Raw genomic sequence first — 115,343 nt, 5'->3', positions numbered from 1 at the left:
TGCTGTAGTAGGTTTAAATAGCGATATCAGATCTTTATTTCAATTGGTGCGGCTTGATAAAGTGTTCAGGATCTATACAAATACACAGGAGGCTTTAACCGGGGCATAAACGAATTACTACCTTGAAAAAGTTTGTTTTTAATAATGAAACTGAAGGTATTTATCCTTTAACCGTCCAGATCATCGGCTATATAAAAAACCTGGCAAAGGATATAGTTGATGATCATACAGATTTCAGGATAAAAACTATCCTGATTGAGCTGCTTACTAATTCGCTCAAGCATATGGGGAGTGATGTAACCAGCATCGGGATTGATCTGAAAAATAACAAGCTATATATTAGTAAACAGGACAAGGGAAAGCCGCTGCAGATTAATACCCGGCAAGCTTTGCTGACCTGGCCGCTGCCAAGCAGCAAGTTTGCCCGAAATGAAATCGCTATTTATGGCGATGGCTTTGGTACGTTAAAAGGTCGGGTGAAAAACAGCAATCACCTGGAGTTTTTTACCGAAGATTTTGATGTGCAATATGTTGATAAGGAAACCATTATGGGGTTGAATGAACATTATGGCCTGATGATCATTGCACGCGCCAGCGATACATTTGATTACAAACACAAACCTGGTACCGGGGTAAATACCTTTACATCGGTAATTGAGCTTAAACAGCAGTAAATATTACTGTGTTATTTTCTGAAAGCGTTTCTTAATGGTCAGAAAAGGTTTTTCGTATCCAAAGTAGGATAATGCGGCCAGCCCGATGGCACATGATATAGTAGCCACGTATATAATCATATTCTGCATTACCATATTCATTGTTGAGATATAATGATGCACAAGGTACAGGATTAAAAATAAGGGGTATTTATGCAGCAGATAGATACCATAGGAAATTTGCCCGATAAAATTAAGCGCTTTGCTTTTTATAGTGTAAATGCTGGTTTCGGCCTGGCAAAGGTTAACGATAAGCAGCGAAGAGATAATAGCCAGCGGTACATCGCCATGGCCAATATTGCGGGTAAGGTACAGATACACATAGCCCACAAATGTTATAGAAAGTATAACCTGCATGTAAGGTTTAAACATTAGGTTGAACAGTGGCTGCAGCTTAAAGTTAAATGTTGGATATTTTGTATTATGAAATAAAACAGCTGTAACTGCACCAATCATCATATTATCAAACCGGGCGTAGTAAAAAAACTGGCTAAAGAGTTTCCAGATAAGATTGGTGTGTTTGAGATGGTTAATGGTTAGCTGTAATGTCCACATAAAAAGGATAAAAATTACAAATGCATAAAGCATGTTTTTATAATTCTTTATTCTGAAAAAATGCGGGTGGAAGATGTAAAACTGCTCCTCGGTGCCAATTGACCAGATAGGGTTAAAAATATCGGGCAGCATTTGAAGGCAAAATGCGAGGTTAGGCATGAAAAACACTGATAACCACAGGGCTGTTGATGAGCCTTGCCCGGGATAAATAAAGAAGCCAATGATTACCAGCAGGAAATACAAAGGCCAGATCCTGAGCATGCGCCGGACATAAAATGCCTTAAAGTTAACAGCCGAAAAATTGCGTTTTTCTTCCAATAGCAGATAAGTGATCAGGAACCCGCTTAAGGCAAAGAAAATAGTGACACCCGTTTTGCCAAAATAAAGTATGGTTATATATGGGATCCGGGCTACATGGAAATCAGCTTTATGCAGTTCGATATGGGATATGACCACCATGAGGGCAGCAAGGGCCCTTACTCCATTTAGGTTTGAGAAATAAACCCTTGCTTTGTCTGTTGATTTTATATCCTTTTCGATAGCTTTCTCCATATTTAACACAGCCGGTTAATTTTAATATAGCTAAAAGTTTTAACACGGTGGCCTTGTGTGCAGGTAAAAGCCTGGAAAATTAAATTTCAGCTGCCCTGTCAAGGCATTTTTGTAACACTTCGGCAAATTCCTTATCATTTGGCGGAGCAAATATGGTGTTATGCTCGCCCGGGATCTCGTGCACATTTACACCTTTCAGCGCAAAGGGTTTCCAACCCAAAAACTCAAAATCTTCCATATAAAATGTCCGTTTTTTAGCTCTGAACAGGTCCAGGGTTATATTTAACGGTTTTAATATGTAGTTACGTAATGCTTTTTCACTTGCCTCGTCAATCTCATTATCGTAAGCAAAAAAACCTTCCCGTTTTTCGTTAGGTTTAAATATTTTCCAGTAAAATTTTATCAGCTGGCGTTTAAGCATCAGGCCTTTGTACTCAATGGTACGTTTAGGGTCTTCGGCCAGTAAAACAAAGCTGTGTGCAAATTGCTTTGCGCGCAGTGTGGTTTTATCAACTATCTTTTTAGCCTTGCTGTCGTTTACATTTGAACGTTCGGCATAGGTATCAAACATAGCTACCATTTTCACCTCTTTACCGGCTGCTATAAGTTGGTTTGCCATTTCATAGGCAATAATGCCGCCTAAAGAGTAGCCTGCCAAAGCATACGGGCCTTCAGGGTTTTTAGCAACTATCTCGGCAATGTAGTTTGCCGCAATCTCTTCCATTACATCAAGAGGTTCATCTATGCCATTCAAGCCCCGTGCCTGCAAGCCGTAAACCGGTTGTTCTGCATTCATGTTCATGGCAAGGGCGTTGAATAATAACACATTCAAACCTGCGCCGTGTACAATGTATAAAGGCATTTTACTGCCCTCCGGCTTAATAGGTACTAATGATTCCCAGCCGATAGCTTCATTTCCCTCAAGTCTTGCTGCCAGTTTCTCAATGGTAGCATGCTCAAACAAGGTGGCCAGCGGCAAGCGTTTGCCGGTTTCCTGTTCAATAGCCGCCATAATTTTTACGGCGACTAACGAGCGGCCGCCCAGCTCAAAAAAGTTATCGAAAATACTGATCTGCTCAATACCCATATTCTGCTGCCATATTTTAGCAACCAGTTTTTCATTATCGGTACGTGGCGCTACAAATTCACCTTCACGGTATATAATACTGTAATCAGGTTTAGGGAGGGCTTTGCGGTCTATCTTGCCATTTGGCGTAATAGGGATCATATCCATTACCACAAAATCATCCGGCACCATGTATTCGGGCAAGGTAGCCAGCAGGCCTTTTTGCCATGCATCAAATTGTGTTTTCAGATCCGCACCTTCTTTTTGCTCGTTTACAATAACGTAAGCCACGAGGCGTGGCATTCCGGGTGTATCTTCACGGGCTATTACTACAGCCTGTTTAATATTATCTTCTTTTAAAAGGTTTTGTTCAATTTCTTCCAGCTCAATACGGTAACCACGTACCTTAACCTGGTGGTCAATACGGCCCAGACAAACAATTTCACCATCCTGCCTGATCTTGCCCAAATCGCCGGTACGGTACATTCTGGCACCTTCAACAGGGGAGAAGTTGTCTTTTACAAAACGTTCGGCCGATAATTCGGCACGGTTCAGGTAGCCAACCGCTACGCCATCACCGCCTATATAAATTTCGCCTATTGAACCATCGGTAAGGTTATTAAGCGCCTCATCAAGAATATAGATCTGGGTATTGGCCACCGGTTTACCAATGGTAATATCCTCATCGCTGATGATCTGTTTTATAGTTGAATAAATAGTGGTTTCGGTAGGCCCGTACAGGTTCCAGATCTCCTCGCATTTAGGTAAAAGCTGTGTAACCAAATCCTTTGGAAAAGCCTCGCCGCCGCAATAAACTTTTAAAGGCAGTTTGCTGTCCCAACCCGATACCAGCATCATGCGCCAGGTAAAAGGAGTAGCCTGCATAATAGTCACATCTTCTGCTTTAACCAAATCAACCAATGCGCGGCCGTCTTTTGCGGTTGCTGAATCGGCCAGTAAAAGTTCGGCGCCGGTTATCAAGGGTAAATACAGGTCCAGGCCAGCAATGTCAAATGATATGGTAGTAACAGCCAGTACTTTATCAGCAGGTGTCATGCCCGGCATCTTTTGACAGCTCAGTAAAAAGTTAACCAGGTTAAAGTGACGGATCTGCACGCCTTTAGGTTTGCCTGTTGAACCTGATGTATAAAGAATATAAGCAAGGTCTTCGCCATTAACGCCGGTTTCCGGTTCGGTTACAGGGTATGACGGGAATTTCTCCAAAGCGTCTTCAATCAAAACTTCGGTTGAGTTTGCAGCAAAATGATTATGGTATTTTTCGGCAGTGATCAGGATCTTAGCCGAAGAATCTTCCAGCATAAATTCGATACGGTCTTTCGGATATTCAGGATCAAGTGGTACATAGGCTGCACCGGTTTTCATGATGGCCAATAATGATATCACCATTTCGGGCGAGCGGTCAAGCGCAACACCGGCAACATCACCTCTCTGGAGCCCCTGGTCAATCAGGTAGCCGGCCAGTTTGTTGGCCGCTTCGTTAAGTGCTTTATAGGTTAATACCCGCTCATGAAATTTTAGCGCCGTTTTATCCGGGTATTGCCGGGCTGTAGCCGCAGTTAAATGGATAAGTGCTTTTTCTTTAGGATAATCTGCAGCTGTATTGTTTAACATGCTTATAACATCAGTATTCAAAGGGGTATCCATAAGTGTTTTTATATGCTATTATTCCTGATTCAATTAATTACCAATCTTGTTTCCGTTACTTAACTGCAGTTGCCTGGTCGTTTACGGGTTCAACGGGAACATTATCATGCGGCGTATGAATAAACTTTTTGTTTGCCCCCTTTAACTTAAACAGGAGCGAAAACATGGTGAAAAATATCAACGGCAGTTTAAGCATTGCTTCCAAAAGTTTCGCGTTATAGAACGATGTTGGGATGGCAACTATGATACCAAGGTAACAAGCCGCGGTTGCTCCGAGCCATAAATGCCAGTGCGGACCAATGCCGGGAGTGAAAAAAGAGATCAGCAGCATAAAAGGCATCAGGCCAAGCATCAGCACGCGGGGCAGGATAGCCATCTGGTAAATCTCGTTCACATAATCAAAATTGCCGCGGAAAAATTGGGCAGGTGCAGTAGCCCCATATTTTTTAAGCAGGTTAAACTGGGCCGAAAGCCAGCGTTTACGCTGTTTTTCAAATACTGCGGGATTACTTACTTTTTCGTCATATATGTACGCTTTTTCGGCGTAGGCAACATGGATTTTATCACGGGTGAGCAGTAAGCCCATCTCTTTATCAAAGCCGCCAACAGCATCAATACGCGACATTACATTTACAAATAAATCATATTTAAGCGCCATTCCCGAACCTATAATGGCTGCAGAAAACTTAAATAACTGCTGTGATTTCCTGAAAATGTGGTTGTTAACCTCTTCACTAACAGCGTCAAGTATCGCTACCTGTGTGTTGGAGTTTTTTGCAACCCGGTGGCCCTGCACTACCTGGTGACCTGCCTGGATATAATTATTGATCTGATGCAGGTAATCAGGAGCGGCAACATTATCAATATCAAAAACAACAGCGGCATCAAAACCGGCAGCTGTATTTTCAATGGCTTTATTTAATGCTTTTGATTTGGTGCTTGTTTCAAAAACTACCTCAACCACCTGCAAAGGCATCTGCTTTAGTTTAGCAATAGTTTCGGGTTTCATGGAGTCGGCTATCACACAAACCAGGAACTTATCCTGCGGATAATTGATAGTTAAAGCTGCTGCTGCCGAGTTTAAAATAATTTCATCTTCTTTATAAGCGCAGATGTAAATTATGAACTTACTAAGTGCATTTGCTGCAGGCGGCGGTTTAATGGGGATTAATTTCCCCAGTACAGAGAACACAAACAAATACAGGCTATATACACCAAGGTATATAAACAGCAAAATGGCTACTACAGATGCAATGAATTTGATGATTTCCATGTGTTTTTGATGATAACCCTGTTTTATATTAATTATAAGTAACAGGTGCGTTTCTCTAAAAATTAACCTTTCTGCTTATTATTCAAATTTGTTGCCAGCAGGCCCTTGATCTCTGTTATACGGTGCTCCCATGTATTTTGTGCTGCTACTTTTAATCTTTTTTGCTGCAGAAAAGGAGTATCATTTAACGCAAGGTTAATGGCAGCAGTAAATTCACCGGCATTTTTGCAGATGTACACGGTGTCACCGGTAAATTCTTCCAGGTCTTCGTTAAAATCGGTGATAACTACCGGGCGGCCTGAGCCCAGGTATTCAAATAATTTAAGGGGGAAAATAGAACTGCTTACATCATCTTTTTTAAACGGGATGATGGCAACATCAAAGCCTTTGAGCACTGCAGGTAATAGCTCATATGGCACAGCGCCCTTTTTGAATATATTGGGGGCATTAAAGGCCGGATTGTTTTCGTAATCTATATCAACCGGCCCCACAAATACAAAGCTTTTATCGGGGTTTTGCTCAGTTAATTTAGTCATCAACTCATAGTCAATGCGGCGTTCAATGTTACCGAAATAGCCGATAATAGGTTTTTTGAGATCAGATAATATTTCTGCTACAGGTAAAGCCTGGTCAAGCGCCTTTTGGCTGTGGGCAATGTTGGCGGCGTTAGGTACAAAATAGGAGTTAGGGTTAAGCTTGCCTTTTACATTGCTCAACTCTTTACTGGTGCTGATCACCAGATCCATGTCTTTAACCAGGATATCTTCTGATATGAGACCATGGCGCGTTTGGTATTCCTCAATCAGCGGGTCAACGCAATGGTAAACCTTGAGTAAGGGTTTCAGTTTCAACAACCGGTGCATGGTTGGATAGTAAAACGCGTATGAGTTAATGAAGATATAATCCTTTATACCAAGATTTTTAATAACCTTATTGAGCCTGCCCGCTACTATCCTTTCGTTTACTTTAAGGGCCAGCCGGTACATAGCACCTTCGGGCAGCGAATTGATTGACGGTACAGGGGGCGTAATGATGATCTTTAAATTCGGGATCTCCGTTTGGATAAAACTATCCTTTGGCGAAAAGAAGTGCGGCTTGCGGGCATTATATCCGGGCGTGTTTTTAAACTGGAGATAATCTTTCCAGGTATAAGGCCTGTCAACATAGTATACATAATTATCTTTAGCCAAATGTTTGGCCATAGTATAGTTAGTTGACTCGAGGCGGCTATCAAACTGCATTTGCGAGAATATAACGATATGCCGGTTTTTAAGCTCCATATAGCTTGCTTATTCAGTTAATTGTTTTCCTTTGATTTTGCTGATCACAACACCTATAAGTTCCTTTAGTTCGATGTAACCCAAAACAAAAATGTCGGATATTTTAAATTGAAGATGCTTTTTTAATGCCCAATAACCAAATATGGCCCCGGTAAAGAACGTGAAAATAGAGGCGACTGCTACGGCATAAAGACTGTGAAATATAAAAATGCCCGTAAAATCGCCGATTACGTTAACTGTTAACATCAGGAACACCTTGATCATGTTAAGGTGGGGTTTATTGATAATATCAAGTGTGATCCCGAAAAACCTGTCGATAGGCAACAGCATTACATAACACATAAAAATCCTGAAGATATTGCCGGCATCCGAGTGCTGGTATTTAGCGCCGAATATAAGCCCGATGATAAGATCGGCAGCAGCGAAACAAATTATGGCAATAGGGGTAAGCGCCATAGTAAGCATGCCCGCGTATTTTTTCATGATATAGGTAACATGCTTTTTATCACCCCGCTGTACCGCTGCCGACATGGCAGGCAAAGCGGTAGAAATAAAAGCCCTTAGCGGGATCTCAAAGATCTCCATTAGCCGCTGCGGGATATAGTAAACAGCCAGCAGATCAGGACTGAACATAGGTTTTACTATGAGTGTATCAGAGCTCCTGAGCAGGTATGAGCTTATGGATGTACCTACGCTGTATTTGCCAAAATGCGCCATTTCCTTTATGGTGCTCCAGCTTTTATAGGCTATTGTTTTTACCTTGGCCCAACCTATAAAAATGCAAATGGTACTGCTAAGCAGGTTTGCCGCAAAGTAAGAGTAAATGGTTGTTTCAAAGTCTGATTTGCCTGCAATAGCCAGCCCGACTACCAGCACAAGGAAACCTCCCTGGTTCATTAACTGCAAAATGAACATTTTATCAAAGCGCTCTTCGGCCTGAAGGATCCAGAGACTTACTGCCGATGGAAGCGTGCAGAAATAAATGAGACTGAACCATTTAAGCGTAATAGCAATATCAGCATCCGGATTTTTATAAATAAGATAGATCAGCAGGTTTACCACAGCGAATGCTGAAGTGATCAGGAAGCCCAGGTACCAGGTTGACCCTGAGATATTTTTCTTCCTTTCGGGTGTTGATCCTGAATAAAATTTAATCAGTGAGGTTTGGAGGAAGCCTGTGCGGAAGGTATCTGCCAGTGTAAATACAATCAGGAAGAATACATAGTTACCAAAGTCGGGTTTGCTTAAGCGGCGGGCAAGTAATGATAATATCACCATCCCCAAAACCGGTAATACTGCATTTGTTGCCAGCGAAAGCGTGTGTTTGTTTATTAACTTTTTAAATAAACTCATGTATTTTGTTTTACGCTTTCTCCCACGTTTGTGTTGTGAAATTGTATTGTTTTATTACTTTGGCTGGGTTGCCAACCGCTACCGAATAGGGCGGGATATCCCTTGTAACCACGCTTCCCGCTCCAATAACCGAATGTTTACCAATGGTTACGCCGGCAGTTACTACACAGTTGGCGCCGATCCATACATTATCGTCAATAGTAATTTGTTTGGTTGTAACCTTTTGATGGCGTGGCGGCATACTTATATCCTGGTAGCCATGGTTAAGGCCGGATATAACAACGTGCTGCGCCGTCATGCTGAAATTGCCTATTTTAACGGGCCCAATGATTACGGTGCTAATGCCTACACCCGAACCTTCGCCTATAAAAACATCACCAACACCGTTATTGATCACTGCAAAATCCTCCACAATGCTTTTTGTACCGAGCGAAAATTTATTGAAAGGGAAAAGGTCCATCCTTGCGTTACGCCGTACCACGCTGTTTTTACCACGGTGATGAAAAAAACGGTTAAGGATCAGCCTCACCCAAAGCCTCGGCCTCGACTGTCCGGGCGGAATAAGCATCCAGTGGACTAACTTTTTTAATTTAGGGTTTGATTTTATGGATGATACAAATGACATCTGCTTAATTAAATTAGTATTGCCCCGGTGTTGCTATTCTTTTTTAATTGTTCCTGTTCCTGTTCGTCAATGCGCTTGCATACCACAAGGATGGATATTGCCAGGTAAAACAGGATGTTTGACGGGTATTGAACGAGAGCCTGTTGCGGAAAGTTACCTATATTAAATGCAAACAGGATCAGTAACATGGCCAGGCAGTAATTTTTGAGCTCAGGGTTTTTAATGCTGAAATAAAAGTTGATGCCCGTTTTGAGCACCACAAAAAATAGCGTGCAAAAAAGGATGAGGCCAACCCAGCCCATTTCAACAGAAACACGTACATAGCCGCTATCCGGAGGGAACTTAGCCAGCATGGAGTTTGGAGAAAATTTCCGCCCCCAAACACCTACAGAGCCCAAACCACCGCCAATAGGGTGCGAAAGGATAAAGGGTTTGATCTTTTTCTGATTTTCGGCACGAACATTATAAGATGGGTCGTCGGAAGGGTTGAATGCCGTTTGGAACCGCTTAATTAACGGGTTTGACGTTGGCATCACTATCAACATACCTAACAATGCACCAGCTACAATCGTGAAAGTTAAAACGCGCCTGTTAAAATTTAAAACAGCCAGCATGGAAAGCGCTCCCGGTACCAATACATAAGCGGCCCTTGTGCCCGAGTATAGCATTACAAACAGGAAAAAGCCGGCAATACAGCCCAGCAGCACTTTACGCTTAACTGGGATATCGCCCATGAGAAGTACAACGCAAAGCAATGCCCCAATAACCATGTTATATGAAAACGTAACCGGATCCGAAAAGATCCCAAATTTGCGCATATGCCCGTTAATGAATAACAAGCTTACCCGCAGCGGGTCGGCGTACAGGTACCGGTGCTCAAATGGAAAAAAGCCAATGTTTTCCTGCTGAAAGGCCGATAAGCCCGCAAGGATATCCAATGTTATCCAAAGCTTTAACAGTGTTTTAATAAACTTCACCGTACGGATCTGGTAAACAAAAACAAAATACATGAGCATGATGAAGCCCACTGTTCGAACGGTATAAATCCAGGCCAGTCTTGATTCGGCCGAAGGATTTACAAACTCCAGCATATTGTATGCCAGCCACACTAATATCATGTAGCTGATGGGGTTTTTAAAATACGTCCAGTTTTGTTCGGTGCGCTGTTTAATGAAAAAACCAAGAATGAGCAGGTAGGTGGTTACATCCATCAATGTACCAATGGGCACTGAATCGGGCAAAAATTCAGAAACGTAACTGATGAAAAAGGCAGCTATGATCAGTGCACAGATCCCAAATTCGGGGTAAACAGTAATGGCAAATACAATGGGTAAGCCTATAGTTAACGCCAAAACAACTCCTACACCTATAAACTCAAGCTTATAAGTTAAAAAGCTTATAGCAAGTGAAGTGATTAACAGGAAAAACAGCGCAAAGGGGTGCGAAAACTTTTGAACCAGGAGGTTTTTCCAAAAGCCCTGCTTAATTTCAGTATTGCCTGTTTGTTCATCACGCATGAGGTTAAATGCTTTTTATAAATTTACAGGAACAAGATCTTCACAGCCCACACAAACACACCTATAAATGCAAATACTATAGCCGCTTTACGTGTTTTTTTTTGAAGCGGACTTAAATCTTCAAACGGATCCTTTTCTGGTTTTGGAGGGTCAATTCTCATTTTAAGTAGTATTAATAGGTATAAGACGGTGCTTTGTGCGCCATTCAATTAAGCGTTTTTCTCTTTTTTCTGATTATAATCAGTTTTATTGAGTACCCAACCGGCAAATCTGTTTTCGAGTCCTTTTAAATAGCTAATATGCTGTTTTTGAACGTTGGTTATCTTTTTGTTAGCTTCAAATACCGCTATGGTTTTATTGGCAAACAATAACCACTCTTTTGATTTATTAAGCGCGGTAAGCGGGGCGGTATCTATGATCACCACATCATATTTAGATCGTAGCTCATCAAATTTGCTCTTCACAAAGGTTTCGCTGCCAATTTCAAGCAGGGTTACATCGCCGCCTCGGTTACCTAAAACAGTAGTGTTTGAGCTACTGAGCTCCTGTTGGCCAAACTGGCTATTTTTAAAATAATCTTCCAAATAAACTTGCGGTTGGGCTGTATTACTAATCGTAGCGTTATTGAAGTTACCATCAATTAACAGCACCCTTTTATTGATCATGGAGTAGGAGTAGGCAAGGCTTATGGCCAGCAGTGTTTTACCTTCGGTGGGTTCAATGCTTGTTATGGCTAACACTTTTTCGCCTCTTAATTCCTGGTCAATTTCAAACCTTATGGAGCGCAGCAACTCTTTAAAGTTTTTCATCTTTTCACGGTGTTCAACATCCCAAAGTTTGCGCAGGTCGAGATTTTCACCGCTGATCTTGTTTAAGTAGCCCAATAACGGTAACTGGGTTTTATTTACCAGCTCGGTAGGGCTTTTAATTGTATCATCAATGTAGAATAAAACAAACAGCCAAAAAACACAGGCAAATAAACTGCCTATACCACTCAATATAATAAGCAGCATTTTTTTCGACGGCTGGGCTACATCGGGCTGGCCCATTTCAACCTGGATAAGTTTTATGGAGAAGTTTGATCGTAAGTTAGTCTCATTGTATTTGTTCAGTACATCAAGATATTCTTTACCTGCAATATCTATATCAAAGTCGTAGGTTTTTACTTTGGCATCAAAGGGAACCAGGCGCGAAAACTTTGAATTAAGATTTGCCAGCTCACCGTTGATTGATTTAACGCTGTACTTAGCCAGATCGCGCGAAACTTCAAGAGTAAGCTTTTGTTTAATCTGATCGTCTTTGGCTACAAGCGGATTAGTAATATATTTATCTGACGTTAAATTGATCTGGTTTGCCAGCTGGCTTTGTAATGAATCAAGCGACTCTTTATACTTATTATTAAACCCGCTGCGTACATACTGATCTTCAAGTATGTGCAGCTGCTCCTGGGTGGAGATAATGGCCTGGTTATATTTGTTGGTTACCGCTTCAACATATTTCCTTTCATCGGGCGAAAACTTTTGATTGATGGCGTCAATAGCGCCCTGGTAGGAGATTACATCCTTATCAGCCTGTAGTTTTTTATCGTTGTAAACCATGATCTGGCCAAAAATAGCTTTCGACTGTTCATCAAGGTTCAATACGCCATTTTCAATTTTATACTGTTGTAGCTCACCTGTTTTTTCGCTCAGTGCTTTACGTTTGGCATCCAATAAATTGGATAAAAAAGTTACCGCGTTTGATTCGTTCTGCTTTACACTCTGGGTATAATAATCAATGAATTGCTTGGATAAGGTGTTTACTACGAAAGCAGAAAGTTGAGGGTTTTCGGAATCAAAACTTACAGCAATAAAATCACTGCCCTCATCCCTGGTAATTACCAGCTCTTTCATGATACTGCGCTCATCGTATTTCATCGACCTGAGCAGTCCGATCAGTGTATTTTCAGTTTTATCGTAAACAGATAATGGCTGGAGAGTAGTAAATTTCTTTTTTAGTATTGCTAAAGCGTTGTCCTTTTCGTAAGGGTGCATTTCAAGTAATTCCTTGCTTGGTTTACGAAATGGGGCAGGATCACTCAGGTCATGGATCATCAGCGAATAAGAAACCTGGTCAACAAGCTTCTTTAGCTTCATAATGGCAATGAGGTTACTGAATTCACGGTCAACCTGCTGTTCCTGTACATTAGCTGTAGCATCCTTATCAAGCAGGTGCCTGGAGGCGTCAATAATACCGGTAGCTATTTCCGCGTGCGACTGGTAATCGTCGGGTAAGTTTTTTACCAGGAAAAACGAGGCTATAACCGCTACAAGCGGGATTATGATCAGCGTATTTCTGTGTTTCTTTAGTAGATTAAAAAAATTGCCTATCTCCATCTTTTACTTAACATCTTCTAATTTAGTACCCAATAATTCTTCAAGATTGGTCCTGGCTGTAAATGTCGATAATTCGGCTTGTACTTTAAAGGAGTTTTGGTTGTATAAACTGTTAAGTTGTTCGTTATAAATCTGAAAAGTTGTCTCACCTTTTTGGAATGCGTATTTTAATTGCTTAACGGCGCTTTCGGCATCAATCACGGCATTTGCCCGCAGTCTCAATTCGGCCTGTGCTTCCAGATAAGCAAAGTAAAAACGTTTAACCTGAGCTTCAAGGCTTAACATATACTCGGCCTGCTGATATTCCGCAACTTTATAGGTTTCTTTTGCCTGCCGGATAGCACCCGGCCTTGAAAACAATTGTCCGATGTTTAATGAAAGGGCTAATTGGTAACCTTTAAATATAGTAGGCTGCGAAATATTGATAGATGTTTGCGGGCTGTAAATATAGGAAGCCGTTAAACCATCGAGCCATGAAAATACGGTTGAATTATAAAGTCCTTTAGCCGCATTAACCTGACTTTGGCGTGCTTTAACTTCCGGGTAGTTCTTTTTGGCAGTAGCTATCAGCTTTTCAAGATAAGGATAGTTAATGTCATTTATAAATGAGCTTTGCTGCGCGTGTACGCGGCTGGTAAATAAAAGAGCAATTAAAAAAAGATAAGTGAGCTTTAGTTTCACAGGCATGGTTTTATACTTTTTCTTTTTGGAATAGGGCGGGCACTGTACCCACAATAATTTTTAAATCTAACCAAATTGAATATTTCTGGGCATAAAAGTTATCTAATTTTTTCCTTTCACGTTCAGACATGTCTTCTTTTCCACGCTTGCTGATCTGCCATAAGCCTGTTAAACCGGCAGGGCCAAGGAAGCGCATCGACCATTCGTTAGAGGTAAGCATCTCTGCCTCATACAATGGCAGCGGCCTGTTACCTACTACCGACATATCGCCCCTTAATATATTGAACAACTGCGGTAACTCGTCAAGACTTGAGTTGCGTAAGAAATTACCCAGCTTGGTAATGCGCGGGTCGTTCTTGATCTTCACAAAGGCAACCTTATTGTCACCGGTTTCTGATGCATATTGGTTGTTTTCGGCCGATAATTTAGCAAGCAGCTGGTCGGCATCGGTACGCATCGATCTGAATTTATAAAAATCAAATACTTTATAACCTGTGCCTACTCGTTTGCTTTTGTAAAATACCGGGCCTTTTGAATCCAGCTTAATTAAAATAGCAACTACCAGCATAACAGGCGATAATACCAGCATCATACCGCCCGAAATCACCAAATCGATAAGGCGTTTACCAGCTGGCATTTTATAAGCTGTATCAACCACTTTTGATAGCTCAAGCAATTTGGGTTTTATCAGTTTAAAACGTACCAAAAAGTTAAGCCTTTCGCGCAGATCGCTGATAGAAAAAGGTTCGCCATAAAAATCATGCACCTTTAGCTTAATGGCTTTTTGCTTTAAAGCTTTATCATTGTTTGATGAAAGCAGCACAATGATTAAACCATTAAGCAGGAAACTTTTCTTAACCTCGTCAACAAGTTTTATCCATTTGCCCTCTGCATCAACCTCAACTAAAATAATATCAGGAACAGATAAAATAGATTGCTCGCCTAAGTAATCATTGAGCTGATCAATAGAATTACTATAAGCAATTTTAAACCCTTCATTCAGGCCATTAGAGATCTTTTCCTTAAACTCTGTACCAGCATACGCTATCCTGATGTTAGAACCTGAACTTTCGTTCCAATCAGATGTTGGGTGATTCATAAACTTGTAAAACTTGGTTAATGGCTGTTTTTAATGCGGTTGGATTAAAAGGCTTGTGTATGTAAGCATCAACTTTAAAAGGCATGTTGCTTACTTGTCCGTCAAGATCATGGGCTGCTGAAAGCAGTATAACCGGGATATCGCGGTAAAAGCCGCTGATCTTTACGTTTTTAACAAATGACTGCCCGTCAAAATAAGGCATCTGAAGATCAGATATGATCAGTTCGGGCATATTGCCGTCTTCAAGCCAGCTGAAAGCTTCAATGCCGTTATTTTTAACTACGATATCATATTCTTTTGAAAGAATGAAGTTGAGCAGTTTTAATATACTCAGGTCATCATCCACTATAAGTAGCGTTCTTTTCATGCTTAATTAATTGGGGTTAATTTATGAGAGGTAAGCAGTTAGTTTATTATTAATGTAATGGGTTTTATTTATCGTAAAGGTTAGATAATATTGAAAAATATAAATTAATAAGTATTTTTTTAATGAAAAAAAATGAAACTATGAACTGTTTTAACTGATAACTAAGTATAAAATAAATGGCTCAATAATTTTTACCTTTTGCTTTACATTATAATTGTAGGCAAAAAACATTCCTGAAATAAAAAATAAACGTAATAAGGGGCCTGATGACCTTTTATACGTGATATAGGTGAAATAGTTGTGAAAAAACCGGGAAATTAACAGAAAGTTAATACCCTACCGAGGAATTTATTCCCACGGCCGGTAGCTGTTATTCCCCAAAATGGGACTAATTTATGCCTGTTTACGGGTGTATGAGGCGCTACTTTTCTATTACAGATAAAAAGTTCCCGGCAGGGTCCTTGAACCAGGCTATTTTGGGGCCGCCGCCAAGAAATACTCCTTTTTCGTTTGTCTTAAAATTTTCCTGATTGTAAACCTCAAATTTAACTCCGCGGGCGCTGAGCTCATCAACGGTTTTTTCAACATTGTTAACCGGGAAATTCAGAATGGTAAAAGTGGCAGGGGTATGGTTGGGTTTGGTGTATATCAATATGGGGATGCTGCCGGTAATATTAAGATTAAGCAGGCCCTCCATTTCGGGTACATCAGTTACATCTAAACCAAGTACATCAGCATAAAACGTCTTTGCTTTTGCTGTATCATCTACCGAAAATCCGCTGAATGCTTTGCTTTCTTTTAACATAACAATAGGTTTTATATTAATGATACTACCCCCGCTTTGAATAATTTGTTTTGCGAAAATGAGCTTAGTCGTTTAAAACTTCGGCCCGGCAGCCTAATTCGTGTAAAAAATTGATCAGTGATTTTGCGCATAAGGTGCCGTTATCACACTGTACCCGCAATATCCTGTCGCAATCATCCAGGTCAAAATTGGCTGTATGGTTTCCAAACGTTTTGTGGATGGCATCCAAAAGCATACTGGCCTGGCGGCGCCTGTTTACATTGGTTTTAAAAACTTCTACCATCATAAGCTTTTGGTTAATCTGTACTTTTAATAGAGGTTTAAAAGTATCCTGAGGTAAATTGAAGGGGGATATATGATCATTATTTAGGGATGGCGTGATTTAGCCATCCCTAAATAAGTATTATGGACGGTTAGGATTGTAAGAGATCATCCAGCTGATGCCAAATTTATCCTTGATCCAACCAAAATAGTCGCCCCAGAATTCTTCACGCATAGGGCCGCCACTCTGTTGACCTGCTGATAAACCAGCATGAAACCTATCGGCCTCTTCTTTTGATTCGCAGCTGATGGTAAGCGAAAAGTTAGTGCCCATGGTTACCAAACCCATACCTCCTTCTTCAACACCCAAGGCATCGGTACCCATAAGCATATTGCCGGGGCCAAGCGGCAAAGCAATGTGCATAAGCTTGTCAAGATCTTTCTCAGCAAGTTTTGATGCCTCCGGGCCGTCTTTGAAACGCATAACTACGGCAAATTCGCCGCCAAAAACCGATTTGTAAAAGTTAAATGCTTCTTCGGTATTACCGTTAAAGTTTAAATAAGGATTTACGACTAACATGTTGCTTGATTGTTTTTGATTTATAATTGAGTGATTTTATGAAAGTAAAGTTAAGTTTTGAAACATAATGTAGGAGGGTGTTATTAAGACATGTTAAGGGGTTAATTGCGACATAGTTATTTTGCTGCAATGGGGCAAAAGATGAATAAGGGAGGCTGATATTGGTTAAATAGTATCCGCCATTGCCTTGTTTGAAATAAACCTGTACAGGTATGGCGCTTTATGAGCTCCGCCCGTCCACTTTTTGGCTATCCGTTCTAAAATGCCGAGCCCCAGTATTTTGCGCTGGAAAGCAGCCCTGAGCAGTTTTTTATCAAGGATGGTTTCATAAAGCGATTGCAGATCGCCCATGGTAAATTCATCCGTTAGCAGGTTAAAGCCTATCAATTTTTGATCGAGGTTGTTTTGCAGGGTTTGCAGGGCTTTGTCGATGATTTGCCGGTGGTCCTGCATCAAAACAGGGAGCTCATCAAGGCTGTACCAATCGCAGTTATCGGATATTTCATCAGGAGCGGGTACGGCTTTAGTAAAATCAACTAATGCATAAAAGCCGATAGAAACAAAACGTTTCAGGAGCCAATGGTTGTTGGGTGGAGTATAGCCCCTGGCCTTCATAATTGTTTTAAGCGGGGTTGGGTCATAGCGGCTGTAATCGCCAAAAACATAAAACTGTTCCAGGTAAATATCGGTTAAAGCCGTGCGGCTTTCCAGTACCCGGCGGGCTGCCTGGTTTACATCTTCATGGTCATGAATAAAGCCACCTGGCAGGGCGTATAGTGATGAATTTTTGTAGGCCAGCAATAATACCTTTAACTGGTTGTCATGAAACCCGAATATAACGGTATCAATAGCCAATCCGGGTAAAAAACCTTCGCCGCTGATATTACTTTCCTGTTGCTCAAACTCTTTATTCATGTATCCGGAAAAAAATGATGGCACAAGTAACAAAAAAATTTGATATGTGAGATTAAATAATTTATTATTGTATCATTATGTTACAATAGGATTTGCTATCCTTATTCCAAATGCTATAAACCAAACAACCAATAATGAAGAAACCAATTTTAGTAATGCTGTTGCTTGCGCAAGTTGCCTCGGTAAGGGTAATGGCGCAGCTATCGGCTAACAAAACCACCGTTGAAAATGGCGCGCTTGAAGGTACGCGCGAAACATCAAACGTGTTAAGCTTTAAAGGCATTCCTTTTGCCCAGCCACCCGTTGGCGACCTGCGCTGGAAGGAGCCTCAGCCTGCCAAAAACTGGGAAGGCACTTTAAAGGCCGATCATTTTGGCCATAACCCTATGCAAAAGCCCATTTTTGGGGATATGGGTTTCCGGTCGTCAGGCATGAACGAAGATTGTTTATACCTTAACGTGTGGACACCGGCAAAATCATCTAAAGAAAAACTACCTGTACTGGTTTATTTTTACGGTGGTGGTTTAATGGCCGGCGATGGTTCGGAGTCGCGTTATGACGGCGAGAGCATGGCTAAAAAAGGTATTGTTGCTTTAACCGTTAATTACAGGCTTGGCGTATTCGGCTTTTTTTCGCATCCCGAATTAACTAAAGAATCGCCTAACCATTCGTCGGGCAATTATGGTTATCTTGATCAGCACCTTGCTTTACTTTGGGTGCAAAAAAATATAGCTGCCTTTGGCGGCGACCCCAAACGGGTTACCATTGCAGGTGAATCGGCAGGATCTATTTCTGTATCGGTACAAATGGCTTCACCTTTATCAAAAGACCTGATAGCAGGTGCTATCGGCGAAAGCGGTGCGGGCATCAAGCCAACGCTTTTCCCTATTCCACTGGCTGATGCCGAGCAAAATGGTGTTAAGTTTGCCGCAAACGAGAAAGCCGGTAGTCTGGCCGATTTGAGGGCCATACCTGCCGAACAATTATTGAATGACGCCTATAAGCCCGGCACGCCGCCAATGTCGGCTACTATTGACAATTACCTGCTGTCAAAATCGCTGCCCGAAATATTTATGGCGGGCGAACAGGCCAAAGTACCTTTGCTTGTGGGATGGAACTCGGCCGAAGTACCTTTTCAGTTCATGATGCGTGGTGATGCGCCAACACTTGAAAATTACAGCAAAACGCTGAAGCAATTATATGGCGATAGGGCAGAGGAAGCAATGAAACTATACCCGGCAGCCAATGATGAGGAAGTGATCAAATCGGCAACCGCCCTGTCAAGCGACCGTTTTATTGTGTACAGTACCTGGAAATGGGCCGACCTGCAGGTGCAAACAGGAGGGAAGCCGGTTTACCGTTACTTGTTTTCGCGCGTACGCCCGGCCATGGTAGCTTCAATGGGTAATGCCACACCTGGTTTGGCTGGCGGCGTGGTAAAAGGTGATGCAGCTAAAGCTGCGCCGAAAATGCCTGCTCCGGTAGGTGCGGCGCATGCCTCTGAAATTGAGTATGCCATGGGTAACCTTGCCGGCAATAAAACCTACGCCTGGACCCCCGATGACTTTAAAGTATCCGAAACCATGGAAAACTACTTTGCCAATTTTATAAAAACGGCTAACCCTAATGGCGCCGGTTTGCCAAAATGGTCGGCCATTAGTAATAACAACACTGTTAAATTCATGAATATTGATGTTAAAAGCGAAGAGATGCCTGAGCTTAACCGTGCCCGTTACTTGTTTTTAGATAAAGATTACATGAAATAAGATTTTTTTTCAGATGTATGGGCTGGCTCCTGTGATTTTTCGCAGGGGCCTTTTTTGTGGATTGATATTGCTATATTTATTCAATGAAATTTAACCCGGTAAAAAGTGTAGTATCCAAATGGTTGTTAACAGCCGTTTTAGTACTCGGCTTTTTTACTTTTTCGGGGCTTACAATCCAAATACCAAACCGGTTGGATAAGCCGGGTATAACTTTGACTGGCGGTTTTGCAGACAAAGTTTCCAGGTCAATTTCCTACAATGCTGCTTTAAAGGCAGCTAACCAATGGGGCCTTTCAAATTTAACTTCTCAGTTATTAAGCCTGCAGGCTTTAAGCTTTTTGCATAGCCGGGAGGCTGATATCGGGGTTAAACAAACATCAAGGTTGTTTATATCAAACAATCAAGTCAAATACCCTTTTTTCGTCAGAACTTATAGCCCCGGCGATGATAGCCTTTCTTTTATAGGATAATCCTTCCTTATTGATTACCAAACGGTAATTATTCCACATTTTAATTATTCAGGGCAACAACTTTTATAAGGATTGTGCCTGTTGTTTTTATTTGATAAGATCAAAATGAAAAAAATCAAGAAGCTGATAAGGCTTTGCGGGCTTATATTGTTTATGATATTGGCCGTTGCCGGTATAGGCATATTGGGAGTGGCGCCCACTTTAACAAAAGACAGGAAACTATTTGCCGATGCGCATTCCAAAACAGCAATAACAGAAAAAGCGGAAACCGACGATCAAAAGCCCGACGAGTAGCTCATTACTTACGTTAACATGAAGTTCATAGCGGCATGGATAACCTGCTAATAGTTATCTTTGCCCTATGAACTATTTTGAATTTTACGGCATCCCTGAGTCTTTTAAGGTTGACGGGGCAGTGCTCAAGAAAAAGTTTTATGAGTTGAGCAAGCTTTACCATCCCGATTTTTATGCCAATGAGGATGATGCAAAACAGCAGGAAATCCTGGAGCTATCTACCCTGAATAATAAGGCTTACCTGGCGCTTGGCGACCCGGCTAAGCGGTTGGAATACATTTTAAAATTACATGACCTGGTATCTGAAGGGGCAAAACCACAATTGCCTGCAGATTTTTTAATGGAAATGATGGACATTAACGAACGCCTCATGGAAGTGGAAGATGCAGACGAATTAGCGGCCATAACTTCAGAAACACTTGCTATTGAAGGTGATATGAATGAGGAACTGGCGAACCTTACTAACGACTATGAAGAGCTGGACCATACAGCTAAAGAAAGCCGCCGGATAGAAATTGCAAATATTTACTATAAACAGAAATATCTGTTGCGAATTAAGGAGAGTTTGTCTACATTTGCAGCCCGCTTGTAAGGAAAGACACTTACAACATGCCCAGCTGGCGGAATTGGTAGACGCGCTGGTCTCAAACACCTGTGGGAAACCGTGCCGGTTCGACTCCGGCGCTGGGTACAAAGCCCCGATAGAAATATCGGGGCTTTGGTGTTTTTGATGATGCTGTGCTAATGCCGACCATAGGCTAAATAACCGACAGCAGGTAATTCGCTATCTTAGGGGGCATAATCCTATTTCTGTTTATTTTTATCTGAAAATTTGATTTAAATGGATCTGCTTATCGAACAAATCAAAACACATGTGCCACTGTCACCGGCGGATGAAAAAATTATCAGGAACCTGTTTCATAAAAAGAAGATCCGTAAAGATGAACATTTGTTGGAAGCAGGCCAGATTTGCCGCCATTTAACCTTTATTGAAGAGGGACTGGTGAGGTATTATCTGTTCACTAACGGCGAAGAACAAACCAATTATTTTAATAAGGAAGGGGAATGGGTTTGTGATTATCCGAGTTTCATACCTAAAACGCCAGCAACGGCGTACATACAAGCGTTAGAGCCTACCACAGCATGGATGATCAGCTATGACGACCTGCAAACCTTTTACAAGGAGGTTAAATATGGGGAAAGATTTGGCCGTTTAGGCATAGAACAGGTTTTTAACAACATTATCCGGCAGGTTATATCACTCTACACCGATAAACCCGAAGTACGTTATGAAAAATTCATAAAAGCCTATTTTGATATTGCCCAGAGGATACCCCAATACTATATTGCTTCTTATGTCGGCGTCAAACCTCAGTCTTTAAGCCGGATCCGTAAAAGAATTTCAAGCCAATTTTGATTTGTTAACTTGGGTGCATCAATATTGATCGCAGTCACGATAGTTTTGTTTCAACATTTAGAAACAAATTATCATGACAACAAAAATTTCTTATACAATAGCTTTTATAACGGGGCTGGGATTGATTTTTATAGGAACCCGTTTTCTTTTGTCTCCTGAAATAGCCGAAGCTGGATACGGCATACATTTTAATGAACGGGGAGACTATTCATTTCATTATATAAAAGGGATCAGGGATATACTTTCAGGACTATTATTATGCGCTTTTATTTTGATGAATGAAAGGCGGGCCCTGGGCGTAACATTATTAGCAGGGACAATAGTTCCCATTACCGACATGCTTATTGTTTTAAGTAAAAGCTACAACGGCGTTTTTCAGGCTATGCCACACATAATTGCTATTATTATTTGCGCTGTATTCGGGACGATTTTACTGGCAGCTAAACCTCAAACAAAAGCGGTATGAAAACACAGGGATCCATTAAACTAATTAGCTCAGCAGACACAGGTAAAAACAGCGTATTGGAGTTGAATATTCTCCCTGGCGAAAGAACACCCTGGCATTATCATACCTTGTTTTCGGAAACATTTGAGGTATTAAAAGGTACACTGGAAGTAGGGAAAGGTAAAAATATTCACTATTTAAAGCAGGGTGATATGGCAACGATAATGCCGAACGAAAAACATTATTACCACAATATTGCTAAAGAGGAATGTATTATAAAAGTAACCCTTAGCCCTGGTAATAAGAACTTTGAAAATTCTCTTTTTATTTTAAAAGGGCTTGCAAAAGATGGTTTGGCAAGCGAGGCAGGAACCCCAAGGAAGTTTTCAGACTTAGTAATATTTATCTACTTAAGCAACTCCAAAATGATAGGGCTTCAAAAAATAGCTGAGCCGATATTTAACTTTTTTGCTAAAGTGGCTATCAAAAAAGGGCATCTGAATAAATTGATACAGAAATATTGCGAAACGATTTAAGAAGCTTCAAAATAATAATCAAATATAATAACAGCTAACAAAGTTACCGGTTCAATCAAAAATGGGTTAGAGATTTAAAATCAACTTCAATCAATAAAGCAGAGTGGATTACCAAGCCGGAGTTACAACTAACTCCGGCTTTTTATGCCCATAACGCTTTGTCAATGTGAAGTGTAAAACCAAAATCGTGATTTATTTCAGCGGTTCGACTATGAAGTTAATTAATAAATTGAATAACAAAGCCTCCCTTAGGGGCCAGTGTGTACAACCAATTGGAACTGATCGAATACGTTTGCACATTGAATGTCATTAACTGATCCTTTCCTTCTGATATTAATCTGAACTTAGAAAATCCCTTGCCCCATTTTTTGAGATCCAGTGTAATAGGTAGTTTGTCGTTGGTGCCATTTATACCCACTATATAATTAAGTACACCTTTTTGCCGGTTGAGCACTATTGATTTACCTGGTTCGGCTATAATATATTCCGTTTTATCCCATGTAGCGGGCATACCTTTAAACAAATTCCTAACCTCAACAGGGAGTGAATCAAATACCTCTTTTGAATCTGCAAAATGAATGATCCCCGATGTATAGGTCATGGCTGTGGCAAGTTCATGAACTGCTGTGTTTAAACGAGGGAACTTTCTTATGGTTAATGCAAAGGGGGTATAGTCAACGGGGCCTGCCACATTTCTTGTAAAAGGTAAAACCGTGTTTTGTTCTGCAGCTTTTTCAGGAAATCTCGGCTCATAAAAATAGCTCTCTGTTCCCAATATGGCTTCGGCTGTCATATAATTTGGCCAGGTTCTTTGCCAACCCCTCGGAACTGTAGTGCCGTGAAGGTTTACCAATAAGTGCTCTTTAGCCGCATCTTCAAAAACTGATTGTATAGCTGCCATTACTTCCTGCCTGTCTGAGCACCAAAAATCTATCTTAACTCCTTTAACCCCCATTCCGGCCAGCTGCTTAAATCTTGTCTTCCTTTTTTCAGGATCAAAATACTCTGATGAATAACCCCAAACCAATGGTTTAATCCCTTTAGATATAGCATGGTCAATAATCTTTCCATCTCTGTTAGCTTTTTCCCAGCCGGCATCAAAGAGTGTATACTTAAAGCCTAAGGAGGCTGAAAGATCTGTAAATTCATTATAAATCTCTGGCGAATGATCATCCGGGTGTGACCACCATGCCCATGCGGCTTTACCCGGTTCTATCCAGGAAGTGTCTTCAATTTTTGAAGCAGGGGCAAGATCAGTGATCAAAGTTGACAGCAATATATCTCCGGCCTGATCTCCTATAATAATAGCTCTCCAAGGCATAACCCATGGAAGATTTGACTCGGGATAAGCATGTTCTTTATTGGCTAAAGGAAGGGTGTACTTCTCGTCTTTTTCCGCAAACGCAATGTGATAGATTCCGCCTTTAGAATCGGGCTGTAAATGACAGCCAGGGTAGGAGCCATCTGTTCCGGATTCCGCAATCAACACCCAGCTTTTTTTGTCATTTACGTTGAAAAGGGCTGGCATACACCAACCTACAGCAGGGTTGCGTGAATTAACGATAGGGTCGCCCGAATTTACATTCAGGTAAAAATCTTCATACCCTGGCGTATAATCGCCCGCCTTGTCATACGGCTCCATCCAGCCGTTTGAATTTTGTACAATATGAAAACCTGTAATTTCATCTTTTATTATCCGCGCTTTTTTATCCCCATCCTGAAACCGGTAGCGAAAAGCCACGCCTTCTTTTCCGGCAACAAGGTCAATTATCATCAATGCCCCTTGTCCATTTTTAAAAGTTATGCTCCTGTTTTCAAGAACATGATCTACACTTTTGTTATTTCCTACCTTTAACTCATATTGTTCTCTTGTTTTTTGAACGGTTGAAACTTCAACAACTGATAACCCTGACGTAAAATCCTGATCATCGCAACTCAGGCCAAGAGGAGAGTCGGCAATTATTGTTTTGTTTCTCCGGGTTACATTGTAAGATAGCTTTCCATCGCCGGTTAGCGACAATGTGATTTTGTTCAGGTGATCTTCAGACTGTACGTAGAGTGCTTTTGTTTGAGCCAGGCAATTTGCTGTTAAAAAAAATATTTCAAGCACTATTAAGCTTAAAGAGCAATAAATAAATCTGTTTTTCATCTGTCGGTTGTAAATGGAGTTATTATTCAGATATGGCCTAATTATAACGTATTTGGGATTTTTTACCCCGTAGGTCATCATGCTTTGGTATTGGTTAAGTTGTAATAAATGGTCAATTAAAAGCCGAAATATAGAATAGCTGCTGCGAGATTTTTCATAAGCAGCTTGCATAGTACAGCAATCAAATTTAAATCAACTGCTATCATTAAAAAATGGATAATACAGCAATATCGATGGACTTTACTATCGCTGTGGATTTTAACCGGAAGTATTTACAAATAACAATATATGGATGCTGGTCTCAAATATCAATCGGGCAGCTTGTTTTAACCAAGCAAATGTGTTACAGAAACTTACTTTTGCTTTAAAGTGATCACTGCCACCTCCGGCCACATGCCGATACGGCCTTTTAACCCCAGGAAGCCAAATCCCCGGTTAACGTATAGAAAACGCCCTTCGCGCCGGTAAAGCCCGGCCCATTGCTTGTATACGTATTTGATGGGGCTCCACTTAAAGCCAAACAACTCAATGCCGAACTGCATGCCATGTGTATGCCCCGATAGGGTAAGGTGGATATGCTGATGATGATCAAGCGTTACACCCTCCCAATGTGATGGATCATGCGACATCAGGATTTTGAAGGCCTCATCGGGGACATGGGCGGCTGCTTTCTTAAGGTCTCCGTATTGATGAAAACCGCCTTTACCCCAGTTTTCCACACCCAACAGGGTAATGGACTGACCGTTTTTTTGAAGCGTGATTGCCTCGTCCAGCAACAGGCGAAAGCCGATCTCTGAGTGCACTTCTTTCAATCGGGCAAGGTTAGTGCTTTTGGCCTTCGGGCTTTCCCATTGGATATAATCGCCATAGTCATGGTTTCCAAGTACTGAAAATTTTCCCATGGGTGCTTTCAGTCCGGCAAATGCAGGGATCCACCTGTCCATTTCAGAAGCCTGGTTATTGACCAGATCACCGGTGAACAGAATAACGTCGCTTTGCTGCGCATTGACCAGTTCCAGACCTTTTTGCACGCCTGCTGCATTGGTAAAGCTACCGGAGTGAACATCTGTGATCTGTGTAATGGTAAATCCGTCAAAAGCTTCTGGCAGGTCCGGAAACAAAATCGTTTCACGTCTTACCCGGTAAAAATGCCGCCCGCGTGTAATGCCAAACAACACGATCAGAAAAATTATGGCAGCTATAGCCAAAGTGAGTTCACTTACCCAAAATGCCCTCGGCGGAAACCCTCGAAACAGGCGGGTAATATCTTCAACCAATAAAACCGGCAACGAAAATAATCGCGGAACAAAAGCCAGCAGCATTAACCCCATTAGCCAGGCTATCAGCGTTTGTTGCATGCGTGAACCGCGCTGTACAAAAATTGCCGCAACTATGCCTGCCATTAACAATAGATCGATGAGCCAATAGCACCATAATAATGTGCCGGAACTAACAAGGGTTTGTACAACCTGATAAAAGTAGAAATCGGTACCCAGCCAAAGCAGGATAATCAGAGGAAGTCTTTTTGCCATTTATATATAGTAGATACAACAAACCTGTATCTCTATAAGCAGACGATTGAGCCCGGAAAAGATTTTAAAAAAATAAAAAAAGTGTAATTTGCAGTTACAGATCACCAGGATTTCCCGGTAATTACTTGATTTACTAATTACTCCGAATTTTAATCTTCTAAATTTTTTTCAAATAAATTTGCGAAACTGATTGGTTGCGTATATATTGCAACCAATCAGTTTCCTATTTTAAATTTAAAAATTATGAAAAGTAAAATCTTATTTGTTTTATGCCTGTTAACCGGGCTGATGTTTATTAACGCGGGCCTTAATAAGTTCTTAAACTATATGCCAATGCCCAAGGATATGCCCCAAAATATGGTGAAAGTAATGCAAGCCTATATGGAAATAGGGTGGCTTATGCCGTTGGTGGGAGCAGCGGAAGTTTTAGGCGGGTTATTATTGATCATTCCGCGTACAAGGGCGCTTGGTGCAGTTGTGCTTGTACCTATTTTAACAGGTATTTTATTATCCAATATCTATATGGCCCCATCAGGGTTACCTATTGTATTGGTAATGATTGCAATTATTATTTGGGTAATTATCGAAAATTGGGAAAAATACCTGCCCATGATCAGGAAATAATTTCTTGTTATAAAAGCTGGTTAGCCTTACGTAACCAGTACGTAAACGACACTTCAATGAGAAGAGACATTTTTCAGGCTGTTGCTGATCCCACACGGAGGGCTATCATCGCCTTAATTGCATTACAGGCAATGACACCTAACGCTATTGCCGAGCATTTTGACACTACGCGGCAGGCAATTTCAAAACACCTGAGGATTTTAACCGAATGCGAACTGGTGAAACAGCAGCACCAGGGGCGGGAGATTTATTATCTACTTGAAATTGACAAAATGAAAGAAATAGACAAATGGCTGGAACAATTCCGAAAAATTTGGGAAACCCGGTTCCTGCAACTCGACAACCTTTTATCAATCCTAAAAAAACAACAAAAATGAAAAACAACTTGCATTTTGATTTTATTGCAGACAAAGAAAAAAATACGCTGACTATCAGGCGTGAATTTTTAGCCGACAGGCAATTGGTTTGGGACTGTTATACCAAAAGCGAATTGCTTGACCAATGGTTTGCACCCGCTCCGCTAACCACCAAAACAAAATCGATGGATTTTAGCGAAGGCGGTCACTGGCATTATGCAATGGTTGAACCAAACGGAACAGAATATTGGGGCTTGACAGCATATCTGACCATTAAACCGATTGACTACTATACAGCATTAGATGCTTTCAGCAATGCAGAAGGCGAAATAAATGAGGACCTGCCCCGCGCGGAGTGGCTTGTAAATTTTACCGACATGGAAGAAAACGCTTTGGTGGAAACCATTGTTACCTATAAATCACTGTCAGATTTGGAAACAGTTATCCAAATGGGCATGGAACAGGGAATGATGGCAACGCTCGAAAAACTTGATCAATTATTACTAACCTTAAAAAAATAAAAATGAGCAACAAGATCACCGTTACCGCCACTGTAAATGCAGATGTTAAAAAAGTTTGGGACTATTATACCAATCCCGAATATATTACAAAATGGAACTTTGCCGACCCTTCATGGCAATGCCCTTCTGCATCGAACGATATGCGGATAGGCGGAAAGTACTCGGCACGCATGGAAGCTAAAGACGGAAGTTTCGGTTTTGACTTTGAAGCTACTTATGATGAAATTGTTGATGGTGAAAAGTTTACCTATACTATGCCAAACGGAAGGCAGGCTTCTGTTGCCTTCAATGCGCATGGTAACCAAACCGAAGTTGAAGTAACATTCGACCCGGAAGAGCAAAACTCTCTCGAAATGCAAAAAAACGGATGGCAGGCAATTCTTAACAATTTTAAGAAATATACTGAAGAAAACTAAAGTTGGTTACAACAGTTTCAAACAGCGACTGTCTTAAAACACAGCCGCTGTTTGAATTTAATAGGGGTTTTGTTTTACTGCCCGGTTAAAATTTCAAATCTGAAATTGCCATGCGGTAGGATAGTTGTGCTGCTTATCTATTGAGCAATAACAAGGGAAATATGCTGGTATTTTGCTTCGCCCAATTTGCTTTTTAAACCATAGAAGATGGATGCAATACCTAAATCATCTGCAAAAAATACATGATGTACGCCAAAACCCTGAATTGAAATATATGCTTGCATGATCCAATAATTTTATAACGCAAAGTACGGGAAGGAACAGGAGAGGGTTTTTAATCTATCTTGAAAAATGAAAAGAGCAGGAAATTATTTTTTGCCCCGGATAACGCTCAGTGTTTGCTGAGTGATACCCAGGTAAGAGGCTACGTCCCCGAGCGGGGCTCTTAATAAGATATTGTGATAATTATCTGTAAAGTATTTGTAACGTTGTTCCGCCGTTTGGAACTGCAGTGAAAAAAGCCTGTCCGAAAACCGTTTCAGCATTCCCATGGCTACCAGGAAACAGAAAGTTCTAAATGGTGTGATCTTTTCAAACAAGTCTGCAAACTCTTTAAAGTGGATTATCCGCAAAGTAGAGTCTTCTAAAACCTCCCTGCCATAAGGGTCCGGGTTGTTGAAATAAACACTTTCTACAGACATAGTAAAATTGTTTTCATCAAAAAAGAAATGTGTAATATCCTTTCCTTCCTGGTTGATGTAGAACAACCTTACCAGGCCTTCTTCAATAAAATAAACTTTGGGCGATCGGTTATCCGGTTGTACGAGGCAGGTGCCTTTAGGATGAAATTCCTTTTTGAAAGCAGCGTTTATAGCAGCGCATTCTTCAGCATTAAATTTAATTTTGGAATTGATATACTGAATCAGGTCCATAGCTCATTAGTTCAGGAATGTAACTATTGCAAACAATACAAAAAGTGATGTATAAAGATAGGAAAATACAATTTCAATCTTAAGGCAGCTTATTTTTGTTGCTTTGTGTTTGTAGCAGTTAAAAATAAAATTTAACAAAAATTTGCTAAATCGATTTTATTATATAATTTGGTCGTGCAATAACCAATTAATAAATACCGGTCAATTTTTAAATTCTGAAGGTTTATCTGTCATAAAAAACTTACGGTAAATGAAGCTTTTTGTCGATAATAAATCACAGTTTCGGCTTGCCAGATCTTAAACCATAAAACCGGTACAACTATTATGAGCATAACTACGTTATCAGCCTTAAAAAAATGTTTAATAACCGTATTTGCCACGGGCTTGTCGCTTGGTTCGGCAACTGTGCTGAAAGCGCAAAACGCGGCTTCTTACGTTAACCCATTTATAGGTGCCAGTACAAGTGCCGATGGGGCCGGGGTTTATCATGGCTTGGGTAAAACTTTTCCGGGTGCTGCCACACCTTACGGATTGGTACAGTTAAGCCCTAATACCATAACCGGAGGCGACAATGGCTCAGGCTACAGCTACGAACATAAAAGTATTGAAGGCTTTGCCTTTACCCAAATGAGCGGCATTGGCTGGTACGGCGACCTGGGGAACTTTTTGGTGATGCCTACAGCCGGACCAATAAAGACCAGTGCCGGCAAAATGGGTACTACGGGTATTGGCTACCGCTCAGCTTACGACAAAAGCAGCGAAAAAGCATCGGCCGGGTATTACAGTGTTCAGTTAACCGATAATAATATTAAAGCCGAAGCTACCGCAGCGCCTCACAGCGGTATATTACGTTTCACTTTTCCTCAAAACAAGCAGTCGCGCATTCAGATAGATCTGGCCCGGAGGGTAGGGGGAACATCAACATTGCAATATGTAAAAGTTGTTGATGACCATACCATTGAAGGCTTTATGAAATGCACACCTGATGGCGGCGGCTGGGGCAATGGTGACGGTCATGCTGATTATACGGTATATTTTTACGCGCAATTCAGTAAGCCGCTTAAAAACTATGGCATTTGGAGTGCTGAGATCCCTGACGAGTGGAGCCGCAAGCTGGATGATGTTACCGGCGATAAATACCAGGAACGCGTAGCTCATGCCGAAATAATTAAAGGCCTGAAAGAAAAGCAGGGAAAACATCTTGGTTTTTATACTGAATTTGCCACTAAGGCCAATGAGCAGGTATTGCTCAAAGCAGGCATTTCATTTGTGAGTATAGCCGGTGCCAAAGCTAATTTACAAACCGAAATAAAAGACTGGAATTTCGACGCAGTACACCAGCAAACCGTTAACCTATGGAACAATGCTTTATCAAAAGTAAGTATCCAGGGCGGAACGGCCGAGCAAAAAACGGTGTTTTATACTGCGCTATATCATACTATGATCGATCCGCGGATTGTGAGCGACGTTACAGGGCAATATATGGGCGGCGATGGCAAGGTGCATCATACTACTACTTTTAAAAAACGCACCATTTTTAGCGGATGGGATGTTTTCAGAAGCCAGATGCCTTTACAAACCATCATCAATCCATCGTTGGTTAATGATTTGGTTAACTCGTTGGTTACGCTTGCTAACGAAAAAAATAAAGACTATCTGGAGCGTTGGGAGTTGTTGAATGCCTATAGCGGCTGTATGCTTGGCAACCCGGCCGTAGTTGTCATGGCCGATGCTTACGCAAAAGGCATCCGTAATTATAATGTTCCAGATGCTTATAAATTGGCTGTAGGCACGGTTGAGAAATTTGGTAATGGCGATAAAGGTTTTACTCCCGGCAATACCAGCATCAGTTATACACTTGAATATGCCTATAATGACTGGTGTGTAGCGCAATTGGCAAAAGGGCTTAATAAACCTCAGGATGCCGATAAATACGCGATACGTGGTGAAGCCTTCAAAAATATTTTTGATACTGATAAAGGCTGGTTCAGGCCGAAAGATAGTACCGGTAACTGGCTGCCATGGCCTGCAGAAGGGCGTATCAAACAGTGGTATGGCTGTATTGAGAGTAATCCTTATCAGCAAGGCTGGTTTGTACCGCAGGATGTAGATGGCATGGCTAAACTGATGGGCGGTCGTGAAAAGGTAATTGCCGATCTGAATAACTTGTTTGAAAAAACACCTGATAACATGATGTGGAACGATTACTATAATCACTCCAACGAACCTGTACATCATGTACCCTTCCTTTACAATCGCCTTGGTGCACCATGGCTCACCCAAAAATGGACGCGGGAGATCTGTCGTCGCGCTTATAAAAACTCTGTTGAGGGCCTGGTTGGTAATGAGGATGTAGGGCAGATGTCGGCCTGGTATGTGCTGGCTGCAAGCGGTTTACATCCGGTTTGCCCCGGCGATACGAGGCATGAAATCACAAGCCCGGTATTTAACAAGGTAACGCTAAAGCTTGATCCTAAATATGCTAAGGGTAAAACGTTTACCATTATTGCCAATAATAATTCGGCAAAAAATATTTACATACAAGAGGCAAAGCTTAATGGCAAGGTCTACAATAAATGTTATATAGACTATAAAGATATCACCGCAGGCGGTACACTTGAATTGAGCATGGGAGCAACACCAAATAAAAACTGGGGGATCTGATAATTTAGGGTATGAGAAAAGATGAGGCTGATTTTTTAAACAGAATTGCTAAATCGATTTTATAAATATTGCCTGTATTTTGAATTTATTTTTTGCTGAACACATTATAATTAACAGTTAATGAAAAAGTTGATTTTATTATTAGTACTGATAGCAACGCGGGGAGCAGTAATTGCCCAAAGCATAGCTCCATTTCACGCCGGCGACAGGGTGGTTTTTGTTGGCAACAGCATTACCGATGGGGGCCATTACCACTCGTACATCTGGCTGTATTACATGACACGGTTCCCCAATATGCGGATAACCTGTGTTAACGCGGGCATAGGCGGCGATGTAGTAGGGCAGATCAACGATCGTTTTGAGGATGACGTATTCAGCAAAAAACCGACTGTGTTAACCCTCACCTGGGGTATGAACGATACCGGCTATTTTGAATGGTACCGCGCCGATGCCCAGGATGTTATGGATAAAAGGATCCAGGGCTCATATGACAATTATGCGCTGCTGGAAAACAAACTGAAGCAACGTCCCGACATTGGTAAGATCTTTATCCTCGGTTCTCCTTATGACGAAACCAGTAAGTTCTCCAACAAAAACATTTATCCTAAAAAAAGCGCTGCTTTTTCAAAAGTGATAGATTTTCAGCGCGATGCTGCTAAAAGGAATAATTGGGGCTATGTTGATTTTTATCACCCTATGACAGAGATCAACCTGCGTGAGCAAGCCAAAGATTCAACTTTCAGCTTAACGCCTAATGACAGGGTACACCCTGATAATGACGGACACCTGGTAATGGCCTATCTTTTCTTAAAGGCGCAGGGTTTCAGCAACAAAGTGGTGGCTGATGTAGCTGTGGATGCTAAAAGTAAAAAGGCTGTTAAGACAATTAATTGTAAAGTGAGTAATGTAACCTCTTCGGCAGATTCGGTATCGTTCAACTACCTCGCAAATTCACTGCCTTATCCTATTGATACTATTCCGCGTGGTTGGGGGAACCGAAAAAAACAAGCGGATGCACTTAAGGTTGTGTCCTTTACCAAAGAAATGAACCGGGAATTGCTTGCGGTTAAAGGATTAAAAACTGCCAATTACGATGTACTTATCGATGGCGAAAAAATGGGTAGCTGGTCCGCCGAGCAATTGAGCACGGGCATTAACATGGCCGAGATCACTATCACACCTCAATATCAGCAGGCTATCCAAATCAGGGAACTGAACGAGGAGCGCTGGGACATTGAAAGGCGTTTACGGATGTACGTATGGATGCAATTTGACTTTTTGAAGGGCAAAGGCTTGTTATTTCACGATACCAATGCGGCTATGGATACCATAAGCAAATACGCCAAAAAGGACATTTTTGTTAACGGCAATAAAGACAATTATACCCGTGCCCGTTACAAAAGCCTGCGTGATGCATGGCAAAAAGAAATGGACGTACTTACCGATCAGATCTATGCGATAAATAAGCCGCAAAGCCATCGCATTACCATAATCGCCTCAAAATAAAATCACTATATACAAATGGATATTAAAAAGTTATTCTTTATTCCGTTATTTATTGGCCTTGCTGCCTGCTGTTTCAAAGCTGCAGCAGCAACGGTTGATACGGTGCTGACCCACAGTACCGCAATGAACAAGGATATTAAGGCGGTGGTAATTAAGCCTGCCGACTATTCAAATACCAAAAAGTTCCCGGTACTTTACCTGTTGCACGGCTTCAGCGGTAATTACAGCGACTGGATAAAAAAAGTCCCCGCTGTTGCCGGCCTGGCAGATACCTATCATTTTATTGTAGTTTGTGCCGATGGTGATTTTGCAGGCTGGTATTTTGACAGCTCAATAGTTAAGGATTCGCAATATGAAACCTATGTAGGTACGGAGCTGGTGAATTGGGTTGATAAACATTATTCAACCATAACCGATCGAAAGGGGAGGGCTATAACCGGTTTAAGCATGGGCGGCCACGGTGCTTTGTTTTTAGCTTTTAAGCATTTAGATAAATTTGGTGCAGCCGGCAGCATGAGTGGTGCGGTTGATATCAGACCCTTTCCGGATAGTTTTGGCATAGAACGCGTTTTGGGTAAATACAGCGAACACCCGGACAGGTGGGAGCAAAACAGTGTGGTGAACCTCATTTACCTGTTAAAGCCAAACTCGCTTGCCATTACATTTGATGTTGGATATGATGATTTTCTTTACCAGGCAAACCAGGAACTGCACGAAAAACTGCTTGAGCGCAAAGTACCGCATGATTATACCGTGCGGCCGGGAGCGCATACCTGGGAGTTTTGGGGCAATTCCATCAACTACCAGGCATTGTTTTTTAGTCGTTTTTTTAACGGGATAAAATAGGTAGGACTTCTATAATAACAATTACAACATTTTCAACCGATTGTAAATGTTGTAATTGTTAAAATTCAGGCTTATAAATTGCAATTTTGGAAAATATAAAAAAATAGCGCGAAAAATTTGCTAAATCGTTTTTATAAACTATATTAGTGTCAGATTTCAACATCTGAATTATAAACCAATTAATAAATAGTTTTTAAACTTTAGCTCCCGCAGTTTAAAATATAGAATTGCTAAAACGATTTTATGTCTTCTCTCTGTCGAAGCGTGATGTTAACTAACCCTATAGTATGAAAAAACTTTACTTCAAAGTTCTTGCTTATTCGGTTTTGGGGGGCTTCCTGTTTTTTACTTCGTGTAAAAAGGATGGTTTCCTGGGGCAAACACAAACATCAAATCTCACCGAAGGAACGGTGTTTACCGATAGCGCCAATACCGTATCATTTTTAGCCGGTATTTATAGTAACGTTGGTTTCAGCGCGGCGGCAGGCAGGTTTACTTACGGGCCAATACTTTCTCCCACGCCTAACGGTGGTATCGATGCCGCATCCGATGAAGCCGAGGTATCTGCTTCGGCAGGTTCAACTGCGCTGGCCTTCGAAACCGGTACCATCAATGCGGCCGTAGTTACTGACGATGCTTATAAAACCTGCTATACTAATATCCGGTCGGTAAATCAATTACTTAAAAACTTGCCCAAGGCGCCCATCAATAACTTTGTTAAAACACAAATGAAAGCTGAGGCACGATTTTTACGTGCATGGTATTATTCCATATTAGTAAAACACTATGGAGGCGTTCATTTGCTTGGCGATAGCATTTATACCTATACCGATAAGATCCCTGCAGCCCGCAACACTTATGCCGATTGCGTAAACTATATCCTTGCGGAATGTGACGCAGCCGGACAAGATCTGCCTACTGTACAATCTGGTGTAAATTATGGCCGTGCATCCAAGGGGGCTTGTCTCGCTTTAAAATCAAGGGTGTTGTTGTATGCCGCAAGTCCGCTGTTTAATGGAATGTCGATAGGCGAAGGGAAGACTGTTGGATTGGCTGGCTATCCGGACAATGATCCTAAACGCTGGCAATTGGCTGAGCAGGCTGCTGCTGCGGTTATCTCAACGGGAATGTACAGTTTAAATGTAGACAATGCCACAGCCCCCGGTTTCGGTTTTCAAAAGCTGTTTACCAAGCGTGTAAATACTGAATATATTTTTCAGCTCATGCGCCCAACGGACAATGTGGATCTGGAGAACTTATGGCAACCACCAACCCGTACCGGTAAAAATGGCGCGTTTCCTTTACAAGGACTGGTAGATGCTTTCCCGATGAGCAATGGTAAAGCTATAACCGACCCAACATCAAATTACAACCCTAACGATCCGTATGCTAACCGGGATCCACGCTTGAATTACAGCATTATTCATGACCAAACTCCTTTACAAATCAGGCTCTCGTCGGGCACATCGCCTATCAATATTTTTGTTGGCAAATACAACGGAAATACAACCGGGCCCGATGCCGTGCATGTTGGCACTTCTACCGGATACTACACCAATAAAATGCTTGATCCGGCTGCAGTGGCGAATGATTTTGAGCACCGCACAGCCCGTTGCCTTCCGCTGATCCGTTATGCCGAGATCCTGTTGAACTATGCTGAGGCCGCTAATGAGTATGAGGGCCCTACAGCCCAGGTGTATTCAGCAGTTGAGGCCATCCGCCAAAGAGCCGGTTTAAATCCATATCAGTTACCAACAGGTTTAAACCAGGCCGAAATGCGCGCGGCTATTCAAAATGAACGCCGTATTGAGCTTGCTTTTGAAGAACACCGTTTCTGGGATGTGCGCCGCTGGAAAATTGCCGACCAAACTGATAACATTACTACTAAGGGTATGGAAGTTGATCGTGACGGTGCTACCGTAGCATACAAACAGTTTGATGTGCGCAAACGCAATTTCCGTAAAGCGATGTACCTGTGGCCTTTCCCGCAAAGCGAAGTAGCCAAATCGCCTGAACTGATCCAGAACCCGGGCTATTAATCATTGACATAAATAATATTGATATGAAATATAATTACAAAGCAAAACGGTTTTACCTGCTGCTGATGATTGCCTTGATAACGGCATTATCATCATGTAAAACCGAAAAAATAGTACCCGGAAGCGAGGCCCCTAAAGATATCAAAGGTAACTGGCGGGTAATTAAAGCTACCCGTAACGGTACCGACTTAACCTCTATTATTGATTTCAGCCAGTTCCGGATCAACTTTACCGATAAAGGCTATACACTGGTGAACAAGCTGCCTTTCCTGGTAAGCAAGGATGGCGCTTTTGCACTTGATGACCCTCAATATCCTTTTAAGATCACTTTTACTGCTACGGGCGATAAACCGGTTTCAACCGCTTTTACCTATCCCATAGTAAATGGCAAAAGGCAGCTTAGCATAACATTCAGTCCCGGCTGCACAAATAACAGCTATGTATATGTGCTTGAAAAAGCCAATTAATAAACCAAAAGCAACAGATAAATTATGAGATCATATTTACTACATATAAAAGGTAAAAATTTATGGAAGCTGTGTGCTTTGGTGGTGCTGGGTATTGCTTTGGCCTGCTGCGGCGAGCAGATAACCAGTGTTGATCAGCCTGCTACTGCTACCGTAGGCTCGGTTGTGCCGATAACTGTTCACTGCGATATCCCTACCGCAGGCGATGGTGGTCCCGATTACCTCATTTTTGGCTTTTTAGTACCTAAAGGCTGGAAGGCCGCACAAAATACTACTATAAATTACACCAGTAAACAGGGTAACGGAACTATGTCCCTGGTACCCGACGGTACTTTACCCAAAAATGGCGGTGGCCTTACCTGGCCGGCCTATATGAAAAAAACATTAGGCAACGGCGGTAACCTTATCGACGATATGGAATGGGTTGCTTATCAAACGGATAAGGCGTACAGCCATACCGGCGGGGTGGAGTTCATTGTTGACCTTAACATCAAAATAAAAGTTGGTGCCGATAACAACAACATGCTGGTAAAACTGGGCTACACCATCACTGACAGTGGCAACGGTTTTACGAGCGACGGTAACGGTACCTATTATAGTGCGTTGCTTGGTAGTAACTGTTTTGAGGTAACCGGCGGCAGCGGCGACCTGGTTGACTTCTGCAACCCACAGCTTACTACTATTGACCCGCCGAAATCATTGGATAATGATTTTGTGACTTTAACTTTTGACGGTACAGTTGCCGAAACCGATTTAAAAGGCGAGAGTGAAGTTTACCTGTGCGCAACGGCCTATACAAGCGATGGTAAAACGATAAACGTTTGTGAGCAAACCACTAAAACGCTGCTGAAACAAACTACGGCCACCAGTAAAAAATATCAGCTCACGTTTTGGCCAAGATCATTCTTTAATGCGGGTGATGCACAAACCATTACAAGAATGGAGTACTTCCTGACCGACAAAACGGGTAAGAAGAAAGTAGGCTATGGTAATACAGACGCCCCCTTCACCTACACATTTAAATGCGGTTAACCAGTAAATAAACTAAACGGCAGATGCAATTAATCAATCTGTATTTGCTAAAACGATATTTAAATTTTTTGCCAACAATTTTAAACCTAAAAAATATGGCTTATTGCTACATAAAGAAATGCTTAACAGGTATCACGCTGTTGCTGCTGCTGCTGGCCAAAACCAGTTATGCAGCTGTACAGCAGGATACTACCAGGGAGGCGCCTGCACGCCCCGGCCAGGTAAGCGGTATTGTGCTCGATGAGTACGGTAACCCGCTGCAGGGCGTTAAGGTAATCAATAAAGGGAAAAATACTGCGTTAACTACGGGTAAAGATGGCGTGTTTGCCATTAATGCCGCTAAGGGGGATGCACTGGTTTTTACCGCCGCAAATTATAATGCCCGTGAGGTTACTGTACGGAATGCGACCAAACTAACGGTAAGGCTTCTTGATACTTATATAAAAGCGCCTAAAACCATAAATGCGCTTTATGATACCATCAGCACATCAAAAAATGTGGGCGCCATATCAACCATTTATACCAACCAGCTTACTACTACACCTTCAACTTTATATACCTACGCTTTACCCGGACAACTCCCCGGCTTATACACCCAGCAATACAGTGGCTTTGCCGCACCGCAAACCGGCGTGCAAACTGTAAATGATTTTATTGGGGCGGTTGTACAGCACAATAACTATTCGGCTAATGATAATAGCGAGTTTGGCCTTTTTTTAAGGGGACAAGCGCCGATAACTATTATTGATGGTGTTCAGCGTGAGATAGCATCGCTTGATCCGGAAAGTATCGAATCTGTTTCAGTTTTAAAAGATGCACTTTCAAATATTATGTTGGGAATCAATAGCTCACGCGGTACTTTATTGATCACCACTAAACGCGGGCAGCCAGGTACGCCGCATATTTCATTCACGGCACAAAGCGGGATTCAGCAGTCTTTGGGTTTACCCAACCCGCTGCCTGCTTATCAGTATGCATACTTATATAACGAAGCATTACAGAACGACGGCAAACCTGCTCTTTACAGCGCCGCCGACTTTAATGCCTACCGTAACCATACCGACCCTATAAGGCATCCGGATGTTAACTGGTTTAAAACTATCCTTCGCGATAACTCACCCATGACCAGTTATAAGCTTAACGTTAACGGTGGTACCCAGGTAGCGCGATACAGCATTTCGTTAAACTATCTTGATCAGGCGGGGATGTTCAAAACGGCGGCGTCTGTGCCATACAATACCAATAATGATCTTAACCGTTACATCATCAACTCCGATCTGGCGGTTAACGTGACCAAAAAATTCACTGTCGACCTGCAATTGTTTGGTCGTATTCAGCAAAGCACACAACCGGGAGCAGGATATGGAAACATATTGAGTACGCTTTATAGCTTGCCAAACAATGCTTATCCACTTTACAATCCAAACAATTCATTTGGTGGTACAACCACTTATACCAATAACCTGCTGTCGCAAACTGAATTTTCGGGCTATCAGCGTACCAGCAGCAATGATGTACTGGCCAACCTCGACCTGAATTATAACCTCAGCGGCATAACTCCGGGCTTATCGGCAAAGGCAAAAGGCAATCTTGCTTTTTCATCGCAAAGCTTTTTAAACCGCTCCCTGCAAAACAATGCTTATTCCTTTAATGCCGATAGTTCTTATTCGGCAGTAGGCTCATCTGTTGCGCAAAGCAATTCGTTCAGCACGGTTTCAAGCGCCCGCTATTCGTTTGCCCAGGCATCATTCAATTACGACAGGACTTTCGGCAAAAGCAACATAACCGGTATTGCGCTGTATGATGTACGTTCGGTTGTGTTAAACTATGACCTTTCGCAGGTAACAACAAACCGCGCTTTAAAAGCAGGTTATAATTATGATGGCAAATACTTTATTGAAGCAGCCGCCAACAGCAGCGGTTACAACCGATACCCGCCGGGCAACCAATATGGTTTGTTTTATGCAGGTGGCATAGGATGGCAAATGGGTAAGGAAGATTTTATTAAAGATAACTTCAGTTGGATAAATGCCTGGAAATGGCGCGCTACCTATGGTAAAACCGGTAATAACAACGTAGATAATTACGGCTATTACAACTTTTTGCAAACCTACGGTGCCACAAATGGCTATTCGTACAGCACGGGCACCTCAAAAAGCCCTGTACAGGGAGTTTACGAAAATACACTTGCTAACCCTTATATCCGCTGGGAAAAAGCCCGCAAACTGGATATCGGTACAGATATCTCCCTGTTTAATAACCATTTCAATATCACCGGCGATTATTACCACGACAGGTATTATAACCTGCTGCAGGTGCGCGGTAACAGCATTGCTTTGCTTGGTACCGCTTATCCTTACGAAAATTTAGGCATCAACCTTTACAAGGGCGGCGAGCTTACTTTAACCTACCAAAACCATATCCAAAACTTTAACTACTTTATTTCGGGCAATGCATCAATCCAGGCGTCTAAAATTATTTTTAGCGATGAAGAGGCTTATCCTTACCCATGGCTCAGGCATACCGGCCGCTCACCCAATGCCATTTATGGTTACACAGCCATTGGCTATTTTAAAGATGCGCAGGACGCAGCTACCAGCGCCACAACTACCGGCTACACGGCCCAGGCAGGTGATGTAAAATACAAAGACCTTAACGGCGATCACATCATCAACCAGTTTGATGTTTCGGCTATTGGCGGTAACCGGCCACTGGTTTATTACGGCTTTTCGGGAGGGTTCAATTATAAAGGTTTTAGTTTGAGCTTCTTGCTGCAGGGTGTTGCCAACCGCGAGCTGATGTTCAATAACTCGCAGGTGAATGGCTTTGCCGGTGTTGGTTTCCTCGGGCTTACCTACAGCGGACAAGCTTACGAAACCATTTTAGGCCGCTGGACACCTGAAACCGCTGCTACAGCTACTGCGCCGCGCTTATCATTGGGTAACGCCAATAACACTGCTAACTCAACACTGTACCTGCGTAAAGGTAATTATGTAAGGCTTAAAAATGCCGAGTTAGGCTATAACCTGCCTTATGAGTGGGCACATAAGCTCAGGTTATCGGGTTTAAGGGTGTTTGTAAATGGCGAAAACCTGTATACACTATATGGTTACAAAGATTTTGATCCGGAGGTTTATGGCACTGCTTACCCAATTCAACGGGTATTAAATGCCGGTGTTAACATTAAGCTTTGATTTTGGCCATCATAAAAATATTACGATCATGAAGAATTTCAACAAAATAATTTTAGCGGCCGCCGGCATCCTAACCATAATGGCTGGCTGTAAAAAATATGAGCAGTTCCCGGTTGATAAAGTGACCATCAATTACGTGTTTGATAAAAAGGATTCGTTGGGTACCAATGCCCAGATGTTTCTTTATGGGATTTATGCAGCACTGCAAAACGGCCATAACAGGGTAGGCGGTGATTATCTTGATGCAGCGAGTGATGATGCTATGTCGTCGGCATCGGGTGCATCAAATGTGGTTACCATTCTTTCAACGGCATCTTACAACTCCTACACTATTCCCTCTGATGAAAACCTTTGGGCATATTATTATGCGGGGATCCGTAAGGCAAACGAGTTTGTAACCAATATCGATGTGGTGCCGGTAATGGCTAAATACAACGGCTACTCCATGAAATATGTATGGAAAGGCGAGGCACGTTTTTTAAGAGCGTTGTACTACTTTGAATTGGTTAAACGTTACGGCGGCGTTCCATTATTGGGCAACAAAGTATTTACCATAACCGATAATGTATCCCTGCCCCGCAATTCCTTTGCCGATTGTATTAAATACATCGTGAGCGAATGCGACGCTATTAAGGATACCCTGATGACCGCCCCGCTGAGCAACCCCAATGCCGATTATCACCGCCCAACTAAAGGTGCGGCCATGGCTTTAAAGGCGAAGGTGTTGCTGTATGCAGCAAGTCCGTTGTTTAACGGGCAAAATATTGATGCCTCCAATCCGCTTACAGGTTATACTGATTTCAATGCCGAAAGGTGGGCTCAAGCCGCTGCTGCGGAAAAGGCGGTGATGGATTTGAATGCTTATTCGTTGCTGCCCAGCTTTAAAGATGTATTTCTGACCCAAAACAGCACTGAAAATATATTTATCCGCCAAACTGATAATTCATCATCAATTGAAACCACTAACGGGCCAGTGGGATTTACCGGCGCAGTAGGCAAGGGGCAAACGAGCCCAACGCAGCAGTTGGTTGATGCCTATCCTATGAAAAGTGGTTTGGCTATTACCGACCCTGCATCGGGCTATAACCCGGATAACCCTTACATAAACCGTGATCCGCGCTTAACTTATACAGTGCTTTATAACGGCACAAGATGGCTAAACTCCGATTTGCAATTGTTTGAAGGCGGCATCAGTAAACCTAACGGTTCATTACAGCAAACCAAAACAGGTTATTACATGCGCAAATTCATGGGCAATTTTGAAAATACCAACGCCTATTCAGCCCATGTTATAGACTGGCAGATCTTACGCTATGCCGATGTGGTTTTAGGTTATGCCGAAGCACTCAATGAATCGGCCGGGGCTACTGCCGATGTTTATAATGCAATAATCAGTATCAGGAAGAGGGCAGGGATTGATGCCGGTACCGGTAATTATGGACTGAAGGCTGGCATGACCAAGGATGAAATGCGCGCTATCATTCAAAACGAAAGACGTCTGGAAATGGCCTTTGAAGAGAACCGCTATTTTGATATCCGCAGATGGAAAATTGCCGGTGCGGTTATGAACCAGCCACAAAAGGGGATAAGCATTGTAAAGATTGGTTCCAGCCTTACTTACAACGTGGTGAACGCACTTACCACCAAATTTGAATTGCCCAAGATGTACCTGTACCCGATACCTTATGACGAGGTTTTGAAGAACCCGAATATGAAACAAAATCCAGGATGGTAGTCTCAAACCTCTGTCAGTTAAACCAAAAAAATTAAGCTTTATGAGAAAAATACTACTTTTCTTCCAGATATTAACGATCCTGCTCCCGGCAGTATCATTTGCGCAAAGCAGGACCGTAACCGGTACCGTGCGCGATATTACCGGGGTATTGCCGGGTGTATCGGTTATAGAGAAAGGCATGCCTAACAATGGTGCAGTGACCGATGCAAGCGGTAAGTTTACCCTAAATCTGAGGGGGCAGTCGAACACTGTTGTAATACGTTTTATAGGTTACATCCCACGCGAATTGCGGGTGCCCGAATCACGTAAAATGGATGTGATACTGCAAACCAATACCAATGGTTTGGATGAAGTAGCTGTCGTTGCGTATGGAACAAGAAAACGTATCACCAATACCGGTGCGGTAAGCTCCATATCAGCAAGTGAGATCCGTACCGTACCAACCGCCAACGTACAAAATGCTTTGACCGGTAAACTGCCGGGTTTCTTTTCGCAGCAGTCTTCGGGGCAGCCGGGTAAGGATGCATCCGATTTTTATATCCGTGGTGTAAGCTCATTGAACCCATCAGGGAACCAGCCGCTTATTATTGTGGATGATATTGAGTACAGCTATGACCAGTTACAGCAAATCAATGTAAATGAGATAGAAAGCATTTCCATACTGAAGGACGCTTCAACCACGGCTATTTATGGTATAAAAGGAGCTAACGGTGTATTGGTGGTAACCACCCGCCGCGGTAAGGCCGGTACACCTAAAGTAAACCTGCGTGTTGAAAGCGGCATCCAGCAGCCAACCAAAACTCCGCAATTTTTAGATTCATATAATACTGCAGTGCTTATCAACGAGGCTCAGCGTAACGATGGCATTCCGCAGAGTTTTACCCAGCAGGATTTGGATTTGTTTAAAAACGGATCCGACCCATATGGTCACCCCAATGTGGATTGGTACAATAAAATTTTTAAGAAATACACTTATCAAACCAATGCCAACCTTGATATTTCCGGAGGTACAACCGGGGTGAAATATTTCATCTCAGGCGGTGCGCTGAACCAGAATGGTTTGGTGCGGGACTTTGCCGATCCGCAAAGTTTGGTGAATACCAATTATTACTTTAAGCGCTATAACTTTCGCTCAAACCTCGATCTGAAAGCCAATAAAACGCTCGACCTAAGATTGGATATTACCACCCGCTTTTCCGACCTAAATCAGCCCTACAACGAGAACGCTGTAAGCGAAGTGTATAACTTTACCAAGGAAACGCCTTTTACTGCGCCATATCTTAACCCTAATGGAAGTTATTCATATGCTTACTCATCATTTAACCCCGACCACCTGCCAACTCTTAATGCCAGGCTGGCTACAGGCGGTTATCAGCACTCGCGCCGTACAGATTTTAACGTACTTTTTGGCGCAACCCAACGGCTGGATGATTTAACCAATGGCCTTTCGGTAACCGGTCGTGTTGCTTATTCAAGCATCGAGCAGTTCACCAAGCAGATCTTTAATGGCGGCATCCCGGCATATCATTACGACCCAACAACCAATCAATATGCTTTAAGGCCGGGTGCTACCTATGTGTATCAAACTTATGCGTTAACTGGAAGCACCGATATTAGTACCAACAACTACAACGTGCAGCTTTATGCTAATTACGACAGAACGTTCCGTGGTTCGCATCATTTTTCGGGCCTGCTGTTGTTTAATCAAACATCGCAAACCTATTTCACCTATCCGCTGCTTGATGGGGCGCAGGTTGGTGTACCACAAAAATTCCGCGGTGTATCAGGCAAGGTTGGTTATGATTTTAAACAAAAATTCCTGTTTGATTTTAACGTAGCCTATAACGGTACCGACCGTTTTGCAGCCAATCACCGCTTTGGTATTTTTCCGGCAGTGAGTTTTGGGTATAACATAGCTAAAGAATCGTTTTTTGAAAAAGCTTTACCGGTTTTCAGTCTCTTAAAAATAAGAGGCAGTTACGGTTTGGTTGGTTCGGATGCAGCACCCGGTAACCGTTACGTATACAACCAGGTTTATAACCAGGGCGGCGGCTACAATTTTGGTGAAACTGCACAGGGCTATAATAGCATATACGAAGGTTCGTTAGGTAACCCGACTGTAGTTTGGGAACGCGCTAAAAAGATAGACATTGGTTTGGATGCCAACTTATTTAATGATAAAATATCCATCACAGCCGATTATTTTCATGATATCCGCTACAACCAACTGATCACCCCGGGTAGTGTACCCGAAATATTGGGCGTTGGCTTACCTGCAGTAAATATCGGTAAAACCCGCAACCAGGGCCTCGACGGGCAGATCAGCTATCACAGCACCATTGGTAAAGTGCAGTATAACGTTGGTTTTGTATTTTCATATGCCAAAAACAAGATCCTGTATGAAGATGAAGCTACTCCGGCTTACCCATGGCTGGCCCAAACCGGTCATTCAATCGGGCAGCAATATGGTTATCACTTTTTGGGATACTACACTGCTGCTGATATTGCCGCCATTAATTCGGGTAGCAAATCGGTTCCGATACCTGATAACGGCATCCCGCTGCAGCCCGGTGATCTGAAATACCAGGACCTGAACGGTGATGGTGTTATTAATGTGTTCGACAAAAGACCAATCGGAAACCCTAACCTGCCAAATACCATCCTTGGCTTATCACTGCAGGCTGTTTACAAAGGCTTTAGCGTAAGTGTACTTTTGCAGGGATCATTCAACTACAGTTTCGCAGTTATAGGCACAGGTATCGAACCGTTCCAAAGCCAATTTCAGCCTATACACCAGGAACGCTGGACGCCCGAAAATTCGGTTAATGCCGCATTCCCAAGGTTAGGTACCAATCCAACTTCAGTAAATAGCCCTACGGCTTATTTTTCAGATTACTGGTTAGTAAACGCGCATTACGTTCGTTTAAAAACGGTTGATATCGGTTATCAATTACCAACTAAACTATTGCCGTTCAAGATCAATAATGCCCGTATTTATATGAGCGCTTATAACTTGTTAACTTTTGATAACTATAAAAAGTATCAGCAGGATCCCGAAATTGCTACCAATACTGCGGGAGATGCGTACATTAACCAGCGGGTGATTAACCTGGGGGTTCAGGCAGGTTTTTAATAACCAATAATTAAACCATAAGAGAGCTGGTGTCGTGGTGCCGGCTTCCTTTGTTTTGGCAGATAAACTTTAAATTAGAATATGTTTCCAACCATTGGCGATCTGATATTTTATCTCTTCCATATCCGGATTGGGTTTCCTATCCAAACGCTTGGTTTCTTCATGGCCATGGCTTTTTTATTGTCTTATATGGTTTTTACTTCAGAATTTAAACGATATGAAGCCCTTGGAAAGATCAGCTCATTTAAACGAAAAGTGGTAATTGGAAAGCCCGCCTCATCTGCTGAAATGATCATTAATTTTTTGCCCGGCTTTTTATTCGGCTTTAAACTTTTCGGGGCTGTTTTTAATTACCAGGTTTTTGCTGCAAATCCGCGGGCGTATATCATTTCATTACAGGGAAACTTAACAGCCGGCGTACTTATCGGTGGAGCATTTGTCTTTTGGATTTATAGCGACAGGAAGAAATTTGCATTGCCCAAACCGGAAACAACCGAGTATACTGTACACCCTTACCAATTAATGGGCCTGATTGTTTTCAGTGTAGCTTTTTTCGGTTTCATTGGTGCTAAACTGTTTGATGTTGTTGAGCATTTCGGCAGGCTGATGTATGATCCTTTAGGTACATTGTTTTCGGCCAACGGTTTTGCTTACTATGGCGGCCTCATCTTTGGTGCGCTAACCTATCTGTATATTGGGCATAGGCATAAGATGAAGCTGATACATCTTGCCGATATTGGTTCGCCTGGTATGATGCTGGCTTATGGCATTGGTCGTATTGGTTGCCAGCTGGCAGGTGACGGCGATTGGGGTAAGGTTAATGTGCATCTAAAACCCGGCTTTTTAAGCTGGCTGCCCGATTGGATGTGGGCATTCAATTATCCGCATAACGCTATAAATTCGGGTACGTTCATACCCGGTTGTTTGGGTAATTACTGCAACCAGCTGGCTAATTCTGTTTATCCCACACCTTTTTATGAGGTTGTATTGTGTATTGGCATGTTCCTGCTGATGTGGGTTTTTCGTAAACGGATAGTTACGCCCGGTTGTATGTTTTTCCTGTATCTTGTACTCAATGGCGCCGAACGTTTTTTGATAGAGCAGATCCGCATAAACCCGGTTTATCATGTTTTAGGTTTGCCATTTACCCAGGCCGGTTTCATTGGTTTTTTAATGCTGATGGGGGGATTAACCGGTTTCGCAACAGTGCTTATTAAGCATAAAAGTCATCATCATAAACATTTACCTGTATTATAATAACATCATTAATGAAAAGAATTACCCTTGTTTATTTAGCCTGTTTAAGTCTGGTCTCTGCAAATAAAGCCTTTGCCCAAAAAGCCGATACCGTTAACCTTACTGATATTAAATTTAAGGTTGAAGCTGCGCCGGAATGGTCGGCTTTATTGAAGCGAGATTCGGGCTGGTTTGGTGGCGACGGTATTTATACCATCCCTTTAAATGGCAAGGAAATCGGCCAGGCGAAAGCCAAAGATAAGGTGCTTTTCATTTTTAGCGATAGCATGATAGGTGCTGTGCGCGATAATACCATGGCCCCTGGCGCGGTCATGATCCATAATGCTGTAGCTGTACTTAATGGTAATGAACCCTTAAATAAACAGATTAAATTTTACTGGGATAAAAATGTTAAAGGAAATGCTGAACCGATTTTCGTTCCGCATACACCAAAAACAGAGGCTAAAGATTATTACTGGCTGGGTGACGGCTTTGTAAATCAGGCCTTGAATAACGATATCTACATTTTTGGATATAGAGTACATAACGTAAGCAATGAAGCATTTGGCTTTAGGGAAGTTGGCAATACACTGATAAAAATCCCGGCTAAAAGTAAGCCCCCCTATAAGGATCTGAAGCAAATGGATACGCCGTTTTACCTGATGGATCAGAAAGGCGAAAGCGGTTCGTTTGGCGCAGGGATCTATGTAAATACCAAAGAGGCCGGCGCACCAAAGCCCGATGGTTACATTTACGTTTATGGCGTACGTGGTATGGCCAAACATTTGATGGTAGCCCGAGTACTGCCAAAAGATTTTGAAAATTACATCAAATGGACTTTTTACAATGGTACAACCTGGGTTAGCGATATGGAGCAGGTTGCCAATGTAACTAACAACGTATCAAATGAGTTAAGTTTTAGTCCGCTGCCTGATGGTCGCTATGCTTTGATATTCCAGGTAGGGGGGATGACTACATCAGTGGGGATGAGGATAGGTGCAAGCCCGGTTGGTCCTTTTGGTCCCATCATTAAACTTTGGGATTGCAAGCCCGATCTTACCGCCAAAACATTTGTGGTGTATAACGCCAAGGCTCATCCAAGCTTATCAAAACCCGGCGAATTGCTGATCAGCTATAACATTAATTCTGTTGATTTTTTAAACGATCTGAAGAAGTATCCCAATTTGTACAGACCAAGGTTTATCAGGGTGAAGTTTGAATAAGAGCACTTGAATTAAAGCGAATTACGCCAAGTGCCTGCAATAATATTACTATAATGTTTAATTTGCTAAATCGATTTATTTTTTATTTTTGTTTATGATTGATTCGATCTTATTCGTCAGTCCATACCTCATTATAAACCATGAAAATACGCTCGCTTGTTTGCGCCGCAGCGCTTATTTATACCGGAAATCTGTTTGCCCAGGAAAGCAATCTTGTTAAATACGTGAACACCCGGCAGGGCACCAATACCAAATATGAGTTTTCGTACGGGAATACCTATCCGGCTACTTCGCTGCCTTTTGGTATGAACACCTGGACTCCGCAAACCGGCAAAAACGGCGATGGATGGAAATATCAGTATTTTGAGCATACCATTCGTGGTTTTCAGCAGTCGCACCAATGCAGTTCATGGGTAAATGATTATGCGGTGTTTTCACTGATGCCGGTTACGGGTAAACTGGTTGTAAAGGAGGATGAGCGGGCGGCAACATTCAGCCATGATAATGAAATAGCCCAACCCAGCTATTACAAAGTAAAGTTTGATAATAATATCACTACCGAAATTTCACCGACCGAACGGGGCGCACACTTGCGGTTTTCATTCCCGAAAGGTCAAGCCTCATATCTTGTTTTAGATGGTTATACCAAAATGAGTGGTGTAAAGATCATCCCGGCCGAGCGGAAGATAACGGGTTATGTGAATAACTGTCGCTGGGCGCCTAAAGATTTCAGGAATTACTTTGTTATTGTTTTTGATAAGCCTTTTACTGATTACGGCACCTGGGAAAATAAAAAGAATGCGCTTAACGCAAAAAATGAAGCCGCGGAGGGTGAAGGGATTGGAGCATACATCAAATTTAAGGATGGTGAAACGGTACAGGCCAAAGTAGCCTCGTCATACATTAGCCCGGAGCAAGCCCAGCTCACTTTGACAACCGAACTGGGTAATTATAAATCATTTGATGATACCCACAAAGCAGCCGATAAAGTGTGGAACCAATTGCTTGGCCGCATGGCCATTGAAGGCGCTACGGAAGATCAGAAAGCTACTTTTTACTCCTGTATCTATCATGCAAACTTATTTTCGCACCAGTTTTTTGAGTACGGAAAAGACGGCAAGCCTTACTATTACAGTCCCTACGATGGTAAGGTGCATGATGGTTATATGTATACCGATAATGGTTTCTGGGATACCTTCCGTGCGCAATTTCCGTTGAATACGGTATTGCACCCCAAAATGGAAGGCCAATTGGTGCAGGCCCTGCTTGATGCACAACAGCAATGTGGCTGGTTGCCGGCCTGGTCGTTCCCGGCCGAAACAGGGGGGATGCTGGGCAACCATTCCATATCATTGCTAACAGATGCCTGGGTAAAGGGCATCCGCACTTTCGATCCCAAAAAGGCACTGGAAGCTTATTACCATGAGGCCACCAATAAAGGCCCATGGGGAAGTGCTAACGGTCGACCAGGTTGGAAGGAGTATTATGCCAACGGCTATGTACCCTTTACGCCCCAAACCCTTGGTTCAACCGCCTGGACGCTGGAGTTTGCTTATGATGATTTTTGTGGTTATCAGTTGGCAAAGCTCACCGGTAATAAATTTTATGAAGATGTTTTTGCACGGCAGATGTACAATTATAAAAACCTGTTTGATCCCAAAACGCGTTTCATGCGCTCCAAAGATGCGCAGGGCAACTGGATAGAGCCTTTTGATCCGATGGATTGGGGCGGGCCCTACACCGAGGGCAATGCCTGGCACTGGACCTGGTCTGTTTTTCAGGACACACAGGGTTTGATAAACCTTATGGGAGGAGAGAAAAATTTTACTGCCAAAATTGATTCGGTATTTACCGAGCCGGGCACCATCAAGGTAGGAGGGTACGGGCAGGTGATCCATGAAATGACAGAAATGGCCGCCTTTAAAATGGGGCAGTATGCGCAGGGCAATGAACCTATTCACCACTTGCTTTACATGTACAACTATGCAGGCCAGCCCTGGAAAGCACAGCAGCATTTGCGCGATGTAATGGACAAAATGTACAATGCCGGCGAAAACGGCTATCCCGGCGATGAGGATGAAGGCCAGATGTCGTCATGGTTTGTGTTGAGTGCGGCAGGATTTTACAGCGTTTGCCCCGGTACTGATCAATATGTGATTGGCAGTCCGTTGTTTAAAAAAATGACCATATCGCTGGAGAATGGTAAAAAGTTCGTGATTGAAGCTAATAATAACAGCCAGCAAAATGTATACATCCAGTCGGCAACGCTTAATGGCAAGCCTTATACGCACAACTGGATCACTCAGGCTGATATTATGAACGGGGGCATCCTCCATTTTGAAATGGGTGATAAGCCAGCCCTGAACCGTGGCCTTGCAGCAGAAGACCGGCCGTTTTCACTCTCAAAACTGCAATGAAAAATTAAAAAGCTGTTTAGAAGTGAATATGAAAACCGTCATTGCGAGGTACGAAGCAATCGCGAACTGCACAGAGCGGCTCTGTAAATCGGGGATTGCTTCGTACCTCGCAATGACGGTTTTTTTTAAGTTGTAGGAATTATTTGTATATCCACTAAAACGATTTTATGTTCGAAATTTATAAATTAAAAAAGTTATCATTTCTAATTGTGCCAATGCTGTCGATGTTTAGCATGACATCGGCACAGGAAATCTTTTATCTCAACAACACCAACAAACAAGTAACCTGGAAAGTGAAAGCCCAGGCCGATCTGGGTGCCGATAGCCTTGACATTTACAAAAATGGTTACGCTGCTGCCGATTGGGTAAAGGCCATTGTTCCGGGAACTGTATTTTCATCATACGTGGCTGCCGGTTTGGAAAAAGATCCCAACTTTGGCGATAATATTTACAAGGTTGATAAAAAGAAATACGACCGGAATTTCTGGTATCGTACGGAGTTTAACATACCTGCAGGTTTTAACAAACAAAAGATCTGGCTTAATTTCAAGGGCATTAACCGCAAGGCAGAGATTTACCTGAACGGGAAAAAGATCGGCGCTTTGGATGGTTTTATGCAACGCGGCATTTATGATGTAACCAGATCGGTTAATAAAGCAGGGGCAAATACGTTAGCTGTGTTGGTTTATTGTCCGCTAAATCCGCTGGTAAATTATGCCAGCCCAACCTATATTCCCAGCGCCAGCTGGGATTGGATGCCTTATGTGCCGGGCCTTAACAGTGGTATTACCGATGATGTTTATCTTACTAACACTGGCAGTCTTACTATTAATGATCCCTGGATCCGCACCGAGGTACCTACCACGGCCCGCGCTGAGGTTTCGGTTTCGCTGGGGGTGAAGAATAGTACGGATGTTTTTCAAACAGGTACTTTAACCGGCGTTATTAATCCCGGAAACATTCAGTTTACCCAAAAAGTATTTGTCGGAGCCAATAGCAATGCAGAGATAAAAATCGATCCAAAACATTTTTCGCAGTTGGTGATCAACAGCCCAAAGCTTTGGTGGCCTAATGGTTACGGTGAAGCTAACCTATACACCTGTAAACTAAGCCTTAAATTAGGCGACGAGGTGTCTGATAGTAAACAAATCAAATTCGGCGTAAAAAAATACAGCTATGATACCGTTGGGCATGTATTGCATGTGTATGTGAACGGCACCAAAGTGTTTTTAAAAGGCGGTAACTGGGGCATGGCCGAGTACATGCTGCGCTGCCGCGGAGATGAATATGATACCAAAGTGCGCCTGCATAAGGAAATGAACTTTAACATTATCCGCAACTGGATAGGCTCGACCACGGACGAGGAATTTTATGACGCCTGTGATAAGTATGGCATCATGATCTGGGACGATTTCTGGCTTAACTCTATCCCAAACCTGCCTAATGATGTAAATACCTTTAACGCCAATGCCATCGAAAAAATAAAACGGTTCAGGAACCATCCTTCAATTGCCATATGGTGTGGTGATAATGAAGGTGAGCCTTTACCGCCGCTCAATAACTGGCTCCGCGAAGATATCAGCGCTTATGATGGTAACGACAGATATTATCAGCCCAATTCGCATGCCGGCAACTTGACAGGTAGCGGGCCATGGACAAATTTTGACCCGCGCTGGTATTTCAGTCGTTTTCCTAATGGCTTTGGCGGCAACCAGGGCTGGGGACTACGCAGCGAGATAGGTACAGCCGTATTCACCAATTTCGACAGCTTTAAAAAATTTATACCGAAGGATAAATGGTGGCCGCGCAATGAAATGTGGAACCTGCACTTTTTTGGCCCCTCTGCCGGTAATGCCGGGCCCGACAGGTATGATGATGGCATTAAAAACCGCTATGGTGCAGCTTCGGGTATTGAGGACTATTGCCGTAAAGCGCAGTTGTTAAATATAGAAACCAATAAGGCAATGTACGAGGGCTGGGAAGATAACATCTGGGAAGATGCATCGGGTATCATGACCTGGATGAGCCAGTCGGCCTATCCATCACTGGTATGGCAAACTTATGATTATTATTATGACCTCACGGGTGCTTACTGGGGCGCAAAAAAAGCTTGCGAGCCGCTTCACATTCAATGGAACCCGGTAAATAATACCATTAAAGTGATCAATACCACCCGTACGGACGAAAATGACCTTGCCGCTTATGCCGATGTTTATAACAGCGACGGGCAAATGGTGAAACAATACAGCCTGTCAAAAACCATTGATGCGCCATCAAATACAGCATTAAACTGTTTCACCATGGCGTTTGCCGATAACCGTGAAAACCTCGCTTTAAATAAACCTGCTTTTGCTTCATCAACCACCTTGGGCGAGGCCGCTTCTGTAACCGATGGCAATCCGGGAAGTCGTTGGGCCAGTAACTCCAGCGATGCCGAATGGATTTATATTGACCTGGGTAAGGAGCAGGAGGTTAACGGTGTAAAACTAAACTGGGAGGAAGCCTACGGTAAAGCTTTCAGGATCCAGGTATCTGACGATGCTAAAAACTGGAAGGATGTTTATGAAAGCGGCGACGGCCATGCAGGTATACAGCAAATCACTTTTGATGAGGTTAAAGGTCGCTGCGTGCGTATGTACGGGCAGCAGCGAGGTTCGGGCTGGGGCTATTCGCTTTGGGATTTTGAAGTGTACGGCGGTGCGCCAAAAAGCAACGGACTTACCGACGTTCATTTTATCAAATTAAAACTGGTGGATAAAACCGGAAAGCTGGTATCAGATAATTTTTACTGGAGAGGTAATAAACGCACAGATTTTACAGCGCTTAACCAACTGCCAAAGGTTAACCTGAAAGTATCATCGGCTATAAAACAAATTGACGGCCGGTATTATGTAGATGCTAAGATCACCAATCCGGCATCATCAAACACAGCTGCTTTTGCCATTCGTGTTCAAGCCACAAAAGCCAGCACGGGTGAGCAGATTTTACCGGCTATAATGAATGATAACTATTTTTCGCTGATGAAAGGCGAATCAAAAGATATCAGGATTGAATTTAATGCAGCATTGCTGGGTAAGGATCAGATCAGGCTATTGGTTGAGCCATATAATAACCCTGTAAAAACGGAGTAAGCGTTATTGGGCTGGACTGTTAACTATTTTGAGTTTGACTTTTATGGTAACATTATTTAATTATCTTTATGGCCTACCTATATTTTATGCCATTAGATATTGATTATCAAATAATTGATAAACCCGGGATTGGTTCGCAGCAAATAGTTATTGATGTTAATCATTCAAAGAAACCACCAGGAAAAGCTTTTCATTATATTCCGGCTTTAGACAATATAAGGGGACTTGCTGTACTGTTTGTTTTACTAACCCACATGACCTATGGCGTTATTAAAGGCGGATTGGTAGGTGTTGAGCTTTTTTTTGTATTAAGCGGCTTTATAATAACTTCGTTGTTGCAAGCCGAGTCAGCCGCCTATGGTAAAATATCAATCTGGCGTTTTTATCTTCGCCGGGCTTTGAGGCTTTTTCCTCCTTTACTGATTTGTATCATATTAGCTAATGTTTTTTGGTCGTATAATGAAGTTAGTAATTCAGGATCTAATCAATCATTTGCTACAATAGCAGCTTTATTTTATTTTATTAATCTGCTTCCTGAAAAAGTTTCAGGGCATTTAGTACATCTCTGGTCTTTATCTGTTGAAGAGCATTTTTACCTTTTCTGGCCGTTAATTACCTCCTTCTTTTTATTCAAATTTTCGCGACGAAATCAGATAAAGGTTCTTTTAACATTGATTTTGATTGTATCTGTATACCGGTTTTGGCAGGGCCATTTTGAAACTTCATTTTATGGCGGCTTGCTGATTATTGACCCTCTGCGTTTTACCCTTTGCAGTGTTGATAGCATTTTAACAGGGGCACTTTTGGCGGTCGCGATGTCAACAACAGCTTTTAAAAACTTTTCGCTGAACAATAAACTCCGTAACTGGCTGATTGCCGGATGCGTTGTTGTTTTTAGCTGTTTTCTTGTATTGTTGACCGGTGGTTTTATTTTTCGTAACGGCGGCTTTTTATTGTTAGATGTTTTTTGTGCGGGAGCAATATTTATAGCCATAAAAAGCCCGGGGCATTTTTTGTTCTCTAACAAGGTCCTTAAATGGCTGGGAACAAGATCATACGGAATCTATGTTTACCACTATGTTATTTTTGCAGTATTTGAACATTTCAGGGTACACAACAGCGGTGGTAATTTTATCATTATATCGCTGCTCCGTATTGTGGTTTCTTTACTGTTTGCTGAATTATCTTTCAGGTTAGTTGAAATGCCTTTGCTGAAATTCAAAAAGAAGTGGGACCTGCAAAGGTGATTGAATCTTGTTGGACGATTATAAATAACCTGTGTAAAAAATAAATAATAAGCCTTTGGTACATTGAAGTTTTAAACTAATTTACTCGTCCAATTAACACACAGACCTGCACAATGGATACCAAACCTAAATTTACCGAACGCAAGTTTCTTGTAGTTCTCATTTTTGTAACCTCGTTATTTATGCTCTGGGGTATAGCCATGACCCTTGGCGATACGCTGAACAAGCATTTTCAAAATGTTTTGCATGTTTCAAAATCGCGTTCGGCTTATGTACAGTTATCATTATTTGGCGCTTATGCAGTAATGGGCATTCCAGCGGGTATGTTCATGAAAAAGTTCGGTTATAAAAACGGCGTGCTCTTAGGGCTTGGGCTTTATGCTGCAGGGGCATTCCTTTTTGTTCCGGCTGCTGATGCTAAATCGTTTGACTTCTTCAGGATAGCACTTTTTATCCTGGCTTGCGGTTTAGCTACCCTTGAAACCGTTGCCCATCCCTTTGTTGCATCACTTGGTGATCAGCGTACCAGCGATCAGCGCATTAACTTTTCGCAGGCCTTTAATGGTGTGGGAGGTGTTATCGGTCCGCTGTTGGGGGGCTATTTTGTTTTAAAAGGAGGGCAGGAGCATTCCAATGACCTGATCTCGGTAAAGCACCTGTATATAGTAATAGGAGTGGTGATCGCATTAGTAGGTGTAGCATTTTCATTTTTAAAAGTACCTTCATTGCAGGATCCGCACGTTGTGGCTACTGATTCATATGCAGTTGCATCAGAGGGAAAAGTAAGCATCCAGGAAAGCCTGTTCAGTAAAAAACATTTTGTTTTTGCTGCCGTAGCTCAGCTATTTAACGTGGCAGCACAAGGCGGCACCTGGGCCTTTTTCATTAACTATGGGCACGAGATCATGCATTTAACCGATGAACATGCAGGCTACTATTTTTCGCTAAGTATGGTAATGATGATGGCCGGACGCTTTATCGGCACTTTCCTGATGCGTTACATTGCCCCCAATAAATTGCTGGCGATATTTGCCTTAGGCAATATCCTGATGTGTATTATCGTGGCGCAGGGCTTTGGGGTAGTATCATTTGTGGCATTGCTGTTCATTAACTTCTTCTTCAGTATTATGTTCCCGACCATATTTAGCTTGGGCCTGAAAAATTTAGGCTCGCAAACACAAAATGCGTCATCATTTATTGTAATGGGCGTTGTTGGCGGTGGATTGTTTCCGCCAATTATGGGCCTGATCGCTAATCATAACGTTGCCACAGCTTATTACCTGCCTATCATTTGTTATGCGGTGATATTTTTATTCGGCATCAGTTATCCAAAGCTTAATAAACAAGTGGTTTGATCAAAATAGCTTAATCGATTTATTTTTATATTTCGGCCAATAATCGCTCAATAAACTATAGTTATTGAGCGATTATATTTTATATTTGATTTTAGCCAATTATAAGCCACGTGAAAAAACTATCGATTGTTGATATCGCCAATGAATTAAAAGTTTCTAAAACTACCGTTTCATTTATACTGAACGGACGTGCCAAAGAAAAACGGATTGGTGATGACCTGGTTGAACGTGTTACCAAATACGTTGAAGAAGTAGGCTATAAACCCAACTCGCTGGCTAAAAGCCTGCGTACCGGTAAATCAAACACCATTGGTTTAATGGTTGAGGATATTTCAAACCCATTTTTTGCCAGCATAGCCCGGCTTATTGAAGATAGAGCTTACAAAAACGGATATAAAATAATTTACTGCAGTACCGATAACGATACTCAAAAAACCAAGGAACTGATCAATATGTTCCGCGACAGGCATGTGGATGGTTACATTATTGCCCCGCCCGAAGGTATTGAAGATGATGTAGAACAACTGCTTAAGGACGGTTTGCCGGTGGTGATGTTTGACAGGCATTTACCAAAAGTAAATACCGATTATGTGGAGGTTGATAATCTTTTCAGTACTTACAACGCAACAAGGCATTTAATACAGCAGGGGTATAAAAATATTGCCTTTGTTACTTTTGCTTCCTCACAAACACAAATGCTGGCCCGCGTGCAAGGGTATAAAGATGCGTTGAAGGAGAGCCGGTTTACCCCCCTGGTTAAGGAAATTGTTTTTAACCAGGACGAAGAAATGATCATTAAACCAATGAATGCCTTTTTTAAAAAGTATAAAGATCTTGATGCGGTAGTATTTGGCACTAACCACGTGGGGACCTGCGGCTTAAAGGTATTTAATGCCCTCGGTATTAAAGTACCGGGTGATATGGCTGTTATCTCATTTGACGATTATGATGTTTTTAAGCTGTACTCGCCGCCGGTAACTGCTATAGCTCAGCCTGTTGAAGAGATTGCCGACAACGTGATCACTGTGTTGCTCAAAAAATTGAACTCCAAAGCAGTTAGCACTGCTTCACATTCTATTATTCTTAAAACTAACCTCCAGATCAGGGGTTCTTCATCAGGGTTAAAAGTTGATTAACATTGACTGGTAATCAGGCTTTGTTTACATTTGAAGCTATAGCTAAAAGAAATGTTTCGTAAACAAACATCCCTATCTTATTAAACAAACAATTTATTGTTATGACAAGGGCTTATATTATAAAAAATAAGGCGAGAATGGTATTGGCTTTAGCCGTACTGACCGCTATGCTTTTACTGGCCAACTGGAATGGCCGCGATAATGTAAAGGAACTGGATAAAACACTGACATCCATTATGAACGACCGTTTACTGCCCGCTACCTTCGTACACGAAATAAGCAGCCGGCTTTATGAAAATAAACTGGCAGCATCAGGCTCAGATGTTAAAATAAAAGCCAATTATGCAGCTATAGAAGTATTGGCTAAAAAATATGAAGCTACCGAATTAACGCGGGAAGAGTCTGCGAAATGGAAAACCTTTCGCGCCCAGCTGCGCAGCCTGCAAACACAGGAAACAGATAATACGGAGCATATTTTTACACAGGCTCTTACATCCCTTGATCAATTGATGGCGATACAGGTAGGCGAGAGTAACCGCCTGTTGCAAAGCGGGCAAAGGAGCGTTAGTTCAAGTATCCTGACCGCTAATTTTGGTGCTGTTATTTGCATTATATTAGGATTATTTATCATGATATTGCTAAGCGCAAGGGAACAATTGATTTTAAGGCCCGGGGAACGCCATATGCTTAATTAAGAGCTTTCTGAAAAAGGGAATAACAAAGCAATTGAAGACTTACGAAGTTTTAAAACTTCGTAAGTCTGGATTTTTTGGTTAAATAACCATCACATTTTCACCACCTTTAAGCACGTATGTTTTTGCTTTCCAAACCAATATGCCGGATGTGTGCTGCGGTAAATTGATCTTTATTTTCCACTTATTGTTTTCCATTGTATAATCCACTGCAACCTTGCCATTAGGATGGGGGATCTCGCCGCTAACGTTGGTCAGTGCTCCCAAATGCGGTTCGATCTTTATCTTGCTAAATCCCGGCGAATAGCTATCGATGCCTAAAACAGTCCTGAAAAATTCAATATTGGGACTGCTTCCCCAGGCATGACAATCCGAGCGGCTATATTTAAGGTCGGAATATTCGGCCCAGGTTGTTAGCCCCATTTTGATATTTTCACGCCAGATACCCAGCCAGTTCATGTAATCGTTACCTAAACCTCCCTTTACCAATGCCTGATGCAGGTAATATTTAAAATAAATGGTGCATTGGGTTAAGGAAGTATCAGTCAATAACCGTTTAGATAACGCAGGCAGATCTACATTTTTTACCATACCTGTAAGTATGGCCAGTGAATTTGCATGTTGCGAAAACTGTTGCTTATCCCGGGTATCGGCATACAACATCTTCGCCGGGTCCCAATATTTGCGCTGAATGGTTTGTTTGAGTTTAGCAGCTTCTTTGTTATATAAAGCAGCATAACCGGGCATGCCCATTTTGGCTTCCATGGCGGCAGCCCACTGGTAAGCCCACAATAACTGCAGATCAATAATGGCCGAACTGCCATCTGTGCCTTTTGGTGGTGCACCTACTTCCCAGTTTTTGCCGCTGGCCCAATCCACAAATGTCCAGTATGGGGTGTTTTTTAATGAGCCATCGGCCTGCTGGTATTGGCTGAAGAATTTTAAGACTGCCCGCTCTCCATCCAGCTTATCTTTAATGAAAGTACTATCACCGCGGTACATCCAGTAATCATGCAACATGCCTATATACCATAGCGAAAAAGTTGAAATGATCTGGGTGTCATGTGTAGGGTAGCGGCTTTGGGTAACGCCTTCTGTCAAACGGGAGTGGTCCATCAGGTTAATGGCATTGCGGGCAAGCCGGTCGTCGCCGCTGTAGTAATAGGAGATCATGGCTTGTATGCGGGTGTCGCCTATATATTGAAGTTGCTCATAATAAGGGCAATCGGTATAAGTTTCAAATGCATTAAGGCGGGCCGTGCGCCAACCAATATCAAGGATCTGTTTTATTTCCTTGTTATCGGTATTGAAAACGGCACGTTGTTTAAAGGGGTACCCCGTGAAAGTGCCATACAGATCGTCAATAACCAGAGGCTCATTTTGTGTGTGTACAATTAAGCGGATGTAACGAAAAGTACGGAAATTGAGTGTGGTGTATGATTGACCTTTGCTTCCATTGGAGATCAAACTATCCTTTCTTCCCGAAAAATCCTTGCCCTCAACATCATTACGGTTACCTTTACGCATGCCGTATTTACTTAAATTATCAAAAAGCGATTCGGCATAACTCAAAGAGATCCCTGCATCTTTTCCGCCGCTAAAATTAATGGTAGGATAGGCATTGGTTAAGTGTGTTTGGTCAAGCAGCATCGTAACCGTAGTATTTGCGGGAATAGTTAATGGCGCTTTAGTGCAGGGAAAAGCAGGGGGAATATTCATCCCGGTGGATTTACGCACTACAGGGATGCGTTCATAGATCAACTCCTGGTGCGGAATTGAGGAGGGTACCAGTTGCCATCCGAAGCCATCCCATCGTCCCTTCAATTGTCCGCCGAAGAGGTTGGCTGCCTTGGGCCAGTTGTTATCATCAAAGTCGGGCGCATACCAGTTCATAATGCTTTTATTCATGTCCACCATTTCTCCGGTGCTGGCTGCAAAATAACCCCAGATAGGTTGATAACCCTTATCCTGTGTACTTTTCCAGGTATTGTTGGTGTTCAGGATTTCTTCGGCTGTAGTACTGCCCTGGATAATAAAGGCTGTACGTACGCTGATCTGTGCTTCAGGGCGGTATTGTGCCTCGTTCCATACTATAGCAGCTACAGTGTTTTTACCAGCGGTAAGGTACGGTGCAAGATCAACCGTTTCGTAGTTCCAGTAAAAGGTATCACCCCTTGCCGGGCCGAGTGATACTAATGTTCCGTTTACGTATAGCTTATAGCGGTTGTCGGCCGATACATTAATAATGAAGCTGGCCGGCTTAGCGATAAGCTGAATGTTTTTTCGGAAATAGTAAATGCCGTATTCATTTCCGGTAATGGCTGGTACGGAGATCCACTGTGCATTCCAATTCCTTTCCTCTGTAGTTTTGTGAACAGACCAGGCATTACTGTTTTGCGCTAAAAAAAGGATAGTTACTGATAAAATTAAAAGTAGAAAACGTTTCATGCAGATTTCATTGGTTAATTGGTGATGGCTCAGGCTGGTTTTTCCTGCTTGTATTTAATTATAAAATTGGTTCGACTAATATAATTAAATCGATTTAGCATTTTATGATATTTTTTGATTTTTATTTATAAATGTGTTGATGAAAGTTGTTATCAATGTGCAGGAGCGGGACTTGTCGGAACGTTCGGAACAATCAAAAAGATTACGTCTGTCTGTAATCAATATTACAGATACTACCACTTTTAAGAAACTGTTTAAAATGCAAAATATTCATTGCCGTTGGTTTTAACCAACGGTTTAAAAAGTTAAAAAGTCTTGGCTTTAGCCCAATTATGCAAGCGGGTTTGGGCTGAAGCCCTCTTGTCTTTACTCATTATTCCGTTGGTTAAAACCAACGGCAATGAAGATTTATCCACCTGTAAACGACTTCATCAATTTTAAACAGACTCTAAGAAAACGCCAGGTGGTAGTAAACAGAGAAAAGAATATTGGTTTTCGGAGGATTATGCTTTTGCCAGGGCGTATGATGCAAGCTCGGCCTTTAAGCTTTTGATCATGATCTGCATGGGTTTGGTGCTATTGAGTACACGGCAAATAGCGTTTCCACCTTCTATCGAAAGCATCATCTTTGTTGCAAACTCATCGGGATTTATAGCGTTTGAGATCTCGCCACTTTTAATCCCGTCTTTGATGACATTGGTAATAGTAGCTATGGCAGTAGTAACCATCTCTTTTATTTTCTTTTTAATAGCAGGGTTGGTATCATCCGTTTCTGTCGAAAAATTGACTATAGGACAGCCGCCTTCAATATAACTTTTGAGTGGGTTTTTGCTGTTATCTAAAACAGCGCTGATTTTAGCAATAGCAGTTTTGTGTTTGCTTATCGTGTTGTTTCTTCTGTCGTTTAGTTTCCCTAAAAGGTAATCGACAGCAGCTTGTGCCAGTTCGTCTTTGCTTTCAAAATGACCGTAAAAACAACCCTTGCTGGTATTGGCTACTTCAAGCACCTCATCAACCGAGGTGCCGGCAATTCCCTTCTCGTTAAATAGAATGGCTGCCTGCTCAATAATGAATTGCCTTTTTTGCTCCCCTTTGTTCATTTTCAATTATTTAATGTGCAAATATAGACTAAATGGTTTAAAAAAGTAAACCGATATGATTGTGTGTGAAAATTGATGAGTGGTTTTTTTTGTTGTAAGTGTCTGTAAATTAGGTTGTTGTTTGCTGGGTTTCTTTGATGGTGTATGGCTGTTGACAGATTTTTTTACACTGATCTTATTAATCTGTGTATCTAAAAGCGCTATAAACAAACGATTGCCACAGTAATGTAATTATGGTTAAAAGTAGACTAAATGGTTTTATTTAATAAACCAATTAGTCTACTTTTGTTTGAAAATAAGAAACACACAAGTAATACTATCTTTGAAATCTGTTAAATTTTAATATTAATTATGAAACTTATAAAAGAGCACCACAGGGGCATCAGTACGGTTTTAGCGTTCGCGCTGATCCCGCTTTCGGGTTTTGCAACTGATATTTATATACCTTCGCTGCCATCAATGGCCCGGGAATTGGCTGTTAATAATTCGGCAGTTCAGCTTTCGCTCATTGCTTTTATGATCAGTTCGGGCGTTAGTCAGCTGTTTGTAGGCAGTTTGCTTGATAGCTTTGGCCGTTACCGGATTGGTACAATTTCCTTACTGGTATTTGCGTTCGCAAGTTTTACCATAGCCATTTGCCATAATATTGAGCTTATTTATGCTATGCGTGTTTTGCAGGGCATAACCGTGGCACTTATCGTGGTAGGGAAGAGGGCATACTTTGTAGATATGTACTCGGGCGAACAGCTTAAGCATTATACAAGTCTTTTTTCCATTATCTGGGCTACTGCACCCATTGTTGCGCCCTTTATCGGAGGTTACCTTGAAGCCGCTTTTGGCTGGGAATCAAACTTCATTTTCCTGGGGATAGCCACACTTTCACTCCTGGTTTTGGAACTGGTGTACGGAGGCGAATCGCTAAAAAATTATCATCCGTTTAAAGCAAAAAGTATTCTGCAGGTTTACCTGTCTACCATTAAAACCCGCGATTTTTCCTTAGGCCTGATCCTGATCTCCCTGAGCTATGCCATGCTGGTAGTATATGGTATGAGCAGCCCTTTTATTATCGAACACGTGTTTCATTTTTCGCCGGTGGTAACAGGTTATTGCTCGCTGCTTTCGGGGGTATCACTCATGGCGGGAGGTATTATTTCCAAAACGCTCATTAAAAAGCCACTCATCAAAAAAGTGTCGATAGCACTTGCCTTACAGTTAGGCTTTGCCGCTTTAATGGTGTTTACAGCCGGAATTAAGACAAATTTATTTACGCTAATGGCATTTACTGCTTTAGTTCACCTGTTATCGGGCTTTATATTCAATAATATATTTGCTTACTGTTTGGGCAGGTTCTCAAAAAATGCAGGTATTGCAAGTGGTGTAACAGGCGGATCACTTTATATCATCACTTCAATTTTTAGCTATGGAATTGTGAATCTCATTGCGATCAAAAATCAGCAGATATTAGGAACCGCTTATTTATCATTCGCAATTTTGGCAGCTGTTACCTTAGTGCTTTTTATCAAGGCAAGGGCTTCGCACCAAAAACAGCATGAAGCGGCTACTATTTTAACTGCTGAGGTTGCTGTTTAAGTTTAGCATATTAAGCTAATGAATATGTGAAGCCGGTAAATAATTACCGGCTTCATTTGTTTTATGAGGAGATTACTGTTTTTGTCTCCCTAAACCTCTTGTCACTAAAAGCATAGCTAAAGCTGTTAAACCGATAGAAATTGCAGCGCTTTTGGATACCGCTCCTAAAATGGCTAATGAGCCTCCCGCAGCCATGGCGCCAAAAACGGCTACACCTATGGCCCCTGCTGTTTGCCTTGCTGTATTCAATATAGCCGAGGCGGTTCCTGATAAAGTTTTATCAACACTTGATAAAATACCATTAATCATGGCCGGTACGGCAAGCCCCATGCCCATTGGGATGATCAGGAAAGGCAGGAAAAGTTCAAGATAAGGGGTATGCTCATGAGCTATAAATAAGCCGGCAAAACCTGCGGCAAACAGGATTAGGCCTGCAACGATAGGTTTATGGATCCCATAACGATTAATAATACGGCTGCTGATTACATTTGAAATGACAAAACCTATGGTAAGTGGAAGGAACGCGAAACCGGCAATGAGCGAAGTATAATTCAATACTTTTTGCAAATAAAGGCTCAGGATGAAAACGCTGCCGTAGTAAGAGCCATTTAAAACCGCGCCCAACACCAAAAGCGAATTGAATTTTGGAGATTTAAACAAATGAAAAGGTAGCATTGGATGCGCCACTTTGCTTTCGATCAATAAAAAGATACCAAATAGCAATAAACTCAAGATCAAGCCGCCCCAGATTAAAATATGGCCGAACCCGAGCCTTGGTACTTCAATAATAACGCTGATTAGTATGGTGACAGACAGCATCCAGGTGAACTGCCCTGCCAAATCAAAACTCTTTTTAACTGTTTTTGCAGTTTGCTGCATTTTAAAACTCAGGATATAACCCAGTATGCAGATAGGGATGTTAACGATAAAAATAAAACGCCAGCTGCTAAATGCTATCAGTAAACCGCCGATTGTGGGGCCTGCTGCCAGCGCGGCACTTCCGGCTGCTGTCCATAAGCCTACAGCACGTGTACGCAGTTGAGGGGTATGCGAAAATTGATGATTGAGCAATGCCAGTGAACTGGGTATCATCATGGCGGCCCCGATTCCCTGTGCTATCCTGAAAATAATAAGCATAAAAGCGTCAGAGGCCAAACCGCAGCCTGCGGATGCAAAGCAAAAAATAATTATACCTATCTGGAAGATCCTTTTTGACCCTAAAAGATCACTAAGACTGCCAGCTGATAGCATAAGCACCGCAAAGGCAAGGGTATAGGCGTCAATTACCCATTGCAGAGTGCTGATACCTGCGTGATATGCTTTGGCAATTTCGGGCAAAGCAATATTTACGATAGAAACATCAAGCTGTGCGACTACAAAAGCGAGACTTGTGGTTAATACTACCCAACCAAAGCCGGGAGGGCTCGTGTGTATTTTTTGACTCATAGAAGGAGCCAAAGTTAAGGATCAGTTTGCACAGGGAATGGTACAATTCAACGGTTTATTGGGCTTACCTGTTTATTGACCATTGTGTGACTTATGGTGAAAGAGTGATGTTTTATGTCACATACAATCCCAGAGAACCGCTTGAGGTAATATTGCATTTGTTAACCTTCATATTAAATGTAATCTTAGCCTTAACGTGAAAATATAATCTACACTAAAGCCATGCAAAATATAATCAGCTCTGAATTTTTAACCATGATTACCGTAGGTGCAAAAATAACTTTGGTGCAAGAAGGCGAAATTGCACGGCAAATGTTTTTTATTAAAAAAGGATGTGTGAGGGTATGGTTCAATAATAATGGTGTTGATGTTACCACCCAGCTCTTTTTTGAAGATGAGGCCGCTGCTTCGTTAGAGAGCTTTCTTTACGGCGAACCAAGCCAGTTCACTATTGAAACATTGGAGCCTTGCGAAATAGCTGTCTTCAATAAAGCAGATTTTGACAAATTACTGGCCGAAGATGCGGTTTTTAAAGACTGGTTTTATCAAACAGCCCTGCAAAAATTGCTGTCGCACTCCAAACGGCTGCTTACGTTTATTAAAAATAAACCACAGGATCGTTACCGCGAATTATTGGCGAACCAGCCCCAACTTTTGCAGCGGATCCCGCAACGGTATCTTGCATCTTATTTAGGTATTACTACGGTTTCATTAAGCCGTATCCGTAACCGCAGGTAATTCATTAATTAACAATTGTTATCGCCCGGAAGCTTTGGTAAAGCTGATTTTTGCAGCAGTTTAAAACAACAATATGAGGCTTTCAATATTCTTTATCATCTCGGCTATATTATCATTTGTATTTGGGGCGATGATGTTCGTAATACCATCAATTGCCGCTCAATCGTTGGGTATTGGTTTTACACCTGGTACAGGTTCGTTGCTTCAGGGCATGGGCGGACTTATCATTGGTTTTGGTACTATTAGTTTTTTATCCCGTAATTTTACTGATCCGGCAATTGTAAGGGCGGTCTTAATAACCAGCGTAATAACCAATGCTTTGGGTTTACTGGTTGATATTTTAGGAGTAATAAACGGAACGTTGTTACTAACTAAAATGGCCCCGGTTGAAATAACGCATATTTTTATCGGCGGAGGGTCCTTAATTTACTTGTGGAGAAGCAGGGTTTCTGCCGATGCTGAAATGAATAAATAAAAGAACCAGACTAAATGTACTATAACACATCCCGGCTATTTACGCCGGGATGTGCCGTGTACTTGTTTACTTTATTTCTTCCGCTTCAAAAAGTTCATCCAAACGCTGGTGCGAATCGTTAATGCCGCACTCCATGCCCGATTGCAGCATACCATCGCGGTCTGCGCCGGATTGAAAAACGGATTGAATGATTACCCTTGTCCTGTTGCCGGGCAGGGCTTCAAATCGGGAGGTTTCTAAAGTGACATGGCCACTTTCGGGTAAGCCCTCAAATTCAAATGTTTGTATGATGCGTTCAGGAGCGGTTACATCATGGATTACGCCATGAAAACCGTAATCGTTACCGGCCGGATCGCTGTGAATATAGCGATAAGAGCCTCCGCTGCGGCAATCGTATTTATCTATGCGCATTTTAAGTTCGCGCGGCCCAAGCCATCTTATAATAAGTTCAGGATCAGTAAAAGCTTTAAAAACAAGTTCGCGCGGTGCTTCAAATTCGCGGGTTATAAAAAGCTCCTGTTTACCGGGTTCGGCTTTAATGCCGGTTTGATTTTTTGTGGTGATCATGGTGTTTTTATTTTAGGTGATTGATTAATCATTATCGTAAGCTTCCTGCAAAAGCTTAATATCCATTTTGGTCATCTGCATCATGGCGCCCATAACCCTTTTGGCTTTTTCAGGATTCTCGGTGTTATAAAGCAATTCGCTCATAACTTCCGGAACAATTTGCCAGGTAACGCCGAATTTATCGTCCAACCAACCGCATTGATTGGTTTTGCCGCCATCGGCAGGCAGGTTCTCCCACAGATAATCAATTTCTTCCTGTGTTTTGCAGTTGATATAAAAGGAAATGGCAGGTGAAAAATTGAACATCGGTCCGCCATCTAAAGCCAAAAACTGCTGGTCTTCAATGCGAAATGTTCCAACGGTCATTTTATGGCCGCTGCGGGCATCGGTAAGTGAGCTTAACTCGCTTTCCGAATTTTTAAATACCGAGGTATAAAATTTCAATGCCTCTTCAAGGTTGCCGTTAAACCATAAAAAAGGGGTTACTTTCTGTGTTGCTTTAAATGTTGCCATGGTTTATGTTGTTATTGGTTAAAATTTGTTGCTTTTGATATCTCAAAGTTAGGGGCTATACCAGGGAGCGATAGCGTGCGAAAACGACGAGATAAGGGGGCGTTAGCGACAAATTGATTTTTTATCCTTTTGGCATTTTGCTCATATCCATATAAAGTACATTCCAGCTATGACCATCAGGGTCGGTGAACAGGCAGCCATACATCCAGCCCTGCATTTCGCCTGGCTTATGATTGCTTTTACCGCCTGCTTCAATGGCTTTCTGCGCCAGTTCATCAACTTCTTCCTTGCTTTCGGCATCAATGGATAGCAGTACTTCAATGCCCTGGGCAGTATCTGCAAGGCCGCAGTTTTCTACAAAACCTTTAAAGGTAGCTTCATCAAAAAGCATAACGGTGACATCCTTTTCGCCAACCTGCATGGCTGCAGAATTTGGGCCGTTACCAAACTGCGGGTTAAACCGGAAACCCAGTTTGCCGAAAAACTCTTTTGATACATTTACATTTTTTACAGGCAGATTGATCCAGAATTGCTTTGTCATAATTGTTGATTTTTATTGGTTATCGTTGTTTTTTAACTCTTCGAGCAGGTTGTCAAGTGCATCAAATTTTTCTTCCCAAACCTTGCGGTAACGCTCTACCCATTGCGCCACCTCATTGAGCTGTTTCAGCCGGGGCTCGCAATACCTTTCGCGTCCTTGTTTTTTAATAGCGATAAGACCGCACTCGGTCAAAATTTTTATATGCTGGGATATAGCCGGTCGACTTACATCAAAATTATCCGCTATGGCGTTCAGGTTCATAGGTTTAAACGCTATCAGGTTAATGATATCCCTGCGGGTCGGGTCGGCAATTGCCTGGAAAACATCTCGTCTCATCTAAATCAATATAAATATGTAAGTGATTGCTTACAAATTTATATGTAAGCAATCACTTACGCAAATTTTTCTGTAAATTTTATTTACAATAAAGTGCAGGAGGGGAGTAAGTAAGGCATCTTAACTACTTCTCAAAAAAATCATCATCTTTGCAGTTGATAATATATCCTAACAATATGCTGTTTGAACAAATAAGCCAAAAGCCGTTCTTTATTCTTGGTCCCTGTGTAATGGAAAACCAGGAGTTACTATATACCGTTGCCGAAAAAGTGGCCGAAGCCGGGCAGAAATACAATGTACCTGTAATCTTTAAATCGTCATTTGATAAAGCCAACCGTACATCTATCCACTCGTACCGCGGCCCGGGTTTGGAAAAAGGCATGGAAATGCTGATGAATGTTAAGCAACGTTTTGGCCTGCCTGTTACTACAGATATTCATGAGCCATATCAAGCAGCAATAGTAGCCGAGGTTGCCGATATATTGCAGATCCCCGCTTTTTTATGCCGGCAGACAGATTTGCTGGTTGCAGCTGCGCAAACCGGTAAAATTGTTAATGTAAAAAAGGCACAGTTCCTTTCGGGGCATGATATGTTTTATCCTGCACAAAAGGTTATTGAAGCCGGTAATAACCAGGTAATATTAACCGAGCGCGGTAATATGTACGGCTATAATAATTTAGCTGTCGATTTCAGGAATATATACGATATGAAAGCTTTCGGTTATCCGGTTTGTATGGATTGTACGCATTCTGTTCAACGCCCGGGCGGAGCTGGTGGTAAAACCGGCGGCGACCGTACTTTTGTGCCCATGATGGCCCTTGCCGCCAAAGCTTTTGGTGCAGACGGATACTTTTTAGAGACGCATCCTGATCCTGATAATGCGCTGAGCGATGGCCCTAACATGGTTAAGCTTCACGAACTGGATAAAGTTTTGGCGCCGTTGGTTGGGTAGTTTTTGTACAAGTGTCCGGATCGATGAAAGATATTGCAAAAAGGGTTTTTGATATTGAAATAGAATCGCTGCAGCATGTGGCCGGTTTAATTGATGACGAATTTCCAAGGGTGGTTGATGCCATCCTTAAATCAACAGGCAAGCTGGTTGTTATCGGCATTGGCAAATCCGGGCTTATTGGTAAAAAGGTAGCTGCTACGCTATCCAGCACAGGCACGCCGAGTTTCTTTTTACACCCGGGAGAGGCCTTCCACGGCGATTTGGGCATGGTGGGCCACAATGATATAGTTTTGCTGATTTCCTATTCGGGCGAAACCGACGAGGTACTGAAGCTTATACCATATTTAAAGTGGAATAAAAATGTAATGATTGGCATCACGGGTAATCCTTTATCAACCGTTGCCAAAAACTGCAACTATCATCTTAATATAAAGATTGAACGGGAGGCCTGTCCACTTGAACTGGCGCCTACCTCATCAACAACGGCTGCATTGGTTATGGGCGATGCCCTGGCCATAGCCCTGATGGAGTCCCGAAACTTTCAGCAGCATGATTTTGCCCGTTTCCATCCGGGGGGCAGCCTTGGGCGTAAACTGCTGGTAAAGGTTAAAGATCTGATGCGTACCGATAAACTGCCTTTTATTAATGAAGATGCTTCATTTATGGATCTGCTATTGCGGATGTCTGAAGGAAGGTTAGGTATGGTGATGGTAGGCGATGCATCGCAGATTATCGGGGTAGTAACCGATGGCGACCTTCGCCGTGCATTACTTAAACATCCGGATACCACAACTTTATCAATACCCGAAATCATGACCGTTAATCCTGTCATTATTGATGAAAATGAATTTGTAGGCTATGCCGAACAATTAATGCTTGAAAAAAAGATCACCACGCTGCTGGTAGGTTCGGTGCAGGACAAATCAATAGCAGGTGTTTACCAGATTTATACGGCTTAAAATTAAATTGATTGGTTCGTGCTGCCTGCTCTTTGGATTAGAGTATAGCTGATTTTAGCAATATTTAATTAACTTTACAGGTATCTATCATATTCTACCGTACTAATTAAATGTCTGATCATTCAAATCCGATCACCAATAAATTTCAAGCTCCTGCAAATATCCATATTGCAATAATAGGTCTTGGCTATGTGGGGCTGCCCCTTGCCGTTGAATTTGCAAAAAAATACCCTGTAAAAGGTTTTGATATAAAACAAAGCCGGGTTGATGAATTAAGCAATTCATTTGACCGTACCCTTGAAACCAGCAGTGATGAACTATTAGCTGTTTTAAGTTTAAAGGATGAAGGTAAAGGACTTGCTTTTACCTCGCAGATAACGGACATTGCTTCCTGCAATGTTTATATTGTTTCGGTACCTACACCAACGGATCAGCATAACCGGCCCGATCTGAGCCTGCTTATCAGGGCAAGTAAATCAATAGCAAGTGTATTGAAGAGGGGGGATGTAGTTATTTATGAATCTACTGTTTATCCAGGGGTAACAGAGGAAGTTTGCGTGCCTGTTTTACAAGCGGAATCCGGGTTACAATACAACAGTGATTTTTTTGCAGGATATTCGCCTGAGCGTATAAATCCGGGTGATAAAGTTCACACGCTGACTAATATTTTGAAAGTTACCTCCGGCTCAACACCCGAAGCTGCTGATTTTATCGATGGCCTGTATCAATCCATCGTAAAAGCGGGAACACATAAAGCACCTGCCATTAAAGTTGCGGAAGCCTGTAAAGTAATTGAAAATTCGCAGCGCGATATCAATATTGCTTTTGTAAATGAGCTGGCCAAAATATTCAATATCATGGATATTGATACCCACGCAGTATTGGCTGCGGCAGGCACTAAGTGGAATTTTTTGAATTTTAAACCGGGCCTTGTGGGCGGGCATTGTACAGGGGTTGATCCGTATTACCTCGCAGCAAAAGCCCAGCAAATGGGTTATCACCCCGAAATTATACTGGCTGGCCGAAGGCTTAATGATGGCATGGGTTCCTATGTAGCACTTGAGGTTATTAAATTGATGGTTAAGAATGACATTTCAGTTAAAAACTCAAAGATCCTGGTGCTTGGCTTTACCTTTAAAGAAAATTGCCCCGATGTGCGTAACACCAGGGTAATTGATATCATTAAAGGATTTGATGGCTTTGATGCAACTTGTGAAATATATGATCCATGGGCCGATCCGGATGAAGTAAAAAAGGAATACGGGATCTCCACATTGAAAAATTACAAGGAGTTAAGCGGTGCATATGATGCTATTGTTATGGCGGTGGCACATCGCGAGTTTTATGATATCGACTACGCCAGCTTAAAACATACTCCATCATCTGTAATTTATGATATAAAAGGCATTTTAAACAAGGATGTTGTAAACGGACGGTTGTAAATGTTTTTTATACAATTATTTTTTATATGAAAATTCATTTTTTATCACTGTTAACAGAGAATTCATTTTGAATAAATTTCTTAATTTCTAATTTTGTGGGTGTCGGAATAATACATTTGTAACCGTGTCACCATTTAATTATGACATTGTTATTTATGAATAATTATAGTAATTTTAGAGGGTTGCATACTACATAAGCACATATACATGATTCACAGATACGCTACTTTTATTAAAGCAGTGAACCTTACCATTGATTATATTATACTTAATATGAGCATGGTAATTTCTTACTTCATCGAAGACCGGTCCTACATCTTTTGGATTAACAACAGGAAGTACCTGCCTATAGTGTTGGTTTTTAACCTCATTTGGCTGCTATCTGCAAATATTACCGGGCTATATGAACATGTACTTAATAAAGATTCAATTAAAACTTATCGCGGCGTAATTAAAACTTATTTGCTGTTTGTAAGCTTTATTTGCTTCACTATCATTATATTAATAGGAACTAACGCGTATTTCATAACGCGCGAATACCTTTTTTATTCACTGGCATTATTTGGTTTCCTGCTCGGATTATGGAAGCTGATATTCCTGAGTATCCGTAAAAGCGACCGCGCATCCCTCATTGATACGCGAACCGTTATTATTATAGGTGGTGGCCGAATAGGGTCAGACTTGTACAGTTTTTTTAAGCAAAACCCTGAACGTGGCTATAACCTTGTTGGCTTTTTTGACGATGGGCTGAGTAGCGTATTGGACAAAAGCCTTTATTTAGGCGGCACTAATGACTGTATAAGCTATGTGCTTAACAACAAGGTTGACGAAATATTTTGTACGCTCCCCAATTCGGAAGCCGAAAAAATAGAGCAGCTGATGCTTGATGCCGATAAAAACCTGATCAGGTTTAAATTTGTGCCCGAGTATTACGATTATGCTAAAAAGCCAACGTTTATACAAAGTTTTGGCCATATCCCGGTGATATCTGTAAGGCCCGAGCCTTTGGAAAACATGCTGAACCGCTCTATCAAACGCCTGTTCGATATCTGTTTTTCAATATTTGTTATCCTGTTTATTTTTAGCTGGCTATTTCCGATACTGGCTATTATTATAAAGCTTGAGTCGAGAGGGCCTATATTCTTTGTGCAGGAACGTTCGGGCAGGGATAATAAACCGTTTAAATGCTATAAATTTCGCAGTATGCGGGTTAATCATGATTCGGATAAAAAGCAAGCTACCCGTGGTGATTCGCGTATAACCAAATCGGGGGCTTTCATCCGCAAAACAAGCTTAGATGAATTACCCCAGTTTTTTAATGTGATACTGGGTAACATGTCTGTAGTTGGCCCAAGGCCGCACATGATCAGCCATACACAGCAATACTCACAGCTTATTGATACCTTTATGGTAAGGCACTTTCTTAAACCGGGTATTACCGGTTGGGCCCAGGTATCAGGCTTAAGGGGCGAAACCCAAACCACCCAGGCCATGCTTGAACGTGTGGAGGCCGATGTATGGTACCTTGAAAACTGGTCGTTCCTGCTGGATATGAAAATCATATTCCTAACCGTGTGGAACGTATTTAAAGGCGAAAAGAACGCGTTTTAATATGCTGATGTTGCGCGTGTTTTACAAAATCGGTGTAAAAGCCCCCTGAAATCCTAAAAGGATTGTAACTATTGCTTCGTCATATTAAAAAACGCCGTATCAACCAAGCTGAATAGCTGTAAAGTTGATGCGGCGTTTTAATTTAGCTTTTATCCTGCAGATAAGTTTTGAGACTACAGGGGGTGTTATCTGCAACAAGTTGCAGATAACGAATTATTACTGCTAACCTTGACCTTATTTTGTCTTTTGTATAGGGTAAGCGCACTTTGAACAGTTGATAAAAGAGTGGTGAAAAAATTAATTCCTACTAAATGAGCATGATAGCAAAAAAATGAAAATTATGTTTTTATAATTAGGATTAAACGCTATCTTTGCAGCCTGTTAAATCAGAAACGCGGAAGTGGCGTAATTGGTAGCCGCACCAGACTTAGGATCTGGCGCTTCACGGCGTGGGGGTTCGAGTCCCTTCTTCCGCACACAATGTTAAAACCCTCTTTAAAGCAATTTAAAGAGGGTTTTGTGTTTTAATTGAGTTTTGTGGGAGCTTACGGATCAAGCAGGATTATTATTGCCGGTTTTTTATTTAACTCAGGTAATACAAACCAATTTGATGAATTATGTTATAGTTTCTTACAGTTGAAATTTCTCTTACCTGATATTATTGCGTAGTTCACCACCAGCTTTTAGTCCTAAAGCCTTAATAATATCCGGTGTGGATGGTATGGTTTCCGCTTTGATACTCAGAAAAAGATTTACATTTTCTTTGATATTATTAAATATACTGATCAATAAAGAGTCCTAATTAAAATTAACGGAATTAATAGAATCAATGGCGATGGCATCATAAATATTTGCCTGCAGGTTCATGAGGCAAAATCTTTATTAATATTATCATCCAAATTTTGGGAAAAATCAAATATTAACATTGTTTTAACTATGGTCGGCTTTCGCGGGGTGTAACCAATACTGATAAAAGCCGTATAATATTACAATGAGTTTCTCTTTTTCTGTAAAACGCGGTGCTTTTCGTATTTCGGTCCTTTACCTGTTATCCAGTGTACTTTGGATCACTTTCAGCGATCAGTTGCTGTTCTCTTTAACTGGCGGGCTCTCAAGTGCACACCTGTTATGGCTCGGCACCGCGAAGGGGTATGCTTTTGTTATCCTCACTGCGTGGTTCCTGTTTTATCTGATCAGTTCGCAGCATAAAGCCCTTGAACAGGGCGAATTGCAATACCGTAATATGTACGAGGCGAACCCTGTCCCGATGTGGATCTATGATGATGCGTTTAAAATAATATCCGTTAATGAAGCTGCCATTGCTCATTACGGCTATAGCCGCGAAGAATTCCTTTCAAAAACAATCCTGGATATAAGGCCGCCCGAGGATATTGAACGGGTAAGGACATCTGCCAGGAACCTTTCATCCGGCCTCCACGTAAGCGGTAACTGGCGGCATATCACTAAAGATGGCAAAACACTGCATGTTAATATTGTTTCGCACAAGATTAAATTTAACGGCAGGCCCGGGGTGCTTGTCATGGCAAGGGACATGACCGACCTGGTGAGTATGACCCGGCAGCTTGAACAGCTCAACGACGAATTGACGGAAGAAAAACGCAAACTGAAGGCCACACAGCTGATGACCAAAGTTGCCGGCTGGGAATTTTATCCTGCTACACAAAACCTCGTCTGGTCGGATGAACTATATGAGATCACAGGGCTCTCCAATGAAGACCGACGCCCTGCTTTTGACATTTATAAAGAACATATTTTTCCTGAAGACAGAGAAGATATGCTGCTGGTGCTGGATAAACTGATACGCCAGGGGATCCCTATGGATATCACCCACAGGATCCGTGCGTTGAACGGCGAAACACGATTCATACGCCAGCTGGCCAATATCGTTCCCGGAAGCGCGCCGCTTAAGCTGATTGGCTCCATGCAGGATATTTCGGAGCTAAAAAGGATCGAAGATGAGCGCAATCAATATCAAACCAGGCTTGAATCCACACTCAATAGCATGAGTGATGCTTACTTTGTGCTGGATCACCACATGACTATCCGCCGTTATAACCAGGCTTTTGCTGAAATTGTAGGCCATCGCTTTCCGCGGATCACTGGTGAGCATATTTTTACGTTATTCCCGAAGAACGGGGATGTGTTCTATAAAAACTACCAGAAGGCACTCGAAGAAAGGGTAGTGGTGAAAGCCGAAGAATATTCGCTCATTCTGGAGAAATGGATCCGGCTCGCCGCCTATCCGACCGAGGAAGGCGTGGCTGTTTATTTCTCTGATATAACAGAAGACAGGCTGAAGGATGCCAGGCTGCAGGAGGCTGTTGAGCGCTATGACCTCGTTGCCCAGGCGAGCCAGGACGTTATCTATGACCTGGACATCCTGAAGAACCGGATCGTTTATAATAATAGTTTATCCAAGCTGGTTGAAACACCATATGAAGATATTCAATATGACCTGGGCTGGTGGCGAAGCCTCATTGCTCCGGAAGATCTGGATGAGGTAGTGAACAGCCAGTATAAAGTGAGTAATGAAGGCAAGACAAACTGGACCTCCGAATACCGGATCAATTGCGGTCCGAGGGGGTATAAATACGTAATGGACCAGGGATATTTCATTTATAACGAAAATAAGCAACCAGTCAGGCTTATCGGCGTCATTAAAGATATTGATGAGCTGAAACGGTCGATATTCGATAATAAACGACAGAATGAGCTGCTCAGAAAGATCGCCTGGATGGCCTCGCACCAGATCCGCAAACCGGTAGCTACGCTGCTGGGTTTAATCCACCTTGCGGATATCTCAGTAAATGAAAAAGAGAAAAACGAATTGTTTCCTATGGCCGAAATTTGTGTCAGGGAAATGGATGCTATCGTATACGAGATCAATGAACGGATTGGCAATATTGCCCGGGAGTGAAAAATGCACCTGCAAATAGATACTAAGCGTATCATTTGCAGGTGTATTTTAAGGCCATCAGGGTTGTTCCATGGTGTATAATGAGTTTACTTCCGCGTCGCTCAATACCTTGTTGTACAGTCTCACTTCGTCTATCGAGCCAATGAAGAAACTTGCGCCGTAAAACGCATTAGGACTGCTGCTGTCGGTGAAGTTATAGGCCAATTTAGGAAGCTCATTGCCGATAGCTAAATTAGGCGGAGAAACCAGGGGAAGCGGATTGCCGGTAACGTTAGCAGTTTTTACCAATACGCCGTTGATATAAAATTTCTCGGTACCGTTGGTAAAGCTTACAATAACCTGCGACCATTTATCCAACTGAACCGAGGCGCCGCCATCATCCTGGTCGTGGTCGCCGGTATCGGTATTCACAGTAAGGAAAGGTAAATTGGAGCCCTGCAACTGAAATTTATACCCCAGCCAGCGGTCGAGCGAAAAGATGTAGTTACCATTGCTGGCCATATGCGGTTTAATCCAGGCACTGATAGTAAAGCTGTTTGGTCTGAAGGCGCTGTTATAGGGTACTTCAATATAAGCGCCGTTATTAAAAGCATAGGCTTTACCTGCAGCTCCGTAACGGTCTGTCGTTAATACCGGAAGCGTTCCGCCATCAGCGGCCGTTGCTGCAGATGAACCAACCCAGCCTGTTTTCAGCTGTCCGTTATGCCCGTTGCCGCTTGCATCGTTAGAGTCACCGTCAAATTTCCAATAAGCCACCAGGTTATCTGCCGATATTTCCTGTATCAGTTTGGTATTGAATTGCACTACGGCCCTTACGAGGTTGGCCGTTGCATTGTTTACCTGTTCTTGCGTAAAGCTGCCGGTTTTAACCTGGTTAGCCAGGTCAAGTGAGGCTTTAAGCGTGGCCTTTGCGCCTACCGTATAATCACCAGCCTGTTTTCCCTCAACGGCGGCAGTGTAAAGCGCATTGGCCGAATCTATCTGCAGGCTTAGCTTTGTTTTATCTGAATTGTAATTGGCCTTGTTGCTGTCTTTTTTACAGGATTGTGCCAAAATCACTACGGCGGATAATATGATGAACGCCGTAATTAAGTTTTTAATCTTGCTCATTTGTGTCCTAATTAAAGAGGTGCATATTATTTACCTAATTTAAGATTGGTTTGCCTTTCGCTTTCCGGGATGGGGAAAAACTGGTTAGCCGTGAAATTAAAGTTCGGTTTGTATTTTAGTGTACTTGTTGCGTAAGCCGACCCATAACGGATGATATCGAAAAAACGATGGAATTCAAGCGCCAGTTCCGAGCGTCTTTCCCTGCGTATAGCGTCACGCAGTGTGCTTTGGTCTGTTGTTGTAATATCTGGCAGTAAACCATCCGGAACTTTTCCACCTGTAGTGGCAGAAAGTGCAGGGTCATAAATATAGCTTTCTCGTGCCCGTTTACGAACCTTGTTCAGCGGCACCAAAGCACCGGCTCCATTGCCCGACTCATTGAGCGCTTCGGCTTCAGTAAGCAATACTTCGGCAAAGCGGATAGCCTGGTAATTTAAGTTACCATCACCTTTTACGCTCACCGGGATCTCAGACAGTGGCTGCGTGTGTTTTTTACTTACATAGCCGGTGCTGGTCCAGTTAGGATCAAAAGCACTGTCATAATAGGGGTGACCTGCGCGGCCTACTGAATAATCCAAACGAGGATCGTCAACACCGGCGGTGCTTTTTTCAAAATTGCTGACCAGGTTTTGGGTTGGCAAATAAAAGCCATAACCATTCAAGGTACGCGGTGCAAACCATTGATTTAAAGTATTGCCCTGGAAAGGGGATAAGCCAGTGGTATGTAAGATAGAAAATACCGCCTCTGCATTGTTTTTGGTGGATGCTTTGAAGTTGTCGGAAAATACCGGTAGCAGGCTGTAAAAACCTAAAGCTTCAACCTGTGCTGCTGTGGATGCCGCAAGCGCCCATTTCTTTTCAAATAAATAGGTTTTTGCAAGCAACGCAAGCGCTGCACCTTTGGTTACCCGGCCTGCATCGGCACCACTCCAACTGGCAGGCAACACACCTGCAGCGGCTTGGCAGTCTTTTTCTATCTGTGCATAGATCTGTGCCTGGGGCAGGGCAGGGCTTTGCAGTTCTTCAGGGGTTTCTACTTTCAGATGCAAGGGGATATCACCGTAAGCAGCTGTAAGGTTAAAGTAGTAATAGGCCCTTAAAAACTCGGCCTGTCCAAGTGCCGCAGTTCTTGTTGCTTCGGATACCCCGGCTTTAGCTGTAGCCAGGCCGTCTGTTACTACGTTGCATTTGAAAATACCGTCATAGTATCTTTTCCACACAGCTTCAACTGCCGAGTTGGATGGATTGATATTAAAATTCTGAACGCTCAGGAAATCGCTTTGATCGCCGTCGCTGCTGCCCTTTATCGCATCATCCGATGCCAGGTCGCCAAGCACCCATATGGCGTTAGATGAGGCATCGGTAAAAGTGAGCTGCGAGTAAGCCGCGTTTACCGCCAGCACCGCATTTGCATCCGAGGTGAAAAAATTATCGGACTGGTACTGGCCAAGCACAGGTTGCTCAAGGAATTTTTTGCAACCGCTTGTCACCATAAACAGCGATGCGGTAAGTAGTATATAGATATTCTTTGATTTCATCTCCGTGTTTTTTAAAGGTTAGAAATTAGCGTTAATACCAAATGTTATTGTCCGCGCGGTTGGATAAGTTCCCCAATCGATACCGACTGCAGTTACGGCATTGCCATTATTGCTGTTGTTATACTGCTCCGGATCGAGCCCGGTATATTTAGTCAATGTCAACAGGTTTTGCCCGCTTACAAATACCCGTACCGATGATAAGCCTATACTTTTAAGTGCATTGTGCCCCAGCTTATAGCCTAACTGCACATTCTTCAACCTTAGGTAGGATCCACTTTCCAGGAACCGGGTTGATGGCTGTTTGTTGTTAGTGCCATCAGACCAGGACAACAGCGGGAAGGTGTTGCTTGTTCCGGGGCCTGTCCAACTTTGGGTAGCGATACGCTCCGTGATGTTGAACGGGCGATAAAAGCCTTCAATATCCGTTAATACCTGGTTGTATAATTTGTTACCGTAAACACCCTGGAAAAATACGCTCAGATCAAAGTTTTTGTATTGAACGCCCGCGGTAAGCCCGTATGTAAACTTAGGTATAGGGCTGCCAACAAAAGTGCGGTCCTTGTCATCGATGATACCATCGCCGTTAACGTCCTTATACATTACATCACCGGGGCGTATACCTGGTCCCTGGTAAGCATGTGTAAACACCTGCTGGGCATTCTGGAAAACACCTTCCTGCTGTAATAAGTAGAAAGAACCTATCGGGTGGCCCTGTTGTGTTAACGTAGCGAAATAGTTGTTATCGATACGTGCGTTGGCAATAGGGGCGCCGCCCGCTAATGATACTACTTTGTTGTTTACAGTGGCAAAATTTGCGCTCACTGTGTAAGTCCAGCCGGTGCTGGTGGTTTTTTTATAACCTAATTCCAGTTCGATGCCGCTGTTGCGTACCTTACCGGCATTAACAGCCGGGTTGCCGCCATTGCCGGCACTGCTGGGCAGTGGCAGGTTTAATAATACATCGGATGTGTTTTTGATGTAATAATCGGCAGTTAAGGTTAAAGCATTTTCAAAAAAGCCTAAATCAAGCCCGACATCTTTTTGTGTGCTTTTTTCCCATCGGATATTAGGATTGCCTTTTGAGGTAATGCTGTATCCCTGTGTAGTAGTGCCGTTAAAAGGATAATAGAAATTACCGCTCAGCAGGGAAGTATAGGGATAGGTGCCTATTTGTGAGTTACCTAACTGACCTATACTTGCGCGAAGTTTTAAGGTAGATATCGGTTTGATATCTTTCATGAAATCCTCACGGTCAATTCTCCAGCCTAATGATCCCGAATAAAAACTTTCGTAACGGGATGAAGGATCTAATTGTGATGAACCGTCACGACGGAAGTTAGCGCTTGCCAGGTACTTGTCATTATATTGGTAACCTATACGGCCAAAGATGGAGAACAATGCAGAATGGTATTCGTTACCACCATTTTGCTGTGAGGATGCTGTGCCGTTATCAAGGTACTGGAAGTTTGGCGTTTGGTCTGTGAAACCCTTGCGCGATGCTGACAGTGCCTGGACATCCTGCTTAATAGCCTCTGAGCCTGCTAAAAAGTTGATGGTGTGTTTGCCAAGGATAAGATCATAAGTGGCTGTATTAGTCCAGTTATAATTCAGATTATTAGTGTGTGATTGTGCAAGGGAATTGGGCGAGTTGAAAAAGCGATCGATACCGTAAGTTTCAAAAAACTGTTTGTAATCGGTCTGGATCAGGTTTACGCCGATATCTGATTTAATTTTAAGGCCCTTTATGGGATCAACTTCCACATATCCGTCACCCAATATGGTATAGCCATAAGTATTATTGTTGGTTGCATCGGCCTCGGCTATCGGGTTGATACCATCACCGAGGAAGTTACCGAGTAAGGGGTCCTGCTTAGGCAAATCCACGAATTGCCCGCTGGCATTGTAAACCGGTGTGCCTGGTGTACGGAACAAAGCAAAACGAACAACGCTGGCTGCCGCACCGGTATAACCATCGCCCGAGCTGCCCACGCTCCTGGTTTTGGAATAGGCCAGGTTAACATTGGTACCTACTTTTAGGAATTTGGCCACAGTACCGCTTACCGCTGTGCGCAGGTTAAACCTGTCGAACGATGAGTTTTTGATCAAGCCATCCTGTTTAAAATAGTTTGCAGAAACAATGTATTGCGAATTATCGTTCCCGCCGCTGATGGATAATTGGGCATTGGTGATAGGTGCCGGTTTCAGCACCTGTTTAAGCCAGTTAACGTCTGATAAGGTTCTTGCCAGGCTATCCGAGATAAGCGGACGGCCATCGTTCTTGGCGGCGGTATTATAGGCACTCACATATTGTGCATTATCGGCCATTTTAATCAGGTGCTGGGCCGTTTGAACACCTGTATAAGCACTGAAGCTTAGTTGCGTTTTACCCGCTTTTCCGCGTTTGGTGGTTACAATAACAACACCGTTTGATGCCCTGGCCCCGTAAATAGCTGCCGAGGAAGCGTCCTTTAAAATATTGATGGTTTCAATATCATTCGGTGAGATTTCGTTGATGCCGTTTTGTGTAGGTACACCATCCACAATATACAAAGGATCGTTATTGTTGATCGTTCCCACCCCGCGTACACGAACTGAGATCCCTTCGCCCGGTGCACCGGTGTTTTCGGTAACAGAAACGCCAGCGGCCTTGCCCTGCAATACCTGGTCAACCCCACCAACAGGCATACTGCTGATATCTTTGCTGCTGATAAGTGAAACCGCACCGGTAAGGTCTTTCTTCTTTTGCGTGGTATAACCTACCACCACTACTTCATTCAGATTGCCTGCCGAGGCCTGCAAAACTATATTGAACGTTGTGCGACCGGAAACCGGAATGTCCTGCGTTTCATAGCCGATGTATTTTATGGTTAATACTGCATCTTCAGCTACGGTGATGCTGAAGCGCCCGTTAACATCCGTAACGGCCAGGGCTTTTCCATTTTTTAAACTGATGGAAGCGCCGGGAAGGGTAGCACCTGTAGCATCAGTAACCGTACCGTTTATTTTGATATCGGCAGCAGATGGTTTGGCGATGCCTTGTGTAGTATTCGTTTTTCCCGGCAGGTTCATTGGCCTGCTCAATGGGTTTGCTTTAACTGAAAATTGCACCAATGTTGCCAGGAACAAAGTAGCTGCAACTTTTAGGTTTAAAGCGATCCTCTTTTCATATCGGTGGATAATGAAATAACTGTAAGTTTTTTTCATATGCTTTGATTATTTGGTTAATGGTTATTGATCATCATATGATCGTGACCGGGATAATTCGGTTAGTTTTTGCCCGGTAGGGGAATGCTTTTCGCAAGGCTACCGACAATTAATTTTTAGTAGATTACTTCATAAGATTTTGCCCTTTCTTCTCCTTGGTTTATAGTATTTTCTATCTTTTTGTAATCGGTGTATCCTGTTGCAAGCCCCTGATGTCCTCTTTTTTTGGACAAAAACGATCCACTATCACCAAAATTTCGGGTGATCAGCAGGTTGTTAAAAAAATTGTGCTTCAGGTTTATAACACAGGCACCGGATCAGGCGGTGCGGGCTTATGAGGGTCAAAAACGGCTACCCCAACCTTGGAGTCGGCACAGCCGTAGTATAAAAACCACTTGTCTTTAAAGTACGTTAGCCCTTCAATAAAAACAGTCCCGTTTACATATTGACCGCTTTTTTCAAATGGTTCCATTGGCCGTAAAAAAGGCACGCTGAGTCTGCCGATGGCTTTAGTTGGGTCTTTTAGCGAAAATAATACCTGGCCGGCGCAGTAGGAGTTACCGTTAAAGCGTTTGTCACCACCATCGCCGGGATGGTTTTTACCGTTATAGAATAAAATGATCCCGTTTTTAGTGATCAGCGCAGGAGGACCACATTCGGTAAGATCGCTGTCAAAATAATTTTTACGCGGAGAGATCAGCCATTTCAGTTCGCCTTTGCCATCTGTTAAAGGTTTCCAGTCAACGAGATTGGTTGAGGTAGCAGCAAATACATGCAATTCGCCCCAATACATCCAGTATTTGCCATTAACCTTGGCTATAACAATACGGTTGCCTTTAAGCCGGGTTACAATAGACGCGGATTTATTAGGGATATTGGCAAATTTGCCGTTATAAAATTTCCTGAAAATGGGGCCGTGTTTAACCCAGGTTACCAGGTCTTTAGAAGTAGCAACGCCGAGGCGCGGCACTTTCCGGTTCCATTGGGTGTAAAACATTACATACGTTCCGTTTTCGGTTACAGCAACCCTGGGGTCTTCACATCCGCCCGGCCATTCAAATTCTTTTTGACTGTCGTTACCGGGGTAAACTACAGGTTTTCCGCTTCTTTTAAAATTAAGCCCGTCGGTACTTTCGGCATAACCGATTCGTGACGTACGGGTACCTATCGAGTCGCCGGTCATATCTTCAGAGCGGTATAAAACCACTACCTTGCCATTTTTTACAGTTGCAGCGGGATTAAAGGTGTAAAAGGCTTCCCAGCCAACCTGTTTGTTTGACATAGGGTCTAAAAACCGTGAGCCGGCCAGGGGAGAAATAATGGGATTAATGTGAGCAGGCCTTTGAAAGCCACCAAATGCCCATTTGGGTAATGTGTTTTGCGCGTTTGTTTGCGCAAACGAAAAATTAAAGAAAAACAGACAGGTTAAAACTGCCGCTAATGTGGTTATACCTTTATTCATCAGGCTGTATTATAGGTTTGATAATTGGATAATTGCCGGTTGGTTCAATTTGCAAAACCGGTTTTATTGGTTTGACAATATTAAACAATAAAACCGGTTTTGCAAATTAATTATCAAGAACTTATCAGCATACAGCAAGAATTTTACAATGAGGGCAGCGGTGGTACGATTGGGATGGGTTTAATGCTTAACTTTAAAAAACCTGTACCCGAACAAAAAGATCACCACATAGCAGATAATAGGCAGATAATAGGCTTTGGCAACATCATGATTAGCTATCTGCCCCATGAGTAAGGGGAAAAATGCCCCACCAACAACGCCCATTGATATAAAGGAAGAGCCTTGTTGTGTATTGCCGCCAAGATTTTTTAAACCGAGACTGAATATGGTAGGGAACATAATACTGAAGAAAAAGTTAATCATCATCAGGGCGATGTATGAAGTCCAGCCCCAGCCTTGTGCAACTATAAGACACATGATGATGCTGCCCATGGCAAAAGCGGCCAGCAATTTATTAGGTGCGATAAATTTCATCAAAAAAGTGCCCACAACGCGTCCAAGAGCCATCATTAGCATGAAAACGCTCATGTAATTACTGGCAGTTTGGTTACTGAAACCCATTACTTCGTGGCCATAATTGATGAAAAATGCCCAGGTGCCTCCCTGCGCTGCCACATTGAAAAATTGTGCAGCCACCGCCCATACAAAATGCTTATGCTGGTATAGTTTTTTTGAAGGCGCTAAATCTATATTTACAGCCTCCGGGTCGTCAGCTTTTGTAACGGAGTGAGGGTCATCCAGCGGTAGTACCCTGAGGAAAAGAAACGCGATGAACAGAAGGATAATCACAACTCCGATACCTATGTAAAGGGATTTGACTGAGGAAAGATCAGTAGAGTTTGTACCTTCGGTGCCAAACAGAAAAAAAGATGCGATAAGCGGACCGCTTATAGCACCAATAGCATTAAACATTTGAGAAAAATTCACCCGCAGATCGCTGGTGCGTTGGTCGCCTAAAGCAGCCGAGAAGGGGTGGGCTACGGTTTCGAGTGTGGCCATGCCGCAACCCATTACAAATAAAGCGATCCTGAAAAAGCTGAAGGAGGCGGCATTTGCTGCCGGTACAAACATAAAGATTCCGGTAGCAAACAAGGCCAGGCCCAATAAAACTCCGGGTTTATATCCGAATTTTTTCAAAAAGTATCCGGCCGGAATGCTCATAATGAAGTAAGCGCCAAATACCGAGAGCTGAATGAGGCCCGATTGTGATTTGGAAACATTGAGTGCGCCTTGAAAATATTTATTCAGTACATCGCTCATGGCATGTAGTACGCCCCACATTAAAAATAAAGAGGTAACGAAAATGAAATTCACGATGTATTTCTTCTCGATAAAAGCAGCTTTTTGCATGTTATTTTGGTTGTATTTGGTTACTGGATCAGGTGAGGCTATTATGATCTGTAAAAGCAGCCGCTGCGCCTATCAATGCGCTTTGCTCTCCCAATTGGGCAAGTTCGATTTTGAGCGGAGCTAAGTTCTTTTGCAGTCGTGGTAAAAAGAAATCTGAAGCTTTGGCAATATTTCCGCAAATGAGCAACGCGTCAGGCTGCAATTTCCCGATGGCTGCTGAAAGAAATCCGGTAAGCTGATCAGCAAATTCGCTGAATACTTGTTGGGCATGATTATTTTGGGGGGCCAGTGCAGCTAATTCTTTTACACCTCCTGTTAGTGCCTGTCCCGTTAATTCCGCATATCGCTTTACAAACCAGCGGGTTGAAAAATAATCGTCAGCAATACTATCGTTATACGGGTCGCTGCCCAGGTTAAGGTCTGTAGTGATCTTGTTAATTGAAAAAGCTGATCCAAAGCCTGTTCCAAGCGTGATGCCTATTACTTTATCATATGGTTTGCCCGCGCCCGCTAATACCTCGCCAGCTATGGCGCATTCGGCATCATTCCTGAACCTAACCCTTTGCAGATCCATACCAAGTGCGTCAGCAAACTGTTTTTTGATATCCATGCCGAAGATGGCTTCATACTTATCCAGTCCTTTGATGTACGATATGCCTTTATCATAATCAAAGGGACCGGGCATGGCTATAGCTAAGCTATCTATGGGGTGATTGCTGTTTTTTATAACGGCCTGTAGCGCATTCGTCCATGCGGTCAATATTTCGTTCGCGGTGCCTTTACTCATGACCTCAACACTTATTATACTATCGGAGATTATCGAGGTTGTTTCGGTGTTGCATAGGCCGGCGGTAAGGTGCGAGCCGCCAATGTCGGCAGTTAAAATATATGGGGATGCTTGTTCGGTCTGCATGGTTAAAACTTATATCTTTATTTGGTTATGATGTTGTAAATTAGCAAACCGGTTTTGCAGAAAATAATGGCCCGATAATCGATTGATAGGATCAAGGCATGATATATCTGCTGTATGGTGATCAAAATGCTTAGTTTTTCTGTAGCTGATACCTGGTTTATAATTGAAAATCTTTAGGCTGATGGACAAAAAATACCGCTCGTTATCTTCAGTTGCAATAATAAACAATAAAACCGGTTTTGCAAATCAAAAGCATTACATTTGAAAAACGCTTTGATTAGTTTTAAATTCAACCTAATTATTACAACCTAAATGAGTAAAAAACTATCTATTAATGATATTGCCAATGAGCTCCATGTTGCCAAGTCGACAGTTTCCTTTATATTGAACGGAAAGGCAAAAGAAAAACGGATCAGTGAAGAACTGACGGAACGTGTGTTAAAGTTTGTGGAAGAGAAGGGCTACAGGCCTAACCAGCTTGCCAAGAGCCTGAGTACAGGCAAAACCAAAATGATTTGCCTGCTGGTTGAAAAAATATCAGATTACTTTTTTTCGCATATCGCCTTTCATCTTGAAGCTTTAGCCTATAAAAATGGTTATAAGATTATTTACTGCAGCACCGAGAACGACCCGGAGAAAGCCCGCGAACTGATCAGTTTGTTGCGTGCGCGGCATGTAGATGGTTATATTATAACCCCGCCGGCGGGTATAGAGCCGGAAATCCAGGCACTGCTTAACGATGGCTTACCTGTAGTGCTTTTTGACCGTTACCTGCCCGGCATACCGACTGATTATGTTGGACTTGATAATTACAACGGCACCTACGAGGCGGTTGAATTTTTGGTAGGCAGCTCATCAAAAAGAATTGCTTTGGTAACCCTGAATTCAGATCAGACACAAATGCTGGAGCGGCGCGACGGTTATTTAGCCGCGCTCAAGAAACACAAACTAAAACCGCTGATCCTGAAAGTCCCTTTTGAAAATAATATGGAAACCATGGTAAAGCAATCCGTTCAGTTTATAAAAGACAATCCTGATCTTGATGCTGTTATCTTTGCCACCAATTATCTTGCACTCAGCGGTATAAAGGCTATCAATGAAGCAGGGCTGAATATCCCTTCGGATATTGCTGTTATCGCTTTTGACGACCATGATGTTTTCAATATTTATAATCCGTCCATCAGCGCAGTTGCGCAACCCCTGGATGAAATGGCCAAGCAGTTATTCAAGATCCTGCTGGACAAACTGGAGAACAAAGTAAGGTTAAAGGACCTGAGCAAGGTAATCATTCATCCAGAATTGATATTGAGGGGGTCAACGCATAAAGTATAATGGCAGCTTATCTTAAATGAATATTTTATTAACTGGCAAAGCTTTCTTTCCGGCTATGCAAGCTATATCAGCTCATCGTGTTGATTTATTTGCAATGAGTTTGGATATTTCCGAAATGGCCTGCTCAAACCTGTTTTGCCAGCTTCCTGATATTTCCACAAAATTAATTTGATGATCAGCCAAAACACCCCGGTGAGACTGGTCAAGTAAATCTCTGTCGGTTTTATTTAGCCGGGTGCCATCCTGGTAATAAGGGGCGTCATTATTTAGATAAAGGTATAAATCGGCCTTGTTTGTGCTGTAAATATGGTCATTAACCTCCAACTCGCGGTTAAAAACAAATTTGGCGTATGATTGGGTAATATGAATATTGGTGTCAATAATTACCAGGGCGCTATCGCCCAAAATGGCCCTGTCTATTCTTTCAGCATGTTCATTAGCAACCAGTATAAGATCGTTAAAAGTAAAATCGGTTGAATCAGGGATTAGATCCCTGCCTGCCTCTAATACAAAACTGCTGTTATAGTATGCGGCAAGTTGTTTGGTCAGTGTTGTTTTCCCGGTAGATTCAGTTCCGAGAATCACTACCTTAACTGCGAAATAGGGTTTAACCGCGGCAGGCAGGTAATGCCAGTTTGAAAAAAGATTATTCCTGATGACTGAAGCTGAAACAGGAAAGCGGCTTTTATCCGGATCAAAAGCGATATGCCTGATCTTCATGAACCCTGCAACAAGTTCACCATAAGGCTCGGAGGTAATAAGCAGGTTGTAATCCGGGTAAAGCTTCTTAAACTCGGCAGACCAGATCTGCGAAACATTTAAAGACGTTTGGGAAGTGTTTGGTAATATCCTGTTGTCATAATAGAATGTTTTTACTTCTATGTTTTCCTGGCAGGCAAAAGTAGCTTCGATCCAGTTTTTCCTTAATGCGCCGGGTATGTTTTCTTCGTTGTCGCAACAAACCAATACAGATAAAAAATCGCAGTTGGTTAATGCGAAGCTGATCATCGCTTCGTGACCTTTATGAAAAGGCAAAAACTTCCCAAAAACAAATGCCTTAACCATTGGTCAGTTGTTTTTTCCAGTTATATAATCCGTATGATGCCAGGCCAAGAAACAGTAAATATTCAAACGACAGAAAATAAACCTGTTTTTTAAAATACAATATCACACAAACCGCATCTACCAATATCCACAAATACCAGTTTTCGATCTTCTTTTTGGCCAATAAAACCGTGGCAATAATACTTAAAACCATCACAAACGAATCGGTAAAAGGATAAGCCGCCGCCGTTCTGAAATAGGTTGGCAGATATAAGTGAATGTTTTTTATTAAAAAGCCGCTTAGCAGCGAACCCAATATAATAATGGCAGCTGTTAGCCATCGCGCTTTCAAGTTGATAACCATAATATTATTCTCAACTGTTGTAGTATTCCAGTTATACCAGCCATAAATGGTGACCACAAGAAAGTAGACCTGCAGAAACATGTCGGCATAAAGATGTACCTGGAAGAATAAAATAAAAAGAAATATCTCGTTCACAATACCGGTGCTCCAGGTTAAAATGTTAGCCCTTGATGCAAAATAAACAGATATTAAACCGAATAAGGTACCTATTAATTCAACATAACTGATGGGGTAGCCAATAACGGTAAAAGCGGTGTTTTCTATTTCAAAAAAGTGCATCAAAAAGTATGTTTTTCGGATGTGCCGAGGATTTATGATATTGACAGGCCATGGTTTCAAACATCAGGGATATTCATTAACACAGTTCTAAAAATAGCGTATTTTACCATCAATCCAGTATCTTTATCGTCTAAGCCATTATTATGAAAGATTATGCTTTACTGATCGGCAACGGGATCAACAATATTAACCCCGGCAAGAGCTGGGAGGCGATCCTGGATGAGATCATTAGCTTCTGCGGGCTGGAGGTACCGGTATTTTTTTAATAATGGTTGATTATGCGGAATCAGAAATAGATTGATATCTTTATGTTTTATTGGTATTGTATTGAATATCAATAAATTCTAAATTAATATTCTGAAACCTAAGCTGTGAAATAAGATGCCCGGAAAAATCACGCTAATCCATGATAATCTTTTCAGTACGTATGCTGATGCGATCGTCGTGCCCAGGTCCACCGTTGGTTCATTCGGCGCCGACTTCGCCGACGGGTTGTTGAAATACTTCGACATTGACCGGAGCAGTAATTCACCTGCTTCAAAGCTGGGAGTACTTACACTCAACGAATATCCTAACAAAGGCCGTAGCAACAATCAATCACCGACATTTTATTTGCTGGAGGCTACCACTGTCGATACCAGTTCTCTTGGAGACTATGAAGCTATACGCTCTCTCGGGCGGCAAATCGCAGAATTTACGCAAAAATATCCTCGTGTAGCTGATGTGGCCACCCCACTGCTTGGTACAGGGGCCGGAGGATTGGATCATCTCAAAGTATATCAATTGTTAGCCCAGGAATTTACTGCTAATGCAGCGCCCAATTGTAATTTACTGGTCTATATTCAGGACGAGAAGGTTTATCATACCCTGATTGATAGTGAAGGGGGCACCATGTCCCCGGTTAAAAAGGCAGGTATATCCCCAAACGAAACGCAATATTCTGTCACCGGTAGCGCAGTGTCAAGCCAGGCTGTTTTAACAAATATTGATCGGCCCGAAGATGATGAGAGCGATTTTTTCCGGAACAATAGCTTTTATTTAGCACAGTCCGTTTGGAACGGCGCTGATTATACCGAAAGTTTTTTTCAGGCCGGTATTTGGGAGGCAAACATTGGGGAGCTTGTTGAAGAATTACAATCTGTGGCAAGCGCATCTGTTGTTTTTTTAACCTCACCTGTGCGTAATGAAAAATCGAGACGGTTGCAGATCAGGGGAGTTGGCGTAGTGAAAAATAACAACCTGGATGGAAGATTGGTGGGGGTGGAGTGGTTGATCAAAGATGTTAACAAAAGTGTCCGGCTTACGATTAGTGATACGGGGGATTTTATAGTAACAGGTCAGGACACAGCCAGAACCATCCTCGCAACTATACCCGGCTGGGAAGTCATTTTAATTCCCTTTCTTAGAGATTTTAAATCGAAAACTCCGGAAACAGGAGGCTCCCCCGTTTCCCTTATTGCGAAACTTACCAGCGACACAGTCAGCAGTGATGATTACCTGGGTATCAATAAGGATGTCACTGCATTTGCAAAAATCATCGCGTCCAACAATTTTAGCCCTCCTTTGGCTATTGGCTTGTTTGGCAAATGGGGGAGCGGCAAAAGTTTTTTCATGAGCCGCCTGCGTGATCAGGTTCATTATTTGGGCCGTTCCGGGCAGGACTTTTACTGTAAAGGTATTGTGCAGATCTATTTTAATTCCTGGTCTTACCTTGACGCAAATCTTTGGGCAAGTATTGTCAGCACTATTTTTGATCAACTGCGGCAGTTTATAGGAGGAAGCACATTAAGTGACCAGGATGAAGAAGATGCTCTGAATATCCTCAATGAAGAAATGGGAATCGTTAACGAGGAGATGGGAGCCATTTCAGAAAAGAAGCAACAGGTTCAACAACAGAAAGATAAATTACAGCAGCAAAGGGATGATCTGGAAGCTGATCTTGAAAAGCAATTGAGAGAAGTTGGAAAAAAAAGCCTGGATAATGTTTTAGCATCTGCAGATAAGCAATTTGAGATCAGCAAGCAAATAAAAGAAGCTATTGACGATAACAAATCTATCCAGACAACCCGAAAAGATATTGAGACAGTTATACCTCCAGTTTACCTTGATCACCCGGGTAAAGCTTATGAACAAGCACGTTCGATATGGACATTTATAAAAGTATTCTTCGATCGGAAGCGGATTGGCTGGAATTTGCTTTTTCTGGCACTCCTGTTATCAGCGATATTGCTGATCCCATATTTAACAAAAAACTTAGCAGGCTGGCTTAAAAACTACGACCTATCGCTTCCCTCACTGCAGATCATTGCTGCATCTTTAGCCATCCTGCTCCCCGGGTGGAAACGTTTTTTGACGGTCTACCGCGAATGGCAACCGGTTGTAGCCGCATTCTGGAAAATTAAAACGGACTACGACAAAACAGTCGAAAATGCCTTGTTTGTCCATCAGCAAAAAGAAAAGGAACTTGAATTAAGTATCCATACGGTACAAGCAGACATCAATACACTTGACCGGCAATTGGAGCAGAAGGAAAAAATCCTTGCTGAGCTGGCTTTGCGAAAAAAAAATGTCCTCGAACCCGAAGCGCTATATAGTTTTATAGAGCGTCGATGCAAAAGCGACGATTACCGTAAACATCTTGGGATCATTTCGGTCATCAGGAAAGATTTTCTTACCCTTAGCCGTTTGTTTTTGGATAATAAGTATGAAAAAAGGGAGGAGTTTCTATCCAAGTTCGAATACCCGCTCGACCGGATCATTCTCTATATTGACGATCTGGACCGTTGTCCGGAAGAACGTGTGGTTGAAGTGCTGGAAGCCGTCAACCTGTTAATGACTTTCCCATTGTTCGTCGTTGTCGTGGGTGTAGACCCACGGTGGGTCAAGAATGCGCTGCTCAAACGTTATGCGTTCCAGTTTTCTGCCGCAGTCATGACCAATAACGGTGTTATGATAGAAAAGATAGAAGCTTCAGATTATCTTGAAAAGATATTTCAGGTGCCTTTTCATTTAAAAACAGCTGAAGATAACGAGATTAAAGCAATGATACAAGGATTGGTAGGAGGAGCACGTGTTTCTGAACCGATCCCGGTTGATCCTGATGATATTCCAGCCCCCGTAGGGAACGTATCGATACCGGTTTCCTTGTCCGCGAAACCAACAGAAGACACCCCCTTACCCGAAACAGATCCCCATCTTGTACTAACCGCCCGCGAAATATACCTGATGCAGCAAATGTCACCGATACTCGGAAATAACCCGCGGGTTATTAAACGATTCGTCAATATTTACCAGGTTATGCGTGCACACGAAGGTTTCTATATTAAAAACAACCAGGGGGATGACAGTTATTTGCCCCCGCTTTTCAATTTAGCATTATACACCGGACGGTTCAAAGGACTTGCACACAACTTTGCAAATTATATCCAGTATGAAGCATTAAGTGAACTGACTTTGTCACAATACCTCGAAATTTCCGTCGATGCGGACATAGATAAGATTAAAATAAGTTTAAAAACGGAACTAAAGGGTATCAAAGAGGTCAATTTGCTTAACCTGCAATTGAGCGGTTTCAGTCAACATGAGCGATTTATCAGTCGTTTTACTTTTGCTGAGTTATGATAATATCTTAGCATTATCCTGGATTTCCATGGTTGTAGGACCGACTTTGATAGGCACATTCTCATTTGTTTTTTATGTAATGATAAAACTTAGGCACATTAAGGAAAGCCGTTGGCCAAAAAAGAAAGCCACCGGAATTGTTCACCGGCGGCATTTCTATTAATCAAGGGGTAGTTATCTTTGGGTAACCCGCACCCAGTCAACCAGCATTTTTACCTGGCCGCTCTTTACCAATTCTACAGATGATTGCGGTAAGCCGTAAGGTTGTTTAACGCCGTTTATCTTTACCGGGTAACCGCCGCCCAACGCAAAATTGAGGATGAGATATTGCTGGTTATCAAAAGCCCATTTGCCATAATGCTGAGCCATTGTTTTGGTTACACGGAACATGAGCTTACCATCATATTTAAAGTCGAGCTCATCGGGCGTCCAATCCACTGCATAGGTATGCCAGTGAGTTACATCTTTATCGGCATCAAAGTATTGCCGGTTCACAAAAGGGGTTTCACCGCTGTAACCGGGGCCATGCACAGCAGCGCTCACCCAGTCTTTTTCGCCAATGTATTCCATAATATCGGTTTCGCCGGTTTTCGGCCATTCGCCGGTACCTAACAGCCACCAGGCAGGCCATAAACCAGCTCCATCGGTAAGCTTGATCCTGGCTTCGGCAGTGCCGTATGTGAACTGAAATTTGTTTTGAGTGGTTAGTCTGCTCGAAATGAAATCAAAGTGCTGCCCGTCCTTTGTAACAAAACCCGGTGCCGACTTCGGTCTTATTTCCAGTGCGCCTCCGTTGGCTCCTTCGGCATTTGCGCCATGCACAATAAAGGCTGTAGACGGTGTATCAACGTAGGCTTGCAGCTCATCGTTAAAATGCATACCGGTGATCTCGAAATTCCATTTGGAACGGTCGATTTGATCCCTGTTAAAGTCGTCAAAAAAAACAACCTTGCCTTTTATATTGCTTGCTGCCGTTTTTTTTGTTGACGAGCAGGCCGATAATAATACGATGCCGCATGCCAGCCAAATTACCCCGTTGTACCTGTGTTTCTTAAAATTCATAAATAAAATTGATTTTAACCGGGGCGGTTATTTGATGAAAACCACCCCGGTAATTAATTTATTGATACAACCTGATATAGTCAATTTCCATAGTGCCACCGGTAACAGCCGGATCAACTGCACCGCCAAAATTGCCGCCCATGGCCACATTCAGGATAATGAAAAAGTTTTGGTTAAATGGCAAGCTGGCGTCATTAGCAACCGTTTGAAATACCGTACCATCAACAGAGATCTTAATAGATGTGGCCGACCAATCAACAGCGTACACGTGAAAATCAGTAGTAGCGGTTGGAATGGTTGTGTTAGCACCATTTCCGTTAGCACCCGAATGGCCCGGGTAATGCAGCGTGCCGAAGATCTTGTTGAGCTGGTTACCCACATGCTCCATGATATCGATCTCGCCGCAAGCCGGCCATGGCGAAGTAGCGTAATTGCTGCCCAGCATCCATATAGCAGGCCAGGTACCGCCACCGGCAGGTAGCTTAGCCTTAATTTCAAGCCTGCCATACTTAAAGGCAAACTTTTGATCAGACTTTAGCCTTGCCGAGGTGTAGGCGCTGCCCATATAATCTTCTTTTTTCAGGTTAATCTTCAATGTTCCGCCTGATACGATAACGTTTGTTGGCCTGTCGGTATAATACTCCAGCTCGTTATTGCCCCAGCCGCCGGCGCCGAGGTCATAACCCCATACCGATGGGTTTGGTGCGCCATCGGTATTAAACTCTTCCGACCAGGTAGGTGTCGTGCCCCCGGTTGCAAATGATATGGTTACCGGTAGCGATTTTGAAGCTGTATGTCCGCTGCTACTTTTAGCGGTAACCTTGGCGGTAAAAGTTCCTTCGGCAGGGTATTTATAAGTGACCGTGCCGTTTGTTGAGTTTTGGAAATTGCCGTTGCCAAAATCAAACTCATAGCTCACTGCGTTGGTAGCTGTTGCAGTAAAAGCTACGCTGCCGCTGCCATTGGTACTTACAACAGCTTTAAGATCGAGCCCGGTAGGCGGGGTGCCCACCGAACCAAGGCCTTCGTTCTTTTTGCCGCAGGCGGCAAAAAGAAACGATACCAGCATTATGAATAGGGATATGCGTAAATTTTTCATATGGTTATTGTTTAACTTTTAGTTTTTGATACCAGGCAAGCCCGTCGATACCTATGTTGCGTAAAAAGATCTGGGTTGATGTAAGTGACAAAATCTCGTAAGTATTGCCGCCCGTGCCAAAATTGATCAGACCGTTACCGGGCACCACAAACTGGATCCTGGTTGAATTGGCCGGTGTTGAAGCCGAAGTGGCATCCATAAAGGTTAAGTTGCGCGTGCCTGATACATCAATATCATAACAATTATCGCCGCCTGCTTTGCCATAAAACGCGGTTGATGCTGCAATAAAGAATGATTGGCCTTTATTATTGATGCTCATGCTTATGGTATTGTTGGCATTTTTAGTAAAGGTGATTTCATCATCATATAAACACTCAGCACGTTCATTAGGAGCGGCGGCATAATACGATGGGGTGAAACCATCGGCAGGGCCAACACCTACATGCCCTGGAGTAAGCCTGTCGGTAACCCATGTTTGTGATGCACCATTGGTTAAATTCTGAATGATATCGGCAGGGATATCAAAAGCTACAAACACAGTTATTTTTTTGCTGATAGTTGATGTGGTGCCACCTGTACCTATAGCATTTACGGTGATGGTATAATCAAACGTACCGGGGTTACTGTACTTGTAAGTAATAGTTCCCGATGGTACAACCTGTGTATTGCCATCGCCAAAATCTATCTTGTAACTAATGGCCTTATTGGCTGTGGTTGTTATGGTCACTTTACCGGTACCACCACCGGCAGGGTTGGCATCGTTTTTACCGTCGATGGCCGCATTGAGCGTCAGGTCGGTAGGGGTATTCAGCGGGCCAAACGTGTATTGGGGCTTTTTACAGCTGGTATAACCAATAACAGCCACTATGATAATTATCGCTATTGCTTTTATGTTGATTTTCATGATCTGTTATTAATTAAGTGTGATATCATCAAACAGGAAAGTATAATTGGCAGATCCATCGCCCTGCGTACCATTATCAAATATCAGTACCACTTTTTGGTATGATTTTGCAGTATTGATGGCGCTGTAATCAAAGGTGAGCTCTTCCCACGCATTAGCTGTTGTGGTGGCTACTTCCTGCTGATAGTTGGTATTGCCATCGGTCAGGTTTTCCACTTTTAATAATACCTTGGCACCCACACGTGGTGAATACACCTTCATTTTAAAGGTTTTCTTTGTCGAAAAATCTATCGGGTTATCCAGCGTTATAAAGCTGCCGCCGTAAGTTTCGCCTGCGTATTTGATCATCTGTCCAACCTTGCTGCTGGTATTAATACCTGTAACATGAGGGTTGTTGATTATCGATACCGCGCCACCTGCAAAGTCGGTAAATGCATAAGTTACAGTTGATGACTCGAACGTAAGCGGCAAGCCTAAAACGCTTGATGAAGGATCGGGCGCTATGAACATCACATCGTCCCAGTAAAACTTCTTACCATTTCCTGCAACGTTAAAATCGAAGAAGAGCGAAGCTTTATCGTAATTGGTTGACAGGTCGAGCGCCGGGGTTCCTGATGAATTTTTGGTGAAATCAAAAGTCAGCGTTTCCCATGCATTGGCCTTGGTGGTCAGCACATCAGTTTCAACAGATTTAGCTCCGTTGTTATGATCTTCAAGTTTCAGCTTGATATCGATCCCCACGGCTGGTGAATATATCCTTACACTCATTTTGGTTGAAGTGGCAGTAAGCGGTACTTTGGCCGAAAAGCCGATTGGCGTACCAATAGTTGTACCTGCCCATGTTTCGGCACCGTTTGGTTTGGTGGTTATTTTTACCTTATTGGCAGCATTGGTTGGGTCAACACCATCAGCTGTTTGGTTGTTACCAAAATCAGTTACAGTGTAGTTAACATCAGTTGCATCAAAAGTTACCGGTAGGTTGATCTGCTTTAACACAGGAGGTACTGCAACCAGTTTAAAGTCATCCGCATAAAATACCTTGCCGCTGCCAGGGTTGCCAAAATCAAAGAAGATAGAGGCCTTGTCATAAGTAAACGTTGGGTCAAGCGCCGGTGTGCCTGCAGCCTGTTGGGTAAAGTCAAATACCAAGGTTTCCCATTTATTAGCTACGGTGGTTTTTACATCGGTTTCAACCGCGTGATTACCATTGGCATGATCTTCCACTTTCAGTTTGATATCCAGGCCGGCAGCAGGTGAGTAAACCCTTACGCTCATTTTAGCATAGGCAGCCGTAAGCGGAATTTTGGTTGCAAAGCCTGATGCAGTACCAAGCGTCGTACCAGCCCAAACTTCGGCACCATTTGGTTTAAGGGTTTTCATTACTTTGTTAGCAGCATTGGCCGGATCAGCAGCTAACGACGATTGGTTATTGCCAAAATCGCTCAAAGTATAATCATAGTTAGGGTCATCAAACGTAACCGGCAGGTCTATCTGTTTACCTACTTTAACCGCCTGCGTAAATACCGTTGTTTCGGCGCCGCCGCTCAAAGCTGTTACCGTTAAGGTATAACTGCCTGCACCTGCATAAGCATGTGTTACGGTTTGGCCTTCCAGAAATGATTGGGATGGCACCGGATTGGTGGCAGTTGAATCGCCGTAAGCTACTTTAAACAAGGTTTCATAATCGGCAGTTGCAGATACGTTGACGTTAAGGCCGTTAGTAGTTAGTGTAACTTTTAAATTTTCCGGTGCCCTGAAAGCTACTGTTAATGCCTGGGTGGCAGTTGTGGTTTTACCTGTAAGGTTATGACCTACAATTTTCACCGTGTAGTTACCCTCGGCATACTTATGCTGAACATTTTTACCAGCTGCTACCTTTACAAAAGTATCACCGCCATCGCCATAATAAATATCATACGATGTTACGCCCTCGCCGTTAGGAGTGATAGTTACCAGGCCGGTATTATCATGCGTTATGTCAAATAATACAGATAACTTTCCGGGTTCGGCAGTGTTTTTAACAAATGAAGTATCGGTAAATTCTTCCTTTTTACAACCGGCCGCCAGGGCAAGCAAAAGGGAAATACCTAAAATATATTTCGTTGATTTCATGATCTTTTTCGTTAATGGTTAATGATTAGTATCCCGGATTTTGCGTTAACCCTGAAATATCCACTTCCTGCTGCGGCACCGGGAATACTTCATTTTTACCAGTTTTAAACCCTGTGATCTTAGTAGCAGCCTGTCCGGTACGTACCAGGTCGAAAAAGCGGTCGCCTTCCATAGCCAGCTCCAGCCTTCTTTCATCCCAGATAGCCTGTTTAAGCGCTGCTCCTGTTGCTGTGATGTTATGATTAGCATCGCCAAAAGCACGGGCACGCACCTGGTTCAGGTATCCTTGTGCTTTGGTATCATTTGGAGAGCCGGCCCTGTTCTCGGCTTCGGCAGCCATCAATAAAACCTCTGCGTAGCGTAAAGTCCTGAAATTGTTGAGGTAGTTCAACTCCACCTGGCCGGATGTTTCGCCTTTGCGGGGCAGGTATTTGCCATTATACAAACCGGTGTTTTTGTAGGGCGCAACCTGGTAAGTAATATTAAATGACGGGTTGGCCGTTTTATAAGCTTCAATATCAAAAGTGGTGATCGCTTTGCGCTTATCGCCTGTTGAATAAGCCGCTGCCAGGTTTTGCGTTGGCAGGTTAGTGCTCCATCCGGCCGCGTAGGGCATATCGGCCGAGCCATTCAACCCGCGGATACCGCATTGTTGTACCGAATAATTACCCTGGCCGCGTGTTACGCCACCCCAGTTATAATACGGTGAGTTGTTACTGTACTGAATTTCAAAAACCGACTCGGGCCCATTCTCACCTGCTGCAAGAAACATCGAAGCAAAATCTGGCACCAGGGTATATGCACCTGAGCTTATCACGCTTTCAAGTACAGTTTTGGCCTCATCAAACTTGTTTTCGTACAGGTATACTTTACCTAACATAGCCTGTGCGGCATATTTGGTGATCCTGCCTTTTTGATCCTGCGAGGCTGGCAGCACCGCGATAGCGCTGTTAAGGTCCGCCTCTATTTGTTTATAAACATCGGCCTTAGGGTTGCGTTTGAGTGTTTTGGAATCGCTTACTTCTAATCTTTTATCGGTAAATAAGGGCACATCGCCAAACATCCTTACCAGCGAAAAATAGTAGTAGGCGCGTAAAAAGCTAACCTCGCCGTAAAGGGCATCCTTGCCTGCAAAGGTAACTTGTGTACCGGCCGGGTTCTTGTCTTTATATTGTGTAAGGTAATTAGTCCGGTTTATACCCTCGTAGGATACCTGCCACAGATCGGTAAGTGTTGAGTTAACCGGGGTTAATGTATAATCATCAATTTGCTGTAAGGAAAGCACGTCAGATGCTGCCTCTCCGCCGGCTACCGAGTTGTCCGAGGCAATATCCCCAACGGGCACCATCTGGTTTAGCCATTGCAAGGGAGTGTACGCGCTGATCACCATGGTGCGGTAATCGGTTTCGGTTTTAAGGTAATCCTGGTCGGTAACCTTAAAATCTTCATGCGGGTTATAGTCTACAAATTTTTTACATGAGGTGTTCATGGTCATCAACAGTACCATGCTCACTATCGGTATGTATATCTTCTTCATTTTAGTATCTGTTAATGGTTATAACTTAATATCAAGGCCAAAGCTGTACATTCTTGCCTGCGGATAAGCGCCGCGGTCAATACCGGTATCAAGTACATCGCCTGCTATTTCAGGATCAAAGCCGGTGTATTTGGTAATAGTGAAAGCGTTTTTAACCTGCCCGTAAACCCTGATGCTCTTAAATACACCACGTGCAAATGATGTTGGGAGCGTATAACCCAGCTGCAGGTTTTTTACTTTTACAAAGCTGCCATTTTCAACATACCTGTCGGATACGCGGATGTTGCTGTTTGGATCATTAAATGAATACCTTGGGTCCCTGGCATCATTGGTTGATCCCGGACCTGTCCAACGTGCCAGTACATTGCGGAACTTGTTGGTGTAGTTTTGGTTACGTTCATAAGCCCGGTAAACATCATTGCCTATTGAAGCATAGGTAAAGGCGCTAAAGTCAAAGCTTTTGTAGGATACACTCAGGTTCCAGCCTAAAGTAAATTTAGGGAATGGGTTCCCTATCTGTGTTTGATCGGCAGCGGTGATCTTGCCATCGTGGTTAATGTCCACATAGCGGATATCGCCTGGCTGTGCGCCGTCCTGGGTTGGTGCAGCAGCTATTTCGGCAGCGTTCTGGAACAGGCCATCAGTTTTATAGCCGTAGAAATAGCCCGGGGTATGACCTTTTTCAAACACGGTAACTGTTTGCGACTGACCGTTGAAGTAGCTGCCGCCGGTTACCTTTGCCGTACCATCGGTGTTGGTGGCGGTAACAATGTTTTTGCTTGTAGTAAATGTAAAGTTGTTGCTTAATTTAAGGTCCTTGTTTATGGTTTCATTATAGCCAAGCGTGATATCGACACCATTGGTTTTGGTTGAACCGATATTAGCCGTTGGCGGAGGTATAGTACCTAAATACAGGGAAATTGAAGGTGTGAACAGTAAGCCGCTTACCCGTTTCTCAAAATAATCGGCAGAGAGGGAAAGTTTACCTTTAAAGAAGGTAGCATCAAAACCTGCGTTGCTTTGCAGTTGCTTTTCCCAGGCCAGGCTGTTGTTTGCCGCTGAACCTACTGTTGAGCCCGGATAAAAGATATTGCCAAAGTTATAACCGTTACTGTTGGCAGTTGGTCCATAATCAGGCCCGCCGGTTACTATGGAAACATATACCGGGTTCACGTTTTCGTTACCGGTTGAGCCATAACTACCCCTGATTTTTAAATAATCAATAAAAGGAACTTTAAAAAAGTCTTCACTGCTTACTACCCAGCCCAATGAACCGGCGTAGAAATTGGCAAATTTATTATCCTTACCAAAAGCCGATGAACCATCACGACGGGCTGAGAACGAAGCCAGGTATTTACCTTTATAATCGTAATTGGCGCGACCGAAATAGGAGAGGTTCCGTTTAAAATACTGATAGTATGAACCTGTTAAGGCGTTCAGATTATCGGCAGTGTTATTGCCTGTAGCGGCCGAAAAATCGGCAAACTCCCAGGAGTTGAAAGGTACATCCTGCCGGGTGGCGTTCATGCCGTTACCGGTGGTTTTGGCCATTGAAAAACCAACCACAGTTTCAAAATGGTGGTCTTTTTGAATGTTGAAGCTATAGTTGGCAAATGACTCCCAGGTGTAGTTGAAATTGCTGTTTTTAGTTTGCGATACGCTGCTGTGCGAACCGGTGACCGTGCTGCCATCGGCATTCATGGTGTTATTAACGTTAAGCGGGCCATAAAAAACCAGCGGGGTAAAGTTTTTTGAATTGTCATCGTACTTGGTATAGCCAAACCTGGTGTTCAGTTTAAGGCCTTTGATCACATCGTACTGCAATTCAAACTTGCCATAAAGCTTATTACCAGTGTTTTTATTATAAGTATTATCAAGTTTGGTAAGCGGGTTGAACACCTCTGATAAAATGAGGTTACTATAACCATATTTGCCAACGCTGTTGGGATCGTTGTTTAAAACCGGTACGGTTGGGTCAAAGTTTAATGCGCTGCCCAAAATACTGTTAAAGGAGTTTTCCTGTACCGATTTGCCTGTAAGGATCACATCGGTAGCGTTTACAAGGAATTTAATTTTTGAGGTAAGATCAAATGACAGGTTCGCTGTAAAATTCCCCCTGTTAAACCTCGACTTATCATAACCGCCTACTATACCACCTTGGCTTTGATAGCCTCCCGACACGAAATACTGCATTTTATCACTGCCGCCGCTGGCCGATATGTTATGCGTTTGCATAGGCGCGGTATGGAAGATCTGATCCTGCCAGTCGGTGCCCACGCCAAGTATGGAAAGATCGGGGAAGATGACCGGGCCACCCGAAGTTACACTGCCTTCGTTAATAATAGCACCATATTCGGTAGCATTTAATACACCTATTTTGCGCTGCACGCTTTGGATGCCATAGTTGCTGTTGATGGAGATCTCTGTTTTCTGATTTCTTCTGCCCGATTTGGTGGTCACCACAATAACACCATTACCGCCCTTTAAACCGTATATAGCCGTAGTAGCAGCATCTTTCAGTACGTTTATCGATTCGATATCCGAGGGATTGATAGCATTAAAATCGGTCAATGTTTGCACGGAGCCATCCACGATCACCGTTGGATCATTGCCTGAAAATGACGGAATGCCGCGCACCTGCACAGTAGGTTTTGAACCCGGCGAGCCGCTTTGGATCACCGTTACGCCTGATGCCTGGCCTTGCAAAGCTTCTTCGGCACGTAAAGGGGTAAGCTTTTTAATATCCGAAGCCTTAACGACAGATATAGCGCCTGATATATTGGTTACTTTTTGGGTGCCGTAGCCCACTACAACCACCTCGTTAAGGGTATTGGCGGCATTATCTTCCAGTGCAAAGTTTACTTCACCGGCTTGGCTTACCTGCTGCTCAATTTTATTCATACCAATAAAGGATACTACTAAAGTTGCACCGCCCTGTGATATTTGCAGCACGTATTTTCCGTTTATATCGGTAACCGTGCCATTGGTTGTGCCCTTAATGGCTACGGTGGCTCCGGGCAAAGGTTCGCCGGTTTTCTTTTCGGTAACCCTGCCGGTTACGCGAAGTGTTTGTGAATAAGCCCTGTTAACAAAGCAAAAGAGCAGTGCGAGGGCTATACAAAACGTAAGTTTTTTTTGCATAAAGTTTAATTTTAGGTTGATACTATTTTGGTTTTTTTGATGGATGAGAAGCCGTGCATGCGCTCATCACACACTGCATCGGGGCAGTGTATTGAAAATTGGTTCACCATTCAGGGTGGAAATCGCGGAAGCACCTCATTTGCAATTGCCGCAAAGCAATTACAGGCCTGCACAATGACAAAGCGAGGTGTACATAAGTTTAAATAACTCATTTACAGGTTTATACTTTTGGTTAAATAATAATGCCGGGGCATTAGGTTTATGGCATCAAATGTATATCCGGATTAACCCATAGTGAAATTTCGGACTACATCACTACTACACAGGTTGAAATTTTTATTGCAATGCTTGATATTCGCCGCATCTTTAATACATTTAATAAAATGTTGGGCTTTCGCCCGCAAAACCTATATGCGCTCATTTATTGTTTTTTTAATACTCCTGCTTGCAGGTAACCTATCCTCGTATTCACAGACCTATATCGGCCAGCGGGAAACGGTTAATTATGAAAAAAAACAATACAATGCAGGCACGCAAAACTGGAAGATCATTCAGGATGCGCAGGGCCGTATGTACTTTGCCAATAACGAGGGCGTATTGGTTTTTGATGGTGCTTACTGGCAGCTTTATCCCTTGCCCAATAAAACCATTGTATGGTCGATAGAATTTGGAAAGGATAAAAAACTGTATGCCGGCGGGCAGGATGAGATGGGGTATTTTTCGCCAGGTAAAAATGGCTTGCTTCAATTTACTTCGTTAAAAACGCTGCTGCCAAAAGCCGACAGGCAGTTTTCAGATATCTGGGATATTGCCTGTTATGAGGATGCTGTTTTCTTCCGGTCAAGAAACAAGATCTTCCGGTATTATAACGGCAAAATAAATTCATATTCGCCATACTCATCATGGCTTTCGTTGGGCATATATCAAAAGCGATTGATAGCCCACGACGAGCAAAGGGGGGTAGTTACCTTTAAAAACGGCGGCTGGCAAAAGTTTATTGATAAAAAAGACCTGCCCACAGGATTTTTTATTACCGGGATAGCAGCTATTAATAAAGACTCGAGCCTGGTTACCACCGCTAAAAATGGTGTTTACATCCTGAGTGGCAACCGGCTTAAAAGCTGGAATATTAATGGTTTTGGGATTGATAACCACGAACACTTTTCGGGAGTGGTAGTACTTGGCGATGGCAGCTTTTTAATAGGCACCTATGCCAACGGTGTTTACCAGGTAAACCGGCAGGGCAATGTGATTGAAAATATCTCCAAAAAAGAAGGTTTGCAAAACAGCAATGTACGGAGCATGTTTATGGATAATAACCGTAATGTGTGGCTGGGACTTGATAACGGGATTGATTTCATTGCTTATAACAACGCGGTAAAGCATATCAACCCATTGGCTTTTAAAGATGGCGGTGGCTTTTCCATGGCCCTGTTTAACAATAACCTGTACTTTGCCTTATCAAACGGGGTATACGAACTGCCTGCAAAAAACATGGGCGACCTAAGCTATACGCCTAATAACTTCAGGGTGCTGTCGCAAACCCTGTCATGGAATTTATCGGTAGTGAATAATAAATTGCTTTCGGGCAATGATGACGGCTTTTACCGGATTCAGGATGGGAAAATGCTGCCCGTTGATAAAAGCTCGGGCTTTTGGATCTTTAAACCGGTAAAACCGGGCGACTCGGCATTGATAGCGGCCGGAAACTATAATGGCGTAAAGCTTTTTGAGGATAATGGAAGCGTGTTAACCGCCAAAGGCAGCATCGGCCATAGTTATAATGAATCAGCGCGTTTTGTTGAGATAGATGTGGATAACAACGTGTGGACATCCCATCCTTACCGGGGTGTTTACAAACTCAGCATGAAATCACCTAAATTAAAAGTGTACACCCAGGCCGATGGATTGCCCTCAACGCTCGATAATTTCGTGTTTAAGATAAAAGGCAAGGTGGTCATCGCCACACAAAAAGGTATTTATGAGTATAATAAAAAAACAGACAGGTTTAATATTTCAGCACAGTTTAAAAGTGTTTTCGGTACGCTGGGCTTAAGGTACTTGAAAGAAGATCCGCAGGGCAATATCTGGTTTGTGCAGGAGAAAAATATAGGTGTTGCTGATTACTCAACTCATTCTCCATCGCTCATCTACATACCCGAGTTAAGCCGAAGGATCCTGAGCGGGTTTGAAAACGTATTCCCTGTAAATGAAAGCAATATTTTTGTAGGTGGTGAAAATGGTTTTTATCATATTAATTACGCCCGGTACAAACAAAATATCCATCCGCTAAAAACCTATATCCGCAAGGTAAAAGCTAATGCCGGTGCGGATAGCTTATTGTTTGGCGGCTATTTCAGTAATGTAAACGACGATGACAAGCAACCGGCTGCGGGCATGCCTTCATTAAGCTATTTATGGAATTCATTGCATTTTGAATATTCGACACCGGTATTTGAAGAACAATCAAACGTAGAGTACAGCTACTATTTGGTTGGCTTTGATAAAGAATGGTCGGAATGGTCAAAGAAAACCGAGAAGGATTACACCAACCTGTCGGCTGGCAGCTACACTTTTAAAGTAAAGGCCCGCAACCATCATGATAATATTTCGCCGGAAGCCAGTTACTCATTTGTTATTAATCCGCCATGGTACCAAACTATATGGGCTTACCTGATTTACCTGTTGATATTTGTTTACCTGATCTATTATTTTTATCAACTGCAGGAAAAACGCCATATCCGCAACCATGAAAAGCGACTGCTTGCCCAGCAGCAAAAAAATGAGGAGGAGCAACGCCAAATGGCGTACCTGCACCAGCTTGAGCTTGAACGATCGGAAAAAGAGGTGGTAAAGCTTAAAAACGAAAAGCTGGAAAGCGAAATAGAATTCAAAAACTCAGAACTGGCATCGTCGGCAATGAACCTGGTACAAAAAAAAGAGTTTCTTTTAAAGGTGAAAGAGGAGTTGCAGCGCCTGCATAAATCAGGCAGGGATGTTGTTGAAACCGCTGAAATCAAGAAGCTGCTCCGCCTGCTTACTGAAGAAAAAAAGATCAACGAAGAATGGGAACAATTCAGCATGCATTTCAATAAAGTACATGCCGACTTCCTTACCGTGATCAAAGACAGGTACCCGGCCATTAATCAACAGGAGCTAAAACTGTGCGCTTACCTGATCATGAACCTGTCGAGCAAGGAAATTGCGCAGTTAATGGCCATATCGGTAAGAGGAGTGGAGATCAGCAGGTACCGCCTGCGTAAGAAACTTCAAATCCCGACCGAGGTTAACCTTTTTGAATTTCTGTTTGAGATACAACGGGAATGCATGAAATAGACAGCGGCGGGTTGATCTGTTCCGGTATGCTCATCTCCTGTTAGTCGCCGGAACCCTATACTCCACAGGTCGGGATAGTGCCACTTTATACCATTTTTTATTTATAAAACCGTTTAGCACAATTGTTAAAGATAGGGCTGCGGTGATATTATTTCCCTTTGATCTCATCCAGCATGCTGATCAGGTGCTCTTTAGTAATAGGTTTGACGTAAAAATTGGAGACCTGCTTATAAGCCCCGGCTTTGATGTGATCGGCCTGGTCGATCGAGGAACTGACAATATATACGGTAATCTTTTTCCGGATATTGAATTTGGTGAACTCATCTAAAAACTGCCAACCGTCCAGTACGGGCATGTTGATGTCCAGCAGGATCACCGAGGGCAGGGTTTCCGGGCTCTCAATTATAGGCCGGAGGTATTTCAGTGCTTCTTCACCATTATTGAAAATGAGCACTGTTTCACAAAAATCGATCAGTTTCATCTGCCGGGAGAGAAGGTAGGTGAACATCTGGTCGTCGTCAATCATGCATGCTATGTCCAGTTTCATCATGCGTAATTAATTAAATTCAATAATAAATGTAGTTCCCTGTCCGGGCTGACTTTCTGCCCGGATCTTTCCGCCCATGGCCTCCACCTCGTTTTTGACCAGGAACAGCCCCATACCCCTGGCATCGGGATGTTTGTGAAAAGTTTTATACATGCCGAACAATTTGTGTCCGTGGAGGCTGAGGTCGATACCCAGGCCGTTGTCTTTGATCTGCAGGATGACATGGCCGTCGGTTTGCGCAGCCTGCAGCAGTATTTCCGGCAACCTGTCGGGATGTTTATACTTGAGGCTGTTGCCGATCAGGTTGATCAGGATGCTTTCGAGGTAAGCCGGGCTAAAATCAACTGTTAGTTCTTCGCTGATATCCGTAGTGATCTGTGCCCCGCTTTGCCGGATACTGGCCGAAAGGATATCCAGTACCCTTTTTACTTCAGCGCTCAGCTTCAGCGCTTTCCGGCCAATCTGCCCGTTGTCATGTACTTTAACTACCTCGTTTAAATGATCCAGTGTTTCAAGCAGGTTGCCGGTATTCATATTGAGCATTTGTACCAGGCTGTCTTTTTCGGCCTGATCCTGTTCCTCCACAATGAGGTCGGTCAGCATCCTGATGTTACCAGTATGCGAGCGGAGGTTATGGGAAACAATATGCGCAAAATTGAGCAGCCGCTCGTTCTGGCTGCGGATAGTTTCCATATTCCGTTTATGTTCAGAGATGTCTTTGATCTGGGAAACAAAGTAAAGCGGGACTGCTGATTCGTCCCGGACGAGGGAAACATTCAGCAAGGCCCAGATAAGCCGCCCGTCAGCATGATAATAGCGCTTTTCCATGCTGTAGGAGGGTATGGTGCCTTCAACCAGCTGCTTTAACAAGCTCAGGTCTTTGTCCAGGTCCTCAGGATAGGTAAAATCCTGAAAGGTGCGTTTTAAAAAACCCTGTTCGGTATAACCCAGCAAGTGGCAAAGGCTCAGGTTGACTTTGATCCATTCGCCGCGGAGCGATACCAATGCCATGCCGATCGGTGCATGATCAAAGGCATTGGTGAACCGTTTTTCCCGTTCCTCCAGCTTATTCTTCAGGCTTACATGGTCCGTGATGTCTTCCATCGTCCCGTAGAGCCGGAGGCAGCGCCCGTTTTCGCAATCCGCCTGGATCCTGATCTTTATCCATTTGTGGTTATTTTTTGCGGTGAACAGCTCCAGCTCCGCTGTTTCAGGCAGACCGGAAGCTATAGCCTGGTCGATCAGATTGCGGATAGCCTGCGGGTCGCTGTAAAAGCTGATCGATTCTTCCAAAACAGGCGAGAAATCGTCAGGCACTTCCAGCATCTCACGGATCACCGGGTTCCAATAGATCGTACTGTTTTCCAGGTCGCGCTCAAAAATTCCCAGGCCAGCAAGCGGTACCACCCGCCTGTAAAGTTCTAATTTGTTCTGCATCGCTATGTTGAGACAATAATAATGCTAAATATGGAGAAAACAGGTCTTCATTCGTAAATCAATTAACTGTAAGTATATGGCAAACAGATGCTGAATTGTAGCTGTTTGCCATATACTTACAGTTTTCTACAGGAATAGCCATACATTATTCCTGACAGAGGGACATGTACCTTAACATTTGAAGTGGAATTGCTTTTTATACCCGGAACCGGCTATATTGGTTAAAAGTGCCATGATACGGTATTCTTTTAGCAGACCTGCAAATCAGCCCGGATTGAAAGGAAAAAGTTTTTAGCAGGTATTTTTAATTGTATTTTGATGACATATGATAAGGATTTCGTAGTTTAAACACGGAAAAAAAATTGTGCCAACTATTCAGATCAATATTTGTTAAACTAACCATGCAACAGGAAACTACTAAAACCAGGTACAACGACACGGAACTAAACGAATTCAGAACGCTGATCAAAGAAAAGATCAGTGTGGCCAGGGAAGAACTGCAGGAACTGGCGGGTACGCTAAGTTCATCTAACTCTAACGGCGATGATGCTGCCATCGCGGGTAAAACGCTGGAAGATGGCTCGGCCACTTTTGAAAAGGAACAGACAAACCAACTGGCAGCAAGGCAGAAAAAGTTCATTGAGCAGCTCGAAGCAGCACTAATGCGCATCGAAAACAAAACTTATGGTATTTGCCGTTCAACCGGGAAACTGATCCCTGCAGAGCGGTTGCGCGCAGTTCCGCATACAACGCAAAGCATGGAGGCAAAGCTTAAACAGGCCTGAGCCGCATAATCCCGCGTGGTGCACCACATGGATTATGACGGAAACAAATAGGATTGCCCTAAAAAAGCAATCCTATTTGTATAATTTGCAGGATCTGTTCATCGAAATTTAAATTATTCCTGATCTGGCACTTATTTGGCGTACATCAGGCCTGCTGTTTAAATAAGCGGTTCAATCTCAATTTTCTATAAACCTGTTTGAAAAACGTAACTTTTAGCTTGAATTTCGTAACCGAAAAATCACCATTCAAGCGATATTTATATTGGATTTTTTAAGTTAAATTTACTTAATCAATTATTTACATATGATCAACATTACTGTCAACGGGCAACACCACGAGGTAGATGCTGACCCAAATATGCCCTTGTTATGGGTAATCCGGGATATCCTGGGTTTAACCGGTACCAAATATGGGTGCGGGGCCGCACAATGCGGGGCTTGCACAATTCACCTTAATGGTGAAGCCGTACGATCCTGCGTAACCAAAGTAAATCGGGCAGCGGGGCAACATATAGTAACCATTGAGGGCCTTTCGGCTAACAATGATCATCCCTTGCAACTGGCCTGGAATGAATTGAATGTTCCGCAGTGTGGTTACTGCCAGTCGGGACAAATCATGTCAGGCGCGGTATTGCTGCGCGAAAATTCAGACCCTTCAGATCAGGATATTGATGATGCCATGTCGGGCAATATCTGCCGTTGCGGTACTTATCAGCGAATTAGGGCAGCAATCCATAAGGCTGCCGCAATGCAGACGGAAGGGGCCAAGCTATGAGAAAACTGATCGCCATCATTGTCATTGCCTCCATTACTGGTTTAATCACCTTATCATTCCGGCCGGAAACCGTAAAGAAAAATAATTATACGGCTTTGCCAAAAGATAGTGTAGGCTCAGTAAAGGCATTCATGTCCGTTTATACAGTATTGAAAAGTGCACGATGCATGAATTGCCATCCGTCGGGAGATGCACCTTTGCAGGGCGATGACAGCCATATCCATACTATGAATGTAAAACGTGGGGTGGATGGTAAAGGGCTTTATAGTGTGCGTTGCAGCAACTGTCACCAGGCGCAAAATACGGCCGGCTTACATATGCCTCCGGGAAATCCGAAATGGGGTTTGCCGCCTGCCAATATGCGTATGGTATTCCAGGGGCGTACACCACGCCAGCTGGCCTTGCAATTGCTGGACCCTAAGCAAAATGGCGGCCGTACAAAGGCACAGCTCATAGACCACATGGCCCATGATGACCTGGTTGGCTGGGCCTGGCACCCGGGCGATGGCCGTACTTTACCACCAATGAGCAGGCCTGCTTTTGCAGCTCAGGTACGTTTATGGATAGCCAAGGGCGCGTATGCTCCTTCGGCTAAAGCAAAATAAAGGATTTAAACGAATTAGAGTAGCCATTATGGAAACTAACGCAATATCGAGAAGAAATTTTTTGCGGGTGTCTGGTCTTGCCGGAACAGCGCTTTGCCTGGGCTTTTATTTCCCGGCCAATGCAAAAAAGGAAGAGTTGATCTCTGCTTCTGCAGCAGGGCAACCCGGCTTTGAATTTAATGCCTGGATGCGGATTGATACGGACGGAAAAGTTACGCTGACCGATCACCGTGCAGAAATGGGGCAGGGCTCCTATCAGTCTGTTCCGCAGATCATTGCAGAGGAACTGGAAGTTGATTTGAAAGATATCGATGTCATATTTGCCATAGGCGACCCGGTTAAGTACGGGAGCCAGATCACCGGGGGCAGTTCCACCATCCGGGGATCTTATAAAAAACTGCTCAAACTGAGTGCTACAGCACGTGAGATGCTCATTACCGCGGCGGCTAACAAATGGGGCGTTCCTGCAAATGAGTGTTATGCCGAGTCCGGGCACGTGATCCATAAACCTTCGGGCAAAAAATTCAATTACGGCGAACTGGTGACAGATGCATCAAAGCTTTCACCACCGAAAGAGGTTAAACTTAAAAGCATTTCAGAATATAAACTGATCCGCAAGCCTCTTAACAGGATGGATACGCCAATGAAAACCAATGGTGGAGCCATTTTTGGTTTGGATAAAAAATTGCCGGGCATGGTATATGCGGCGGTTGAGCGAAATCCGAGGCTGCGCGGAAAAATAAAAAGCTTTGACAGTTCTGCTGCGCTAAAGGTTCCTGGTGTTAAGCAGGTGTTTAAGATCCAAATGATGGTTTTTAATACCACACGCGATGGCGTAGTGGTTATTGCCGACTCTACCTGGGCAGCCATGCAGGGGAGGAAAGCTTTACGCGTTGAATGGGATGACAGTGGTTTTGAACATGTAAATACTGCTGATATTTATAAAGCCCACGAGGAATTACTCAGGAAAGAAGAAGGCCTTTCTTTCAAAAAACAAGGTGACCCCGACGGTGCTTTGGGGAAATCGGATAAGAAGATCGATGTAATTTATCAAACACCGTATCAATCGCATGCCGCTATGGAGCCTTTAAATTGCATAGCGCATTACCAGCCTGATAAAATTGAGATCTGGGGCCCGATCCAAGCGCCGGACTGGGTACTGAATGATATCAGTACCAAATTCAAGATGCCTAAGGAAAAAGTGATCGTCAATATGACTTTTTTGGGCGGTGGTTTCGGGCGAAAAGCTTTTTTAGATTATACGCACGAAGTTGTTGCCATCTCAAAAGAGATAGGTGCGCCTGTCCAGGTGGTTTGGTCACGGGAAGATGATATTAAACAGGGGCCCTACCGTGCCGGCATTTCTTACCGGGGACAGGGATCGCTTAAAAATGGCGAGATCAGCGCTCTGAAGTTCAAAATGGCTGGTCAAAATATCGATCATTGGAACGGACCTGCACGGGGCAAGGCAAATGGAAGTACGTCCGAAGGTTTTTTAAAACCCTATTATGATAGCATTAAAAATATCAGTTTTGCTGATGTGCCCTACGAAATGCCCCTGCCTAATATGTGGTGGCGTTCGGTTTATGCTTCAACCAACGGGTTTGCTTATGAGAGTTTCATGAATGAAATGGCGGTTTTAGCCGGGCAGGATCAGCTTGATTTTCGGAGGAAATATCTGAAAGATGAACGTTGTCAGCGGCTGATTGACAGGATGGAAGAGGTGTCGGGCTGGAAATCAAGGCAAAAGAATCAAGGATACGGTGTTGCGATTACAGAATGCTTTGAAACTACCGTAGGCCAGGTGGTAAAGGTTTCCCGGAATGCTGAAGGGAAAGTGAAGATTGATAAAGTTTGGGCGGTGATGGACTGTGGCTGGTATGTTAATCCGGATATCATCAAGGCGCAGGTAGAAGGTTCAGTTGTGATGGCCCTGGGTGCAGCTACGATACACGAAATCACCTTTAAAAATGGCCTTGTGGAACAAAATAATTTTTATGACTACCTGATGCCGCGCATGAGTGATGTGCCGCACGTGGAAGTACATATTATGGAAAACACTGCAGATGCCGGTGGGGTAGGCGAGCCGGGCTTGCCGCCATTTGCACCTGCCCTTACCGATGCCATTTATGATTTGACAGGAAAGCGGATCAGGAAGCTGCCGTTCAATATGAATGCTGTTTAAGAATAGATAAATCAGTTAGTTAGGCGTTCTGAAATTAAGGATGAAAGAAATCATTGACATCGTAGCAGCTTATGAACAAGCTGTAAAATCAGGTAAAAGAACGGCCCTGGCTACGGTGGTGCTTGTTGAAGGTTCGGCTTACCGCCGGGCGGGTGCCCGGATGCTGATCACCGAAGACGGACAACTGACCGGTGCAATAAGCGGCGGCTGCCTGGAGGGTGATGCTTTGCGAAAAGCCCGCATGGTTATTTTGCAGCAGGAACCGCTATTGGTTACTTATGATACCATGGACGATGACGATGCTAAACTTGGTGTGGGATTGGGTTGCAACGGTATTATCCATATCCTGATCGAACCCATTAATGACGGACAAACCAATCCTGTAACCCTGCTGAAAGCCGCAATCGCTTCACGTGGTTATGCGGTTTTGGTTACAGTATTTTCCATTGCCGACCGAAAGGCCCGGCAGCCCGGATCGTGCTTGTGCCTCACCGCGAATCAAAATTTGTTAAACGGGCTGGAAAAACTGCCTTACCAACATGAATTATTTGACGACGCAAAAAATGCGCTTAACAAACAGCGCTCATCCGTTAATGCTTACGAAGATTATACCGCGTTCATTGAATGTGTTAAACCATTGATATCTTTGGTGGTTATTGGTGCAGGAAATGATGCTGTCCCTTTAACAAAAATAGCTTCAGTATTAGGCTGGAACATCACTGTTGCTGACGGGCGGCCTAATTATGCCACAGCCGAACGTTTTCCATCTGCAAATAAGCTATTAATTGCCAAACCAGACCTTGTTTTAACCAATCTGGAAATTAATAAGTGGACGGCTTTTGTGCTGATGACCCATAACTATAATTATGAAATTGCTTTTCTGAAAAAACTTTTGCCCTTACAACCATCCTATATTGGCATTTTAGGGCCCAGGAAAAAACTGGAACGCATGCTGGATGAACTGGAGGCGGGAGGCACGACCATCACCTCAGGAAATCTGGAAACAATCCACGGACCGGTCGGCCTGGATATCGGTTCTGAAACTGCTGAAGAGATCGCGCTATCAATCATCGCCGAAATAAAAGCGGTATTTGCTTCACGGAACGGAAAGTCATTGAAATATAAAACAAGCCTGATCCACAGCGCTTAAATAACCGGGGTTATGATGCTTGCAAAGGATCAACTAAATCGGTTGCCTCGCAGCTTTTAAATCACTTTAAAAAGGACTTTGTTTATCTGATTTCAGAGAAACAATTTGTTTATTATCAATTACTTTTGGATCGTTGTTATTAAGTGTTACTTTTTCTGATTGTCTAAATCTGTCTGTTTTGGGCATGGCCAATAGCAATACCGTTATGGTTATTTTTAGTTTGAAAGGTTAACCTTCGGATGTTTTTAATATTGTTAAGATACTAAAATGCGTTTGATTTATAAGAGGTTATAAATCAATCTGGTAATTTAAAATGATCAGATCGATGCTTACGATATATCAAAGATTATCGCAAAATCACGATATATCAGAAGCCGGAAATAAATCCGCTTATTACAAATATTTGACTGTTAATCGCTTAACAATTGGCATGTGTTTAGTGTTATCAGGATACGAAACTCAAAACATCACTAACGCTAAACAAATAAACATGTCAAAAAAAGTAGCCGAGCAGCTTGTAGAAATGCTAATACAGGCGGGCATAAAACGCATTTACGCCATTACCGGCGATAGTTTGAACGAACTTAATGATGCGGTTCGAAGAACGCCCGAATTAAAATGGATCCATGTACGCAACGAGGAGGCAGGAGCTTTTGCAGCCTCTGCCGATGCACAGCTGAGCGGATTGGCCTGTTGCGCTGGCAGCAGCGGCCCGGGACACGTACATTTGGTAAATGGTCTTTACGACGCTCACCGTTCGGGAGCCCCTGTTTTAGCCATAGCATCTACCTGTGCTACCAAAGAGTTTGGCAGTAATTATTTCCAGGAAACCAATGTCATCAAACTTTTTGATGATTGCAGTTACTATAACCAGGTGGCCGCCAACAGTATGCAGGTTCCCCGTATGGCGCAGGCTGCTATTCAAACCGCTATTCAGCGTAAGGGGGTTGGAGTGTTGGGTTTTCCGGGTGATGTGGCAGGGGAGGATGCGGTAGAGATTGATTCATCGGTAAATAACTTTTTTTGCAAAGCCAATATTACCCCGGTATGGGAAGAATTGGTGCAACTGGCCGATCTGATTAATCGCCATCCTAAAGTTTGCATTTTTGGCGGCATTGGCTGCGCCGATGCTCATGACGAGGTGGTTGAGCTGGCTGCATTGCTTAAAGCGCCGGTTGGTTATTCGTTCCGTGGAAAAATGTTTTTGGAGCATGATAATCCTTACGAGGTAGGCATGACCGGTTTGCTTGGTTTGCCTGCAGCCTATCACAGCATGCACGAAAGCGACCTGGTTATCCTGCTGGGTACCGATTTTCCTTACACACCTTTTTACCCGCAGGATAAAAAGATAGTGCAGATTGATATTAAGCCAGAAAATCTTGGTCGCCGTGCCAAATTAAAAATGGGGCTGTATGGCGATATTAAATCTACCCTTAAAGCATTAATTCCTTTGATTAAAGAAAAAACCGACCGGAGTTTTTTAGATGCCCAGCTGCATGTACATACCAAAGTTAAAGAACAACAGAAAGCCTACATTAAGGATTATGGTAAACATGATGCTATCCATCCCGAAGCTTTGGCTGCTATTGTAGATGAACATGCTGCTGCCGATGCTATTTTTACCTGCGATACCGGGATGTGTAACGTATGGAGTGCCCGGCATATCAGTGCTAATGGCCGGCGATCTATGATCGGGTCATTTGTGCACGGATCCATGGCTAATGCTATGCCGCATGCCATTGGTGCTGCACTGGCCTGCCCCGAAAGGCAGGTGGTGGCCATGTGCGGGGATGGCGGAATTTCTATGCTGTTAGGCGATCTGGCAACCATCAAACAATATAATCTGCCTATAAAAATCATCGTATTTAATAACCGGGCGCTTGGTATGGTGAAGCTGGAAATGGAAGTAATGGGTTTACCCGACTTTGAAGTTGACATGCACAACCCGGATTTTACCATGGTTGCTGAGTCTATGGGTATAAAAGGCATCACCATAAATGATCCGCAGGACCTTGAACAGGGCATCGCCGAAGCTTTTGCACACACAGGCCCGGTATTGGTGAACGTTTATACCGATGGAACGGCCCTTGCCATGCCACCGCATATCGAACTTAAAATGGTTAAAGGGATGGCTGTATCCATGACCAAAATGATGCTTGGCGGTAAGTTTGATGAGGTTTTGGCTACCGTGAAAGGCAACTACAAACACCTGCCTGAAATTTTTGATTAATATCAGTACAAAGAATCGGGAGATGGGTAATTTCAATACCCGTCTCCTTAGGAAATCGCTTTTAAAATCAACAGTGAAGAGGAGGCACCTAACGGAGCCTTAAGCTTCTGTTTTGTTCCTATAAACATGATACTCTACGGAGTTTTAAATAATTAAGACACTCCGTAAGAGTATCGTGTTTATAGACATTGCGTTATCAATATATTGGCTCCGTTAGTGCCTCCTGTTTAAAAGTGATTTCCCTGCCCATCTCGCGATTATTTTGGCTCTGTTTGGCTAAAGTGATATATTTACGGTAAAACGTTTTTGTA

91 protein-coding genes and 2 tRNA genes (1 of these 93 only partly in view) are annotated in these 115,343 nt (G+C 42.9%); 50 read left to right on the top strand and 43 right to left on the bottom strand.

The annotated features are described in order from the left end of the window. Both ACFFGT_RS28995 and ACFFGT_RS28990 read left to right on the top strand, forming a co-directional pair. Nucleotides 1–109 carry the 3' end of an STAS domain-containing protein gene (locus tag ACFFGT_RS28995; protein ID WP_377026013.1) on the top strand. Its footprint begins 227 nt before the window's first position, so only the last 109 of its 336 coding nucleotides appear in the window; its start codon lies beyond the left edge, outside the window; it ends in the stop codon at nt 107–109. Between the two features lie 13 nt (nt 110–122). After that, entirely contained in the window at nt 123–674 is a 552-nt protein-coding gene (locus tag ACFFGT_RS28990) for a hypothetical protein (RefSeq protein ID WP_377026012.1), read from the top strand. Nucleotides 675–677: 3 nt separating this feature from the next. On the opposite strand, the gene ACFFGT_RS28985 is transcribed toward ACFFGT_RS28990, so the two are convergent. The 16 genes from ACFFGT_RS28985 to ACFFGT_RS28910 form a co-directional block, all read right to left on the bottom strand. Beyond that, nucleotides 678–1,820, bottom strand: a complete 1,143-nt coding sequence (locus ACFFGT_RS28985) for an acyltransferase family protein (protein WP_377026011.1) — start codon at nt 1,818–1,820, stop codon at nt 678–680. 79 nt (nt 1,821–1,899) lie between these two features. Continuing rightward, a complete protein-coding gene (locus tag ACFFGT_RS28980; RefSeq protein WP_377026010.1) occupies nt 1,900–4,551 on the bottom strand; it encodes a non-ribosomal peptide synthetase in 2,652 nt (883 codons plus the stop codon). A 55-nt stretch (nt 4,552–4,606) separates the two neighbouring features. Then, nucleotides 4,607–5,824, bottom strand: coding sequence for a glycosyltransferase family 2 protein (locus ACFFGT_RS28975; RefSeq protein ID WP_377026009.1), 1,218 nt, complete (start codon nt 5,822–5,824; stop codon nt 4,607–4,609). Nucleotides 5,825–5,886: 62 nt separating this feature from the next. Continuing rightward, nucleotides 5,887–7,104 (bottom strand): glycosyltransferase, encoded by a 1,218-nt coding sequence (locus tag ACFFGT_RS28970; protein WP_377026008.1) that lies wholly within the window; start codon nt 7,102–7,104, stop codon nt 5,887–5,889. Between the two features lie 9 nt (nt 7,105–7,113). Continuing rightward, nucleotides 7,114–8,457, bottom strand: a complete 1,344-nt coding sequence (locus tag ACFFGT_RS28965; protein WP_377026007.1) for an oligosaccharide flippase family protein — start codon at nt 8,455–8,457, stop codon at nt 7,114–7,116. Between the two features lie 10 nt (nt 8,458–8,467). Beyond that, on the bottom strand, nt 8,468–9,082 hold the full coding sequence (locus ACFFGT_RS28960; RefSeq protein ID WP_377026006.1) for an acyltransferase: 615 nt from the start codon (nt 9,080–9,082) through the stop codon (nt 8,468–8,470). Between the two features lie 8 nt (nt 9,083–9,090). Continuing rightward, the gene (locus ACFFGT_RS28955; RefSeq protein ID WP_377026005.1) at nt 9,091–10,599 is read right to left on the bottom strand and encodes an O-antigen ligase family protein; all 1,509 of its coding nucleotides are present in this window, start codon (nt 10,597–10,599) and stop codon (nt 9,091–9,093) included. Between the two features lie 23 nt (nt 10,600–10,622). Continuing rightward, nucleotides 10,623–10,760 (bottom strand): hypothetical protein, encoded by a 138-nt coding sequence (locus ACFFGT_RS28950; protein WP_167667979.1) that lies wholly within the window; start codon nt 10,758–10,760, stop codon nt 10,623–10,625. 48 nt (nt 10,761–10,808) lie between these two features. Continuing rightward, nucleotides 10,809–12,974, bottom strand: a complete 2,166-nt coding sequence (locus tag ACFFGT_RS28945; protein WP_377026004.1) for an exopolysaccharide transport family protein — start codon at nt 12,972–12,974, stop codon at nt 10,809–10,811. A gap of 3 nt (nt 12,975–12,977) precedes the next feature. Continuing rightward, complete coding sequence (locus tag ACFFGT_RS28940) at nt 12,978–13,661, bottom strand: TolC family protein (RefSeq protein WP_377026003.1); 684 nt, start codon at nt 13,659–13,661, stop codon at nt 12,978–12,980. Between the two features lie 4 nt (nt 13,662–13,665). Beyond that, the gene (locus ACFFGT_RS28935) at nt 13,666–14,754 is read right to left on the bottom strand and encodes a sugar transferase (protein ID WP_377026002.1); all 1,089 of its coding nucleotides are present in this window, start codon (nt 14,752–14,754) and stop codon (nt 13,666–13,668) included. After that, nucleotides 14,735–15,121, bottom strand: coding sequence for a response regulator (locus ACFFGT_RS28930; RefSeq protein WP_377026001.1), 387 nt, complete (start codon nt 15,119–15,121; stop codon nt 14,735–14,737). Before ACFFGT_RS28930 ends, ACFFGT_RS28935 begins: the two co-directional genes overlap by 20 nt. 421 nt (nt 15,122–15,542) lie before the next feature. Continuing rightward, nucleotides 15,543–15,926, bottom strand: a complete 384-nt coding sequence (locus ACFFGT_RS28925; protein WP_377026000.1) for a VOC family protein — start codon at nt 15,924–15,926, stop codon at nt 15,543–15,545. Nucleotides 15,927–15,990: 64 nt separating this feature from the next. Continuing rightward, nucleotides 15,991–16,212: a hypothetical protein gene (locus ACFFGT_RS28920; RefSeq protein ID WP_377025999.1), complete on the bottom strand. Its 222-nt coding sequence runs from the start codon at nt 16,210–16,212 to the stop codon at nt 15,991–15,993. Between the two features lie 117 nt (nt 16,213–16,329). After that, nucleotides 16,330–16,767 (bottom strand): VOC family protein, encoded by a 438-nt coding sequence (locus ACFFGT_RS28915; protein ID WP_377025998.1) that lies wholly within the window; start codon nt 16,765–16,767, stop codon nt 16,330–16,332. Between the two features lie 165 nt (nt 16,768–16,932). Then, nucleotides 16,933–17,682, bottom strand: a complete 750-nt coding sequence (locus tag ACFFGT_RS28910) for an NUDIX hydrolase (protein WP_377025997.1) — start codon at nt 17,680–17,682, stop codon at nt 16,933–16,935. A 134-nt stretch (nt 17,683–17,816) separates the two neighbouring features. Here ACFFGT_RS28910 and ACFFGT_RS28905 point away from each other — a divergent pair, with 134 nt between their 5' ends. The 8 genes from ACFFGT_RS28905 (at nt 17,817) to ACFFGT_RS28870 (ending at nt 22,610) form a co-directional block, all read left to right on the top strand. Then, nucleotides 17,817–19,448, top strand: a complete 1,632-nt coding sequence (locus tag ACFFGT_RS28905; protein ID WP_377025996.1) for a carboxylesterase/lipase family protein — start codon at nt 17,817–17,819, stop codon at nt 19,446–19,448. 83 nt (nt 19,449–19,531) lie between these two features. Beyond that, a complete protein-coding gene (locus tag ACFFGT_RS28900) occupies nt 19,532–19,918 on the top strand; it encodes a hypothetical protein (RefSeq protein WP_377025995.1) in 387 nt (128 codons plus the stop codon). Between the two features lie 105 nt (nt 19,919–20,023). Continuing rightward, nucleotides 20,024–20,212 carry a hypothetical protein gene (locus ACFFGT_RS28895; protein WP_377025994.1) on the top strand — a complete coding sequence of 63 codons (189 nt, stop codon included), beginning with the start codon at nt 20,024–20,026 and terminating at the stop codon, nt 20,210–20,212. 67 nt (nt 20,213–20,279) lie between these two features. Then, nucleotides 20,280–20,804 (top strand): Fe-S protein assembly co-chaperone HscB, encoded by a 525-nt coding sequence (gene hscB / locus ACFFGT_RS28890; protein ID WP_377025993.1) that lies wholly within the window; start codon nt 20,280–20,282, stop codon nt 20,802–20,804. 19 nt (nt 20,805–20,823) lie between these two features. Next, nucleotides 20,824–20,903, top strand: a tRNA-Leu gene (locus ACFFGT_RS28885). A gap of 150 nt (nt 20,904–21,053) precedes the next feature. Beyond that, on the top strand, nt 21,054–21,629 hold the full coding sequence (locus tag ACFFGT_RS28880) for a Crp/Fnr family transcriptional regulator (protein WP_377025992.1): 576 nt from the start codon (nt 21,054–21,056) through the stop codon (nt 21,627–21,629). Nucleotides 21,630–21,702: 73 nt separating this feature from the next. Continuing rightward, nucleotides 21,703–22,095, top strand: a complete 393-nt coding sequence (locus tag ACFFGT_RS28875; RefSeq protein ID WP_377025991.1) for a DUF4267 domain-containing protein — start codon at nt 21,703–21,705, stop codon at nt 22,093–22,095. After that, nucleotides 22,092–22,610 (top strand): cupin domain-containing protein, encoded by a 519-nt coding sequence (locus tag ACFFGT_RS28870; protein WP_377025990.1) that lies wholly within the window; start codon nt 22,092–22,094, stop codon nt 22,608–22,610. Before ACFFGT_RS28875 ends, ACFFGT_RS28870 begins: the two co-directional genes overlap by 4 nt. Nucleotides 22,611–22,827: 217 nt before the next feature. Here the strand turns inward: ACFFGT_RS28870 and ACFFGT_RS28865 are convergent, their stop codons facing one another. Continuing rightward, nucleotides 22,828–24,759: a glycoside hydrolase family 97 protein gene (locus ACFFGT_RS28865; RefSeq protein WP_377025989.1), complete on the bottom strand. Its 1,932-nt coding sequence runs from the start codon at nt 24,757–24,759 to the stop codon at nt 22,828–22,830. 353 nt (nt 24,760–25,112) lie between these two features. After that, the gene (locus ACFFGT_RS28860; RefSeq protein WP_377025988.1) at nt 25,113–26,291 is read right to left on the bottom strand and encodes a metallophosphoesterase; all 1,179 of its coding nucleotides are present in this window, start codon (nt 26,289–26,291) and stop codon (nt 25,113–25,115) included. A gap of 243 nt (nt 26,292–26,534) precedes the next feature. On the opposite strand from ACFFGT_RS28860, the gene ACFFGT_RS28855 reads away from it, so the two are divergent. Genes ACFFGT_RS28855 through ACFFGT_RS28840 form a run of 4 tightly spaced genes read left to right on the top strand, consistent with a single transcriptional unit; the run spans nt 26,535 to nt 28,208 of the window. After that, entirely contained in the window at nt 26,535–26,915 is a 381-nt protein-coding gene (locus ACFFGT_RS28855) for a DoxX family membrane protein (protein ID WP_377025987.1), read from the top strand. Nucleotides 26,916–26,971: 56 nt separating this feature from the next. After that, nucleotides 26,972–27,292 carry an ArsR/SmtB family transcription factor gene (locus tag ACFFGT_RS28850; RefSeq protein WP_377025986.1) on the top strand — a complete coding sequence of 107 codons (321 nt, stop codon included), beginning with the start codon at nt 26,972–26,974 and terminating at the stop codon, nt 27,290–27,292. Then, nucleotides 27,289–27,792: an SRPBCC family protein gene (locus tag ACFFGT_RS28845; RefSeq protein ID WP_377025985.1), complete on the top strand. Its 504-nt coding sequence runs from the start codon at nt 27,289–27,291 to the stop codon at nt 27,790–27,792. The genes ACFFGT_RS28850 and ACFFGT_RS28845 overlap by 4 nt, the downstream gene beginning before the upstream one ends. 2 nt (nt 27,793–27,794) lie before the next feature. Continuing rightward, nucleotides 27,795–28,208, top strand: a complete 414-nt coding sequence (locus ACFFGT_RS28840; protein WP_377025984.1) for an SRPBCC family protein — start codon at nt 27,795–27,797, stop codon at nt 28,206–28,208. Between the two features lie 137 nt (nt 28,209–28,345). Here the strand turns inward: ACFFGT_RS28840 and ACFFGT_RS28835 are convergent, their stop codons facing one another. After that, complete coding sequence (locus ACFFGT_RS28835; protein ID WP_377025983.1) at nt 28,346–28,492, bottom strand: hypothetical protein; 147 nt, start codon at nt 28,490–28,492, stop codon at nt 28,346–28,348. A gap of 84 nt (nt 28,493–28,576) precedes the next feature. Next, nucleotides 28,577–29,140, bottom strand: coding sequence for a Crp/Fnr family transcriptional regulator (locus ACFFGT_RS28830; protein WP_377025982.1), 564 nt, complete (start codon nt 29,138–29,140; stop codon nt 28,577–28,579). Nucleotides 29,141–29,464: 324 nt separating this feature from the next. Here ACFFGT_RS28830 and ACFFGT_RS28825 point away from each other — a divergent pair, with 324 nt between their 5' ends. The 17 genes from ACFFGT_RS28825 to ACFFGT_RS28745 all read left to right on the top strand — a co-directional run bounded on the left by ACFFGT_RS28825 (nt 29,465) and on the right by ACFFGT_RS28745 (nt 58,196). Next, nucleotides 29,465–31,804 (top strand): GH92 family glycosyl hydrolase, encoded by a 2,340-nt coding sequence (locus ACFFGT_RS28825; RefSeq protein ID WP_377025981.1) that lies wholly within the window; start codon nt 29,465–29,467, stop codon nt 31,802–31,804. A 120-nt stretch (nt 31,805–31,924) separates the two neighbouring features. Beyond that, nucleotides 31,925–33,310: an SGNH/GDSL hydrolase family protein gene (locus tag ACFFGT_RS28820; protein WP_377025980.1), complete on the top strand. Its 1,386-nt coding sequence runs from the start codon at nt 31,925–31,927 to the stop codon at nt 33,308–33,310. 15 nt (nt 33,311–33,325) lie between these two features. Beyond that, nucleotides 33,326–34,156, top strand: coding sequence for an alpha/beta hydrolase (locus ACFFGT_RS28815; RefSeq protein WP_377025979.1), 831 nt, complete (start codon nt 33,326–33,328; stop codon nt 34,154–34,156). Nucleotides 34,157–34,443: 287 nt separating this feature from the next. Next, nucleotides 34,444–36,195, top strand: a complete 1,752-nt coding sequence (locus tag ACFFGT_RS28810; RefSeq protein ID WP_377025978.1) for a RagB/SusD family nutrient uptake outer membrane protein — start codon at nt 34,444–34,446, stop codon at nt 36,193–36,195. Between the two features lie 23 nt (nt 36,196–36,218). Beyond that, nucleotides 36,219–36,662, top strand: a complete 444-nt coding sequence (locus ACFFGT_RS28805; RefSeq protein ID WP_377025977.1) for a DUF5004 domain-containing protein — start codon at nt 36,219–36,221, stop codon at nt 36,660–36,662. A 24-nt stretch (nt 36,663–36,686) separates the two neighbouring features. Next, nucleotides 36,687–37,694 carry a DUF4961 domain-containing protein gene (locus ACFFGT_RS28800; RefSeq protein WP_377025976.1) on the top strand — a complete coding sequence of 336 codons (1,008 nt, stop codon included), beginning with the start codon at nt 36,687–36,689 and terminating at the stop codon, nt 37,692–37,694. A gap of 95 nt (nt 37,695–37,789) precedes the next feature. Beyond that, the gene (locus tag ACFFGT_RS28795) at nt 37,790–40,888 is read left to right on the top strand and encodes a SusC/RagA family TonB-linked outer membrane protein (RefSeq protein ID WP_377025975.1); all 3,099 of its coding nucleotides are present in this window, start codon (nt 37,790–37,792) and stop codon (nt 40,886–40,888) included. A gap of 28 nt (nt 40,889–40,916) precedes the next feature. Then, on the top strand, nt 40,917–42,623 hold the full coding sequence (locus ACFFGT_RS28790; RefSeq protein ID WP_377025974.1) for a RagB/SusD family nutrient uptake outer membrane protein: 1,707 nt from the start codon (nt 40,917–40,919) through the stop codon (nt 42,621–42,623). Nucleotides 42,624–42,663: 40 nt separating this feature from the next. Beyond that, nucleotides 42,664–45,756: a SusC/RagA family TonB-linked outer membrane protein gene (locus ACFFGT_RS28785; RefSeq protein WP_377025973.1), complete on the top strand. Its 3,093-nt coding sequence runs from the start codon at nt 42,664–42,666 to the stop codon at nt 45,754–45,756. Nucleotides 45,757–45,837: 81 nt separating this feature from the next. Further along, a complete protein-coding gene (locus ACFFGT_RS28780) occupies nt 45,838–47,013 on the top strand; it encodes a prolipoprotein diacylglyceryl transferase (protein ID WP_377025972.1) in 1,176 nt (391 codons plus the stop codon). Nucleotides 47,014–47,024: 11 nt separating this feature from the next. Further along, entirely contained in the window at nt 47,025–48,215 is a 1,191-nt protein-coding gene (locus ACFFGT_RS28775; RefSeq protein WP_377025971.1) for a DUF5005 domain-containing protein, read from the top strand. A 140-nt stretch (nt 48,216–48,355) separates the two neighbouring features. Further along, entirely contained in the window at nt 48,356–50,632 is a 2,277-nt protein-coding gene (locus tag ACFFGT_RS28770) for a GH92 family glycosyl hydrolase (RefSeq protein ID WP_377025970.1), read from the top strand. Between the two features lie 167 nt (nt 50,633–50,799). Continuing rightward, nucleotides 50,800–53,763 carry a discoidin domain-containing protein gene (locus ACFFGT_RS28765; RefSeq protein ID WP_377025969.1) on the top strand — a complete coding sequence of 988 codons (2,964 nt, stop codon included), beginning with the start codon at nt 50,800–50,802 and terminating at the stop codon, nt 53,761–53,763. 68 nt (nt 53,764–53,831) lie between these two features. Next, nucleotides 53,832–55,010: an acyltransferase family protein gene (locus ACFFGT_RS28760; protein ID WP_377025968.1), complete on the top strand. Its 1,179-nt coding sequence runs from the start codon at nt 53,832–53,834 to the stop codon at nt 55,008–55,010. 113 nt (nt 55,011–55,123) lie between these two features. Beyond that, entirely contained in the window at nt 55,124–56,365 is a 1,242-nt protein-coding gene (gene fucP / locus ACFFGT_RS28755) for an L-fucose:H+ symporter permease (RefSeq protein WP_377025967.1), read from the top strand. Nucleotides 56,366–56,475: 110 nt separating this feature from the next. Beyond that, a complete protein-coding gene (locus ACFFGT_RS28750) occupies nt 56,476–57,501 on the top strand; it encodes a LacI family DNA-binding transcriptional regulator (protein ID WP_377025966.1) in 1,026 nt (341 codons plus the stop codon). Between the two features lie 101 nt (nt 57,502–57,602). After that, nucleotides 57,603–58,196 (top strand): MCP four helix bundle domain-containing protein, encoded by a 594-nt coding sequence (locus ACFFGT_RS28745; protein ID WP_377025965.1) that lies wholly within the window; start codon nt 57,603–57,605, stop codon nt 58,194–58,196. A 78-nt stretch (nt 58,197–58,274) separates the two neighbouring features. Here ACFFGT_RS28745 and ACFFGT_RS28740 read toward each other — a convergent pair whose 3' ends face one another. Together ACFFGT_RS28740 and ACFFGT_RS28735 are read right to left on the bottom strand one after the other, a co-directional pair. Then, nucleotides 58,275–60,641, bottom strand: coding sequence for an alpha-L-rhamnosidase-related protein (locus tag ACFFGT_RS28740; RefSeq protein WP_377025964.1), 2,367 nt, complete (start codon nt 60,639–60,641; stop codon nt 58,275–58,277). A gap of 503 nt (nt 60,642–61,144) precedes the next feature. Then, nucleotides 61,145–61,741: a TetR/AcrR family transcriptional regulator gene (locus ACFFGT_RS28735; protein WP_377025963.1), complete on the bottom strand. Its 597-nt coding sequence runs from the start codon at nt 61,739–61,741 to the stop codon at nt 61,145–61,147. A gap of 351 nt (nt 61,742–62,092) precedes the next feature. Here ACFFGT_RS28735 and ACFFGT_RS28730 point away from each other — a divergent pair, with 351 nt between their 5' ends. Beyond that, nucleotides 62,093–63,331: an MFS transporter gene (locus tag ACFFGT_RS28730; RefSeq protein ID WP_377025962.1), complete on the top strand. Its 1,239-nt coding sequence runs from the start codon at nt 62,093–62,095 to the stop codon at nt 63,329–63,331. A 72-nt stretch (nt 63,332–63,403) separates the two neighbouring features. Here ACFFGT_RS28730 and ACFFGT_RS28725 read toward each other — a convergent pair whose 3' ends face one another. Further along, nucleotides 63,404–64,777, bottom strand: a complete 1,374-nt coding sequence (locus ACFFGT_RS28725) for an MFS transporter (protein ID WP_377025961.1) — start codon at nt 64,775–64,777, stop codon at nt 63,404–63,406. 222 nt (nt 64,778–64,999) lie between these two features. Here ACFFGT_RS28725 and ACFFGT_RS28720 point away from each other — a divergent pair, with 222 nt between their 5' ends. After that, complete coding sequence (locus ACFFGT_RS28720) at nt 65,000–65,515, top strand: Crp/Fnr family transcriptional regulator (RefSeq protein ID WP_377025960.1); 516 nt, start codon at nt 65,000–65,002, stop codon at nt 65,513–65,515. Nucleotides 65,516–65,588: 73 nt separating this feature from the next. Further along, on the top strand, nt 65,589–65,990 hold the full coding sequence (locus ACFFGT_RS28715) for a hypothetical protein (protein ID WP_377025959.1): 402 nt from the start codon (nt 65,589–65,591) through the stop codon (nt 65,988–65,990). Between the two features lie 66 nt (nt 65,991–66,056). Here ACFFGT_RS28715 and ACFFGT_RS28710 read toward each other — a convergent pair whose 3' ends face one another. From ACFFGT_RS28710 to ACFFGT_RS28695, 4 genes are all read right to left on the bottom strand, one after another. After that, nucleotides 66,057–66,557, bottom strand: a complete 501-nt coding sequence (locus tag ACFFGT_RS28710) for an SRPBCC family protein (protein WP_377025958.1) — start codon at nt 66,555–66,557, stop codon at nt 66,057–66,059. 24 nt (nt 66,558–66,581) lie between these two features. Then, nucleotides 66,582–67,070, bottom strand: a complete 489-nt coding sequence (locus tag ACFFGT_RS28705) for a VOC family protein (RefSeq protein ID WP_377025957.1) — start codon at nt 67,068–67,070, stop codon at nt 66,582–66,584. Between the two features lie 121 nt (nt 67,071–67,191). Further along, nucleotides 67,192–67,611 carry a VOC family protein gene (locus ACFFGT_RS28700; protein WP_377025956.1) on the bottom strand — a complete coding sequence of 140 codons (420 nt, stop codon included), beginning with the start codon at nt 67,609–67,611 and terminating at the stop codon, nt 67,192–67,194. 12 nt (nt 67,612–67,623) lie between these two features. Then, the gene (locus ACFFGT_RS28695; RefSeq protein ID WP_121225426.1) at nt 67,624–67,947 is read right to left on the bottom strand and encodes an ArsR/SmtB family transcription factor; all 324 of its coding nucleotides are present in this window, start codon (nt 67,945–67,947) and stop codon (nt 67,624–67,626) included. A gap of 176 nt (nt 67,948–68,123) precedes the next feature. On the opposite strand from ACFFGT_RS28695, the gene kdsA reads away from it, so the two are divergent. The 6 genes from kdsA to ACFFGT_RS28665 all read left to right on the top strand — a co-directional run bounded on the left by kdsA (nt 68,124) and on the right by ACFFGT_RS28665 (nt 75,850). Then, nucleotides 68,124–68,900, top strand: a complete 777-nt coding sequence (kdsA, locus tag ACFFGT_RS28690; RefSeq protein WP_377025955.1) for a 3-deoxy-8-phosphooctulonate synthase — start codon at nt 68,124–68,126, stop codon at nt 68,898–68,900. A gap of 23 nt (nt 68,901–68,923) precedes the next feature. Next, nucleotides 68,924–69,859, top strand: a complete 936-nt coding sequence (locus ACFFGT_RS28685) for a KpsF/GutQ family sugar-phosphate isomerase (protein WP_377025954.1) — start codon at nt 68,924–68,926, stop codon at nt 69,857–69,859. Between the two features lie 110 nt (nt 69,860–69,969). Beyond that, entirely contained in the window at nt 69,970–71,301 is a 1,332-nt protein-coding gene (locus ACFFGT_RS28680; protein ID WP_377025953.1) for a nucleotide sugar dehydrogenase, read from the top strand. Between the two features lie 207 nt (nt 71,302–71,508). Continuing rightward, a complete protein-coding gene (locus tag ACFFGT_RS28675; RefSeq protein ID WP_377025952.1) occupies nt 71,509–72,912 on the top strand; it encodes an undecaprenyl-phosphate glucose phosphotransferase in 1,404 nt (467 codons plus the stop codon). Between the two features lie 394 nt (nt 72,913–73,306). Next, a tRNA-Leu gene (locus ACFFGT_RS28670) sits at nt 73,307–73,388 on the top strand. 515 nt (nt 73,389–73,903) lie between these two features. Next, entirely contained in the window at nt 73,904–75,850 is a 1,947-nt protein-coding gene (locus ACFFGT_RS28665; protein WP_377025951.1) for a PAS domain-containing protein, read from the top strand. Nucleotides 75,851–75,907: 57 nt separating this feature from the next. Here the strand turns inward: ACFFGT_RS28665 and ACFFGT_RS28660 are convergent, their stop codons facing one another. From ACFFGT_RS28660 to ACFFGT_RS28635, 6 genes are all read right to left on the bottom strand, one after another. Beyond that, complete coding sequence (locus tag ACFFGT_RS28660; protein WP_377025950.1) at nt 75,908–76,960, bottom strand: LamG domain-containing protein; 1,053 nt, start codon at nt 76,958–76,960, stop codon at nt 75,908–75,910. A gap of 26 nt (nt 76,961–76,986) precedes the next feature. Next, complete coding sequence (locus ACFFGT_RS28655) at nt 76,987–78,498, bottom strand: RagB/SusD family nutrient uptake outer membrane protein (protein ID WP_377025949.1); 1,512 nt, start codon at nt 78,496–78,498, stop codon at nt 76,987–76,989. A gap of 18 nt (nt 78,499–78,516) precedes the next feature. Next, nucleotides 78,517–81,702, bottom strand: coding sequence for a SusC/RagA family TonB-linked outer membrane protein (locus ACFFGT_RS28650; RefSeq protein ID WP_377025948.1), 3,186 nt, complete (start codon nt 81,700–81,702; stop codon nt 78,517–78,519). A gap of 298 nt (nt 81,703–82,000) precedes the next feature. Next, nucleotides 82,001–83,164 carry a beta-1,2-mannosidase gene (locus tag ACFFGT_RS28645; protein WP_377025947.1) on the bottom strand — a complete coding sequence of 388 codons (1,164 nt, stop codon included), beginning with the start codon at nt 83,162–83,164 and terminating at the stop codon, nt 82,001–82,003. 180 nt (nt 83,165–83,344) lie between these two features. Beyond that, nucleotides 83,345–84,574, bottom strand: a complete 1,230-nt coding sequence (fucP, locus tag ACFFGT_RS28640; RefSeq protein ID WP_377025946.1) for an L-fucose:H+ symporter permease — start codon at nt 84,572–84,574, stop codon at nt 83,345–83,347. A 28-nt stretch (nt 84,575–84,602) separates the two neighbouring features. Next, entirely contained in the window at nt 84,603–85,487 is an 885-nt protein-coding gene (locus ACFFGT_RS28635; RefSeq protein ID WP_377025945.1) for an ROK family protein, read from the bottom strand. A gap of 312 nt (nt 85,488–85,799) precedes the next feature. On the opposite strand from ACFFGT_RS28635, the gene ACFFGT_RS28630 reads away from it, so the two are divergent. Next, a complete protein-coding gene (locus ACFFGT_RS28630) occupies nt 85,800–86,819 on the top strand; it encodes a LacI family DNA-binding transcriptional regulator (RefSeq protein ID WP_377025944.1) in 1,020 nt (339 codons plus the stop codon). A 72-nt stretch (nt 86,820–86,891) separates the two neighbouring features. Here the strand turns inward: ACFFGT_RS28630 and ACFFGT_RS28625 are convergent, their stop codons facing one another. Further along, entirely contained in the window at nt 86,892–87,884 is a 993-nt protein-coding gene (locus tag ACFFGT_RS28625; protein ID WP_377025943.1) for an AAA family ATPase, read from the bottom strand. Then, nucleotides 87,877–88,506: a nicotinamide riboside transporter PnuC gene (pnuC, locus tag ACFFGT_RS28620; RefSeq protein WP_377025942.1), complete on the bottom strand. Its 630-nt coding sequence runs from the start codon at nt 88,504–88,506 to the stop codon at nt 87,877–87,879. The genes ACFFGT_RS28625 and pnuC overlap by 8 nt, the downstream gene beginning before the upstream one ends. Before the next feature lie 143 nt (nt 88,507–88,649). Between pnuC and ACFFGT_RS28615 the strand changes: the two genes are divergently transcribed. Beyond that, nucleotides 88,650–88,772 carry a hypothetical protein gene (locus tag ACFFGT_RS28615; protein ID WP_377025941.1) on the top strand — a complete coding sequence of 41 codons (123 nt, stop codon included), beginning with the start codon at nt 88,650–88,652 and terminating at the stop codon, nt 88,770–88,772. 115 nt (nt 88,773–88,887) lie between these two features. Continuing rightward, nucleotides 88,888–92,127: a P-loop NTPase fold protein gene (locus ACFFGT_RS28610; RefSeq protein ID WP_377025940.1), complete on the top strand. Its 3,240-nt coding sequence runs from the start codon at nt 88,888–88,890 to the stop codon at nt 92,125–92,127. A 174-nt stretch (nt 92,128–92,301) separates the two neighbouring features. Here ACFFGT_RS28610 and ACFFGT_RS28605 read toward each other — a convergent pair whose 3' ends face one another. The 6 genes from ACFFGT_RS28605 to ACFFGT_RS28580 are packed head-to-tail and all read right to left on the bottom strand — an operon-like array spanning nt 92,302 to nt 101,982. Next, nucleotides 92,302–93,189 (bottom strand): glycoside hydrolase family 16 protein, encoded by an 888-nt coding sequence (locus tag ACFFGT_RS28605; RefSeq protein ID WP_377025939.1) that lies wholly within the window; start codon nt 93,187–93,189, stop codon nt 92,302–92,304. 58 nt (nt 93,190–93,247) lie between these two features. After that, nucleotides 93,248–94,288 carry a family 16 glycosylhydrolase gene (locus ACFFGT_RS28600; RefSeq protein WP_377025938.1) on the bottom strand — a complete coding sequence of 347 codons (1,041 nt, stop codon included), beginning with the start codon at nt 94,286–94,288 and terminating at the stop codon, nt 93,248–93,250. A 4-nt stretch (nt 94,289–94,292) separates the two neighbouring features. Beyond that, nucleotides 94,293–95,192, bottom strand: coding sequence for a PKD domain-containing protein (locus ACFFGT_RS28595; RefSeq protein WP_377025937.1), 900 nt, complete (start codon nt 95,190–95,192; stop codon nt 94,293–94,295). 9 nt (nt 95,193–95,201) lie between these two features. Then, the gene (locus ACFFGT_RS28590; RefSeq protein WP_377025936.1) at nt 95,202–97,304 is read right to left on the bottom strand and encodes a hypothetical protein; all 2,103 of its coding nucleotides are present in this window, start codon (nt 97,302–97,304) and stop codon (nt 95,202–95,204) included. A 25-nt stretch (nt 97,305–97,329) separates the two neighbouring features. Next, a complete protein-coding gene (locus ACFFGT_RS28585) occupies nt 97,330–98,841 on the bottom strand; it encodes a RagB/SusD family nutrient uptake outer membrane protein (protein WP_377025935.1) in 1,512 nt (503 codons plus the stop codon). Nucleotides 98,842–98,859: 18 nt separating this feature from the next. After that, nucleotides 98,860–101,982 (bottom strand): SusC/RagA family TonB-linked outer membrane protein, encoded by a 3,123-nt coding sequence (locus tag ACFFGT_RS28580; protein ID WP_377025934.1) that lies wholly within the window; start codon nt 101,980–101,982, stop codon nt 98,860–98,862. Nucleotides 101,983–102,393: 411 nt separating this feature from the next. Between ACFFGT_RS28580 and ACFFGT_RS28575 the strand changes: the two genes are divergently transcribed. Then, a complete protein-coding gene (locus tag ACFFGT_RS28575; protein WP_377025933.1) occupies nt 102,394–105,318 on the top strand; it encodes a ligand-binding sensor domain-containing protein in 2,925 nt (974 codons plus the stop codon). Nucleotides 105,319–105,466: 148 nt separating this feature from the next. Here ACFFGT_RS28575 and ACFFGT_RS28570 read toward each other — a convergent pair whose 3' ends face one another. Together ACFFGT_RS28570 and ACFFGT_RS28565 are read right to left on the bottom strand one after the other, a co-directional pair. Then, nucleotides 105,467–105,868, bottom strand: coding sequence for a response regulator (locus ACFFGT_RS28570; RefSeq protein WP_377025932.1), 402 nt, complete (start codon nt 105,866–105,868; stop codon nt 105,467–105,469). Between the two features lie 6 nt (nt 105,869–105,874). Next, on the bottom strand, nt 105,875–107,302 hold the full coding sequence (locus ACFFGT_RS28565; RefSeq protein ID WP_377025931.1) for a sensor histidine kinase: 1,428 nt from the start codon (nt 107,300–107,302) through the stop codon (nt 105,875–105,877). A 401-nt stretch (nt 107,303–107,703) separates the two neighbouring features. On the opposite strand from ACFFGT_RS28565, the gene ACFFGT_RS28560 reads away from it, so the two are divergent. The 6 genes from ACFFGT_RS28560 to ACFFGT_RS28535 all read left to right on the top strand — a co-directional run bounded on the left by ACFFGT_RS28560 (nt 107,704) and on the right by ACFFGT_RS28535 (nt 115,032). Beyond that, complete coding sequence (locus tag ACFFGT_RS28560) at nt 107,704–108,087, top strand: TraR/DksA family transcriptional regulator (protein WP_377025930.1); 384 nt, start codon at nt 107,704–107,706, stop codon at nt 108,085–108,087. A 304-nt stretch (nt 108,088–108,391) separates the two neighbouring features. After that, the gene (locus ACFFGT_RS28555; protein ID WP_377025929.1) at nt 108,392–108,862 is read left to right on the top strand and encodes a (2Fe-2S)-binding protein; all 471 of its coding nucleotides are present in this window, start codon (nt 108,392–108,394) and stop codon (nt 108,860–108,862) included. After that, a complete protein-coding gene (locus tag ACFFGT_RS28550; RefSeq protein WP_377025928.1) occupies nt 108,859–109,467 on the top strand; it encodes a hypothetical protein in 609 nt (202 codons plus the stop codon). Before ACFFGT_RS28555 ends, ACFFGT_RS28550 begins: the two co-directional genes overlap by 4 nt. A 28-nt stretch (nt 109,468–109,495) precedes the next feature. Continuing rightward, a complete protein-coding gene (locus ACFFGT_RS28545; protein ID WP_377025927.1) occupies nt 109,496–111,652 on the top strand; it encodes a xanthine dehydrogenase family protein molybdopterin-binding subunit in 2,157 nt (718 codons plus the stop codon). 40 nt (nt 111,653–111,692) lie between these two features. Next, nucleotides 111,693–112,802 (top strand): XdhC family protein, encoded by a 1,110-nt coding sequence (locus tag ACFFGT_RS28540; protein WP_377025926.1) that lies wholly within the window; start codon nt 111,693–111,695, stop codon nt 112,800–112,802. 490 nt (nt 112,803–113,292) lie between these two features. Beyond that, nucleotides 113,293–115,032: a thiamine pyrophosphate-dependent enzyme gene (locus tag ACFFGT_RS28535; protein WP_377025925.1), complete on the top strand. Its 1,740-nt coding sequence runs from the start codon at nt 113,293–113,295 to the stop codon at nt 115,030–115,032. The last annotated feature ends 311 nt before the right edge of the window (nt 115,033–115,343 follow it).

This window comes from Mucilaginibacter angelicae (genome assembly GCF_042434235.1).
Taxonomy (GTDB): Bacteria; Bacteroidota; Bacteroidia; order Sphingobacteriales; family Sphingobacteriaceae; genus Mucilaginibacter; species Mucilaginibacter angelicae.
Note: the sequence above shows the minus strand (reverse complement) of the source record. Positions and strands in the feature narration are given on the sequence as shown.

Coding starts and splice junctions, on each gene's coding strand:
- ACFFGT_RS28985 (WP_377026011.1), bottom strand. CDS start 1,820: ATGGAGAAAGCTATCGAAAAGGATATAAAATCAACAGACAAAGCAAGG.
- ACFFGT_RS28980 (WP_377026010.1), bottom strand. CDS start 4,551: ATGGATACCCCTTTGAATACTGATGTTATAAGCATGTTAAACAATACA.
- ACFFGT_RS28975 (WP_377026009.1), bottom strand. CDS start 5,824: ATGGAAATCATCAAATTCATTGCATCTGTAGTAGCCATTTTGCTGTTT.
- ACFFGT_RS28970 (WP_377026008.1), bottom strand. CDS start 7,104: ATGGAGCTTAAAAACCGGCATATCGTTATATTCTCGCAAATGCAGTTT.
- ACFFGT_RS28965 (WP_377026007.1), bottom strand. CDS start 8,457: ATGAGTTTATTTAAAAAGTTAATAAACAAACACACGCTTTCGCTGGCA.
- ACFFGT_RS28960 (WP_377026006.1), bottom strand. CDS start 9,082: ATGTCATTTGTATCATCCATAAAATCAAACCCTAAATTAAAAAAGTTA.
- ACFFGT_RS28955 (WP_377026005.1), bottom strand. CDS start 10,599: ATGCGTGATGAACAAACAGGCAATACTGAAATTAAGCAGGGCTTTTGG.
- ACFFGT_RS28950 (WP_167667979.1), bottom strand. CDS start 10,760: ATGAGAATTGACCCTCCAAAACCAGAAAAGGATCCGTTTGAAGATTTA.
- ACFFGT_RS28945 (WP_377026004.1), bottom strand. CDS start 12,974: ATGGAGATAGGCAATTTTTTTAATCTACTAAAGAAACACAGAAATACG.
- ACFFGT_RS28940 (WP_377026003.1), bottom strand. CDS start 13,661: ATGCCTGTGAAACTAAAGCTCACTTATCTTTTTTTAATTGCTCTTTTA.
- ACFFGT_RS28935 (WP_377026002.1), bottom strand. CDS start 14,754: ATGAATCACCCAACATCTGATTGGAACGAAAGTTCAGGTTCTAACATC.
- ACFFGT_RS28930 (WP_377026001.1), bottom strand. CDS start 15,121: ATGAAAAGAACGCTACTTATAGTGGATGATGACCTGAGTATATTAAAA.
- ACFFGT_RS28925 (WP_377026000.1), bottom strand. CDS start 15,926: ATGTTAAAAGAAAGCAAAGCATTCAGCGGATTTTCGGTAGATGATACA.
- ACFFGT_RS28920 (WP_377025999.1), bottom strand. CDS start 16,212: ATGATGGTAGAAGTTTTTAAAACCAATGTAAACAGGCGCCGCCAGGCC.
- ACFFGT_RS28915 (WP_377025998.1), bottom strand. CDS start 16,767: ATGTTAGTCGTAAATCCTTATTTAAACTTTAACGGTAATACCGAAGAA.
- ACFFGT_RS28910 (WP_377025997.1), bottom strand. CDS start 17,682: ATGAATAAAGAGTTTGAGCAACAGGAAAGTAATATCAGCGGCGAAGGT.
- ACFFGT_RS28905 (WP_377025996.1), top strand. CDS start 17,817: ATGAAGAAACCAATTTTAGTAATGCTGTTGCTTGCGCAAGTTGCCTCG.
- ACFFGT_RS28900 (WP_377025995.1), top strand. CDS start 19,532: ATGAAATTTAACCCGGTAAAAAGTGTAGTATCCAAATGGTTGTTAACA.
- ACFFGT_RS28895 (WP_377025994.1), top strand. CDS start 20,024: ATGAAAAAAATCAAGAAGCTGATAAGGCTTTGCGGGCTTATATTGTTT.
- hscB (WP_377025993.1), top strand. CDS start 20,280: ATGAACTATTTTGAATTTTACGGCATCCCTGAGTCTTTTAAGGTTGAC.
- ACFFGT_RS28880 (WP_377025992.1), top strand. CDS start 21,054: ATGGATCTGCTTATCGAACAAATCAAAACACATGTGCCACTGTCACCG.
- ACFFGT_RS28875 (WP_377025991.1), top strand. CDS start 21,703: ATGACAACAAAAATTTCTTATACAATAGCTTTTATAACGGGGCTGGGA.
- ACFFGT_RS28870 (WP_377025990.1), top strand. CDS start 22,092: ATGAAAACACAGGGATCCATTAAACTAATTAGCTCAGCAGACACAGGT.
- ACFFGT_RS28865 (WP_377025989.1), bottom strand. CDS start 24,759: ATGAAAAACAGATTTATTTATTGCTCTTTAAGCTTAATAGTGCTTGAA.
- ACFFGT_RS28860 (WP_377025988.1), bottom strand. CDS start 26,291: ATGGCAAAAAGACTTCCTCTGATTATCCTGCTTTGGCTGGGTACCGAT.
- ACFFGT_RS28855 (WP_377025987.1), top strand. CDS start 26,535: ATGAAAAGTAAAATCTTATTTGTTTTATGCCTGTTAACCGGGCTGATG.
- ACFFGT_RS28850 (WP_377025986.1), top strand. CDS start 26,972: ATGAGAAGAGACATTTTTCAGGCTGTTGCTGATCCCACACGGAGGGCT.
- ACFFGT_RS28845 (WP_377025985.1), top strand. CDS start 27,289: ATGAAAAACAACTTGCATTTTGATTTTATTGCAGACAAAGAAAAAAAT.
- ACFFGT_RS28840 (WP_377025984.1), top strand. CDS start 27,795: ATGAGCAACAAGATCACCGTTACCGCCACTGTAAATGCAGATGTTAAA.
- ACFFGT_RS28835 (WP_377025983.1), bottom strand. CDS start 28,492: ATGCAAGCATATATTTCAATTCAGGGTTTTGGCGTACATCATGTATTT.
- ACFFGT_RS28830 (WP_377025982.1), bottom strand. CDS start 29,140: ATGGACCTGATTCAGTATATCAATTCCAAAATTAAATTTAATGCTGAA.
- ACFFGT_RS28825 (WP_377025981.1), top strand. CDS start 29,465: ATGAGCATAACTACGTTATCAGCCTTAAAAAAATGTTTAATAACCGTA.
- ACFFGT_RS28820 (WP_377025980.1), top strand. CDS start 31,925: ATGAAAAAGTTGATTTTATTATTAGTACTGATAGCAACGCGGGGAGCA.
- ACFFGT_RS28815 (WP_377025979.1), top strand. CDS start 33,326: ATGGATATTAAAAAGTTATTCTTTATTCCGTTATTTATTGGCCTTGCT.
- ACFFGT_RS28810 (WP_377025978.1), top strand. CDS start 34,444: ATGAAAAAACTTTACTTCAAAGTTCTTGCTTATTCGGTTTTGGGGGGC.
- ACFFGT_RS28805 (WP_377025977.1), top strand. CDS start 36,219: ATGAAATATAATTACAAAGCAAAACGGTTTTACCTGCTGCTGATGATT.
- ACFFGT_RS28800 (WP_377025976.1), top strand. CDS start 36,687: ATGAGATCATATTTACTACATATAAAAGGTAAAAATTTATGGAAGCTG.
- ACFFGT_RS28795 (WP_377025975.1), top strand. CDS start 37,790: ATGGCTTATTGCTACATAAAGAAATGCTTAACAGGTATCACGCTGTTG.
- ACFFGT_RS28790 (WP_377025974.1), top strand. CDS start 40,917: ATGAAGAATTTCAACAAAATAATTTTAGCGGCCGCCGGCATCCTAACC.
- ACFFGT_RS28785 (WP_377025973.1), top strand. CDS start 42,664: ATGAGAAAAATACTACTTTTCTTCCAGATATTAACGATCCTGCTCCCG.
- ACFFGT_RS28780 (WP_377025972.1), top strand. CDS start 45,838: ATGTTTCCAACCATTGGCGATCTGATATTTTATCTCTTCCATATCCGG.
- ACFFGT_RS28775 (WP_377025971.1), top strand. CDS start 47,025: ATGAAAAGAATTACCCTTGTTTATTTAGCCTGTTTAAGTCTGGTCTCT.
- ACFFGT_RS28770 (WP_377025970.1), top strand. CDS start 48,356: ATGAAAATACGCTCGCTTGTTTGCGCCGCAGCGCTTATTTATACCGGA.
- ACFFGT_RS28765 (WP_377025969.1), top strand. CDS start 50,800: ATGTTCGAAATTTATAAATTAAAAAAGTTATCATTTCTAATTGTGCCA.
- ACFFGT_RS28760 (WP_377025968.1), top strand. CDS start 53,832: ATGGCCTACCTATATTTTATGCCATTAGATATTGATTATCAAATAATT.
- fucP (WP_377025967.1), top strand. CDS start 55,124: ATGGATACCAAACCTAAATTTACCGAACGCAAGTTTCTTGTAGTTCTC.
- ACFFGT_RS28745 (WP_377025965.1), top strand. CDS start 57,603: ATGACAAGGGCTTATATTATAAAAAATAAGGCGAGAATGGTATTGGCT.
- ACFFGT_RS28740 (WP_377025964.1), bottom strand. CDS start 60,641: ATGAAACGTTTTCTACTTTTAATTTTATCAGTAACTATCCTTTTTTTA.
- ACFFGT_RS28735 (WP_377025963.1), bottom strand. CDS start 61,741: ATGAACAAAGGGGAGCAAAAAAGGCAATTCATTATTGAGCAGGCAGCC.
- ACFFGT_RS28730 (WP_377025962.1), top strand. CDS start 62,093: ATGAAACTTATAAAAGAGCACCACAGGGGCATCAGTACGGTTTTAGCG.
- ACFFGT_RS28725 (WP_377025961.1), bottom strand. CDS start 64,777: ATGAGTCAAAAAATACACACGAGCCCTCCCGGCTTTGGTTGGGTAGTA.
- ACFFGT_RS28720 (WP_377025960.1), top strand. CDS start 65,000: ATGCAAAATATAATCAGCTCTGAATTTTTAACCATGATTACCGTAGGT.
- ACFFGT_RS28715 (WP_377025959.1), top strand. CDS start 65,589: ATGAGGCTTTCAATATTCTTTATCATCTCGGCTATATTATCATTTGTA.
- ACFFGT_RS28710 (WP_377025958.1), bottom strand. CDS start 66,557: ATGATCACCACAAAAAATCAAACCGGCATTAAAGCCGAACCCGGTAAA.
- ACFFGT_RS28705 (WP_377025957.1), bottom strand. CDS start 67,070: ATGGCAACATTTAAAGCAACACAGAAAGTAACCCCTTTTTTATGGTTT.
- ACFFGT_RS28700 (WP_377025956.1), bottom strand. CDS start 67,611: ATGACAAAGCAATTCTGGATCAATCTGCCTGTAAAAAATGTAAATGTA.
- ACFFGT_RS28695 (WP_121225426.1), bottom strand. CDS start 67,947: ATGAGACGAGATGTTTTCCAGGCAATTGCCGACCCGACCCGCAGGGAT.
- kdsA (WP_377025955.1), top strand. CDS start 68,124: ATGCTGTTTGAACAAATAAGCCAAAAGCCGTTCTTTATTCTTGGTCCC.
- ACFFGT_RS28685 (WP_377025954.1), top strand. CDS start 68,924: ATGAAAGATATTGCAAAAAGGGTTTTTGATATTGAAATAGAATCGCTG.
- ACFFGT_RS28680 (WP_377025953.1), top strand. CDS start 69,970: ATGTCTGATCATTCAAATCCGATCACCAATAAATTTCAAGCTCCTGCA.
- ACFFGT_RS28675 (WP_377025952.1), top strand. CDS start 71,509: ATGATTCACAGATACGCTACTTTTATTAAAGCAGTGAACCTTACCATT.
- ACFFGT_RS28665 (WP_377025951.1), top strand. CDS start 73,904: ATGAGTTTCTCTTTTTCTGTAAAACGCGGTGCTTTTCGTATTTCGGTC.
- ACFFGT_RS28660 (WP_377025950.1), bottom strand. CDS start 76,960: ATGAGCAAGATTAAAAACTTAATTACGGCGTTCATCATATTATCCGCC.
- ACFFGT_RS28655 (WP_377025949.1), bottom strand. CDS start 78,498: ATGAAATCAAAGAATATCTATATACTACTTACCGCATCGCTGTTTATG.
- ACFFGT_RS28650 (WP_377025948.1), bottom strand. CDS start 81,702: ATGAAAAAAACTTACAGTTATTTCATTATCCACCGATATGAAAAGAGG.
- ACFFGT_RS28645 (WP_377025947.1), bottom strand. CDS start 83,164: ATGAATAAAGGTATAACCACATTAGCGGCAGTTTTAACCTGTCTGTTT.
- fucP (WP_377025946.1), bottom strand. CDS start 84,574: ATGCAAAAAGCTGCTTTTATCGAGAAGAAATACATCGTGAATTTCATT.
- ACFFGT_RS28635 (WP_377025945.1), bottom strand. CDS start 85,487: ATGCAGACCGAACAAGCATCCCCATATATTTTAACTGCCGACATTGGC.
- ACFFGT_RS28630 (WP_377025944.1), top strand. CDS start 85,800: ATGAGTAAAAAACTATCTATTAATGATATTGCCAATGAGCTCCATGTT.
- ACFFGT_RS28625 (WP_377025943.1), bottom strand. CDS start 87,884: ATGGTTAAGGCATTTGTTTTTGGGAAGTTTTTGCCTTTTCATAAAGGT.
- pnuC (WP_377025942.1), bottom strand. CDS start 88,506: ATGCACTTTTTTGAAATAGAAAACACCGCTTTTACCGTTATTGGCTAC.
- ACFFGT_RS28615 (WP_377025941.1), top strand. CDS start 88,650: ATGAAAGATTATGCTTTACTGATCGGCAACGGGATCAACAATATTAAC.
- ACFFGT_RS28610 (WP_377025940.1), top strand. CDS start 88,888: ATGCCCGGAAAAATCACGCTAATCCATGATAATCTTTTCAGTACGTAT.
- ACFFGT_RS28605 (WP_377025939.1), bottom strand. CDS start 93,189: ATGAATTTTAAGAAACACAGGTACAACGGGGTAATTTGGCTGGCATGC.
- ACFFGT_RS28600 (WP_377025938.1), bottom strand. CDS start 94,288: ATGAAAAATTTACGCATATCCCTATTCATAATGCTGGTATCGTTTCTT.
- ACFFGT_RS28595 (WP_377025937.1), bottom strand. CDS start 95,192: ATGAAAATCAACATAAAAGCAATAGCGATAATTATCATAGTGGCTGTT.
- ACFFGT_RS28590 (WP_377025936.1), bottom strand. CDS start 97,304: ATGAAATCAACGAAATATATTTTAGGTATTTCCCTTTTGCTTGCCCTG.
- ACFFGT_RS28585 (WP_377025935.1), bottom strand. CDS start 98,841: ATGAAGAAGATATACATACCGATAGTGAGCATGGTACTGTTGATGACC.
- ACFFGT_RS28580 (WP_377025934.1), bottom strand. CDS start 101,982: ATGCAAAAAAAACTTACGTTTTGTATAGCCCTCGCACTGCTCTTTTGC.
- ACFFGT_RS28575 (WP_377025933.1), top strand. CDS start 102,394: ATGCGCTCATTTATTGTTTTTTTAATACTCCTGCTTGCAGGTAACCTA.
- ACFFGT_RS28570 (WP_377025932.1), bottom strand. CDS start 105,868: ATGATGAAACTGGACATAGCATGCATGATTGACGACGACCAGATGTTC.
- ACFFGT_RS28565 (WP_377025931.1), bottom strand. CDS start 107,302: ATGCAGAACAAATTAGAACTTTACAGGCGGGTGGTACCGCTTGCTGGC.
- ACFFGT_RS28560 (WP_377025930.1), top strand. CDS start 107,704: ATGCAACAGGAAACTACTAAAACCAGGTACAACGACACGGAACTAAAC.
- ACFFGT_RS28555 (WP_377025929.1), top strand. CDS start 108,392: ATGATCAACATTACTGTCAACGGGCAACACCACGAGGTAGATGCTGAC.
- ACFFGT_RS28550 (WP_377025928.1), top strand. CDS start 108,859: ATGAGAAAACTGATCGCCATCATTGTCATTGCCTCCATTACTGGTTTA.
- ACFFGT_RS28545 (WP_377025927.1), top strand. CDS start 109,496: ATGGAAACTAACGCAATATCGAGAAGAAATTTTTTGCGGGTGTCTGGT.
- ACFFGT_RS28540 (WP_377025926.1), top strand. CDS start 111,693: ATGAAAGAAATCATTGACATCGTAGCAGCTTATGAACAAGCTGTAAAA.
- ACFFGT_RS28535 (WP_377025925.1), top strand. CDS start 113,293: ATGTCAAAAAAAGTAGCCGAGCAGCTTGTAGAAATGCTAATACAGGCG.